The 115343-nt window shown below is 47.5% G+C and carries 102 protein-coding genes and 3 riboswitches (1 of these 105 running past the window's edge); of the genes, 34 read left to right on the forward strand and 68 right to left on the reverse strand.

From position 1 onward, the window contains the following. Together RH89_RS22565 and RH89_RS22570 are read right to left on the reverse strand one after the other, a co-directional pair. Nucleotides 1–449: LysR family transcriptional regulator (locus RH89_RS22565; RefSeq protein ID WP_139063345.1), on the reverse strand; the 449-nt coding region annotated here is incomplete at its 3' end. 55 nt (nucleotides 450–504) lie between these two features. Next, the gene (locus RH89_RS22570) at nucleotides 505–1431 is read right to left on the reverse strand and encodes a LysR family transcriptional regulator (RefSeq protein ID WP_004407021.1); all 927 of its coding nucleotides are present in this window, start codon (nucleotides 1429–1431) and stop codon (nucleotides 505–507) included. 123 nt (nucleotides 1432–1554) lie between these two features. Between RH89_RS22570 and chrA the strand changes: the two genes are divergently transcribed. Next, nucleotides 1555–2703: a chromate efflux transporter gene (chrA, locus tag RH89_RS22575; protein ID WP_004407023.1), complete on the forward strand. Its 1149-nt coding sequence runs from the start codon at nucleotides 1555–1557 to the stop codon at nucleotides 2701–2703. A 204-nt stretch (nucleotides 2704–2907) separates the two neighbouring features. Then, a complete protein-coding gene (locus RH89_RS22580; RefSeq protein WP_004407032.1) occupies nucleotides 2908–4062 on the forward strand; it encodes an HD domain-containing phosphohydrolase in 1155 nt (384 codons plus the stop codon). On the opposite strand, the gene RH89_RS22585 is transcribed toward RH89_RS22580, so the two are convergent. Both RH89_RS22585 and RH89_RS22590 read right to left on the reverse strand, forming a co-directional pair. Further along, on the reverse strand, nucleotides 4049–4630 hold the full coding sequence (locus RH89_RS22585; protein ID WP_004407035.1) for a hypothetical protein: 582 nt from the start codon (nucleotides 4628–4630) through the stop codon (nucleotides 4049–4051). The two genes, RH89_RS22580 and RH89_RS22585, sit on opposite strands and share 14 nt — an antisense overlap. A gap of 110 nt (nucleotides 4631–4740) precedes the next feature. Then, nucleotides 4741–4947: a Flp family type IVb pilin gene (locus RH89_RS22590; RefSeq protein WP_004407037.1), complete on the reverse strand. Its 207-nt coding sequence runs from the start codon at nucleotides 4945–4947 to the stop codon at nucleotides 4741–4743. 319 nt (nucleotides 4948–5266) lie between these two features. On the opposite strand from RH89_RS22590, the gene RH89_RS22595 reads away from it, so the two are divergent. Further along, nucleotides 5267–6958 carry an AMP-binding protein gene (locus tag RH89_RS22595; protein ID WP_004407039.1) on the forward strand — a complete coding sequence of 564 codons (1692 nt, stop codon included), beginning with the start codon at nucleotides 5267–5269 and terminating at the stop codon, nucleotides 6956–6958. A gap of 101 nt (nucleotides 6959–7059) precedes the next feature. Here the strand turns inward: RH89_RS22595 and RH89_RS22600 are convergent, their stop codons facing one another. After that, on the reverse strand, nucleotides 7060–7251 hold the full coding sequence (locus RH89_RS22600) for a hypothetical protein (RefSeq protein WP_004407040.1): 192 nt from the start codon (nucleotides 7249–7251) through the stop codon (nucleotides 7060–7062). Nucleotides 7252–7362: 111 nt separating this feature from the next. Between RH89_RS22600 and RH89_RS22605 the strand changes: the two genes are divergently transcribed. Beyond that, nucleotides 7363–8274 (forward strand): LysR substrate-binding domain-containing protein, encoded by a 912-nt coding sequence (locus RH89_RS22605; protein WP_004407041.1) that lies wholly within the window; start codon nucleotides 7363–7365, stop codon nucleotides 8272–8274. Nucleotides 8275–8396: 122 nt separating this feature from the next. On the opposite strand, the gene RH89_RS22610 is transcribed toward RH89_RS22605, so the two are convergent. Next, nucleotides 8397–8606: a DUF1127 domain-containing protein gene (locus tag RH89_RS22610; protein ID WP_375342724.1), complete on the reverse strand. Its 210-nt coding sequence runs from the start codon at nucleotides 8604–8606 to the stop codon at nucleotides 8397–8399. Between the two features lie 97 nt (nucleotides 8607–8703). On the opposite strand from RH89_RS22610, the gene RH89_RS22615 reads away from it, so the two are divergent. Further along, a complete protein-coding gene (locus tag RH89_RS22615; RefSeq protein WP_004407043.1) occupies nucleotides 8704–9660 on the forward strand; it encodes a LysR substrate-binding domain-containing protein in 957 nt (318 codons plus the stop codon). Nucleotides 9661–9682: 22 nt separating this feature from the next. Here RH89_RS22615 and RH89_RS22620 read toward each other — a convergent pair whose 3' ends face one another. Continuing rightward, complete coding sequence (locus RH89_RS22620) at nucleotides 9683–10234, reverse strand: TetR/AcrR family transcriptional regulator (RefSeq protein ID WP_004407044.1); 552 nt, start codon at nucleotides 10232–10234, stop codon at nucleotides 9683–9685. An 88-nt stretch (nucleotides 10235–10322) separates the two neighbouring features. On the opposite strand from RH89_RS22620, the gene RH89_RS22625 reads away from it, so the two are divergent. After that, on the forward strand, nucleotides 10323–10856 hold the full coding sequence (locus RH89_RS22625; RefSeq protein ID WP_004407045.1) for a dihydrofolate reductase family protein: 534 nt from the start codon (nucleotides 10323–10325) through the stop codon (nucleotides 10854–10856). Nucleotides 10857–10935: 79 nt separating this feature from the next. On the opposite strand, the gene fusA is transcribed toward RH89_RS22625, so the two are convergent. Together fusA and RH89_RS22635 are read right to left on the reverse strand one after the other, a co-directional pair. Beyond that, on the reverse strand, nucleotides 10936–13023 hold the full coding sequence (gene fusA / locus RH89_RS22630; RefSeq protein ID WP_004407047.1) for an elongation factor G: 2088 nt from the start codon (nucleotides 13021–13023) through the stop codon (nucleotides 10936–10938). A 197-nt stretch (nucleotides 13024–13220) separates the two neighbouring features. Beyond that, a complete protein-coding gene (locus RH89_RS22635; RefSeq protein ID WP_004407049.1) occupies nucleotides 13221–14105 on the reverse strand; it encodes an HAD family hydrolase in 885 nt (294 codons plus the stop codon). Between the two features lie 403 nt (nucleotides 14106–14508). Further along, nucleotides 14509–14601, forward strand: a riboswitch (cyclic di-GMP riboswitch). A 55-nt stretch (nucleotides 14602–14656) separates the two neighbouring features. Here RH89_RS22635 and RH89_RS22640 point away from each other — a divergent pair. From RH89_RS22640 to RH89_RS28890, 4 genes are all read left to right on the forward strand, one after another. Continuing rightward, nucleotides 14657–16159 (forward strand): hypothetical protein, encoded by a 1503-nt coding sequence (locus RH89_RS22640; protein ID WP_080564063.1) that lies wholly within the window; start codon nucleotides 14657–14659, stop codon nucleotides 16157–16159. Nucleotides 16160–16355: 196 nt separating this feature from the next. After that, nucleotides 16356–16452, forward strand: a riboswitch (cyclic di-GMP riboswitch). 38 nt (nucleotides 16453–16490) lie between these two features. After that, complete coding sequence (locus tag RH89_RS22645; protein WP_004407052.1) at nucleotides 16491–18005, forward strand: hypothetical protein; 1515 nt, start codon at nucleotides 16491–16493, stop codon at nucleotides 18003–18005. Between the two features lie 168 nt (nucleotides 18006–18173). Continuing rightward, a riboswitch (cyclic di-GMP riboswitch) is annotated at nucleotides 18174–18252 on the forward strand. Nucleotides 18253–18385: 133 nt separating this feature from the next. Then, on the forward strand, nucleotides 18386–19849 hold the full coding sequence (locus RH89_RS22650) for a hypothetical protein (RefSeq protein ID WP_004407053.1): 1464 nt from the start codon (nucleotides 18386–18388) through the stop codon (nucleotides 19847–19849). A 423-nt stretch (nucleotides 19850–20272) separates the two neighbouring features. Further along, the gene (locus RH89_RS28890; RefSeq protein WP_004407055.1) at nucleotides 20273–22597 is read left to right on the forward strand and encodes an Ig-like domain-containing protein; all 2325 of its coding nucleotides are present in this window, start codon (nucleotides 20273–20275) and stop codon (nucleotides 22595–22597) included. Nucleotides 22598–22682: 85 nt separating this feature from the next. Here the strand turns inward: RH89_RS28890 and radA are convergent, their stop codons facing one another. Continuing rightward, nucleotides 22683–24062 (reverse strand): DNA repair protein RadA, encoded by a 1380-nt coding sequence (radA, locus tag RH89_RS22660; protein WP_004407057.1) that lies wholly within the window; start codon nucleotides 24060–24062, stop codon nucleotides 22683–22685. A 138-nt stretch (nucleotides 24063–24200) separates the two neighbouring features. Here radA and RH89_RS22665 point away from each other — a divergent pair, with 138 nt between their 5' ends. Further along, entirely contained in the window at nucleotides 24201–26543 is a 2343-nt protein-coding gene (locus RH89_RS22665; RefSeq protein WP_004407058.1) for a PilZ domain-containing protein, read from the forward strand. A gap of 75 nt (nucleotides 26544–26618) precedes the next feature. On the opposite strand, the gene serB is transcribed toward RH89_RS22665, so the two are convergent. Next, nucleotides 26619–27578 (reverse strand): phosphoserine phosphatase, encoded by a 960-nt coding sequence (gene serB / locus RH89_RS22670; RefSeq protein ID WP_004407060.1) that lies wholly within the window; start codon nucleotides 27576–27578, stop codon nucleotides 26619–26621. A gap of 107 nt (nucleotides 27579–27685) precedes the next feature. On the opposite strand from serB, the gene RH89_RS22675 reads away from it, so the two are divergent. Beyond that, the gene (locus tag RH89_RS22675) at nucleotides 27686–28303 is read left to right on the forward strand and encodes a YtjB family periplasmic protein (protein WP_004407062.1); all 618 of its coding nucleotides are present in this window, start codon (nucleotides 27686–27688) and stop codon (nucleotides 28301–28303) included. Nucleotides 28304–28366: 63 nt separating this feature from the next. Here RH89_RS22675 and deoD read toward each other — a convergent pair whose 3' ends face one another. From deoD to RH89_RS22770, 19 genes are all read right to left on the reverse strand, one after another. Then, complete coding sequence (gene deoD / locus RH89_RS22680; RefSeq protein WP_004407064.1) at nucleotides 28367–29083, reverse strand: purine-nucleoside phosphorylase; 717 nt, start codon at nucleotides 29081–29083, stop codon at nucleotides 28367–28369. 155 nt (nucleotides 29084–29238) lie between these two features. Continuing rightward, a complete protein-coding gene (locus RH89_RS22685) occupies nucleotides 29239–30459 on the reverse strand; it encodes a phosphopentomutase (protein WP_004407066.1) in 1221 nt (406 codons plus the stop codon). Between the two features lie 20 nt (nucleotides 30460–30479). After that, nucleotides 30480–31808 carry a thymidine phosphorylase gene (gene deoA / locus RH89_RS22690; RefSeq protein WP_004407068.1) on the reverse strand — a complete coding sequence of 443 codons (1329 nt, stop codon included), beginning with the start codon at nucleotides 31806–31808 and terminating at the stop codon, nucleotides 30480–30482. 104 nt (nucleotides 31809–31912) lie between these two features. Then, nucleotides 31913–32689, reverse strand: coding sequence for a deoxyribose-phosphate aldolase (gene deoC, locus RH89_RS22695; protein WP_004407071.1), 777 nt, complete (start codon nucleotides 32687–32689; stop codon nucleotides 31913–31915). 437 nt (nucleotides 32690–33126) lie between these two features. Continuing rightward, complete coding sequence (locus RH89_RS22700; RefSeq protein WP_004407072.1) at nucleotides 33127–34389, reverse strand: NupC/NupG family nucleoside CNT transporter; 1263 nt, start codon at nucleotides 34387–34389, stop codon at nucleotides 33127–33129. Nucleotides 34390–34594: 205 nt separating this feature from the next. Next, nucleotides 34595–35371, reverse strand: coding sequence for a TatD family hydrolase (locus RH89_RS22705; protein WP_004407073.1), 777 nt, complete (start codon nucleotides 35369–35371; stop codon nucleotides 34595–34597). 46 nt (nucleotides 35372–35417) lie between these two features. Beyond that, nucleotides 35418–36977, reverse strand: a complete 1560-nt coding sequence (locus RH89_RS22710) for an FGGY-family carbohydrate kinase (protein WP_004407075.1) — start codon at nucleotides 36975–36977, stop codon at nucleotides 35418–35420. 17 nt (nucleotides 36978–36994) lie between these two features. After that, nucleotides 36995–38029 carry a zinc-dependent alcohol dehydrogenase gene (locus RH89_RS22715; protein WP_004407077.1) on the reverse strand — a complete coding sequence of 345 codons (1035 nt, stop codon included), beginning with the start codon at nucleotides 38027–38029 and terminating at the stop codon, nucleotides 36995–36997. Nucleotides 38030–38056: 27 nt separating this feature from the next. After that, nucleotides 38057–39622: an FGGY-family carbohydrate kinase gene (locus tag RH89_RS22720; protein WP_004407079.1), complete on the reverse strand. Its 1566-nt coding sequence runs from the start codon at nucleotides 39620–39622 to the stop codon at nucleotides 38057–38059. A gap of 68 nt (nucleotides 39623–39690) precedes the next feature. Further along, the gene (locus RH89_RS22725) at nucleotides 39691–40467 is read right to left on the reverse strand and encodes an SDR family NAD(P)-dependent oxidoreductase (protein WP_004407081.1); all 777 of its coding nucleotides are present in this window, start codon (nucleotides 40465–40467) and stop codon (nucleotides 39691–39693) included. Nucleotides 40468–40501: 34 nt separating this feature from the next. After that, nucleotides 40502–41509, reverse strand: a complete 1008-nt coding sequence (locus tag RH89_RS22730) for an ABC transporter permease (protein ID WP_004407083.1) — start codon at nucleotides 41507–41509, stop codon at nucleotides 40502–40504. 25 nt (nucleotides 41510–41534) lie between these two features. Further along, nucleotides 41535–42527 carry an ABC transporter permease gene (locus tag RH89_RS22735; RefSeq protein ID WP_004407089.1) on the reverse strand — a complete coding sequence of 331 codons (993 nt, stop codon included), beginning with the start codon at nucleotides 42525–42527 and terminating at the stop codon, nucleotides 41535–41537. Next, on the reverse strand, nucleotides 42524–44038 hold the full coding sequence (locus RH89_RS22740) for a sugar ABC transporter ATP-binding protein (RefSeq protein WP_004407090.1): 1515 nt from the start codon (nucleotides 44036–44038) through the stop codon (nucleotides 42524–42526). The genes RH89_RS22735 and RH89_RS22740 overlap by 4 nt, the downstream gene beginning before the upstream one ends. A 12-nt stretch (nucleotides 44039–44050) precedes the next feature. Then, nucleotides 44051–45151 (reverse strand): sugar ABC transporter substrate-binding protein, encoded by a 1101-nt coding sequence (locus RH89_RS22745; protein ID WP_004407091.1) that lies wholly within the window; start codon nucleotides 45149–45151, stop codon nucleotides 44051–44053. A gap of 130 nt (nucleotides 45152–45281) precedes the next feature. Then, complete coding sequence (locus tag RH89_RS22750) at nucleotides 45282–45974, reverse strand: HAD-IA family hydrolase (protein ID WP_004407094.1); 693 nt, start codon at nucleotides 45972–45974, stop codon at nucleotides 45282–45284. Further along, complete coding sequence (locus RH89_RS22755; protein WP_004407096.1) at nucleotides 45962–46834, reverse strand: class II fructose-bisphosphate aldolase; 873 nt, start codon at nucleotides 46832–46834, stop codon at nucleotides 45962–45964. The genes RH89_RS22750 and RH89_RS22755 overlap by 13 nt, the downstream gene beginning before the upstream one ends. Before the next feature lie 63 nt (nucleotides 46835–46897). After that, complete coding sequence (locus RH89_RS22760; protein WP_004407097.1) at nucleotides 46898–48064, reverse strand: dihydrolipoamide acetyltransferase family protein; 1167 nt, start codon at nucleotides 48062–48064, stop codon at nucleotides 46898–46900. 53 nt (nucleotides 48065–48117) lie between these two features. After that, complete coding sequence (locus RH89_RS22765; RefSeq protein WP_004407099.1) at nucleotides 48118–49128, reverse strand: alpha-ketoacid dehydrogenase subunit beta; 1011 nt, start codon at nucleotides 49126–49128, stop codon at nucleotides 48118–48120. 46 nt (nucleotides 49129–49174) lie between these two features. Continuing rightward, nucleotides 49175–50167 (reverse strand): thiamine pyrophosphate-dependent dehydrogenase E1 component subunit alpha, encoded by a 993-nt coding sequence (locus RH89_RS22770; protein WP_004407101.1) that lies wholly within the window; start codon nucleotides 50165–50167, stop codon nucleotides 49175–49177. A 409-nt stretch (nucleotides 50168–50576) separates the two neighbouring features. Between RH89_RS22770 and RH89_RS22775 the strand changes: the two genes are divergently transcribed. Next, a complete protein-coding gene (locus RH89_RS22775) occupies nucleotides 50577–51482 on the forward strand; it encodes a MurR/RpiR family transcriptional regulator (RefSeq protein ID WP_004407103.1) in 906 nt (301 codons plus the stop codon). Nucleotides 51483–51613: 131 nt separating this feature from the next. Next, a complete protein-coding gene (locus tag RH89_RS22780) occupies nucleotides 51614–52582 on the forward strand; it encodes a sugar-binding transcriptional regulator (protein WP_004407105.1) in 969 nt (322 codons plus the stop codon). Between the two features lie 55 nt (nucleotides 52583–52637). Here RH89_RS22780 and RH89_RS22785 read toward each other — a convergent pair whose 3' ends face one another. The 10 genes from RH89_RS22785 to RH89_RS22825 form a co-directional block, all read right to left on the reverse strand. Then, nucleotides 52638–53747: an erythritol/L-threitol dehydrogenase gene (locus RH89_RS22785; protein ID WP_004407107.1), complete on the reverse strand. Its 1110-nt coding sequence runs from the start codon at nucleotides 53745–53747 to the stop codon at nucleotides 52638–52640. 39 nt (nucleotides 53748–53786) lie between these two features. Further along, nucleotides 53787–54737, reverse strand: a complete 951-nt coding sequence (locus RH89_RS22790) for a D-ribose ABC transporter substrate-binding protein (RefSeq protein WP_004407109.1) — start codon at nucleotides 54735–54737, stop codon at nucleotides 53787–53789. A gap of 92 nt (nucleotides 54738–54829) precedes the next feature. Then, nucleotides 54830–55870: an ABC transporter permease gene (locus RH89_RS22795; RefSeq protein WP_004407111.1), complete on the reverse strand. Its 1041-nt coding sequence runs from the start codon at nucleotides 55868–55870 to the stop codon at nucleotides 54830–54832. A 48-nt stretch (nucleotides 55871–55918) separates the two neighbouring features. Further along, nucleotides 55919–57124, reverse strand: a complete 1206-nt coding sequence (locus RH89_RS22800; protein WP_206536148.1) for a sugar ABC transporter ATP-binding protein — start codon at nucleotides 57122–57124, stop codon at nucleotides 55919–55921. Further along, the gene (locus RH89_RS30270; protein ID WP_206536149.1) at nucleotides 57114–57452 is read right to left on the reverse strand and encodes an ATP-binding cassette domain-containing protein; all 339 of its coding nucleotides are present in this window, start codon (nucleotides 57450–57452) and stop codon (nucleotides 57114–57116) included. The genes RH89_RS22800 and RH89_RS30270 overlap by 11 nt, the downstream gene beginning before the upstream one ends. Then, complete coding sequence (locus RH89_RS22805; protein WP_004407113.1) at nucleotides 57449–58105, reverse strand: DUF2291 family protein; 657 nt, start codon at nucleotides 58103–58105, stop codon at nucleotides 57449–57451. The genes RH89_RS30270 and RH89_RS22805 overlap by 4 nt, the downstream gene beginning before the upstream one ends. A gap of 300 nt (nucleotides 58106–58405) precedes the next feature. Continuing rightward, the gene (locus RH89_RS22810; RefSeq protein ID WP_004407115.1) at nucleotides 58406–59395 is read right to left on the reverse strand and encodes an ABC transporter permease; all 990 of its coding nucleotides are present in this window, start codon (nucleotides 59393–59395) and stop codon (nucleotides 58406–58408) included. 33 nt (nucleotides 59396–59428) lie between these two features. Continuing rightward, nucleotides 59429–60910 (reverse strand): sugar ABC transporter ATP-binding protein, encoded by a 1482-nt coding sequence (locus RH89_RS22815; protein ID WP_004407116.1) that lies wholly within the window; start codon nucleotides 60908–60910, stop codon nucleotides 59429–59431. Nucleotides 60911–60922: 12 nt separating this feature from the next. Continuing rightward, nucleotides 60923–61684, reverse strand: a complete 762-nt coding sequence (locus RH89_RS22820; protein ID WP_004407118.1) for an SDR family oxidoreductase — start codon at nucleotides 61682–61684, stop codon at nucleotides 60923–60925. Nucleotides 61685–61756: 72 nt separating this feature from the next. Next, the gene (locus tag RH89_RS22825; protein WP_038147111.1) at nucleotides 61757–62761 is read right to left on the reverse strand and encodes a substrate-binding domain-containing protein; all 1005 of its coding nucleotides are present in this window, start codon (nucleotides 62759–62761) and stop codon (nucleotides 61757–61759) included. 422 nt (nucleotides 62762–63183) lie between these two features. On the opposite strand from RH89_RS22825, the gene rpiB reads away from it, so the two are divergent. The 3 genes from rpiB to dhaL all read left to right on the forward strand — a co-directional run bounded on the left by rpiB (nucleotide 63184) and on the right by dhaL (nucleotide 65367). Continuing rightward, the gene (rpiB, locus tag RH89_RS22830) at nucleotides 63184–63648 is read left to right on the forward strand and encodes a ribose 5-phosphate isomerase B (protein ID WP_004407122.1); all 465 of its coding nucleotides are present in this window, start codon (nucleotides 63184–63186) and stop codon (nucleotides 63646–63648) included. Between the two features lie 67 nt (nucleotides 63649–63715). After that, nucleotides 63716–64717, forward strand: coding sequence for a dihydroxyacetone kinase subunit DhaK (locus tag RH89_RS22835; protein ID WP_244410434.1), 1002 nt, complete (start codon nucleotides 63716–63718; stop codon nucleotides 64715–64717). Nucleotides 64718–64719: 2 nt separating this feature from the next. Then, nucleotides 64720–65367 carry a dihydroxyacetone kinase subunit DhaL gene (gene dhaL / locus RH89_RS22840; RefSeq protein ID WP_004407125.1) on the forward strand — a complete coding sequence of 216 codons (648 nt, stop codon included), beginning with the start codon at nucleotides 64720–64722 and terminating at the stop codon, nucleotides 65365–65367. Between the two features lie 55 nt (nucleotides 65368–65422). Here dhaL and prfC read toward each other — a convergent pair whose 3' ends face one another. Next, complete coding sequence (prfC, locus tag RH89_RS22845) at nucleotides 65423–67012, reverse strand: peptide chain release factor 3 (RefSeq protein WP_004407127.1); 1590 nt, start codon at nucleotides 67010–67012, stop codon at nucleotides 65423–65425. A gap of 569 nt (nucleotides 67013–67581) precedes the next feature. On the opposite strand from prfC, the gene RH89_RS22850 reads away from it, so the two are divergent. The 3 genes from RH89_RS22850 (at nucleotide 67582) to RH89_RS22860 (ending at nucleotide 70796) form a co-directional block, all read left to right on the forward strand. Then, the gene (locus tag RH89_RS22850; protein WP_038147082.1) at nucleotides 67582–69897 is read left to right on the forward strand and encodes a S8 family serine peptidase; all 2316 of its coding nucleotides are present in this window, start codon (nucleotides 67582–67584) and stop codon (nucleotides 69895–69897) included. A gap of 1 nt (nucleotide 69898) precedes the next feature. After that, nucleotides 69899–70306 (forward strand): hypothetical protein, encoded by a 408-nt coding sequence (locus tag RH89_RS22855; protein WP_004407138.1) that lies wholly within the window; start codon nucleotides 69899–69901, stop codon nucleotides 70304–70306. A 79-nt stretch (nucleotides 70307–70385) separates the two neighbouring features. Continuing rightward, complete coding sequence (locus tag RH89_RS22860) at nucleotides 70386–70796, forward strand: helix-turn-helix transcriptional regulator (RefSeq protein WP_004407140.1); 411 nt, start codon at nucleotides 70386–70388, stop codon at nucleotides 70794–70796. A 125-nt stretch (nucleotides 70797–70921) separates the two neighbouring features. Here the strand turns inward: RH89_RS22860 and RH89_RS22865 are convergent, their stop codons facing one another. From RH89_RS22865 to RH89_RS22890, 7 genes are all read right to left on the reverse strand, one after another. After that, on the reverse strand, nucleotides 70922–71452 hold the full coding sequence (locus tag RH89_RS22865; protein WP_004407142.1) for an Lcl C-terminal domain-containing protein: 531 nt from the start codon (nucleotides 71450–71452) through the stop codon (nucleotides 70922–70924). After that, entirely contained in the window at nucleotides 71452–73272 is a 1821-nt protein-coding gene (locus RH89_RS22870; protein WP_004407143.1) for an Lcl C-terminal domain-containing protein, read from the reverse strand. The genes RH89_RS22865 and RH89_RS22870 overlap by 1 nt, the downstream gene beginning before the upstream one ends. A 205-nt stretch (nucleotides 73273–73477) precedes the next feature. After that, nucleotides 73478–73747, reverse strand: coding sequence for a TonB-dependent receptor (locus tag RH89_RS30620; protein WP_004407146.1), 270 nt, complete (start codon nucleotides 73745–73747; stop codon nucleotides 73478–73480). A gap of 239 nt (nucleotides 73748–73986) precedes the next feature. After that, nucleotides 73987–75540, reverse strand: coding sequence for a TonB-dependent receptor plug domain-containing protein (locus RH89_RS22880; protein ID WP_004407148.1), 1554 nt, complete (start codon nucleotides 75538–75540; stop codon nucleotides 73987–73989). A 57-nt stretch (nucleotides 75541–75597) separates the two neighbouring features. Continuing rightward, complete coding sequence (locus RH89_RS22885; protein ID WP_004407150.1) at nucleotides 75598–78405, reverse strand: carboxypeptidase-like regulatory domain-containing protein; 2808 nt, start codon at nucleotides 78403–78405, stop codon at nucleotides 75598–75600. A gap of 180 nt (nucleotides 78406–78585) precedes the next feature. Beyond that, the gene (locus tag RH89_RS29355) at nucleotides 78586–78726 is read right to left on the reverse strand and encodes a DUF2256 domain-containing protein (protein WP_004407152.1); all 141 of its coding nucleotides are present in this window, start codon (nucleotides 78724–78726) and stop codon (nucleotides 78586–78588) included. A 15-nt stretch (nucleotides 78727–78741) separates the two neighbouring features. Further along, a complete protein-coding gene (locus RH89_RS22890; protein ID WP_004407154.1) occupies nucleotides 78742–80076 on the reverse strand; it encodes a DASH family cryptochrome in 1335 nt (444 codons plus the stop codon). A 123-nt stretch (nucleotides 80077–80199) separates the two neighbouring features. Here RH89_RS22890 and RH89_RS22895 point away from each other — a divergent pair, with 123 nt between their 5' ends. The 4 genes from RH89_RS22895 (at nucleotide 80200) to RH89_RS22910 (ending at nucleotide 85376) form a co-directional block, all read left to right on the forward strand. After that, nucleotides 80200–80469 carry a TIGR03643 family protein gene (locus tag RH89_RS22895; protein WP_022612122.1) on the forward strand — a complete coding sequence of 90 codons (270 nt, stop codon included), beginning with the start codon at nucleotides 80200–80202 and terminating at the stop codon, nucleotides 80467–80469. Nucleotides 80470–80532: 63 nt separating this feature from the next. Then, complete coding sequence (locus RH89_RS22900) at nucleotides 80533–81984, forward strand: cryptochrome/deoxyribodipyrimidine photo-lyase family protein (protein WP_004407157.1); 1452 nt, start codon at nucleotides 80533–80535, stop codon at nucleotides 81982–81984. 211 nt (nucleotides 81985–82195) lie between these two features. Next, nucleotides 82196–82903 (forward strand): substrate-binding periplasmic protein, encoded by a 708-nt coding sequence (locus RH89_RS22905; protein WP_004407159.1) that lies wholly within the window; start codon nucleotides 82196–82198, stop codon nucleotides 82901–82903. Between the two features lie 28 nt (nucleotides 82904–82931). Then, the gene (locus RH89_RS22910) at nucleotides 82932–85376 is read left to right on the forward strand and encodes a putative bifunctional diguanylate cyclase/phosphodiesterase (protein WP_004407161.1); all 2445 of its coding nucleotides are present in this window, start codon (nucleotides 82932–82934) and stop codon (nucleotides 85374–85376) included. Here RH89_RS22910 and rimI read toward each other — a convergent pair. The 5 genes from rimI to RH89_RS22935 all read right to left on the reverse strand — a co-directional run bounded on the left by rimI (nucleotide 85373) and on the right by RH89_RS22935 (nucleotide 89171). After that, nucleotides 85373–85825 (reverse strand): ribosomal protein S18-alanine N-acetyltransferase, encoded by a 453-nt coding sequence (gene rimI / locus RH89_RS22915; RefSeq protein ID WP_004407164.1) that lies wholly within the window; start codon nucleotides 85823–85825, stop codon nucleotides 85373–85375. The genes RH89_RS22910 and rimI overlap by 4 nt on opposite strands. A 12-nt stretch (nucleotides 85826–85837) precedes the next feature. Continuing rightward, entirely contained in the window at nucleotides 85838–86230 is a 393-nt protein-coding gene (locus tag RH89_RS22920; RefSeq protein WP_038147090.1) for a DNA polymerase III subunit psi, read from the reverse strand. 75 nt (nucleotides 86231–86305) lie between these two features. Beyond that, nucleotides 86306–87598 (reverse strand): TRAP transporter large permease, encoded by a 1293-nt coding sequence (locus RH89_RS22925; protein ID WP_004407169.1) that lies wholly within the window; start codon nucleotides 87596–87598, stop codon nucleotides 86306–86308. Nucleotides 87599–87609: 11 nt separating this feature from the next. Continuing rightward, the gene (locus tag RH89_RS22930; protein WP_004407171.1) at nucleotides 87610–88191 is read right to left on the reverse strand and encodes a TRAP transporter small permease; all 582 of its coding nucleotides are present in this window, start codon (nucleotides 88189–88191) and stop codon (nucleotides 87610–87612) included. Beyond that, the gene (locus RH89_RS22935; RefSeq protein WP_004407173.1) at nucleotides 88188–89171 is read right to left on the reverse strand and encodes a TRAP transporter substrate-binding protein; all 984 of its coding nucleotides are present in this window, start codon (nucleotides 89169–89171) and stop codon (nucleotides 88188–88190) included. The genes RH89_RS22930 and RH89_RS22935 overlap by 4 nt, the downstream gene beginning before the upstream one ends. A 191-nt stretch (nucleotides 89172–89362) precedes the next feature. Here RH89_RS22935 and RH89_RS22940 point away from each other — a divergent pair, with 191 nt between their 5' ends. Continuing rightward, a complete protein-coding gene (locus RH89_RS22940; protein WP_004407175.1) occupies nucleotides 89363–90331 on the forward strand; it encodes a LysR substrate-binding domain-containing protein in 969 nt (322 codons plus the stop codon). A 35-nt stretch (nucleotides 90332–90366) separates the two neighbouring features. Here RH89_RS22940 and RH89_RS22945 read toward each other — a convergent pair whose 3' ends face one another. From RH89_RS22945 to RH89_RS22965, 5 genes are all read right to left on the reverse strand, one after another. Then, the gene (locus RH89_RS22945) at nucleotides 90367–91272 is read right to left on the reverse strand and encodes a D-2-hydroxyacid dehydrogenase (RefSeq protein ID WP_050811573.1); all 906 of its coding nucleotides are present in this window, start codon (nucleotides 91270–91272) and stop codon (nucleotides 90367–90369) included. Between the two features lie 47 nt (nucleotides 91273–91319). Next, complete coding sequence (gene ltnD / locus RH89_RS22950) at nucleotides 91320–92234, reverse strand: L-threonate dehydrogenase (protein ID WP_004407179.1); 915 nt, start codon at nucleotides 92232–92234, stop codon at nucleotides 91320–91322. A gap of 1 nt (nucleotide 92235) precedes the next feature. Beyond that, complete coding sequence (locus RH89_RS22955; protein ID WP_004407180.1) at nucleotides 92236–93261, reverse strand: transketolase family protein; 1026 nt, start codon at nucleotides 93259–93261, stop codon at nucleotides 92236–92238. Continuing rightward, on the reverse strand, nucleotides 93261–94100 hold the full coding sequence (locus RH89_RS22960; RefSeq protein WP_004407186.1) for a transketolase: 840 nt from the start codon (nucleotides 94098–94100) through the stop codon (nucleotides 93261–93263). Before RH89_RS22960 ends, RH89_RS22955 begins: the two co-directional genes overlap by 1 nt. A gap of 283 nt (nucleotides 94101–94383) precedes the next feature. Next, a complete protein-coding gene (locus RH89_RS22965; protein ID WP_004407188.1) occupies nucleotides 94384–94686 on the reverse strand; it encodes a hypothetical protein in 303 nt (100 codons plus the stop codon). Between the two features lie 304 nt (nucleotides 94687–94990). On the opposite strand from RH89_RS22965, the gene RH89_RS22970 reads away from it, so the two are divergent. The 3 genes from RH89_RS22970 (at nucleotide 94991) to RH89_RS22980 (ending at nucleotide 98355) form a co-directional block, all read left to right on the forward strand. After that, on the forward strand, nucleotides 94991–95965 hold the full coding sequence (locus RH89_RS22970) for a helix-turn-helix domain-containing protein (RefSeq protein ID WP_004407190.1): 975 nt from the start codon (nucleotides 94991–94993) through the stop codon (nucleotides 95963–95965). Nucleotides 95966–96071: 106 nt separating this feature from the next. Continuing rightward, a complete protein-coding gene (locus RH89_RS22975) occupies nucleotides 96072–97238 on the forward strand; it encodes an MFS transporter (RefSeq protein ID WP_004407192.1) in 1167 nt (388 codons plus the stop codon). Next, on the forward strand, nucleotides 97231–98355 hold the full coding sequence (locus RH89_RS22980) for a class II histone deacetylase (protein ID WP_004407194.1): 1125 nt from the start codon (nucleotides 97231–97233) through the stop codon (nucleotides 98353–98355). Before RH89_RS22975 ends, RH89_RS22980 begins: the two co-directional genes overlap by 8 nt. 62 nt (nucleotides 98356–98417) lie before the next feature. Here the strand turns inward: RH89_RS22980 and RH89_RS22985 are convergent, their stop codons facing one another. Next, nucleotides 98418–98921 carry a GNAT family N-acetyltransferase gene (locus tag RH89_RS22985; RefSeq protein WP_004407196.1) on the reverse strand — a complete coding sequence of 168 codons (504 nt, stop codon included), beginning with the start codon at nucleotides 98919–98921 and terminating at the stop codon, nucleotides 98418–98420. Next, on the reverse strand, nucleotides 98905–99432 hold the full coding sequence (ubiT, locus tag RH89_RS22990; RefSeq protein ID WP_004407198.1) for a ubiquinone anaerobic biosynthesis accessory factor UbiT: 528 nt from the start codon (nucleotides 99430–99432) through the stop codon (nucleotides 98905–98907). The genes RH89_RS22985 and ubiT overlap by 17 nt, the downstream gene beginning before the upstream one ends. Before the next feature lie 195 nt (nucleotides 99433–99627). On the opposite strand from ubiT, the gene RH89_RS22995 reads away from it, so the two are divergent. The 3 genes from RH89_RS22995 to RH89_RS23005 all read left to right on the forward strand — a co-directional run bounded on the left by RH89_RS22995 (nucleotide 99628) and on the right by RH89_RS23005 (nucleotide 103677). Further along, complete coding sequence (locus RH89_RS22995) at nucleotides 99628–101664, forward strand: putative bifunctional diguanylate cyclase/phosphodiesterase (protein ID WP_004407200.1); 2037 nt, start codon at nucleotides 99628–99630, stop codon at nucleotides 101662–101664. Nucleotides 101665–101771: 107 nt separating this feature from the next. Next, nucleotides 101772–102785 (forward strand): ubiquinone anaerobic biosynthesis protein UbiU, encoded by a 1014-nt coding sequence (ubiU, locus tag RH89_RS23000; RefSeq protein WP_004407202.1) that lies wholly within the window; start codon nucleotides 101772–101774, stop codon nucleotides 102783–102785. Between the two features lie 16 nt (nucleotides 102786–102801). Further along, nucleotides 102802–103677, forward strand: a complete 876-nt coding sequence (locus RH89_RS23005; protein ID WP_004407203.1) for a U32 family peptidase — start codon at nucleotides 102802–102804, stop codon at nucleotides 103675–103677. 131 nt (nucleotides 103678–103808) lie between these two features. Here RH89_RS23005 and secF read toward each other — a convergent pair whose 3' ends face one another. From secF to RH89_RS23040, 7 genes are all read right to left on the reverse strand, one after another. Continuing rightward, nucleotides 103809–104756: a protein translocase subunit SecF gene (gene secF / locus RH89_RS23010; protein ID WP_004407204.1), complete on the reverse strand. Its 948-nt coding sequence runs from the start codon at nucleotides 104754–104756 to the stop codon at nucleotides 103809–103811. 9 nt (nucleotides 104757–104765) lie between these two features. Next, nucleotides 104766–106622, reverse strand: a complete 1857-nt coding sequence (gene secD / locus RH89_RS23015; RefSeq protein WP_004407205.1) for a protein translocase subunit SecD — start codon at nucleotides 106620–106622, stop codon at nucleotides 104766–104768. 21 nt (nucleotides 106623–106643) lie between these two features. After that, entirely contained in the window at nucleotides 106644–106976 is a 333-nt protein-coding gene (gene yajC, locus RH89_RS23020; protein ID WP_004407206.1) for a preprotein translocase subunit YajC, read from the reverse strand. 87 nt (nucleotides 106977–107063) lie between these two features. Next, the gene (gene tgt / locus RH89_RS23025; protein WP_004407209.1) at nucleotides 107064–108194 is read right to left on the reverse strand and encodes a tRNA guanosine(34) transglycosylase Tgt; all 1131 of its coding nucleotides are present in this window, start codon (nucleotides 108192–108194) and stop codon (nucleotides 107064–107066) included. A gap of 188 nt (nucleotides 108195–108382) precedes the next feature. Continuing rightward, complete coding sequence (queA, locus tag RH89_RS23030) at nucleotides 108383–109435, reverse strand: tRNA preQ1(34) S-adenosylmethionine ribosyltransferase-isomerase QueA (RefSeq protein ID WP_004407212.1); 1053 nt, start codon at nucleotides 109433–109435, stop codon at nucleotides 108383–108385. 175 nt (nucleotides 109436–109610) lie between these two features. Further along, the gene (locus tag RH89_RS23035; RefSeq protein ID WP_004407214.1) at nucleotides 109611–110786 is read right to left on the reverse strand and encodes a S1 family peptidase; all 1176 of its coding nucleotides are present in this window, start codon (nucleotides 110784–110786) and stop codon (nucleotides 109611–109613) included. 182 nt (nucleotides 110787–110968) lie between these two features. Further along, entirely contained in the window at nucleotides 110969–112489 is a 1521-nt protein-coding gene (locus RH89_RS23040) for an alpha/beta hydrolase (protein WP_004407216.1), read from the reverse strand. Between the two features lie 317 nt (nucleotides 112490–112806). On the opposite strand from RH89_RS23040, the gene RH89_RS23045 reads away from it, so the two are divergent. The 3 genes from RH89_RS23045 to RH89_RS23055 all read left to right on the forward strand — a co-directional run bounded on the left by RH89_RS23045 (nucleotide 112807) and on the right by RH89_RS23055 (nucleotide 114960). Beyond that, nucleotides 112807–113250 carry a CBS domain-containing protein gene (locus RH89_RS23045; RefSeq protein ID WP_004407221.1) on the forward strand — a complete coding sequence of 148 codons (444 nt, stop codon included), beginning with the start codon at nucleotides 112807–112809 and terminating at the stop codon, nucleotides 113248–113250. A gap of 185 nt (nucleotides 113251–113435) precedes the next feature. Beyond that, nucleotides 113436–113960 carry a PadR family transcriptional regulator gene (locus RH89_RS23050; protein WP_158091129.1) on the forward strand — a complete coding sequence of 175 codons (525 nt, stop codon included), beginning with the start codon at nucleotides 113436–113438 and terminating at the stop codon, nucleotides 113958–113960. 4 nt (nucleotides 113961–113964) lie between these two features. Then, nucleotides 113965–114960, forward strand: a complete 996-nt coding sequence (locus tag RH89_RS23055) for a BtrH N-terminal domain-containing protein (protein WP_004407225.1) — start codon at nucleotides 113965–113967, stop codon at nucleotides 114958–114960. A gap of 6 nt (nucleotides 114961–114966) precedes the next feature. Here the strand turns inward: RH89_RS23055 and RH89_RS23060 are convergent, their stop codons facing one another. After that, nucleotides 114967–115343 carry the 3' portion of a hydrogen peroxide-inducible genes activator gene (locus RH89_RS23060; protein WP_004407235.1) on the reverse strand. 529 nt of this gene lie beyond the right edge of the window, so 377 of the gene's 906 nt are visible here — the last part of the coding sequence; the start codon falls outside the window, past its right edge; it ends in the stop codon at nucleotides 114967–114969.

The following is a 115343-nucleotide window of genomic DNA, read 5'->3' on the forward strand; positions in this document are numbered from 1 at the left end:
CCAGCACCTTTGTGCAGTTTCTTCTGGTAAAACAGCTGAGACTTGTCACTCAGAATATGAACGCCAAGATCCACGTCCTCTTCCGCAATCAAAGGCTCGCTGAGTTTCTGCCAAGTTCGCAGCTCTATGACCGCCTGTGTTTCTTTTCGAATGGCTTTGATCAACTCAGAACCACACGTCACCAGATAAGGCTCAACAATATGCAAAGTCACCTTATCCAGCCTAGTAGGGTCGAAAACTTCCGGATGCAGTGCCTGTTGTACCTGTTCCAGTGCAGTTTTGAGTTTGGGTTCGATTTCACAGGCATAACTGGTGGGAGAAAGCCCGTCACCACCGCGAACAAAAAGTGGGTCACCCAGTTCCTCCCTAAGCTGCGCCAACACTTTGGACACGTACGACTGCGAACGCCCTAACTTGAGGGCAGCCTTCTGCGTGGAATGTGTCTGCATCAACGCCAGAAAGACAGGAACAAAGTTTAAATCGCTTAGCAAAATGAAATTCCTCTTATGCCTTGTTCTTTATTGTAATTTCTTCTTTTACCAATTCACGGAGCCATATGTTTTTGTCTCTGGTGTGCTGTCGTGATGGCCAAATCAAAGAAATAGCAAAGTCGTTCACATCAATGGGCGGCTTGGTCATCACCAGTTGGTCATCAAAGCCTTCAATTTGTGCCATTCGCTTGGGCACAATGGCAAGCAGCTTTCGCCGACGAAGCAATTGTCGAATGGTCAGGAAATTCCCTGCTGCTACCCGTACCTGACGACTTTCTCCCATCTGCTCCAGATGTTTATCGATACCAGTGACCAGTTCGCCGCCCGGGCTGACTAACGCATGGTCAATAGACAGATATTGCTCCAGTTTTAGCGCTTTAACTTTGCCAAACAGAGACTCATCAAACAGGCACACATGTTCTTCGTCATATAGGTGCTCACTTTGAAATCGCGCATCCATATCAGGAAAACTTCCCACGACCACATCCAGCTTTTGCTCTTCGGTCAACCTTACATAATTACTTCGGTTGACGTTAACAAAACAAATCTGACTTTCAGGAGCCTGTCTGGAGATAACATCAAACAGTACAGGCGCAAAGATAAACTCGGCGTAATCCGTTAGCCCGATGCGACAAACGCCCTGATACTCTTCTGGCAGAAACGTCTTAGGAGAAAGGAGCTCACCGGTGATCTGATCCAGAATACGCTCGACGGTTGATGCCAGCGAAATCGCCCGCTCGGTGGGCAACATGGTGTGCCCGTGTCTTTCGAACAGGGGGTCATCGAGCAAAGTTCTAAGACGAGCAAGGCTATGACTCATCGCAGACTGGCTGACATACAGCTGAGCAGCGGCCGCACTGACGCTCTGGCTTTCGAACAGAGCGGAAAATGCCACTAAAAGATTCAAATCAATGCTTTTCCAGTTGATGTCGTGTCGCATACTTACTCTAAGCCCTAACCCATTTCATTCATATTCTATATTAAATCTATCAATTTGAGTCATTTAAAAACTCTCCCTAGACTATGCCCAATAACCTTATTCCTTTATTTTTGGATTCAGCAGATGTTCTCGATTTTCAAAACTTTCTTTCTGCTAGGCTGGGTCAGCTTTGGTGGTCCTGCAGCGCACATTGGCTACTTTCGCAATACTTTTGTAGAAAAGCTGAAATGGCTGAGTGAAGCCGAATACGCCCAAATCGTTGCACTTAGTCAGTTCCTTCCGGGACCGGGATCCAGCCAGGTAGGCTTTGCCCTAGGTTATCGAAAAGGCGGAATAACGGGCGCAATTGCGGCGTTTCTTGGTTTTACTCTCCCTTCCGTTATTCTGATGCTGTTACTTGCTGTCCTTAGCAGTCAGTTGACGGATTCCAGTGTTTTTCAAAGCATCATTCATGGATTGAAACTGTTAGCCGTTGTAGTCGTAGCAGACGCCACGATTGGCATGTATAAAAACTTCTGCCAACAAAAAGTTACCATCGCTTTGTGCGTCGCTACGGCTATGGCGCTATTACTCTTCCCCAACTTGTACACTCAGATGATCGTCTTGGTTGTCGCGGCTCTGGTGGGTCAGGCGTTACTTCGTGGGGATCAGGCAAATACTGAAAGTCGTGAACCGACTCAAATTCGCTGGCTACCTTTGCTTCTGTTTGCCGCGCTTCTTTTCGGCTTACCTGTGTTGGGTAGGCTGGCTACTGAAATTCAACTGTTCAGCGATTTCTATCAGGCTGGCAGCCTGGTGTTTGGTGGCGGTCATGTGGTGCTGCCACTTCTGCAAAATATCGTCGGAGATCAGCTTAGCCAGGACGCATTCTTAACCGGATACGCAGCCGCACAGGCCGTGCCGGGACCGATGTTTACGTTTGCAACCTACATAGGTTACGAGCTATTACCAGCCAGCCCAATTCTTGGCGCTCTGCTGGCAACTCTGGCAGTTTTCTTACCGGGCTTTTTGCTCTTGCTTGCAGTGCTGAACAACTGGCAGGAGTTGGCGAGCCGACCGAAACTTTCGGGGGCAGTAGCCGGAGTGAATGCTTCCGTTGTCGGTCTGTTGCTTGCGGCTCTATATCAACCTGTATTTATCAGCGCAGTGCTGTCAGGGGCCGATATGGCTGTGGTAGTGGCTGGTTTTTATCTACTCAAGCAACGAAAGCTACCAATTGTCGCTCTAGTTGCCTTCTTTATTGGTGCTGGTATGTTACTTGGCATGCTTTGAATAAAAAAATTGAGGGAAAACCGAGCTCGCATAGGCTCGGTTTTTTCTTTTCATGAGTAGCCAAAGTGGTGATTAAATTTTCAGCAATATTTCACTTTCTTGTCTAAACTTGATCGTTAGATATTCACTAAAGCTTATTGCAATTTTATTGATAATAAATATGTCATGAAGCTATAGGGAACCGGCATCAAGAGGAAAGCGGTTATGTTTATTCGGCAGCGTCAGTCGTTTCATTCTTTTCCAAGCCAGATGGCATCTCTCAATCAGCATTTGGAGCATGTTCACAACCAGATAAAAGACAAAGTGCCAGAAGTGGATCGGGTATCATTCACTCTTTACGATGCTCATCTGGACTTACTCAGAACGTATGCGGAAAGCGATACCGATGGCAATTCCCTGAGCCATCACGAATACCCATTTTCCGAGTGTCGATCTTTACAGGAATGTGCCAACAAAAACGTGCATCGAGTGATCAACGACATTGCTGCCACGGTCAATTCAAACCGACATCACTCTCGCTGGTTGATTGAACAGGGGTATCATTCCTCATTTACTGTTCCGACATATCACCATCAGCAGTTCATTGGTTTTATTAACTTCAACTCACATCAGAGCCATGTATTCAGCCCGGAAGTACAACGTGAGCTAATGCCCTTTTGCGAGCAAATCAATTACACCATCAACTCCGAGTACTCGTTAGTCCATTCCATTCTGACGTCTGCCGAGCTCACCCGAGACATCTACCCTGGGGCGCAAAGCGATTCCGATGAACATATTCTCAGAGTCAGCCTGTACGCAAAATTGATCGCGCTCGAAGTGTCAGAGTTGTACCAACTGGACGATGAAACCATTGAGCACATCCACCTCTTTTCCCGTCTTCACGACATTGGGAAAATAGCGCTTCCTGACACCTTACTGCTCAAGCCGACAAAGCTGGATGAGAAGGAACGAAAAGTGATGGAAAACCATGTAGAGAAAGGGCTGACCATCGTTAATAAGATCCTGCAAAATCTTGGTTCTCCAGATCACCCCTGCATTCAGGTATTGAAAGACATCATGACCTACCATCATGAATTTCTTGATGGTAGCGGATACCCGTCTGGTGCGAGTCATGCGGATATACCTGTCTCTGCGCGAATCGTCACGGTTGCTAACATTTTCGATGCCTTAACCAGTCACAGACCTTACGCACAGGCGTGGTGTGTGACTTCTGCTTTGCTGGAACTGGAGAAAATGGTCGCTGAAGGTAAGTTAGACGGAAACTGCGTGAATGTGTTACGCGATCACCAGGGTTACATTTCTCAGGTTCTGGAGCAGCACCCTGAACACGACCCAAGAGAAGGAATTACTCACCACTAGAGCTGGTCAGTTTTTCTAAATCAATGCCATGCTCGATGAAATGCGCTTCCAGCTTTCTGGTGCGTACAATCGCTACGCTTAAGTGATTAAACATACCATCGTGTTTTTGCTGAAGAGCCAGTGAAGAAGGATTTTGGCTGACGGCTTTCGCGATAAAATTCAAAACCCAATCAGATTCTTGTGTTAATTCATCCTGTGTAAAAGGAAAAGTGACATAAGCAAGCAAATGGGGTTCTTCTGCCAAGCTCACTTCGCTGCGGCTGACCAGATAATCTGCACATTGCTTGCTGATCCCCAGTGTTCGAATTTCTTCTGCCAGCCAATAATCAATCGTAGAAAAGTGATGAGATGAGCTGTATTTGTGACTCTCAAGAGCAATATTTTTCCCTTGATTAGCACCGCTTCCCAACCCAATGGTTTGGTGGTAGTCGATAACAGGTGCGTTACAATTTGTAATGAGAGCGTTGGAATGGCGTTCAAGATGATCGGAATAGACAGAACCTGTGAGAAATAAAAATAACGCAGTGCTTCCGATGAGGCATATTTTTTGTTGTTTAAAATGTGTCATAGAAATAATAAAACACCGAACACCAAAATATAGCTCGGCTGTAAGAAATCAGAGACGAAAATTTAAAACACAAAGTGTACGGTTATATTTTCAAAAAAGCCGCAACACTCTTATTCAGAGTAAGAAACCGCGCCCCCTTCTGAAATCGATGTAATGGCTTCTTCCAGAAAAACCTGCAAGTCTTTGTCAAAAATCGCGATAACAACGGCTGACAAAGCAACACCAATAATGGCGTACTCCACAGCAGTGACACCACGTTCGTTTTTCACAAACTTTCCAGCGTAGATTCTGATGAAGTGGATAATCGCAGTAATCATCACGCTCTCCTTTTCTCTGCCAGAGAAAAATCTTCATATATTAAGGCTAGTTCGGAGCGTGTAGTTATTCAAACATGGAACTGCCTTATCTATAGAATTAAATATCGGTTATAAATAACTGCATGGTAATTAAAAGAAAAACACAGGTTAGAAAATGTAAATATTGTTACTGACAATTAAATAAGAAATACATCTAAGTTTGAGATCTCAACGTGAACTAAAATTTGAAAGGCTTGGTTGACCACGGCTATACTAACAGACTAGTTTAACATCATGATAACAATTACAATTCATTATAAAAAAGACATGGAGTCATCTGATGGTTCAGCCTCAATCGACACAGAATGTGAAATGCTCTCTCACCCCTCCTAATGAACTGATCCTGAAATGGGCAGAGGAACGTCCTAACGACGTTTATCTCAAGCAAATTATCAATCGACAGTTTGTAGAATTTACTTACGCTGACGTTGCCGACAAAGCACTAAAACTCGTCTCTGCCTTGCAGGGTCTGGGCTTGAATCCCGGCGACAAAGTCGCGCTGATTTCCAAGAACTGCGCGGAATGGTTTATCACCGACCTGGCGTTAATGCTAGGTGATTACATCAGTGTGCCTATTTTCCCAACCGCAGGCAGCGATACCATCGAACACTGTATTACTCATAGCGGAAGCAAAGCTCTGATCGCAGGTAAACTTGATGATTCAGCAGCGACAACTGAAGTCATCAACAAACTCAGTGATCTGATCACCATATCGCTGCCTTACGATTCAGCACCCAACTGCCAGCATGCATTCACTTCGCTTATTGAAAATCAATCGCCGAGTGAACTGAGACCAGAACACTACGACGATAAGCTGATGTCTATTGTGTACACATCGGGTACATCTGGTTTGCCAAAAGGGGCGATGCTTACCTATGGTGCTTTCAACTGGTCAAGTCAGAAATTGATCGAACACTTAGGGGTAGACAGCGACGGAAACGACCGCCTGATGTCTTATCTTCCTCTGGCGCATATTACCGAACGCGTATACATCTTCGGTACTTCGATTCGTGAAGGTGTACAAACTGCCTTCCCTGAATCGTTAGATACCTTCATTGAAGACGTAAAAATGCAGCGTCCTACGCTGTTTATTTCAGTGCCACGCTTATGGACGGTGTTCCAGCAGCGCATTCAGGAAAAGCTGCCGCAGAAAAAGCTAAACATTCTGCTGAAAATCCCGTTCATCAATTCCTTAATTAAGAAAAAGCTGGCAGACGGGCTGGGCCTGAACGAAGCGCGTATTCTTGGTTGCGGGTCTGCTCCTGTATCCCCAGCACTCTTAGAATGGTATCGCTCGGTAGGTCTTAACATCACCGAAGCTTGGGGCATGACAGAGTCGTTTGCTTACAGCACGTTGAACTATCCGTTCCGTCCAGAAAAAATAGGAACCGTCGGTAATGCGGGTCCTGGAGTTGAAATCAAAATCGCTGACGACGAAGAGATTTTAGTTCGCAGTAAAGGCATGTTTGCGGGCTATTACAAGAATGATGAAGCCACTCAGGAATCATTCAATGAAGACGGTTGGCTTCATACGGGGGACATTGGTTCCCTAGACAGCGAAGGCTACCTGACCATCCAGGGGCGCAAAAAAGACACCTTCAAAACTGCAAAAGGGAAGTTCGTTGCGCCAGTCCCTATCGAGAAAAAACTGTTTGAATACAGTAAAGTCGAAATGATGTGTCTGATCGGTTCTGGTCTACCTGGTCCTATTCTGCTGGCTATTCCACACGCCTACCCTAACTTTGACCGAGCTCGCTATGAAAAACGCGCAGTCAAAGTTGTTGAGCGCATGAATCAAACCTTAGAATCCCACGAACAAATTAAAGGGGTTCTTATGGTGAAAGAGCCATGGAGCATTGAAAATGGCGTTCTGACCCCTACCCTCAAAATAAAACGACATGTGCTTGAGAAGAAGTACCACGACATAGGTGCTAACTGGCCCAAAGGGCAAATGGTTGTGTGGGAAAATTAATCTCATAGTCTGTTTAAATCTCTTAGAGAGCCCTAGTGGCTCTCTTTCTTTTTTATATAAACGCTGTTTACTAAATAACACTCTGCACTAATAACCTCTACTTATAGAAAGCGTATGTAATCCCGATTGGACTCTGGTTGAGTTTCCATACCCACATCTTTTTGCATGTGTGGTGACATTTTGGTTAGTAAGGCATATCTCTGCTTGTATCGCTTAGAGCCAAAGTTCCATGATAACTTGGTCTTGGGGAGTGTAATTTCGAAATCGAACCCCCAATGTAATGCTATTCTCATGACATTCTCCCCTTATTGACGCTTGTGACTTAGCTTTATTTACGGCTATTATGGAATCAACATGATCAATATTCGAACGACAATTTCTTACATCTAATATAAGTACACGTTATGGATTCCAGATTGCGACATTTATCCGGGCTGCGCTATTTCGAAGCCGCGGCTCGATTGAGTAGCTACAGCAAAGCAGCAGAAGAACTGTTTGTCAGTCAGGCAGCGGTTAGCCAGAAGATCCGCCAGCTTGAGCAGGTTCTGGGCTGCAAGCTGTTTATCCGTCAGGGTCGGGAAATGGCTCTGACCGAAAAAGGAAAAACGCTCTACAAACAGGTATCTAAAGGCTTTGAGAGTATTCTTACCGGGCTGAATCAAATCACCAATGAACCCGTAGATGGCGTGTTGTCTGTCAGTTCTCCCCCATCCTTCGCGTCGCGTTGGTTACTGCCAAGGTTGTGGAAATTCTCCATACGCCATCCTTCTATCCCCATCAGGGTCATGACAACCTGCAACGACATGGATTTGCGTCATGGAGATATTGATGTCGCAATCTGGCAAGGAGAAGAAATGGAAGATTCTGAAGGGCTGTTGTGTGAACGCCTTTTGGAAGAACCAATCTATCCGTACTGCTCACCCGAACTGGCTGACTCGATGAAGTTCGACGATCCAAAACAGTTGCTGGATTGCTGGTTGATACATTACGAATCTAAATGTTTCCCTTGGGAAGATTGGTTTAAAATTTTAGACATAAAAATGAAGAAATCGTCCATTCAATGGATGGAAGTCGGCACCTTTGATCTTGCCATGAACGCTGTCGCAGCTGGGCATGGTGCCTGTCTGGCAACCGAATGTTTAGCCAGCGATTACGTTGAACGCGGCATGCTGGTTCGCCCTTTCGATATTGGTATGACACCGGGGCTGACGTTTCACCTGTTTTCTGACCCAGACTCCCCCAGAAGGGAACGTATCAAGGCTTTTTCTGACTGGTTGCATTCAGAAGTCGAAGCTACGCTGAATCCTATCGAATAAACGCAAGGCTAAAAAAGAAAAAACTCAGCATGAAAAACATGCTGAGTGCGCGACATTAAGATCGTTTTGTTAGCTCCTACGCCGACAACAAAACGGGATACAGGAAGGTCGCTAACTTGGAGTTAATCCCAGAATGGTCTACGAATTTCTTTGTTTGCCTGTTCTTTCGTAATACCAACGTCGTCTAACAGGTGTTCTGGTATCTCTGCCAGTTGCCTGCGAGTGCGGTAATTTTGAAACCATCGCTTAATCAAAGAGAACGCTTTCTTTACTAAGCTGGTCGGTTTCTTAACCGCAACTCGTGCTGAATAAATCGCTGATGTCGTCATCATTTCCTCCTTGATTGTTATTAAGCTCGAGATCAATAATTAATCAAAATAGGTGCGTAGACAAACGATAGAAATTGACATTGAGTTAAGGAAAACTTAAGTGAAAGAAAAAATACCGCCACTTCAAGGGCTCTACTACTTTTATATCGCTGGAGAAACAGGCAGTTTCAAGTCTGCTGCAGACCGCTTATTTGTTACCGCTGCTGCAGTTAGCCAACAGATCCGGTTGCTAGAAGACTGGCTCGGCACAGAACTTTTTATCCGGCAGCACAGAAAGGTACACTTAACTCATGAAGGTGAGATGCTATTCAGGCAAGCTCAAAAAGGATTCGCGCATTTACAGGATGGAATTCGACAGATAAACCAGGATCCTGACCCGAATCGACTCTCCATTTCAACGCTCCCTTCCTTTGCGCAGCACTGGCTGGTGCCGCGCATTCGGCATTTTCGCGAAAAACATCCAGAAATCGCCTTGTTGATTGAGCCCAAAAACGAACTGGTGACCTTTCAGGATTCCAGTGTTGATCTTTGTATTCGTTATGGCACTGGCAACTACAAAAGCGTAGAAAGTATCTGGCTGATGGATGAAGTCGTATACCCCGTCTGCCACCCGCTCTATCAGAAAGAGCATCAAATTACCTCGATAGAAGATTTAAGCAAAGCAGACTTAATCGAAGATATGTGGCCAGATATGGACTGGCAGTTGTGGCAGGAAACACTAGGTATAGAAGGTGGAAAGTCTACGCTGCAATACGATGGTTCGCATTTTGTCTTAGAAGGCGCTCTGTCGGTGCAGGGAGTGGCGCTGGTTAAGCACAGCCTGGCCTACCGATACTTACAAGAAGGCAAACTGGTCAGAATCGGGGACGTCGGTTTGAAGCCAAGATTCAACTATTTCTTGTGCGCTCCTTCAGGCTATTTCAGACGGGAAAAAATCCAGACCTTTGCCACCTGGATACAACAGCAAGTTCAGGAGTTTTGTGGCTTAGGTCGTGAAGGGTTAACTGTCATTGAAACCGACTACTCTTTGAAATGGAACGGGAAAAAGAAATTCTGAGCCACGCTTTGTTCATTCATAGCTACTTTGACAAAGACCGACAATAGAAATCCAAAATACCATCGAGGCGATCAACGTTTAATTGCTCTCGATCTGAATTGCAATTGAGTGCTAATGCAAAACCATGAAGATACTCGACAAGCAGTTCTAAAGCTGCTTGTTGCTCTCCTTCATCCAAAGAAAGCGGTTGAATAATTCGCTCAAATCGGGTGATGAACACTTCAGCAGGACCCGTTGATTTCATCGTTAGCAATGTTTGCAAAAGCCCGGAATACGTGTCCAGTAAGGATACATAGCTCCTGCACAAGGATTTCAACTCTTCTGTCCAATTTTGGTTGTCCTGAGTCTCGTATATGCCATCCACCAGCGAAATCGTGATTGCCTCTAAAAGAACATTCTTGTTTTTGAAGTAATGATAGATCGCCATTGCATCCACATCTAACTCACTGGCAAGCTTGCGAATACTCGGGATGGCACCTGTCGCTTTCATCAACTGTTTCGCCGTATCCAGAATACGCTCTTTACTGAGCTGACTGCTCTTTGGTCTGCCTCTTTTTTTCACTTCTTTTTCCATTCTATTTTTTTACTGGATTATTTCTACACTGTAGAATTATAATTAAACCTTCTCTGTAATCAAGAAACAAAGAACGAGGGCAACGTCCATGGCAAATATTGTTTTTATCGCCACCAGCATTGATGGTTACATCGCAGACAAAGAAGGTGGTCTTGATTGGTTGCACGCTGCACCCGTGCCGAATGACCTTGATACTGGCTTTAACGCCGTCATGGAGCGAGTTGATGCATTAGTGATGGGAAGAAACACTCTGGATGTTGTTTTGGGGTTTGGAGTTGAATGGCCGTACAGCAAGCCCGTTTATGTGCTGAGCAATACATTAACCAAGGTGCCAGAGGGCTACGAAGACAAAGTGTTTCTGGTGAATGGAGAGTTGAAAGAGATTGTCGAACAATTAAATCAGAAAGGCTTAAACAACCTGTATATAGACGGTGGGGCAACCATTCAGGGCTTTTTACAGCAAGATTTGATTGACGAGATGATCATAACCACCATACCTGTATTACTCGGTGGCGGTGCACCTTTGTTTGGTGATTTAAATACTCAGCAGGCTTTCAAGCTGGTAAAAAGCGAAACCTTTGCGGGCGCAATCATCCAAATCCACTACCAGCGAAACCGCTAAGCGATTTAAAACAAATCTCACAGATAAACAAAAGCCCCGCCAAATTGGCGGGGCTTTCAATTACTTAGCTAGAAAAGAATTACTTGTTTTCTTTCTCTTCTTTCGCTTTAGCAATTACTTCTTCTGCAACGTTTTGTGGACATGCAGAGTAGTGTGCGAACTCCATAGAGAACTGACCACGACCAGAAGTAATTGTACGTAGGTGACCGATGTAACCAAACATTTCTGATAGAGGTACTTCAGCCTTGATACGTACGCCAGTAGTACCAGCTTGTTGGTCTTTGATCATACCACGACGACGGTTAAGGTCACCGATTACGTCACCAACGTTGTCTTCTGGAGTGAACACGTCAACGTTCATGATTGGCTCTAGAAGTTGAGCGCCAGCTTTTGGCATAGACTGACGGAATGCGCCTTTCGCTGCGATTTCAAATGCGATTGCAGATGAGTCAACTGCGTGGAAGCCACCGTCGAATAGCTCAACTTCAACATCTAGCGTTGGGTAACCAGCTAGAACACCGTTTTCCATCATAGACTCGAAGCCTTTCTCTACTGCAGGCCAGAATTCCTTAGGAACGTTACCACCTACTACTGTAGAAGAGAACTTGAAGCCAGAACCAGTTTCACCTGGCTTGATGCGGTAGTCGATCTTACCGAACTGACCAGAACCACCAGACTGCTTCTTGTGCGTGTAGCTATCTTCAATTTCTTGAGTGATAGTTTCACGGTAAGCAACCTGAGGTTGACCAACGATTAGGTCTACACCGTAAGTACGCTTAAGGATATCAACCTTGATGTCTAGGTGAAGTTCACCCATACCTTTCAGGATTGTTTCACCTGAATCTTCATCAGTCTCAACCTGGAATGATGGATCTTCTGCAACCATCTTACCGATCGCGATACCCATCTTCTCGCTGCCGCCTTTATCTTTAGGCTGAACCGCGATAGAGATTACTGGTTCTGGGAAGATCATCGCTTCAAGCGTACATTCGTGCTTAGGATCACATAGAGTGTGACCAGTCTGAACGTTCTTCATACCAACAACAGCGATGATGTCACCCGCTTGTGCTTCAGTAAGCTCGTTACGCTCGTCCGCTTGCATTTCACACATACGGCCAATACGCTCAGTCTTACCAGTCGCTGAGTTAAGGATAGTGTCACCCTTCTTCAGACGACCAGAGTAGATACGGATAAACGTTAGTGCACCAAAACGGTCGTCCATGATCTTGAACGCTAGCGCTTTTAGTGGCTCGTCTGCATCAACAGTTGCTACGTCGCCAGTTGGCTCACCAGTTTCTGGATCAGTTAGAGGCTGAGGATCAACTTCTGTTGGAGCAGGTAGGTAATCTACAACTGCGTCTAGAACTAGCTGAACACCTTTGTTCTTAAATGCAGAACCACAGAATGTTGGGAAGAATGCTAGGTCACGAGTACCTTTACGGATACAAGCTTTTAGTTGCTCGATAGATGGCTCTTCGCCTTCCATGTAAGCTTCCATTAGGTCGTCGTCTTGCTCTACAGCAGTTTCAACTAGCTCTTCACGGTACTGTTCCAAGTCGTCAGCCATGTCAGCTGGAACGTCTTGTACTTCGTAGTTTTCTGGAAGACCAGAGTCATCCCAAACGTAAGCTTTACGAGTTAGTACGTCTACAACACCAACGAAATCGTCTTCACGACCGATAGGCAGAGTCATTACTAGTGGGTTAGCACCTAGAACGTTCTTCACCTGGTCAACAACGTTGAAGAAGTCTGCACCCATACGGTCTAGTTTGTTTACGAAGATCAGACGAGATACTTCTGAATCGTTCGCGTAACGCCAGTTAGTTTCTGACTGAGGCTCAACACCACCAGAACCACAGAATACACCGATACCACCGTCAAGAACTTTAAGAGAACGGTATACTTCAACTGTAAAGTCAACGTGTCCCGGAGTATCGATCACGTTTAGGCGGTGACCTTTCCACTCACAAGTTACAGCTGCAGACTGGATTGTAATACCACGCTCAGCTTCTTGCTCCATGAAGTCAGTTGTAGACTCACCGTCGTGTACTTCACCCGTTTTGTGGATTTTACCAGTAAGCTTTAGTATACGCTCAGTGGTGGTAGTTTTACCCGCATCAACGTGCGCGAAAATACCAATGTTTCTGTACTTTGATAAATCTGCCATTGTCTTACTCTGTTAATAGGATATAAAATGCGCGCAGAGTATATCACAATCAGCCAAGACTGATACCCTTGCGTGCATTTGAAGAAAAAAAACTTTTTAACACTATTTATAGATAAAAAATAGCGCTAGAAGTGATTTATTTTTATGAAGGTGCTTTGACCTTAGTATTCCCTTAAATGGGGACTTATTTATTGAAATCAAGAGCGCGTAAGCGACGATTGATTTGCAAACACAATATGCCAGTCTTCCTTCATAGAAATACGAGAGAACATGCCCAGCTCATCCAAAGACGCCTGAGTACGTGCCCCAAATGGGTATACATATTCCCTCTCTTTGTCGTCATGGTCAACCAGATAACAAAGTGCCTCTTTATTATTAGCAGAAATCCACTCCAACAGTTCCAGATCGCCGTCTGAATTTCCCACCACTATCACAGGCTCTGCAGGGCAACGTTTCTGAACGGAGCGAATTTTCTCATCATGGATGTTTAAGTTTAGGGCACGCCCCTGTGACGTACTGTACAAAACAGAGCCCAGTACCCGATCTGCCGGAATCCCAAACACCGCTTCAACCCATGGTCTGACAAATTCTTCAGAGCTTCCTGTACACACATAGCAGGCGAATTGGTTTTGATGCAGTGCATCAATCCACTCTTTGACGGGCAGATAAATCATGTCCAGATAAGAGTGACCATGTTCTGTATGTAACGCTGTGTCCAACCACTCCCCGCACATCTGCTCAATCTCTGCGCTGGTGCTATCGGGGTAAGCAAGGTTAAATGCATCCAGCAACATTTTCCCTGAACCTGCAAACTGGCGCTGCGCACGGGCAACCGCATCAGTGAGAACCTGTTTCTTCGGCTCATCCAATTCAGTCTCGATGGCTTCCTTTAGTTTATCTATCACGAAAAAGAGCTCTGCGAAGTAAGGCTTTTCACACCACATCGTGCCGTCAAGGTCAAACACAGCAATTCGCTTCTCGACTGGTAAATAAAGAGGGGACTTTGGATCTGTCCATTTATTTAATGCGCTTAAACACTGAGGAAATGCGGTGTTTTCTTTCCAGTAACTGGGCTGTTTCAATGATGACTCCCTACTTCATGGCAATAACTCATTTCAAGTTACTTCAAGTTAGAATATTCAGCGAATTATTCTGCTCAATTTACGGTCTTTATATGAATCAAGAACGTAAAAATCGACCATTCCTTGGCAGCAGATCACAAAAAATAGGCATTTTTTGACCGTTAAACGAAATCTTAGTTCAAGAAAAGTATGTAATGCTTGCAATGAATTCATAATTGATACCGCCGATATTTCCCCCAATATTTATCAAGGAAATTAGATAGATATATATGACACTTTTATTACCTAGTTAATACTTCGTAGTAAAGTACCAAAAAACCATCCTATTGGACTGAGTGCGAACTCATCAATTAACACTTTTATCATGTAGGAGATCTTGTCTGGTTAGCTTATTTTTTGCTCAACGCTCAAAAGGCAAACTTGCTTAAAAGCAGGGACGCAAAATGACAGTGCCACTGATTTTTGGAGAGGATTATTGGCAGGCTGCATTACAAGAGCAGATGTTGAAGCAAATCAACACCACTAAAATAAACAGACAAGGAACGAGCGTGATGACTAGACGAGTTCTTTTTACAGCCACTACGCTGGCTTTAACTACAGTATCTGCATTTGCAGTATCCGGGGAAACGTACACTCAAAACTTTAGCGGCTTCGCTGATCAAACTGATCGTGGTTCTTGGGGTACTATTACATTTACACCAGGTGAGCCTAGCCTCACTCCTTCAGATAAAGCGGCTTACACCAATGCCAGCGACGAACTTCTGTTTGAAGTACGTTGGACCTGGAACACCATGCGTCGAATGCTTGGTAAGCCTGCATTTAACAAATTAAGAAAGGAAATTGGCGTTCAGAAGCTTCGCGAACTTATTGATGAGCAGTGTGAAGCACGAGTAGAAGTTGGTACTCAGCGTACTTACAACTATGGCGCCCCTTCCGTTGGTGGTTACGTAGCAGAGATGGATTCTGACATTTATCACTGTAATCGCAACAATCCAAAAATTACCGTAAATGGCGTTGTTTACCCACTTTCATATCCGCAGAAATCTTCAACTGTGAATATGCGCACTTTTGTACCAACAACTCCGGGTTCCAAATACACATTGACCATCAAATACCACAAGCGTAACTACAACTACAGTCGCTTTGGTATCAATGCAAACCAAGCTTATCGCAACATGAACGTCTGGGTTCGTGGTGCGCTGGAAGAAGCTTCGTTGGAAGGTCTTGGTGCTATTGCGTTTACTGGGCAACGTGTCCGCTTACCTGCTAACCCAGCAGTCAGTGATGCAAACCAGGAAGACGGATTTAATGTTGCAACCATCAGCTTTACGGCTAACCGCTTCTACACGCCTGTTGCTCTGGCAGACAGCGGTCACCCAGATTCCTACGGTCTTCTGATTAACGAAATCCAGACCGAGGTTACCGAAGAAAATCCGTTCAAAGAAACATGTGAACTTTTCTTCCCACCAAACAGTGGCGGTTTGAAAAAGTGTCTGACGTCTGGTGGCGAAGAAACGCCTAGCATTCTGAGCTGTAATCTTGAAATTGATGAAACACTTGGCAACTTCAAGGTCAACAGAGAAGGCTACCGAATTGAAAGTGAGCCATGGCGTTACGATCCAAACAACCTGTTCCACGCGAAAAACTACTACAGTGTTGGCAAGGCCGGAATCTCAACCTTGAGATTGGCGAACAATGGTCAATTTTCTGGCTGTCCTATTTACGGCAAGACACTAAAATTAGAAGAGTTCACAGGCAATAACTGGGATTACGAGCGTTACGCGGAACAAGGATGGGTTCAGGTAAGACTGGCGTGTCTGGATGAGAACAACCTACGCGTGGCACGTTGGGAAACGCTTGAGACGGATCACCCTGATAACTTGCTTATCACGGCTAAGAAAATCGATAAAGTGTTTAACGACGACAACTATCAATCTTGCCTGCTCCGTGCTATCCGCTTTGTGGACAGAACTCACACCATTCCAGAAGACCAACCTGGATATGACGCAAACAGCGACGGCTACGAAATTCGTAACGTCCGCATCGAAGATTAGAAGTCTTAGGGTCTGAGTACCTTAGGTTGAACTGCATAACTCAATCTCCTCCAACCCCGGAGTTATGCAGTTCCTTTTCCTGATGTATATACCTCTTTGTTATACATGAGCGCTCTCTTATATAAGATATGAGTAGCATATTTGAGAATGCTGACGATCGTGCATTTTTTCTGAACGAAGATCATGTATTCTACCGCGACTCTTAGGGCAAACCCATTGAGAAGTGGGGGCGCAAAATGACAGTACCTAGTTTAACTTTAGGACGTTCAATTTAGGTAGGCTGCATTGCTGAGTGTTTTTACCGAGACAAAAACACAAAGGATTTAGAGTAATGAAACTGAAATTTTTAGTTGCAGGTTTAGTCACACTAGCAACCGCACAGGCTCAGGCATTTGTTCCAGCCTCTGTTATCGACAACAATCAATTACAACCTGAAGAATACGTTCAAGACTTCAAAAGCTATTCAAATCAGGTAGGTCACTACTGGGCGACTGTCGACCTTTCTCCAAACCAAACTCTCTCGCCAAGTAACAAAGCGGCGTATACAACAAGCAGTCAAAAAATCTTGTTCGAAGTTCGTTGGACTTGGAACACACTAAGAAAGATGCTTGGTGCCAGCCAGTTTGATGAGCTACGTAACAGCATTGGTGTTGATGAGATCCGCCGCTTGGTGGACAACGTTTGTGAAGCTCGCGCAGAAGTGGGCAAGCACAAAACATACAACTTCGGCAGCCCGCTTCCATGGTGGGAGCAGAAGAAACACTACCTGACTGAGTTAGACTCAGACACTTACCATTGTAAGAAACACAACCCAGCGATTTACGTTGGTGGTAAACGTTACGGATTGTCTTACCCACAAAACAATGCGTCTACTGTTAACCTACGTACTTTCATCCCAACAACACCTGGGTCTGAGTACGAAGTAGAAATCCGTTACACAAAACGTAACTACCACAACAACGCAAGCAATGTATACCGTGACCTGGCTGTATGGGTTCGTGGTGACATTCTTTCTGCGAAACTGGATGGTGGTTCAAACGCCAGCTTTGATGGTCATCGTGTTAGCTTGCCAGCCGCTCCGTCTGCACATCGCGACAGCCACGGCTTCTACGTTGCACGCATCAAATTCAAAGCGGATCGTTTCCACACTGCCGTTGCTCTAGCGGATAAAGGTCTGCCTGATTCTTACGGTATTCTGGTGAACAAAGTACGTACTCACGTAACAAAAGTGAACCCGAACAAAGAACAGTGTGAACTGCTATTCCCAGCTGGCAGCCCAGAGTTGCTTAACTGTCTGAACGGTGGTGAGCCTGCGCCAGAAGAAATCAGCTGTAACCTTGAAGTGGATGAGTCACTAGGCAACGTTGTGGTTGATAATGCTGGTTTCCGTCTGACTGCTGAACCTTGGCGTTACGACCCTGCCAACATTCTTCATCATAAGAATTTCTACGGTGTTGGTCGTGAAGGTATCATCACATTCAAGCTAGCGAATAACGGTAAGTTTGCAGGTTGTCCGATCAAAGACAAGCGTCTGACTCTGGATGAGTACACAGCAAACAACTGGGATTACGAGCGTTACGCTGAGCAAGGTCTGATCAAAGTGAAACTTTCTTGTGTTGAGAATGGTATCCGCGCAAGCCGTTGGGAAGTGGTTGAAACCGAACTGGAAAACAACTACCTGATCACTAACAAGAAGATCGACAAACTGTTTAACGACTCAGCTTACGACAACTGTCTGCTGACAGAAGTACGCTTTGTTGACCGTACTCACCTGATTCCTTCATCTCAGGCGGGATACGATGCAAACAGCGACGGTTTCGACATTCGTGCAATGAAGATCAACTAACCCTGTTTTAAAAAACAACTGCCTAAAGCGCCACTGGAATTCCGGTGGCGTTTTTTATTGGGTCTTACCTAAGCGACGACATATTTCTTATTAAGGAGAACGACTCTACGACTTTAAGACACCGAGTATATTAGCGATTTTTCTGATTTTAGGTGCGCTAACCTGACTTCGCTCTAAGGGCAAACTGGCTGTAAAGTCAGGGCGCAAAATGACAGTGCCTGATGGCAGTGGTCGCTGAGTTTAAGTCATTCAGCTGTGTTGATTTTTCACAATAAGTCGCGTTAACGCTCAATGGAAACATCAACAGTCCAATCAGGCAGGCTGCATTGCTGAGTGTTTTCAGTTTGAAACACAAGGAATAGAGTCATGATAAAAAAACATTGGTCAGCTTAGGATTGGTCTCTTCCGTCTTAGCTTTACCAGTCACCGCAGATACATTAGATAAATACACCCAGCTGTTTAATACCTACCATAACCAGCTAGAGCACGGAACCTGGGGACTGGTCGACTTCACGCCATCGGGTCCTCAGCTTACGCCCGATAACCCTGCTGCATACACATCGGGTCGGACATTGTTGTTTGAACCACGCTGGACAAAGCGCACCATGCGCCATGTGCTTGGTCAGTCGGAATACCAGTATCTGGAAAGCACCATCGGGGAAGAAGAGGTACGCAGAAGGATAAACAATCACTGTGAAGCTCAGCTAGAAGTAGGAAGATCGAAAACCTATGGTCAGCAATACAAAGGCGGCGGCTTTCTGGCGGAGCTGGATTCAGACACCAGTCACTGCCCTCAAAACCGTCGGCTCAACGTAGGTGGCACCTACTACCCTCTGGATTTCAGCAACAATCCATCTGCGGTTAACATTCGCACCTTTGTGCCAACCGTACCGGGTGCAAAATACCGTCTGGTGTTCAAGTACCAACGCCGCGCTTATACGCCGACTTCTCAGGCTAATAATTATCACCGAGATCTGGTCACTCACCTTAACGCAGACATCACCAGTGCTAAAGTCAATGATCACGGTGGTGTCGGAGTAAGTGGTCACCGTTTGCAATTCCCTATTCAGCTTAACGATTCCAACCTGATAAAAGGCTTTAACAAAGCCGTGGTTCATTTCACTGCTGATCGTTTTTACACACCGCTGGTCTTTCGTGACAAAGGGTTGCCAGACTCTTATGGCATGCTGCTAAAAGACGTCAAAGTGTTCCTGACAGAGCAAAACCCAAACAAACAACAGTGTGAACTTCTCTACCCACCGGGCAGCGCAGCTTTGCAAGATTGTCTGAATGGAGGCTCTACCGGGGTGCCTTCAGAGATCAGCTGTAACCTGAACATTGACTCTCAATTGGGTAACTTTGTGGTTAATGAAGCGGGTGAGCGCATTGCCAGCGAACCTTGGCGTTATGACCCTCAGAATGTTCTCAGCACTTCAGATTTCTATTCCGTAGGGAAAGGGGGCGTATCAACATTCAATATGTCGAACAACGGTCAGCTATCGGCTTGCCCTATATACAATAAACGCGTCAGGTTGGAAGAATTTACCTCGAACAACTGGGACTACGAACGTTATGCCGAGCAAGGTTACGTGCACGCGAAACTCAACTGCTTAGCAGCCAACGGGACTCGTGAAACTAGCTGGGTAACGCTGGGCACTGAGCGAACCGACAATCTTCTGATCACTCAGGGCAAAATTGACCAGACGTTCAATGATGCTAAATATCAGAGTTGTTTTCTGCTTGCCTTCCAGTTTGAAGACCGCACACACATCATTCCGACCACTCAAGCTGGATACGATGAAAACAGCGACGGCTACGACATTCGTGCACTGACGCTCAACTAATTCAATCGGGAAAAACGCAAAGCAAACGCCACTGGATAACCAGTGGCGTTTTTTATTGGGTCTTACCTAAGCGACGTGAAATTTCTTATTAAGGAGAACCACTCCACGACTTTGAGACACGATGCATATTAGTGATTTTTATAAATTCAGGTGCGCTACTCTGATTTCGCTCTAAGAGCAAATTAGCCGTGTTAGTAAATGATTCCAAAACCTATCGAATGTGTGTATTCGCTGGCTTGCTTCGCGCGAAAGAAATCAATGCTAACACGACATTTCACAATCAACCTTTTAAAAAAATTTAACTCAAGCAGTCCCAAGTTACACCGTTAGAAATTTGTTTATTAGCTACCCGCATAATCATGAACTCTCCCTTTGTAAGGCTTGATTGCCAGCCATTGGGAATTTCAGAACAGGACTAGGATTATGGATATTTTTTCTATTGCACTCGGTTTACAGGTGCTTCACAAAGATTATGAAGTGAATGGTGTTCATATTGCGCCCGCACATCAGGGAGTAGAGGTGCAAGAGCTTATTCACATGTCGAGCTTAGCAGGAAGCGACGTGCTTCGTATTCCTCTGGATCTGACTTGGACGACACCAACCGGCGTGCCCCAATGGGTATTGGATCGGATAGAAGTTTATCTGCAGCAAGCGCAAAGCCGGGGAATCAAGGTGATTCTGCAACCCGGGCAAACTCCCGTTGACCTGATTCGTAATGGAGGAACCAACGCAGATGCCCCGAACGTAAATAACATTCCTGAGCTGGCGAACCGGTATGCCATCTATGTGAACGAAGTTTACCAAAACCTACCACAATACCGAGACACCATCGCTGGCTGGGAAGTCGGCAATGAACCCAACATGGGTTTTCAGGCGGAGGATGGTGGGTATGTTGTGACCGATAGTAATACACACAGATACTATGCCGTTTCACTGGCAAATGCCGCCCATTACGCCAATTACTTAGCTTATACCGCCAAAGCCATTGATGCCCTGCAACTTGGCTATGAGGTGAATGTCATTGGAGGAGGCATTGCCCACAACGACGTCCCCTACCTCAATACATACCTCAGTACACTTTCACAAAAACTTACCGAATTGGGGACGAGCGTAGACGGCATTTCTATCCACCCCTATACAACCTACATTCGCACTTTTACCAGCCCGGAATCTGGCCGCCCGACCGTATGGGTTGATGTCCCCGAGGCAGGTGCTCACGTCGCAAGCTGGGATTATCACTACAGTTTTCAGGGTGCTCTTTATAATGTGCAACGCATTATGCTGGAAAACGGATTCGATCAGACCGACCTCTGGATTACCGAATTCGGTGTGCCCTCTTATCTAGGGTACAGGAATGCGGGTCCCGATGGCGAGCTTGACCAGGCACGGTGGTTTGCAGAAGCATTCGGCGTGATCGATAGCTGGGGGAATGAGCACCTGAAGGGAGTGATTGCTCACCATGTTCTGGATAGCCACACGTTTGAATACAATGCCCAGTTCAGCGCTTACGACAGCAATAAACCGAATGGCGATGTGAATCACGCAGAGAAATCATTTGGGCTGTTCCACAAGAAAAACGGCTCCTTCACTTCCAAGCCCGCAGGGTGGCTGATGGACTATATCTCCAACAATCGGACTTTCTACTACCACAACATCATTAGTGAGCGTGATAAAAGCGTGTTAGATGCCTCTCACTGGGGGTCATACAGCGGAATCTTTAGCGGCTTTGTCATGCTGACCCATGATGGAAACGACACCGTCACGGGCTCCAATCACGATGACAGTATTTTTGGAGGCAGTGGTAATGATGTGATTTCCGGATTGAACGGGAACGACCGTCTTTACGGTGGTTCCGGAGATGACGACATTCGTGGCGGAGGCGGTGCGAATGACATATACGGAAATGATGGTAACGACGAAATTCGAACCAGTCAGGGGCGGGTTGATGGAGGACGAGGCTTCGACACCTTGTTTTTGTCTGCTAACCCTTCGAGCTATTCGATTACAGGTGACGCTATTGAGTTCACCATCTCGGGTTCAGGTCAGTCTATACGCGGTAGAGACGTTGAAAGAATCCAGTTTGCGGACAACTCTTTTGTCGATTTATCGAACGCCGACGTCGGCAGAGGGAATGGGTTCATTTCCGCTCAGAGTGCCATTGATGCTCAGGATGATCCCAACAACAATGTGACCTACGGGCAGACCATTACCATTCCTGTATTAAGCAACGATACAACCACACCAGAGACGCGAATCACACAAATCAACGGAATTGATATGCAGCCGGGATGGGCAACTTGGGCAAACGGTGCCGGACTGGTTTACTTCCTGCACGACCAGACACTGGCGCTGGAAGCTTACGGCGAGGATTACAGTTTCACTTACACCATATCGGATGAGACTCAAACTGACGTTGCAACGGTCAGCGGTACCATTTACCCCGCCACAGCTCCGAACGCCGTCGATGACCCAAACCACAATGTCGCCTACGGTGCCAGAATCACTATCCCGGTTCTTGATAACGATAGCGACCCAAACGGAGACACGTTACAGATTACGCAAATAAATGGGATTGATATGCAGCCCGGCTGGCAGACATGGGCTAATGGTGCTGGATTGGTTTACGTTCGACATGACCATAAGTTGGAGCTGGAAGCGTACGGTGAAAATTACAGCTTCACCTACACAGTTTCTGATGGCACGGAAACTGACGTCGCGACAGTCAGCGGAACGATAAGCTCACAATAAATCGACAGCTACATCAGTCGATTACCTAAGATTAGTCGATGACCAAAATAAGAACGGGATTTCCTTTTGAAACCCCGTTCAGTCTCTATAGCTCGTCGAAAGCTTCAATGGCTTCTGAGAGCTTTTGGACACCATGTATCTGCATGCCCTTTATGCCGCCTTTTTGCATGTTTGCAGCAGGGACAATCGCTTTGGTGAATCCATGCTTAAAGGCTTCCATCAATCGCTCCTGACCACTTGGCACAGGGCGAATTTCACCTGCCAGACCGACTTCCCCAAACACCACCACATCTTTTGGCAACGGGCGATCACGGAAACTGGACAACAGCGCCATAAGCAACGCTAAGTCCGCACTGGTTTCTGTTACTTTTACGCCGCCCACCACATTCACAAAAACATCCTGATCGGCCATTTGCAAACCGCCGTGCTTGTGTAAAACAGCCAGAAGCAAAGATAAACGGTTCTGCTCCAAACCCACTGCTACACGTCGAGGGTTTGCCAATTGAGAGTAATCCACCAGCGCCTGAATTTCGACTAGTAGTGGTCGGGTCCCTTCCCACACCACCATCACTGAACTGCCTGAGGTTTCTTCTTCACCGCGAGACAGGAAAATAGCTGAAGGGTTGCTGACTTCTTTCAGCCCCTGCCCCGTCATTGCAAACACGCCTAACTCGTTCACCGCACCAAAACGGTTTTTGTGGCTGCGCAAAGTGCGGAAACGACTGTCTGTACCACCGTCCAGCAGCACCGAACAGTCGATAATGTGTTCCAGGACTTTAGGTCCCGCGAGCGTGCCATCTTTGGTTACGTGACCAACAATGAACACCGCGACGTTGTTTTGTTTTGCGTAGCGGGTCAACGCGGTTGCGGATTCACGAACCTGAGCCACGCTTCCTGGTGAAGATTGCACGTCTGCAACGTGCATAACCTGAATAGAGTCGATCACCATGATGCGGGGTTGCTCTTTTTCCGCAATCTGGCAAATTTTGTCGACATTGGTTTCCGACAGCATGCTTAGGTTTTCTTTCGGTAATCCAAGGCGGGAAGCACGCATCGCCACCTGCTGCAATGACTCTTCACCGGTGACATACAAAGTCGGCATCTGACCAGACAGCAAACACATGGTTTGTAAAAGAAGTGTTGATTTACCTGCTCCTGGGTTACCACCAATCAGAATGGCGGCTCCGGGCACAACCCCGCCTCCAAGAACACGGTCTAACTCTTTGAAACCGCTACTGAACCTTGGTACTTCTTGCAGGTCAATTTCAGAGAGTTTCTGAACCTTGGATTCGGTTGCAGAACCTGCATACCCTGATAAACGTTCGTTTCGAGCTACGGTTGGCGATGCGGCAAGACGAATTTCCGAGATGGTGTTCCATGCCCCACATGCACTGCACTGCCCTTGCCAGCGGGGGAAATCTGCACCACAATCATTACATACATATGCACGTTTTGCTTTCGCCATAGAACTTGCCGTCTCTCAATTATTTACAATAAAAATTTAACATTGGGGTCATATCTCTGGGTAGAAGAGTATAATTATTTTAAAGATAACGATTCCGTCGTCGATAACCCAATTAGGACAAGTACTTTAACAGAAACAATGGAACAAGCTGAAATACTCTCGCTGGTTGAACGTCTCATACCTGTGTATCGCTCCGATGATTTTGACCTCGTTCTGTCTCAAATGACTGAGGGAGAACACCCGTCTGTCAAAATCCTAGTCAAAATGGAGATGAAACGGGTCATGGCGCCGTGCACCAAAACCATCGATCTGCGAGGGCGAGTACAGGGAGAATGCCGAGAATACAAGCTGGATGGACTGAACCATTGGCTCGACGACGTTGCGATTAATGCCTACCACAAAAAAGTGAAGCGTTACGGTGCCTATACAGAAGGTGTCTGGGAAGCGCTGATCAATACGCGAAATAACTTCCGGGTGATGAGCAAAAATCGCCCAAACATGACCTACAGCATTACCGATCCAGACAGCCCTTACGAAGCGGAAGCGATACGTTTGGGTTACGACCTGCGACGTCAGGAAAACCGGCTACGTATGTCCAGTCAGGTCGATATTCATCTAAAATCCGGGCAGGAAATACATGGGGTCAGCGTTGACCTTTCCAGCTCTGGTGCCAAATTCAAAGTCCCCAGTGCGTTTGATTACAAGCTGGGAGAAGTGATTGAAGCGCGCTTTGTACAGCTCGCCAAAGAGACCAACAACCCAGAGCTGGAAGAAGCCATTGAATACCGTATTCTGGGAGTTGACGACTGTTTCGAAAACAACAGTGTAAAATGGCTGAGGTTGATGAAGCTGACGGAAACCGACGCGATTGCCCATGCCATAGAGTTGATGCTGAAAAACAGCAGCAAACGCGCCAAACACGACAATCAGGATCACATCCTTCGCGCCCGAACGCGAGGCTACGAACATAGCTACTTAAAGCACACCAGCAATCTTCCCCTGTTTTTCTCGGGTACCGAGCTTCGTTATTCCTTGCTCACTGATGCCAATCAGGCACTGTGGAAATACTGGCACGATGAACGAAATCAACAGACCTTCGGGACACTGTTCAACCGAGAAAGAATGGCGCCGCTGACGCAGCCGGGCATGAGAAGCAGCAGTAATTTTATTTACTCATTCACCCATGATCATCAGGGTAAGCATCTGTTCTACAGCATGATGCTGCCAGAAGCCTCGCGTGAACAACGTCAGCTTTTCTGGCATGTAGGAGCAAGGCGCGATAGCTGGCGTGTATTCCGTTTGCACATGTTCGAGCTATCCAAAGATGAGATTTCTCACTTGCTAGATGTGGCACCTGAGATGTCGGAAACCATTAAGACCCTGACTCACACGGGTATTTTGCAGGAAGTGAGTGACGCGCAAACCAGCCACGACTATCTGCTGACTGAGAAACCCAGCATTCCTAGCTCTGAGTTAAACCGCTTCCGCCACTCACGTCAGGTAATGGGCGCACCCAATGGCATCTATTTTGATTCCAGCTCTCGTCGCTCTGAACCCAGATTCATGTTCGACTCACCCGTAGAGTTAGCCATTGGTACTAAAGATCCCATCAAGGGTAACACCATAGACTTTTCCAGCCGTGGCTTAAACGTAAAACTCAGTGCTCCTTTGCAAGCCAAAGCGGGCGATGAAATTTGCGTGAACTTTATCGAGCTGCAACGTTACGACAGCGATGTCCCCTTGAGTGATGTGCCTTATACGGTTATCAAACTCAGCCCGGACTGTAAAAATGTGCATCTGTCGATCATTGAAAATGCCCAAACGACACGCTGCCTTAACTTTCTGAAGCGCCTGATTAATCACAATCAAGGCAAACTGATTGAAGACAACGAGCCTATTCCGTCTTCTGAACTTTTGAGTACCATGCATCATCTGTTGCTGGGTCGAATGGTGTCTGTACCTTTCTACATTGAAAAGAAAGATCGGATTCTTCAGCCGCGCGCGATTGGAGTCAACTTCCCACTGGATGAACTCACCAAGATTTTTCAGTCCCTTGGGCATGGTGGCAAGCTCTCAATGGAGCCGATTTTTAAAAACAGAACCAACACCTTACTTGCCACACCAATGCGTCCAATCGAGGGAGCGGAACCGACTTTCTACGAGCTGTACATTGCTGTAGTTCAGAAAGGTAATCAGATAGAAGAGATTCATACCCGGTTGCTGTCCGACTTTGAGTCGATAAAAGAAAGAATACGATTTGTGAAAAAAGCCAAGTCGGTAGGCGCGTTTTACGTTATTCGAATATCTGGAATGCCCGTGTTTGATTCGCTTACCAATCTGCTGAATGAGGAATTGAGCAGCTTGGCAAAAGCCACTATCCATCACGCAAGGGCATTGGAGAAAGAGTTTACCAGCTTGATTGGGTACGGAGAGTTTACGGACATTACGGAAGAAATACTGATCCGGTTAGAATTGACTTAAGGCTGGTCAATCTCACAATGCATTTTCATAAAAAAAACGGGCTTAAAAGCCCGTTTTTTTCAACTGAATAAGAGCTTACCAAGCGATCTTCTGTTGCTTGATGAGGCTGGCACTTAAGATACAAAGCACGCCACCTAATCCACTGTAACGAACCGCGGTTTGTGCCTGCTGTTCTACTTTAGGTTTCGCATGGTACGCCACCCCCAAACCAGCAGCATCCATCATCACCAAATCGTTAGCACCATCGCCGACCGCAACGGTGTTTTCTGGCTCAATCTCATACTGTTCTGCCAACTGGCGCAGGATGTCCGCTTTGGTTTGAGCCGATACGATATCGCCCAAAACCTTACCTGTCAGTTTGCCATTTACAATCTCAAGCGTATTCGACTGGGCATGGTCCAGGTTGAGTGTCTCTTTCAGGTAGTCTGAGAAGTAAGTAAACCCGCCAGATGCAATTGCCGTTTTCCAACCCAATGCCTGAAGGCTAGCCACGAACTCCTGCAAGTCTGGCATCATTGGCAGTTCACTGCGCACTGATTCCAGAATACTCTCATCCGCATCTTTCAGCGCGCCAACACGCTGTCTTAGGCTTTGTTCAAAATCCAGCTCGCCTTGCATTGCACGCTCAGTCACCTCTGATACCTGCTCTCCTACACCAGCGAGTTTGGCAATTTCATCGATACATTCAATCTGAATGGCAGTGGAGTCCATATCCATCACGACTAATCCCGGCTTACTGAGGTCAGGTACATCGGTCAGGCTGGCGTAATCCAAAGAAAGCGCCTGCAGAATGGTCTCGTGTTCTTTGGTAAGTTCACCGGACATCAGTGCCACTTCGTACTGCCCCACTTTCCATGTGGCGACAACGGCATTGTAGTAACCAGTAAAAAAGTCGATATCTTCAAAATGACTTGGCGACAAATAATTGGAAAAAACAATCCAGTTTGCGCGTTGTAGGTCGATCTTTGAAGAAAAGCGCGTTTCAGGAAGACGTTTTAGCAGTGTGATGTGTTTCTTTATAGGCAGTGTTTTCATTGCGTCCGTGGCAGAGTTGTCCTGTAGTGACCGTAAACTTACCCTATTGCAATTTAGAAACGCAAGCTTATGATCAATTTAAATCTTAACCAGTGGCAGACCTTTCGATGAGCAGTTCACTATTTTCATTCCGGGCTTTTCTGCGCATTATCGCCATGATAGTGCTGGCTTTGCTGTTTTTCTCTATGGTGCAAAACAGCGTAGTGATCAGTAAAGGCAACGAAGCCATTCAGGCTCGCCAGCTAGAAACGCTGACCAATGTTCTGGTCTCTCAGGCAGCGTTATCTGCCAGCGATATGCTGGTCAATCAAGATCAGGAAAACCTTCTCAAGCTGACTCAACAGCTTTCTAAAGATCGACTGGTATTTGATGCCACTATTTATGACGCAGAAGGCGTTAAGCTGGCAGCAAGCAGCAACGCCAAACCGGTGCGTGAGATGCTTGGTCTCGATACCCCACTGGGTACGGCGGCAATCGGTCGTCAGCAACTGGTGGAGCCCATTTACAATGATGGTGCCATGATCGGATACATGCGAATTACGTTTGAAAAAGGACGAGTGACTGCGATTTCCGACCACCACTACCGCAACAGTGATCGTTTAATGTATTTGATGATTCTGATGAGTTTTGCCAGTGGCGTGCTGATCACCATTCTGTTCAGACGCCAGCGACGCAGCCGTAAGAAGGGAGAAAACCTGCTGCTGAAAAATGTTGCGTCCCAATAGAATCTTATATTCAACAAAAAGCCCCGCTATTGATTAGCGGGGCTTTCTTTTTAGAGCAGTTTCTTACTTGTCGCCAAGCAGAACTGAATCGAGTGCGATTTCGATCATTTCGTTGAACGTGGTTGCGCGTTCTTCAGACGTAGTTTGCTCACCCGTCTTGATGTGGTCAGACACGGTACAGATAGTCAGCGCTTTTGCACCGTACTCTGCACATACGCCGTAGATACCAGCCGCTTCCATTTCTACACCTACAATGCCGTACTTATCCATTACGTCGAACATTTCTGGATCTGGTGTGTAGAACAGCTCTGCTGAGAACAGGTTGCCCACTTTTACATCGATACCACGCGCTTTCGCTGCTTCTTCTGCATTTTTCACCATTTGGTAATCAGCAATTGCCGCAAAGTCGTGACCTTTAAAGCGGATACGGTTTACTTTGGAATCGGTGCTGGCACCCATTCCGATAACAACGTCGCGAACTTTGATGTCTTCACTTACCGCACCACAGCTACCAACTCGGATGATTTTCTTCACACCGAAATCTTTGATTAGCTCAGTCGCGTAAATAGAGCATGATGGGATACCCATGCCGTGACCCATAACAGAGATCTTGCGACCTTTGTAGGTGCCAGTGAAGCCAAACATATTGCGAACATCGCAGACTTGCTCAACGTTTTCCAAAAAGTTCTCTGCGATGTATTTAGCGCGTAGCGGATCGCCCGGCATCAAAACAACATCTGCAAATGCACCCATTTCAGCATTAATATGTGGAGTAGCCATTGAAATAGTCCTTGTAAATAAAATTGAGGGCAATCGCCCCAGTTTGCTGGCAAATTATGGTGGATAGCGTGATTACTTCAACCTATTTTGCCCGCTCACTAAAATTAACCGCTCAAAGCTTAAACCTCTGGAGCGAAAACCTTATGAACACAGAGTTACAGGAAGCTTTTCCCGTAATCCATCGGAGACGTGCCAAAGTAGCTCGCAACCGACTGACCGATATCGGCAAACGTTTCTCGGAACCCTAGAGAACCTGCAGGCACTTTGCTTCCGTAAACCAGAACAGGGATGTGTTCTCGGGTGTGCTCCGTACCTGGCCAGGTGGGGTCGCAGCCGTGATCGGCCGTTATTATCAGCACATCGTCTTCTTGCAGAAGGTTAATCACTTCATTGATGCGGCTGTCGAAGTATTCCAGCGCTGTCGCATAACCCGCGACGTCACGGCGATGACCGTACACAGAGTCAAAGTCGACAAAGTTGGTGAATACAATGGTGTTATCACCGGCTTGCTGAATCTGTTCCAGCGTAGCTTCAAACAGTGCCGGAATACCTGTCGCTTTCACTTTTTTGCTGATACCACAGTTAGCGTAGATGTCGGCAATCTTGCCTATCGACACCACTTCGCCCTGTCTTTCATCAACCAGCTTTTGCAATACCGTTGGTGACGGCGGCTCTACAGATAGATCTCGACGATTCCCCGTACGCTCAAACTGCCCTTTGCCTGCCCCAACAAACGGTCGTGCGATAACACGTCCGATGTTGTAGTCTTCCATCTCTTCACGGGCGATTTGGCACAGTTCCAGCAAACGCTCTAAACCAAACGTTTCTTCATGGCAGGCGATCTGAAAAACAGAGTCAGCAGAGGTGTAGAAGATAGGCTTGCCCGTCTTCATATGTTCTTCGCCTAAGTCGTCCAGAACCTGAGTTCCAGACGCATGGCAGTTACCGAGAAAACCGTCGATTCCCGCTCGCTCAAGAATGCGATCCGTCAGTTCTTTAGGAAAGCTGTTTTCTTTGTCAGAAAAGTAGCCCCAGTCAAACATCACAGGAACGCCAGCAATTTCCCAGTGCCCGGATGGCGTGTCTTTGCCAGACGACAACTCGACTGCGTGAGCGTATGCCCCAACAACATCACTTTCCGACTCAAGACCCGGTGCAAAAGCGCCAGTGGACTCTTTGTGCGCCAGAGCTAAGCCTAACTTCGATAAGTTAGGCAGAGACAAAGGTCCATTACGCTCAGAGGTATCAGCTAACCCTTTGGCACACTGCTCGGCGATGTGACCCAGAGTATCTGAACCTGCATCACCAAACTTGTCAGCATCCGCAGTCGCGCCAATACCGAATGAATCTAAAACTAAAATAAATGCTCTTTTCATTACTTTCTCCACCAGCGCCTTTACACGTCTTCTGCTCGAATCTGACGGTAAACGTCTGGTGTTTTCTGATACTCACCGCCAACAGCAATGGCGCTTTGCAGTGCTTCAGCGGCTTCATTCCACTGCTCTTCACTGCGGGCGTGAATCATCGCTAACGGAGTTTCGCTGTTAGCGACTTCACCGAGACGGATAAACTGGTCAAAACCGACAGCGTAGTCGATAGAGTCCGTAGCCACGCGACGACCACCGCCCATAGCCACGACTGCCATGCCGATGGCTCGGGTATCCATTGAGGAAACAACGCCACTCTCTTTGGCATGAACCGGTTTGATGATCTCGGCTTTTTCGAGGTAGTTGTCGTAGTTTTCAACGAAGTCGACAGGACCGCCTAAACCAGCCACCATCTTGCCAAAGCATTCAGCTGCTTTTCCGTTATCCAGTACAGCCATCAGCTTTTCGCGTGCATCTTCGGTATTGTCTGCAAGCTTGCCCAGTACCAGCATTTCACTGCACAGCGCTAAGGTGATCTCGAGCAAACGTGGGTTGCGGTATTCTCCAGTCAGAAACTGCACCGCTTCACGCACTTCCACCGCGTTACCCGCAGAGGAAGCCAGCACCTGATTCATATCGGTGAGGATAGCGGTGGTTTTAGTGCCAGCACCGTTGGCTACCGCAACGATCGATTTCGCCAGCTCTTCAGACGCTTCGTACGTTGGCATAAAGGCACCAGAACCTACTTTTACGTCCATAACCAGTGAGTCCAGACCAGCTGCCAGCTTCTTAGACAGAATAGACGCGGTGATCAGGGAAATGTTATCGACGGTCGCCGTGATATCGCGGGTAGCGTAGACACGTTTATCAGCAGGAGCGAGATCGCCAGTCTGACCGATAATTGCAACGCCCGCTTCTTTGGTCACATCACCAAACACTTCGTTGTTTGGCGTAATGTTGTAGCCCGGAATGGATTCCAGCTTATCCAGCGTCCCGCCAGTATGTCCCAGCCCACGACCGGAAATCATAGGGACAAACCCGCCGCATGCCGCCACCATAGGACCAAGCATCAAGGACGTGACATCTCCCACACCACCAGTGGAGTGTTTATCGACAATCGGACCACCAAAGTTCATGTGATCCCAATTGATGACCATGCCAGAATCTCGCATCGCACAAGTCAGTGCGATTCGCTCAGGCATGCTCATTTCATTGAAGAAAATGGCCATCGCGAATGCCGCGATTTGTCCTTCAGACACTTCGCCTTTGGCAACGCCCTGGATAAAGAATTGAATTTCTTCCGCAGACAGCACTTCGCCGTCACGTTTTTTACGGATAATTTCTTGAGGTAAATACATTAGAACCTCCCACGCACCTTCATAGGTGCAGAGCTGTGGTTGTAGAGTAAAGAGGTAAGGCAACAAGCTGTGTTCAGACAGCTTGTTGCATCAGACTTTTAGAATTAGTAAGCAGTAGGGTCTGCCGTCTCGTCTGTTACTTCTAATGTATTAAGTAGGTTAGTCAGCAGGCTTGATGCGCCAAAGCGGTAGTGACGAGCATCTACCCAGTTGTCACCCAGGATCTCGTCTGCCATTGCCAGGTAAGCCGCTGCGTCTTCTGCAGTTCGAACGCCACCTGCTGGCTTAAAGCCTACCGTTTCTGCTACGCCCATGTCGCGGATCACTTCCAGCATCATGCGAGCGTATTCAGGAGTGGCATTCACAGGCACTTTACCTGTAGATGTTTTGATGAAGTCTGCGCCCGCTTCGATACAAATCTGAGACGCTTTCTTAATTAGTGCTTCTTCTTTTAGTTCACCTGTTTCGATGATGACTTTAAGAAGGATATCGCCACATGCTTCTTTACACTGTTTCACCAGTTCGAAGCCCACTTTCTCGTCACCCGCGATCAGTGCGCGGTATGGGAAAACGACGTCAACTTCGTCTGCACCGTAAGCGACTGCAGCCTTGGTTTCCGCCACTGCAATCTCGATGTCGTCGTTGCCGTGTGGGAAGTTAGTTACGGTCGCAATGCGAACGTCTGGCGTACCTTGCTCACGAAGTGTCTTCTTAGCAATAGGAATAAAGCGAGGGTAAATACAGATGGCAGCAGTATTGCCAACCGCTGATTTTGCGTCGTGACACAGCGAGATGACTTTTGCATCTGTGTCATCGTCATTCAGCGTTGTCAGGTCCATAAGTTTAAGTGCACGTAGAGCAGCTGCTTTTAAATCGCTCATTTCTATCTCCGATCAGTTTATTCAATGATTAGATGGCTTACCCCTTGGCAATCCATCACAACATGAACGGACTTGGTTCCCTGAAGACTTGAACTCGTTACAAGTTCAATTGCTATCCTTGTCACCGCACAGTACCTGTTTGGTCTATGGCACGACTCTAGTTTTTTCCTTTCATCGTGGCTAACGTTTTTACAAATCTGGTCTCTTTGCTTCCTGCAAAGGTCTGACCATTTATACAATACGCATTATTTGTTCAAAACAATAGCATTCCGGTTGACGCAAACGGTTTGTATCTCAAAAAACTCAGTCCATTATTTCCCTACACCTGAATAGCTCGTCATAAAAACTATTCGGGTATAAAAACAAAAAAACCCCGCAGCAATCTCTTGCTACGGGGTTGGTTTTCGTGGCGTCTATATAATCTTTCTCTTACTAACTTAGAAAGACAGGAACAGACCAGCGATTGTCGCTGCCATCAGGTTAGATAGCGTACCAGCGATTACCGCTTTCACACCCATGCGTGCGATGTCGTGACGACGGTTTGGCGCAAGGCTGCCCAGACCACCTAGTAGGATCGCGATAGAAGAAAGGTTCGCGAAACCACACAGAGCAAACGAGATGATTGCTGTTGTCTTCTCAGACATTGGCAGACCTGTTTCTGCTACCACTTTCGCACCTTCACCGATGTAAGGAGTGAAGTTCAGGTAAGCAACGAATTCGTTCACAACGATCTTCTGACCGATGAAAGAACCAGCCAGTGTCGCTTCTTCCCATGGCACACCGATAACGAATGCTAGAGGAGCAAATACCCAGCCTAGAACAAGTTCCAGAGTCAGCTCAGGCATACCGAACCAACCACCAACGCCACCAAGAACGCCGTTGACTAGAGCAATAAGACCGATGAATGCCAATAGCATTGCACCTACGTTAAGTGCTAGCTGAAGACCTACAGATGCACCACCTGCCGCTGCATCGATAACGTTCGCTGGCTTATTGTCGCCACCGTCGATGTCTGCGTCGATGTCGTCTTTAGGCGCTTCAGTTTCAGGCATGATGATCTTAGCGAATAGTAGACCACCTGGTGCTGCCATGAATGATGCTGCAACTAGGTATTCTAGAGGTACACCCATAGATGCATAACCAGCTAGTACACCACCTGCAACCGATGCCAGACCACCACACATTACTGCGAATAGTTCAGATTGAGTCATCTTAGGTACGAACGGACGAACAACAAGAGGCGCTTCCGTCTGACCTACGAAAATGTTAGCTGCTGCTGACATGGACTCCGCACGAGAAGTACCCAGTGCCTTCTGAAGTGCACCACCAAGAATCTTGATAACCCACTGCATAACACCGATGTAGTAAAGAACAGAGATCAACGCAGAGAAGAAGATCAGTGTTGGCAGTACTTGGAATGCGAAGATGAAGCCGATGCCGTCAACAGAGAAGTTAACCAGGCTACCGAACAGGAAACCTGTTCCGTCTTTACCGTAGTCGATAACGTTCTGAACACCTGCAGAGAATGCAGCCAGAAGGTCACGACCCCAAGGGATGTATAGAACAAAAGCACCAAGTGCAAATTGGATAGCAAAAGCGCCACCTACAGTTCTAAAATTAATTGCTTTGCGGTTGCCGGATAATAGTACTGCAATTCCTAGTAGTACTACGATACCGACGAGGCTCATAAACAGGCTCATAGTTTATGACTTCCTTATTAGTTATTTATTGGCGTGTTACAAATTGGCTCGTATTTGAAGCGTGGGCATTATAATCATCCCTCAATCAATAAAGTAATGGCATGGTCACAATTTGTAGTCTTATTCACTCTTGTATCATTAAATTATGTGATGATAGTCACGTTACGCAAACGTATACTTGCGGAACTTTCACAGAAGATAGCGATTAATCACAAATTCCGAACACTAAATTGCTTTTAGACCATAGCTGTGGCGCAATCGTTTGCTTTGGTCTTTTTTTGAGCTCAGAAAGACATTCCAGTATCTCAGGCAGAAATTTGGGGTGATTGGGTAAACCTTGATATCCATTCAATGGCATATCTGGCGCATCGGTTTCGAGCACCATGGCATCTATCGGTATTTGGGCGATGGTATTGCGCGTTTTTTGAGCTCTTGGGTAAGTAATCGTCCCGCCTACTCCAATTGCAAAGCCTAAATTGAGCCAGTCTTTGGCTTGCTGATAACTTCCACTGAATCCGTGAATCACGCCCCCTTGTTCGAAACGCATTTTCTTTAGTGTAGAGGTCATCAGCTGATGAGATTTTCGCTGATGAAGCACCAAAGGCAACTTGTGCTTATTCGCCAGTTCTATCTGCCCTCTGAACAATGCTTCCTGTTTTGACTGAGTGTCATTTCCAGAATAAAAATCCAGCCCACACTCTCCAACAGCAACGCATTTGTCTCCACAACGACTGAGCCTGTCATCGAGTAAATCGAGATGCGTATCCAAATGCTGGTCAATAAAATAAGGGTGAAGCCCGAGTGAAAAATAGATTTCATCATGGCTTGAGGCAAGTTCGCTGACTTTATCCCAGTTCGATAATCCGACTGACGGGATCAGGATGCGCGCCACACCCGATTGCTTAGCGGTTGCTAACGCTTCATCGGTATTGGAAAAGGCATCAAAATCAAAATGACAGTGGGTATCAAAAAGTCGGGACATAAGCTGGCTGCACCAATAAGGAGTTCAGAGCTTAGTTTATGAGGTGTTAGGTCCGATTAACAAGGCTGGATGTGATTTTGGCATTGACCTTAGAAAGTGCTTTCACTGAGTCGTGTAGATGCAGGTAGACGTTTTGATAGTAATCGTTGTAAACATCCACATTCTTGGCGTTGGGCTTAAAGCCGTGTTTGATGGAAACCATGCGTCGCGCTGCAGCTTTGCAATTAGAATATTCACCGCATCCAACCGCTGCACTAATGGCAGCCCCCAGCGCTGTGGTTTCTGACGTTTCCGGGATCAACAGGGTTTTGTTAAATACATCGGCAAAAATCTGGTTCCAGACGTCGCTCCTCGCAGAACCACCGTACATTTTGATCTGCTCAATATCGGTATTGGCCCCCGCTTCCATCAATTCGCCCTGCCTTCGCGACTCGTAAGCCAGCCCTTCCATGATCCCACGCACCACTTGCGGCTGACCATGTTCGGTATGAAGCCCAAACGCCATTCCCCGCGCATTCAAATCCCAATACGGTCCGTTTGCCCCCTGAAAATACGGCAGTATCATCATGCCCATATTGCCAACCGGGCTCTGTTCAGCACTTCGGTATACGTCACTCCAGTTTGGGCAGGCTTCGTCCTTCCCGACATTGAGGCAAAAGTGATCGCGATACCATTTCATGAGTGCAGAGCCTCCACTGGGAATGTAATTTTCCATCACATAGTTGCCAGACGGGCTGATTTCGATGACGTAATCCTGCTTTGCCCGTGAAGGTACATTGTTCACCAACATTTCATTGGTACAGGAAGTACCGCCATTGATGCCTATTTCACCGGGCTCGGTGACGCCCGCACCAAGAATGCCGCAAGGCTGATCCCCTGCTGTTACGACCACAGGTATCCCTTGAGGAAGACCCGTTATCTGGCTGGCTTGTGCGGTGACAGAACCGGCGGTGCTGCATCCGGGTAAAATCGTATCAATCCAGATGTCCCTTCTTACTCCCAGCGAATCAATAATACCACTCGCCCATTGCGCGCCGTGCTCAATATCCAAAGCTCCGGTCATTGTCGCTGCGCCGCTCAAAGTCACCAACTGGCTGGTCAGTTTATAAATCAGATAATCCTGTACCAGCATCAGTTTGTAGGTTCGCGAATACACGTCTGGCTCATGTCGCTTAAGCCACAGCGCCTTATAAAGCGTCCACTGACCGGGCGCATACCCGGTTTTTTCAAATATCTGTTGAGCACCTACCTCCTGCCCCGCAAATTCCGCTTCCTCACTGCATCGGATGTCATTCCACAAGATGGCATTTCTGAGCGGTCGAATATCAGAATCGACCGGAACAAAAGTAAACCTCTGGTGGGTGATACCGATACCTGCGATCTTGCTGCCATCCACATCTGGGTGGCTCATCACTTCCAGACAACCGGCAATGAACGCATTCCACCAGTCGTCGGCTTTCTGCTCTACCCATCCTGGTCTTTGCATGATGAGAGGGTAGCCATGAGCACTTTCAGCAATGATTTTCCCCGACATAGAAAACACAATCACCTTGGTTGCACTGGTACTGCTATCAACACCTATCAGCAACTTTTCACTCTTGTCCATGCTACCCCCTCAAACTCTCAGAAAACGAACAGGTTTTTAACCGCTTGCAGGTTTTCTAGCTGCTGAAAAGCACTCTCAAAGTCCTGCAATGAATAGGTCCCAGACATTAAAGGGGCAACATTGACTCGCTTCGAATCGAGCAAATCAATCGCGGTTTCCCAACTGGTCCAACTGGTGCTGTAGCTGCAAGATAAGGTCACCGAATTGTGCATCGCCAGATTCCACGGAACGGGGACTGTGTCCTTTCCAGTTAACCCTATGGCACAGATTCGACCATCCCGACGCACCAAATCGAACGCTTGATGAATTGCCGCTGGTGCACCGCTGGCTTCCACGACCAGATCGGCACCTAGCCCATGTGTCCATTCCGCAACCTTCTGTTTGATGTCCACCTGCTGAACGCTTATTGCATCGTCCATGCCCATCTCTTTCGCGATTCTTAACCGAACATCAAGGTCGTTATCTGTTCCAGTCACCAGAACCTTTCTGGCTCCACTGGCTTTGGCTGCTGCGGCAGCAAGTAACCCTATTGCGCCACAACCTAACACCACCACAACATCATTAGGCTCGACTTTGCTACGCTCTAACACTGCTTTCACCCCTACGGCGAGCGGCTCTGCTAATGCGGCTTCTTCAAAAGACAGTGAATCGGGAATTCGATGCAATGAGGTGGCTGGCATGCAGATAAACTCTGAAAAGCAGCCATCAATCTTATAGCCAATGGCTTTCTTGTCTGGGCAGATTTCGACCTGTCCGTTTTTGCAATAACGGCAATGTCCACACCCACCTTTATGGGGCTGAGACACAATGCGGTCTCCTTTCTGAAAGCCGGTCACCGCCTCTCCAACAGACACAATCTCCCCTGAGAATTCATGCCCCAGAGTGACTGGAGGGAAGTTGATGAAGGTGTCTTTTTTAATGTGCAGATCGGTTCCGCAGATGCCTGCGGCTCTGACTTTGACCAAGACTTCATCTGGCATTGGAGTAGGTTTCTGGACGTCAGACAACCTCAGGTTCCCAACTCCCGATTGGGTTTTCACTAGCGCTTTCATTCAGACCTCACATCGATAAAAGGAAAGTTACGAATCTGGTCGCTCCGCCATTTCGTGCATCAAAGGCATCATGGCGTCGTAGGTTCTTTCGTATAAGTCGAAATAGAACTGATAGTTCTGATGGGATTTCGGGTTAGGTTTGATGACCTTGGTAATGGTGACCATGTTGTCGGATGCCGAGACCAGATCATCATAAAACCCTGCGGCTTTTGCGGCGCAAATGGCACTGCCCAAAACTGTGGCTTCGGTGAATTCCGGGATATGGATTTCCACATTGCTGACATCCGCATGAAGCTGCAGGCTGAACTCACTTTTTGAAAAGCCACCGCCAAAATACATGGCGTTGATGTGCACGCCGTTTTTTCTAAGCCGAGTGAGCATGCTTTCAGTCGCGTAGGCAATGGATTCGCAGATCGCCCGATACACATGGGCTTTGCCGTGTTTCAGAGTCAGCCCCCAGACCGCGCCCTGCACTTTATAGTCGGTATGTGGCGTGCGGTTCCCCTGCCAGTAATCCAGAACAATCAAACCTTCAGAGCCAATCGGAATGCTTTTGGCTTCCTGCGTGAGCTTTTCCAGTTTGTCGGTGTCTTTTTCTGGTAATCCGGGATTGTCGAACATGGCTTCGTGAATAAAGTTGTCGTTGTACCATTTGATGATGGAACCACTCGACACCTGTCCACCTTCGTAAACCGTCAACCCGGGAATGACGCAATCCGGATGAGGACCAAACACGCCTTTGATGGGGGTTTCGCTGTCAGACATGGGAAGAAACACATGAGAAGAACCGGTAATCAGCGCCGCCTGATTTTTTCGGACCGCATTGAGCCCGAGCATACCGACATAAGCATCGCAGCCGCCCATGGCGATAATGGTGTCTGGCGACAACCCGGTTAGTGCCGCAACCTCAGCCGAAATGTTGCCGACGGATTCTCCCATCGGCAGCACTCGTTCGGGGAATTTCTCTACAATATCCTCCAGCCCGATATGCTGATAAAAATCGTGCGGCCAGCCCCCCGTGCGAGGATTGTAAAACCAGCGATGAGTAATATGGTTGATACTCAGCGCAGGCACACCACTGAGTTTCATGGTAAGAAAATCCACTTCTTCCATAAAGTAGCGAGACTGAGCGAAACGTTCTGGGTCGTGTTCTTTCAGCCACAACAGCTTGGGCAGCATCATCTCTGAACTGACTCCGGCACTTGAGCGCTCCAGAGCAGGGTGACCAGTGCGGAAAATGTTTTCTGCCTGATCGCTGGCGCGAGCGTCCATCCATAAGATTGCGGGGCCAATAGACTCACCGTCCTCATCAACACAGACCACGGTACTTGCGGTTCCATCCACTGCAACAGCGCGTATCTGCGCAGGGGTGATGTCCGTCTCATCAAACAATGCCCGAACGGAACCGACTAACGCATTCCACCAGTCTTCCGGGCTTTGTTCCGCCCATCCGGGACGGGGGAAATGAGTAGAGTAATCCTGATTTTTTAAATACCGACAGTCCCCATCGGCGTTGAACACGCCAATTCGCAAGCCACCTGTACCCGCATCAATGCCCATGACCAAAGGTTCTGTGATTATGTCTGCACTCATATCCATTTATTCCTTTAAAAAGATAACGTCTAACAAACGAAAGCGTAGGCTCTCCCGACCTAAAGCGTTTAGCGTCCACCCGAAGTAGAGATAAACTGCCCGGTGATGTAAGAAGATTCATCGCTCATCAGATACGCCGCCAGAGACGCCACATCTTCTGGCGTCCCCAACCGGCCAATAGGTACGCTCTTTTCATATTTAGCGCGCACGGTCGAATAGTCTTCCCCGGTGGTTTCCACCCGAGACTCCAGTATTTCTTCGGTCATTCGAGATTCGATTCGGCTAGGGCAAATGGCATTCACATTGATGTTATGAGGTGCTAGCTCCAACGCCAGCGCCTGAGTTAAACCATTCAGACCGAACTTGGACGCGCTGTAAGCCACACGCCTTGGTCTGCCGAAAATCCCTGATTGAGATGAGATGTTGACGATTTTGCCGTATGCATTCTCCAGCATGGTTGGAATCACGGCACGTGTGACCAGAAACACCCCGGTCAGGTTTACGGAAAACACCTTCTCCCATTCGGCAAGCGAGATATCAACGAAGCTGCTTTCCTGCACTATCCCTGCACAGTTGATTAAGGTATCCACCTTGTGCCCTGAGACCCATCTACCGATGGATTCAGCTACCTGTTCTTCATTACAGATATCGAACGCTTGCAGGTGACAACGACCGCTTTCAGTTTCAATGAGCGTCTGAGTTTCTTCCAACCCCTGACGATTGATGTCGCATATCAGAACTGTTGCGCCATCCTTTGCCAGCTTAAGTGCACACGCTCGCCCGATACCATTTCCTGCTCCGGTTATGATGACCGTCCGACCGTCGAATCGACTCGTGTTTTGCATGTTTCACCGTCCCTATGATCTGTAGACCTTCCTGTTATTTTGACGAAAGCACCGACTTATCTGCTTCGTAGGGCTGTTTCTCCTTTGCCTTTAGTGCGTGAATGCGTCCTCCGCGGATCAGCACAAACACCCCAAGCAGCAACAGTCCCCCTTTCACCATATCCCTTTCGTAGTTTGCCCATCCTGACAAACCGGCTCCGTTGGTCAGCACCGTCAGAATCAATACCCCGATCAGCGTGCCCAAAACGTTGGCTTTCCCTTGTCGAAAAGCCAGACTGCCCAAGAATATGGCGGTCAACCCGTCAATGAAGTAGGAATTACCGATACCGGGCTGACCAGACGACAGGCTCGCGGCGATAAAACACCCCGATAATGCCGCCATCACACCCGCAAACAGGAAGAGATACACATTCAGTTTTTTGACCGGGATACCCGCTTCATGCACCGCTTTATAATTGGACTCCTGAGCATAAATATAGTGTCCCAGCAGCAGTTTTTCCTGACACACCCATAGGACAAAGGCGATAAACAGGGCGAGAACCATGGTTGCCGGAAAAATGCCAAACGAAGCATTCACCAAGTCCCCCATGAATCCGGTGTCGTCAATTCGAAAAGATGCGCCTGCGCCAATAGCTTTCGCGATAGAGAGAGTCAGCCCACCCGTCGCTATCGTGGTCACCAGTGACGACAAGCGCAAATACCCAACTAACACACCGTTAAGGATGCCAAACACCACACCAACCATCAGACCCGCGACAATACTGATTCCCCATCCCATGCCCTGCTGAACCGACCAAGCTGTCACTACGTTTGAGAGCGCAGCTATGTTGGTAAAACTGACGTCCACTTCTCCAATCGAAAATATCCAGGTAACCCCGGCAAACATAATGAAAGAGATGCTCGCCGCCGCAAATATGGTGGTAATGTTCTGTGGCAGAAGGATGTTAGGTCTGACAAAAGCGAACCCAAACAGAAGCAAAAACAGCCCTATCAGTACCCCATATTTCATCAGCCAGGTGGTCATTCTTTTACTGTTACTCATCGTAAAAACCTCATCTCTGTGAAATTCAGGCGTGGGTAACCTGATGGAATCTGGCTTTGATCCACCCTGTCACTTTGTCTCTGGTGTCCGGGCTAAACAAAATGCTGCCCACCAGCATCAACATACTGGTCGCACCATCGCTCCAGTAATATGGAATGTTGATCAGGGTGAATCCATTCAGAACCATAGAAATCAACACGGTTCCTGCCAGCGTCGCCAGTACAGATGCACGGCCGAAAAACGCAATTCCGATGAACACCGACGCGAAAGCTGGCATTAAAAACCCATTGCCCGCGATGGGCTCAGACTTGCCAGTTTCGGCAATCACTAACAAGGCAGAAAACAACATCAGAGTCGAGCAAAGCACGTAAGCAATACAGGTGTACTTACGTACATTCACCCCGGAGTAAAACGCAGACTTTTCGTTATACCCAACCGCATAAAGGCTGTTTCCAAACCGCGAACGATGAAGGTAAAACCACGACAGTGCGTACATGGCAACCAGAAGATAAGTTGAGTAGTTCAGCCCAAACCAACGTCCATCGTTGATGTCGAGCAGCCCAGAGGTGAAGAAGTTGCGAAAAATAGACGGACCGCCACTGAACAGGAATGCCGCTCCCCCCGCGATTGACCCCACCGCGATGGTCGTGACAATGTCAGGCAGTTTCAGATAACTCACGGCATAACCGTTGATCACCCCAAATGCGATACTCACCAGCAACCCGATGAAAATGGACAAGTAGAGGTCAATGCCTGCAGCGATGCCATACCCAATCGTCATCGCCACAAAAGAGATGATGCCGGGAAAGGAGAGATCAAACTTTTTCAGAACCACCACAAACGTCAGCCCCAACGCCGCCAGCCCCGTGGCAGCTAAGTGGCGCAAAATGGCCGTAATGTTTGACGACGTGACGTATCTGGGCTCGACCATGTAGAACGCTAGGGTAATCGCCGCAACAATTACCAGATAAAGCCCGACGCGAATAAAAGCCGCTCTTTTGGCATTGGTCTTGGTCATGCTTTGCTCTCCCCAGATATACCCGCGATGAGGAGCTCATCCCGGCTGATATCACTCACCGGAGCGGAAACCTGCTCGCCTTTGTAGAGAGCAAACATCCGGTCAGACACACCATGTACTTCATCACAATCCGACGACATCACTACCACGGCAGCGGTTTGCGAGAGCTTTCTCAGCAGACGATAAATGGTGGCTCGCGCGCCGATGTCGACACCAATGGTGGGTTCGACAAACAGGTAGATTTCAGCTTCAGCGTATAGACCTTTGCACATGACGATTTTCTGCTGATTACCGCCACTAAAATGACTGGCGGCTTCGTCCAGTTCGACGGGGTGAAGCTCGGTCAGGCTGACCAGTTCCAGACTGTCTTCGTGGGTTTGTTCAGAATTCAATACCCCCAATCCAGATGACGCCCGGTCAAGATTGGCGAGAGAAATGTTGAATACCACATTTTCTTCCAGCACCAACCCTTCTTTTAATCGGTCTCCGGGGAGTAAAAATAGCTTGTGATTCAGGGCGTCTTGCGTGGTTTCAAATTCCACCTTTTCACCGTGAATACGAATATTGCCGCCCCCTTTGATGCGAGCACCGAAAATCACTTTGGAGAGGTCTTCAATGCCAGACCCCACGAGCCCAAAGATCCCTAATATCTCGCCTTTTCTGGCTTCAAAAGAGACATTGCTGAATGAGTCGAAAGAGAGGTTTTCGACCTGAAGGTATGCATCGCCGTTGCATGCTTCCTCCAGTTTAGGTGGAAACATGTTGGAGACCGATTTCCCCAGCATGAGTTCGGCTATCGCCGCTGGGGAAAGGGCTTCCTGAGCCACATCATGACACCCGACATTTTTGCCGTTTCGAAATACCGTAAAGCGATCCGCAATCTGCTTCACCTCTTCTAAACGATGGGTAATGTAGATGATGGATACACCACTGGATTTCAGAATCGACATCAGCTCAAACAGATACTGCTTTTCTTTTTCCGTTAGTGTGGACGTTGGCTCATCCAGAATAAGCGCGGTGATTTTGTCGTTCACCATGGAGTGCAGAATGGCGGTGGCTTCCCTTTCAACCGGGTTCATCTCGGCAATGGTTCTGTCCAGATTGACCGGGATGGGCAGTTTTTCCAGCAACTCATCGGCTCGACGCTTAAGGTCATCACTGTTGAATAGTGAGAAAAGCCCGAAGCTGTTGTTTTCCCTGCCCAGAAATATGTTTTCATAACCGGTGAAATCATCAATCATTTCAGGATGTTGCTGCACAGAGACAATGCCCTGTTGCAGCGACGCGCTTGGAGTACCAAGCTGAACTTCCCGCCCTTCAATTTCTATCTGCCCGCCATCCTTCTGGTAAATACCGGAAAGGATCTTAATGAGCGTGGACTTCCCTGCCCCATTCATTCCAAGCAGTGCGTGGATTTCACCCTTCCTGAGTTTAAAATCCACGTTATCAAGGGCAGTGACAGAACCGAATTTCTTGTCTATCCCTGACATCGAAATAACGTTGCTGTTCATAATGTTCTCCAGTTAAACGACGCGAACCCAGCCCAGCTCTTTCGCTCGACCCGGTCTGTCGTAGTCGGCGGCTTTTTCACCTAACCCTTGCAGCGTTTCCTCGGTAGCTTTGTAGCAAGGCGTGATAACCAGGCGAGGAATGTTTCTGCCAGCAGCGTACTCATGGGCATAGAACACATTAGAGAACGCCATCTCGTAGAAACTTTGGGCACAGCTCATCTTGAAGGCAGAGCCGCCACTGATGTAACCAAACGACTGGGGACCACCATCAATCCCCGTCAGGAAGATGTTTTTACGACCCGCGGCTCGCACTGCAAGCGCACCTTCAATGGCGGCACCATCCCAAGCACACCAGATGGCATCAATGTCATCTCGCGCCGTAAGCATGTTGTCGACCGCCTGACGCGGTGTGGTACTGGCATTAAAGTTAAATGCCCACTTGGCAACCACCTCAATACCGGGGTGTTCACGCAGTGCCCATTCCATACCAAGCGTGCGCTGATCCCAGCTTTCGTTTTGTGGCAGGGTCACAATCGCGACTTTACCTTTACCGCCCAATTGCTCCGCAAGCCACTCAGCGGTAAACCAACCCATGGCGTAGTTACTCGACATAGCCGTACTGTGAACCGCCACGCCCGGCACCTGACTATCGCCCGCAAAGACTGGGATACCTGCGTCTATTGCGCGTTGTACTGCCGGGGCGATTGCCGCTGCATCGGCAGGCGTGATAAACAGCGCATCGGGTTTGCTGGCAATGAAAGCATCGATGTTCTCTGTCTGCTTCTTCGGATCAAAACCTGCGTCAGTAATGGTCAGTTCACCACCCAGCAACTCAACTGCATCTTTATACCCCTGATGCAACGCTGCCCCGGAATCGAAAGCTGTCCAGCCCAGTGCCGCGGCGAATTTCAGTTTCTTGCCTGATGCCGCCATCGCTGGACTGAAGGTCATTGGTCCCATAGTTGCAACAGCAAAGGCGGTCCCCATGCTCAGTTGCATCATTCTCCGACGGGACAAACCAATCGGTGATAAATCGCTGTTGGATTCGTGTGTAACCTGCTCTGTATTTTGAGTATCAGATTCGCTGACACCCTTGTTGATGCGCTCTTTCATGTTCAATTCCTTATTCCAGTACCACTACGTCCTATAGTGTTGTTTCCGATCCTGCTCATACTCGGAAAAGTCCATGTGCCCATTTGGTGTGAAAGGCTGAATGCACAAATGAGCCCCGAAAGCTTTCTTCCTACCCTACTATCTGACGGCAGACGTTTAGGTCGACCTCAGAAAGGTTGTCCACGACTCGGTTTGCTCCGCTGAAATCCTCGTCAGCGGTGTAAAAAGATTTGGTCACCAGACAGTTCATGCCTGCACTTAACGCCGCTCGCATACCAATGTTGCTGTCCTCGACCACCAGGCAACGATTCGGCGTTAGCTGCATCTTTTCTGCGGCCAATCGGTATACCGCCGGGTCTGGTTTTTTGGCTGACACCACATCCCCTGCAAACACCCGAATGTTTTTGGCAATCTCGTCCCCGACGCAGGTTTTCACTACCGTTTTGACCGCATTTTCATTTGAGGTAGAACACACCGCCAACGGCACACCTTGCTCATACGCTTCTGTAATCAGGGCTTTGACCCCGGGTCTGGGGGCAAGCTCGCCGGAGTTAATCAGGTTCATAAAAATTGAAGTTTTTAGCTGGTGAAGATTCTTGATCAGCTCGTCTCGGCTGAGAGCGGTTTCTGGCCATCCCACGGTATTGAAGTAGTACGACATTCGCTCTTTCCCACCCGCGACACTGAGCAGTTCTTCGTATCGGCTTTTCGACCAGTAATCCAGCAGCCCTTTTTCCTGAAACGCCTGATTGAACGCGACCCGATGCCCGTCGCATTCGGTGTCCACCAGAACGCCATCGCAGTCAAATATCAATGCGTCCATGACTCTGCCCTTTGCTGAGAACCAAATTTTGACATCATCAGCTCCACACCTTCTTTCAGCGTCTGGTACTGGGCTTCGATGTAAGGAATCGGCTCTTTAATGCCCGGTTTTTGCAGAGCAAGAGTGACAAACCCTTCGATAAACTGATGCTTGTGCATGGTCGAAATATTGACCTTAGCGCAGCCAGACTGGATGCAACGTTCAAACTGAGCATCGGCTAAACCCGTTCCGCCGTGCAGAGCGATAGGAATATCGATGTTCTCTGTAATGTTTTCCAGCAGGTCATAAGCTATGACAGGCTCACCTTTGTACTGCCCGTGTGCCGTGCCGATAGCTGGTGCGAACGCGGCCAGTTCCGGCATTTCCGCGCAGAACTGCAAACATTCCTGATAATCTGCCAGCATGGCATGCTCCTGTGATACCACTTTGTCGTCTTCTACCCCGCCAATGGCACCAAGCTCAGCTTCCAGTCCAACGTTGGCATCTGTTGCCAGTTTGTAGGCTTTGAGTGACATGGTCAGGTTTTCTTCAAAAGGCATGTCGGAGCCGTCGAACATTACTGACGTCCAGCCCGCATCAATACAACGCTGAATGACTTCCAAATCGGCACAGTGATCCAGATGCAACGCCACTGGCACATCCACGTTTTGCGCCAGACTTTTCACCCAGGACGCGATGGCGTCGTACCCCCATAAACGGATGGTTTTCACCGAAAGCTGAACAATGACTGGCGAATTCAGATCCTGAGCGGCAGTGATCACAGAGCGTGCGCTGTTGTAATCAATAATGTTGAAGGCAGCGATGCCGTAACCGTCTCGCTTTGCATCCTGCAACATTGGCTTCATTGAGATTAAAGGCATAATCGATTCTCCTCAGAGAGTGTCTATTTTTAATGCCGAGTCACTTGTGCGCTTCGGCGTAATTCATACATTCATGTTGGTGATGCTTTCCTTCAGTTTCATCATAAATTCGGCACCATATACGCCATCGACTGCTCGATGATCCGCCGACAATGTCAACACCATAAAGTCTCGCCATCCGAGTTCGTTATTGATGCAGCAAGCGCGTTTGTTGATCGCTCCTACACCAAGAATGGCGGTTTCGGGCGGGTTGATGATCGGGAGAAGTTCTACGTCCCATTTGCCCATATTTGAGATGGTGAAAGAGCCGCGGGCTTTGGATTTGATCACGCCGTTTCGCGCACTTTCTGCCAGAGAGCGCGAAGCCTGATTGATTTCTTTCAGGGATTTGCGGTCGGCATGGTCAATCACCGGAACCAGCAAACCTTCATCCACAGACACTGCCATGCCAATATGAACGTCTTCCAGCAGTGTGCAGCGGTCTTCAAAGACATGAGAATTCAGTTTGCCGTAGTGTTTTAACTGACGGGAGACCGCGAAGATAACCAGATCGTTAATCGACACCTTGTCTTGGTTTGACTGGTTGTAGGCATTTCGCTTCGCCAGTAAATCCGTTACATCGACTTCGGTACGCAGATAAAAATGAGGTTTGGTCTGCTTCGATTCACTCATTCTGTCGGCAATCACCTGTCGGACTTTTGAATAAGGCTGGTCTCCATACTCTTTATCGGAACCCGGCTCGGCATCTGCGAGATCTCTTTCCAGAACAGCCCCTCCGGGACCGCTACCGTTCACCGCGGTTAAATCGATGTTTCGGTTGGCAGCCATTCTTCTCGCCAAGGGCGAAGCTCCCAACTGACCATGATTGACGGACTCCGTCGAGCTTTGAGGCTGCGCTTTGATTTCTACACTGCTTTGAGCATCAGGAGTGTTATTCGCGGCGGGAACCGTTTCAGCCTGTGGACCCGCTTGCTCCGGACTTTCCACTTCGTCAGGATCCCCGATATACATAATGGGCTCTAACACTGTGGTGGTATCACCTTCTTCATAGAGCAGTTCCAGCACAACGCCTTCCTGATAGGTTTCTACCTCAAACGACGCCTTTTCAGATTCAACCACCGCCACAACGTCGCCCTTTTTAACGGTGTCCCCAACCGCTACCATCCACTCTGTTAGCGTGCCTTCTTCCAGATCCTGACCAACCTGTGGCATCAATACCGGAGTCGCCATAATTTCACTTCCCTGTCTGCGCGCTAAGTTGCGCGATTCGTCCAATGTTCCTGTTAACCGGCTTCGCTCTGAACCGTGCTGTGCACCACTTTCAAAATGCCTTCTCGGATCTGTTCCTTCTGCGGAATAGATGCTTTTTCCAACTCCAGATTGAATGGGATTGGGGTATTCAGCCCGGCCACGATTTCTATCGGCGCATCGAGGTAATAAAACACCTTGTCCTGAATGATGGAGCAGATGTCTGACGCCACTCCACCGCGGCGTACTGCTTCCTGCACAATCACCACCCGATTGGTTTTCTTAACGGACTCGATAATGGTGTTTTCATCCAGCGGAACCAGAGTTCTTGGGTCGATGACTTCCACAGAAATGCCCTCTTTTGCCATCTCTTCCGCGACTTCCAGTGAACGAGGGATCATGTTCGACCAGGCAACCAAAGTGACATCCGCCCCTTCGCGTTTCACATCCGCCTGTCCGAATTCGATTTCGTACTCTTCTTTCGGCACATCTCCTTTGGTCATGTAGAGATGCTTGTGTTCAATAAACATCACTGGGTTTGGCTGTCTGAGTGCGTGTTTCAGCAACCCTTTGGCGTCACGGGGTGTGGACGGCATGACCACGCGCAAACCGGGAATGTGATAGAAAAGGGCTTCCAGACTCTGTGAGTGTTGAGCCGCCACTCCGCCACCAGCGCCCCCCTGAGTTCTAAGCACAAAAGGAACATTTCCCGAACCGCCAGTCATAAGCCGGAACTTGGCGGCCTGATTGACAATCTGATCCATGCCTAACATGGCGAAATCGACATAAAGAATTTCTACAATCGGTCTTGCACCCGATATGGCTGCGCCGACGCCCACACCAATCATGCTGGCTTCTGAAATTGGCGTATCACGAACCCGTCGCTCACCGTATTTGGCAAGCAGCCCTTCGGTGACTTTGTATGAACCGCCTCGTTCCGCTATCCCTTCACCAATAATGAATACGTCGCTGTTTCTTGCCATTTCTTCGTCGAGAGCTTCTCGAAGCGCTTCCCGGTACATCATTTCTCTGCTAGCCAAAACCATCTCTCCTTTGATGTTTCATTCCTTTGAATCGGTTTGTCCGGTTCGCTTAATAGTCTTCAATTGCCTGCATAAACTCTTCCACACTGACCTGTGTACCCGCTAAGGCAAACGCCAGTGCTTCTTCCAGTTCAGACTCAATCTGTTCTTCCAGCGCCGTCACCTGTTCTTCGGTGTAACCACCCAGAGTTTTAAGGTTGTCGCGAGCTGAAATAACCGGGTCTCGGTCTTTGTAATACTGGAGTTTGTTTTCAGGCATATAGGTGCCCGGATCATTCACGTGGTGCCCTGAATGACGATACGTTTTGGCTTCAATTAAGACGGGACCTTTGCCTGCACGGCATAAATCGCAAGCCTCCGAAACACGCTCGTAAACCGCCAGTGGGTCGTTTCCGTCAACCAGATAACTGGGAACACCAATGCTTTCGCCACGGCGATACAGCTCGGTTTGCCTTGTTGATTCTTCAATGGGTGTCGATACTGCGTACTGGTTGTTCTCGATGATGAGTACCACATTGAGATTCCATATAGCGGCAAGGTTTAGGGCTTCCAGAAATGTTCCGTTGTTTACCCCGCCATCGGAGGTAAACACTATGGTGACGGCATCGCTGTCTTTCACCTGATTGGCCAGCGCACTGCCTACACCAATGGGTGTCCCTGCGCCCACGATGCCATTAGCTCCCAGGTTGTTGGACTGAATGTCTGCAATGTGCATTGAGCCACCGTAGCCTTTGCAATACCCTTCTTTCTTTTGCAAAAGTTCTGAAAGCATGCGTTTCACATCCGCGCCCCAGGAAATACAGTGACCGTGCCCTCTGTGTGTAGAAGCGATGAAATCAATGCTTTGATCCGCAGCGGCGCACGCCCCAGCAGCAATACCTTCCTGCCCTAAGTAAGGGTGAAAATACCCTCTTACGTGACCCTGTCGATAAAGCCTGATCCCTTCAGTTTCGAACAAGCGCGTTTTGTAGCAGCTTGTGAAAATTTTTTTCAAAGTCTCGCTGGAGACCTGTGTTTCCGCTTGTATTTTCGTCGCGTCCATGTCGTTACCCAACTCTTTACTTAAACCTGTTTTCCGTGGTGTTTTCTCAATATGGAACTGACTATAGATCGTACAATTTTAAATGTAAATAATTTCACACATATCAAAAACCATACACTTGCAACCACACAAACAGTATAAAATATAAGCAATTAGAGTCGATATAAGCCATTTTCCATTTATTAAAAAGATTACAAAAATAAACATAATCAATTGTTTTTATTAAACTAAAAAATCAAACCAGAGAAAGATCACAGTTTGTGAAAATTATTTTACTATTTTATTTGAATAGGCTGTGAACTGGAAAATTGACTTACTGGGATTTCCGTAGGATTATGGATGTTAAAAATTACTTACATTTATATTTTGTGTTTGAATAGCCCAATGACTGAATGAGAAGATGAACAGAATGGACAAGCAAGCAGGCACCGAACTGGTGGAACGAATCCACTCAAATTATGAAAAGTTGCGCAAATCAGAAAGGTTGGTCGCAGACTTTATATTGAGCCATTTAGGAAAAAGACTTAACTACTCAATCACAGAGTTTGCGGACAAACTGGAAATCAGTGAAGCAACAATCAGCCGGTTCACACGTTCCATAGGCTATGCAGGTTATTCAGACCTGAAATTGTCGATGGCGGCAGCCAGTAGCATCGCTGAAGAAAATACCATTCCTAACATCCCCAGCGAGCTATCAGAAAAAGACTCACTGGTCGTCCTGAGCCAGAAACTGATGAATGCGTTGATCAACGGTTTGGGCACGACTCAGAAAAATCTGGACTACGAAAACCTTGAACATGCTGTTGATGCCATTCATAACGCCAGCAAAGTTGTGTTGGTTGGTGTGGGTGGCGCTGCAGAAGTTTGTGATGAGGCGGTGCACTTACTACTGAAAATCGGTATTGATGCTGCCAGCTATTGCGATGGATACACCCAAACCATCGTCGCCTCTACTCTGCCTTCTGACGCGGTAATGATTGGGATCTCACACACTGGCGAAACGGAAACCGTTGCTAAGGCTCTGATTCAGGCAAAAAATAACGGTGCAAGTACCGTTGCCATTACCAGCGCAAAAGATTCTATTGTGGCACAAAGCGCCGATCATACCTTACTGACCTGGCACAACCTCAACCCGAGACAAGTTCCCCTATATGGCGACTTCCTTGAAGGGCGAGTCTGTCAGCTATACCTGATTGATCTGATTTATCTGGCATTGATGTTCCGCCGCGGCAAAGAAGCAAAAGTATCGTTAGAACTGACCCGGGATGCCTTGGAGAAATACTATCAGGGTCAGTCTCGCTACGGAGAGAGTTAAAGGCGTAAAATTTCTGTCATTCCGTCTAAAATAAAACACATTCTCGTCACTCAGTAACCCGACCTAGTCAGGTTACTTAGGTATACGATTTTGTTAAACTCTGACTACACGCATAGTTAAAGGACTAATCCATGCCGAACGATACATCTGAGTTTCAGTTGATGACTGAAATCGCGACACTTTACTACATCGAAAGTGAAACTCAGGAAGCCATCGCCAGCCGATTTGACATCTCTAGAATGAAAGTCGGTCGATTGCTTAAAAGAGCACATGCAGAAGGCATTGTTGACGTTCGGGTAAAGCATCACCCCGCCCTGATAAACGACCTTGAGCAGAACTTAATTGAAAAGTTTGGCATTAAGCGTGCGTTGATTGCTCCAGACTATGCCAACCCTGACGTTCAGAGAAAAGAAGTCGCAGCGTTAGTATCAGACTACTTTACCAGCCAGTTAGAAGAAGAAAGCGTGGTCGCCGTGGGCATGGGGCGCAATGTCGCAGCCGTTGCCGATAACGTGTTTGCTGATAAACAACACTCCTGCACTTTCGTATGTGCAATAGGTGGTTCTCTCAAGGCAGGAGAACTCATCAACCCTGATCATATATGCCGTCGTCTGGCGAGCAAATTCGGCGGTAAAAGCCAGTCCCTTTATGCGCCTGCCTTTGTCCAGAATATGACGCTCATGGAAGAGTTACTCAAGAACAGCACCGTAAAACAGACATTGGACAAAGCACGCCGAGCAGACTTTGCACTGGTGGGCATCGGTGATATGAGTGAAGATTCCAACATGGTAAGAATGGGCTGGTTTTCACCGCAGGAAATTGCGGAAGCCAGGCTCAATGGCACGGTTGGGGATATGATGGGGTATGACTTCATTGATATTCACGGAAAAGAATCAACGACCAAGATGCAAGGAAGAGTGATTGGTTTGCAGTTAGACGACCTGCTGCGCATCCCCAATGTGATTGCCATTGCCAGTGAATCAACAAAAGCCGCTGGCATTTTAGGAGCTTTACGCACTGGCGCTATCGATACGCTGGCAACCAGTTACGCCAACGCGCTCACGGTGCTCAGCCTGGATGATGCGATAAAGAAATCGTAAGAATATCCCCTTACCCACTGAGCTTTACTGCCTTTTGGGTAAGGGGATGTTTCTCTTAAGGAACTAACACCACCTTGAGGGCGTCCTTACCGCTGCTCACCAATTCAAATCCTTTCTCGAATTCACTGAGTGGTAAGAAGTGCGTGACGACCCCTTCTGTGGGTAAGCTGCCATCGACAATCCCCTTGATCACCAGAGGATAACAGTAAGGTCCCAAGTGCGAGCCCAGCACATCCAGCTCCTTTCTGTCACTGATGATGCTCCAGTCCACCGTCACAGGATCTTTGAATACACTGAATTCCACAAACCGCCCTAAGTTTCGGATACAAAGCAATCCTTGCTCGACCGATTTGGGATGACCAGTAGCTTCAATGTACACATCGCACCCATAACCTTCGGTTATGGCTTTGATTTCTGCTTCGGTATCGACTTTGGAAGGATTCAGAACGATATCCGCACCGAATTTCTTTGCCAGCTCTAACCGTTCGTCTTTCATGTCCAAGACAACTAAAGTTTCAGCGCCCGCTTTTTTAGCGGCTCCGATCATGCCTAAACCAAGCGTACCCGCCCCCGCAATAACCACGGTATCGCCTAGCTGAATGTTAGCTCGCTGAACCGCATGAAATGAGCATGCATAAGGTTCAATCAATACGGCTTTCTCTATCGGAAGATCTTCTGGCACCTTGAAGTTAATGGCTTCTTTGGGGAACTTCATATATTGCGCCATCCCGCCATTTACGTTGTTTTGAAACCCATAAACATCGTGTTTCTGACACATCCAGTACTGACCACTTTTACAGAATCGGCAATCCCAGCACGGCACGATTTGTTCCGATATCACTCGGTCGCCGACAGCGAAGCCTTCCACGTCTTCACTGATCGCCACTATCCGACCAATGAACTCGTGACCCGGTATCATGGGGGCTTTTATGTATGCGGGCTGAGTTTCATCCCCCCAGAAACTGGGAGCCCCATGGTACGCCTTGAGGTCACCAGCACAGATGCCACACGCTTCAACTTTTATCAGAATTTCACCAGCACTGATTTCTGGAGACGAGACTTCTTCCAAGCGGTAATCACCGGGGGCATATGCCACCACAGCCGACATGGTCGTAGGGATAGCCGTTTCAGCACGCTGTTGAGCTGACACATGTTGTTCACACATCGCTTTCTCCTTTTACTGAGTAGGAACTCTTGAGCTGACTTACTCCGCCAACACAAAAGGACCAGTGTATTTATCAGCGTTGTCTGCGGTTATGAGCAGACAATCGAATAGCTGTTTCTCGGTATCCGCACCTGTCTTACCTGTTCGAATAAAGTTGTCTGCCTGACGGATAGACTCAGCAGCAAAAACAGCCACAGGCTGAAGAACGGTGTACTCAAGTTCTCCGGCTTTAACGGCATCGACAGCATCAGGTGAACCGTCAAACCCGCCCACTTTGACATTGCTAAGCTTTCCGGACTCTTTTAGCGCGGCAATAGCACCTAACGCCATTTCATCGTTACCACTGATGACACCAATGATGTCTGGGTTGGACTGCAACATAGACTGCATTTTGTTGTAGCCCTGAGTGCGATCCCAGTTAGCCACATCGGACGCTGCTAGCTCTAAATCTGGGTATTGGCTTAACACCGTTTTGAAACCGTTGGAGCGCGTCGCGGCATTGTTATCCGAAGGCGCACCAAACAGTTCTACATATTTGCCGCTTTCACCGACACTCTCTACCCATTGCATTGCACCGAGTGCTGCTCCCTGAGCGTTATTCGACACGAGCTGGCTTTTGGCTAATCCTTCCTGGTTAATCTCAGCATTAATCAGGAAGACTGGAATACCAGCGTTCACTGCTTTGCGCACTGCACCTATCGAACCGTCGGCATTTTCAGGGTCCAGAATGATGGCAACGGATTTGTTGGTAATGGCAGTATCAACCAATTTACTTTCGGTATTGGTGTCACCTTTGTGGGCGCTCACGTTTGCCTGATAGCCCATTTCCAATGCTGTCGCTTTTGCCACTTCACCTTCGGTGTACCAATACGGGTTAGAAGGGTCATTGATGATGATTGAAATCAATCCGTTTGCCCACGCAGTTCCGCTAAACACAACGGCAACGACTGAAAGCCAAGTCAGCCAAATGGTTTTTAATTTGTTGTTCATTGGTATTGCTCCTTGTCCTAAGTTTTACATCCTTACGTTTTGGTCATGGCATTGCGGTTAACTGGAACCTAGCAACGACCATGACCTGAACTCTAACGGCGACCATACTGAATGCTGTTAAGTAACACAGCAAAGACGATTACGGTGCCGGTAAACACGGTTTGCCAGTAAGCGGATACGCCAATCATCACCAGACCATCCGATAAGAAGCCGATGACGAATGCGCCCAAAAGCGTACCGTTTACGTTGCCTCGGCCTCCGGTTAGCGTAGCTCCGCCGATGACGACTGCCGCAATGGCAGTCAGCTCATAAGTGGTCCCCGCCGTCGGTCCTGCTGAGGTCAGTTGAGAAGAGAGCACCAGCCCTGCAATGGCGGCGCACACTCCAGAAATTACATAAACCCAGACCTTGACGCGTTTTACAGGTACGCCTGAGAGTTCCGCTGCTCTCTCGTTACCACCAGACGCATACAGCCAGCGACCAAAGCTGGTTTTTATCAGCACGATGGCGACAATGGCAGCCACTACGCCGAGCACGATGACTCCAATGGGCACACCCGCAATTCGATTGAATCCAAGCCAGTCAAAGCCTGTATTTCCAAGAAGCTGTTCCCCCGCCAACTTGTTGTATGTCAGCCCGTTTGTCATCAGTAGTGCCACTCCTCTGGCAACGTAAAGTGTTCCCAGAGTGGCAACAAATGCTGGTACTTTCAGGTAGGCAATCAGCACTCCGTTAATCACTCCAACCAAGGCACCCAGACCACACGTCAGTAGAACCACTACCCAGACGGGTGGATAGAGAATCACACCTCCCCATTCGATGGTGATGCCTTGCATCAGGAACCCGGCGAATACACCGCACAAGCCGAGGGTCGACCCGACAGAAAGGTCGATTCCGCCATTCAGAATCACCAGCAGCATGCCTATCGCCAGCAAGCCAAAAATCGCGACATGCGATGACATGATCATCATGTTTTCGACGGTGAGATAGTGGGGAGACAGCAGCGAAAAGGAGATAACGATGGCAATCAAAGCGAAAAACGCTCTGCCTTCCAATAAAAACCGAGCCAGCTCTTTCCCTTTACTAAGCTGCGATTTGGTTTCCAATCGTGACGTCTGTACCTCAGTGGACATATCCCTTACTCCATAATGATTGGTGAGTGGTTTCTCTGGTGATGATTTCTAGGCGATGAGTGATTCGCCTGAAGCCGCCATGATGTCTTCCTTGACTGCATTCGAATCAAAAATGGCTGAAATTTTTCCTCGTCGAAGCACCACGATTCGATGTGCAATACTCAAACACTCTTCGATTTCGGAGGTTGAGTAGATGACGGATAACCCTTGGTTCGCCTGCTGGCTAAGCAACTTAAACACTTCTGCTTTTGCGCCAATATCAATTCCTCGGCTGGGCTCATCCAGAAGAATCACTTTAGGTTGCGTGGCGAGCATTTTTCCTATCACCACTTTCTGCTGATTCCCCCCAGACAAAGCGCCAATATGGCTGTCAGGACCATCGGTCTTTATCGTGACATTCTGAATTGAGTCAGAAACCAGAGCAGCTTCGCTTCCACTGGAGAGCAGATAACGCCGGACAAAATGTCCGATACTGGCAAGTGACAGGTTGCTCCCGACATTCATGGTCTGAACCAGACCGTCGCGTTGTCGGTCTTCGGGTACTAACACCAGCCCGGCATCGATTCTCTCAGCGATACTCATGCCTGTGAGCGCCTGTCCGTTCATTTCAACCTGACCGGACGATTCCTTTAAGCGTCCGGCAATGCACTCCATTAACTCAGTTCTGCCAGCGCCCATTAACCCGTAAATGCAAACGATTTCATTTCGATGAAGGCTAAGAGAGAGCTGGTCAACCAACTTAAACTCCGAGCCAGAAGGGTCATCGACAGACAGATTGTTAATATTGAGGACAACCTCTTCCTGCATCGCTTCCTGAGGAGGCTGACCCAGACTGTAGTTGTCCCCCACCATATGCCTGACAATCCAGCTAAGGTCGATGTCAGCGCGAGGAGCGTATGCCGTCATAGCACCATCTCTAAGTACCAGTGCGTGATCGGTAATCTGTAGCGCTTCTTCCAGATGGTGTGAGATATAAACAATGGAGACTCCCCGGCTGGTGAGGTCTCTGATCACCTTAAACAGAACCTCAACCTCGGCAGCACTTAACGCTGAAGTGGGTTCATCCATAATGAGAATTCTGGAATTAACGGAAAGAGCTCGCGCAATTTCTACCAGTTGCTGCTGACCAAGCCGAAGGTCTTCTATTCGGGTGAGAGGATCGATATCTTCTTCCAGCTCGTTCATAAGCTCGCGTGTTTGACGTTCTTCCTCTGCGTAGTCCACACCAAACGAGGTCTGAATTTCACGTCCCATAAAAAATGTTGTCACGAACATTTAAGTTGGGCGCCAGACTCAGTTCCTGATGAATGATGCAAATCCCTTTCGCGCGAGCTTCATTGGCGGAATGGAACATCACCGGTTTGCCATCAAGCAGAATGTCGCCTTTAGATGGGCGAAGAATACCGGACAGGACATTCATCAACGTCGACTTCCCTGCCCCATTTTCTCCAAACAGTGTGGTGACCTGGCCGCGATAGATAGAAAAATTAACGGCTTTCAGGGCGTGAGTATTACCGAAAGACTTGGACACTTGCCTCGCTTCCATGATCACGTCGGTACTCATGTTGTTATTGGGATTCATGGCTGGACCTCAAACTTAACCGGAGTGACCAGCCAGTTTTTGGCGTTGATCAATTTGAATACGCCGGTAACAGCAATCCGTTTCCCTTCCAGATTTTTATTGTCTATCGAAGACAGCACCTGCCTTTTCATTTCATTGTTGAGCGCCGCCCCGACATCTTGATACTCAATCTGGTTTTTAAACTGGTTAAACCCAATGGTGCCGGTTGCATCCCTAAGATCCGTCCCATTGATGGCAGGTCCAGTCTGAACTCGTACTCGGATCTTCTCTGGAATGCCTTCAATGTTGACCGAAAGAATCCCCGACTTTCCTTTCTCAACCAGCCCCTGAAATGAAACGGGAATAACAGAACCGATGCCACCTTTGGACTTTACGCCGTATTTCTCGGCCGCCTTCTTTTTGTTTTCTGTTATTGCGTTCGCAAGCTCGTTAGCGTCCACCGCTCGGGAGACAATGCTGCTTTGAATTTCGGGAAAAGTTTTTAAAGCATAACCATCAACAGAAAATGCCTGTTGGCGAGTGTCGTCTTCAGAACCAATCACAACCACTTTGGTGTCCAGAATGATTGCAACGGTCAAGGCGAGCGATCCAAGCCATAACCACAAAGAGGATCCTCCCCTTTTTGCCGGGAGCAAGGCATTGTTATTTGTCATCACAGTTTCCATACTGTTTAAATATTGTTCATTTGTATACTACTACTAACATTTGAACATTTAGTGATAAATATCACAATATGACAGATAGACACCCTCAAATTTAAAACAAAATCGAAACAATTAAGAAACAAAACCCCATAAAATGGGGCTTTTAAAGATGAGAGAATAATTACGAAGTTAAATGAGATTTGAAAATTCAGATAAGTAGAGTCGGTTCATTTGTATAAGGCTTAGCCAAAACTGCACAAAAATGCGCAACATTTGAATTAATCACAAATCAAATGAACAAAAGGTATATCACTCTTTCAATCGAGAACGATCCATCATGACTGCCAACACAATAATGGCTCCTTTGACGACTTGCTGGTAAAAAGAAGAGACGCCAAGAAGATCGAGACCATTGTTTAGAACACCGATAATCAAGGCGCCAAATAGCGTCCCTACAACGCTTCCCACTCCACCCGCTAAACTGGTTCCTCCAATCACAACCGCCGCAATCGCATCCAGCTCATAGGCGACGCCTGCCTGTGGCAAAGCTGCGGAAGTTCGGGCAGACAAAATCAGTCCCGCCAAACCACTTAGCAAACCCGCAATGCCATAAACACTGAACGTCACCCACTTAACGCTGATTCCCGACGTTCTAGCGGCTTTGGGGTTACCACCTACGGCATACACATAACGCCCATAGGTAGTGTATCTGAGCACAAACCAGCTGATGGCAAACACCGCCACAAACAGAATGACGGGCATTGGTACACCCATAACCAAGCCTTGCCCAATGAACTTGTAACTTGGGTTGAGATTGGAAATTGGCATCCCGTCGCTGTAAATCAGAGTCAGTCCGCGCGCCATACTGAGCATGCCAAGGGTCATCACAAAAGGAGGAACCGCAAACTTAGCAATCACAAAGCCATTTGCTGCCCCAAGTGCCAGACCAGCGCCCATACCAAGTAATACCGGTGCCATAACGGCGGTATTACCCGACCCCGTTGCAAAGCTTGCGGCAACCATGGCAGTGAAGGCCACCATTGACCCGACAGACAAATCGATACCCCGAGTCAGAATGACAAAGGTCATCCCAAGCGCAAGTATCCCGTTTATTGAGGTTTGACGAAGGACATTGATCAGGTTGTTAGCGGTTAAAAAGTACGGACTGGCGATCGATAAAATAAGGCAAATCGCAATGAAGGCTAAGACAATTCCATACTTCGCAGCGAAGGTTCGCCAATTCACCTTGTGGCTCTCGTTTGCACTTTGATTTGTCTGTACTTGTTGTTTTGTATCCATCTAATTCAATCCTTCGATTAGCTTTTTGGGCACTTAAGATGCGAGTCTTGAGAGCGCTTCCTGACTGAGCGCCTCTTTTGACAGTTCTCCTGCCACCTTTCCTTTGCGAAATACAATCACTCTGTCGCTCATTCCCAATATTTCCGGTATTTCAGAGGAAACCAGGATGATGGCTCGTCCCTCTTGGGCAAATTGAGACATAAATTGGTAAATTTCCCGCTTGGCACCTACATCGACCCCTCTTGTGGGTTCGTCCAGCAACAGAACTTTGGGTTGAGTCGCCATCCATTTCGCTAACACCACTTTTTGCTGATTGCCGCCACTCAGACTTTTGACGGGCATGTCCTTGGTGGCTTTTATTGAGAAGCGATCAAACATGTCATTCGATACGTCTTGCTCCCGATTCAATTTCAACACCCCCCAGCGCGACAAGTGATTCAGGGAGGCATAAGAAATGTTTTGAAGCACACTCGATTCTAGAAATAGCCCACTGCCTTTTCTGTCTTCTGTTACCAGTGCCAGCCCTTTGTTCATGGCTTGTTTAGGTGAGTCAGGCAGATAACGTTCGCCATTCAGCTCGACCTCCCCCTGGCTGGGTTCCCGAATGCCAAACACCGTTTCAAGAAATTCGCTTCTTCCTGCACCCATCAAACCAAAAATTCCAAGAATCTCCCCCTGATGAAGGGTTAAGTCGACGGGCTCAAACGTTTCTTCATGCCCCAACTGGTGAACCTGCATAAGTGGCTCATCGGTTAGTTGGTTGAATTTGGCGTATTCTTCTTCCAGTTCAGAACCAAGAATTAAGTTAATCAGCTCGTGGTGATCGATATCCTGCATTGAGCCGGATTGAATAAACTGACCGTCCCGGAAAATGGAGTAGTCATCGGCAATGCGAAACAGTTCGTTCATGCGATGTGAAACGTAAATGATGGATGTGCCGGACGCTTTAAGCTGGCGCATGGTTTCAAACAGATCATCCACCTCCTGCTCACCGATAGCAGAGGTCGGTTCATCCATAATGATGATGCGTGCCTGATAAGAGATGGCTTTCGCAATCTCCACCAACTGAATCTGAGATAAGCTAAGATCACGCATCAACGCCGTAGCGGAAATATCAAATTTAAGCTCTTTAAGCAGTTTCGTGGTATTGGCTTCCATGGTCTCTTTATCGACCACCAGCCCACCCAGTTTTTTAGGCTCACGTCCGAGATAGATATTTTCAGCTACCGTCATTGCGGGAACAGGTTCCAGTTCCTGGCTGATAAAAGATATTCCAGCTTTCAGTGCCTGCGACGGACTGGCAAATTTTACGGGTAAACTGTTGAGCAGTATCTCTCCTTCATCTCTGGCATAGATGCCCATGAGCACGTTCAGAAAAGTCGACTTCCCTGCCCCATTACCCCCACACAGCGCATGAATGGTGCCCTTTCGAAGATTCAGCTCCCCGTTTTTTAGCGCTACAACACCCGAAAATGTTTTTTTAATGCCCGTCGCCTGCAGAACATATTCCGTCATCTTGCTCTCCGATTACTGGATGGTGTATCCGCCATCGATCACCAGATTGGCTCCGCTGATCATCGCTGCCTCATCGCTTGCGAGATAAACCGCAGCTGACGCGATTTCATGAGGCTCGGCAAAGCGTCGTGTGGGAATTTTCAGTTTCATTTCTTCTGCCACGTCTCCCGACCACGCTTTTTTACCTAACTCGGTTAAAACGACAGTCGGAGATATCGCGTTCACGGTGACCCCTTTTGGTGACCATTCCAGAGCCAGAACCTGTGTTAGGGAAATAACCCCCGCCTTGCTCGCGCAGTAGGCTAAATGTTTATCTATTGCGACCATGCCTGCCTGAGAAGCGATATTCACGATTCGACCGTACCCTTTTGCCACCATTTCTCTTCCTACGATCTGGCTCATTAGGTACACACCTTTCAGGTTGATATTCATGGTGTTGTCCCAATCCTGGTCGGACAATTCCAGCGCATCATCCAGAGCAACGATCCCAGCGCAGTTCACCAGAATATCGATGCCACCAAATCGGTTTTTTACTTCATCTGTCGCCTGTTGAATGCTTTGACGACTGGTGACGTCAACCTCAATGCCGACGGCATTGCTCTCACTTAATTGCTCAGCAATCTTCCCAACGTCAGGGTGCACATCCAGTAAAACGACATTCGCTCCTTTTGCCAGATACGCCTCACAAATTGCATGACCAATCCCCGCGGCTCCCCCAGTGACCATCGCCGTTTTTCCACTCAGTGAAAACTCATGATTGGGTACTCGCTGCATGCCTGTCTCCTTTGCTAAATATGTAAACAAGCACCCCAAACCACAAGCTAAGGGTGCCATTATGATCAGAGATTAATTCCCGCGTTTGCTGAGCAACTGGTCAACATTTTCCAAGGTGACTGGCGTCCAGGGCACGTTGTAATGTTTTTGCGCACCATCATTCCATGGCATGCCCGCTTTATAAGCTGCCCAGATTGGGGATTTGGGTTGGTAGCTGCTGCCAACGACCTGGCGTATAGCCACGTCAATTGCACCGTGCGCCTGAGCTTCAGCATCCTGAAGCACCGATTCCATGCTGCCATCTTTTACTGCGGTTAACGCATCGGTAATGCCATCCACACCCGCAATAGAGAAGTCTTCAACTTTTAGCCCAGCCGCTTTTATGGCTTCGATTGCGCCCAGAGCCATTTCATCATTTTGAGCAATGATGCCGTCGATTTTTCCACGATGTGCCGTCAGCCAGTTTTCCATTAGGGAGAGTGCTTCCGCACGAGACCAATTTGCGGTGCGCTTTTCCAATACCTTCACGTTTGGATTTTTATCAAGAACATTTTTGATGCCTTGTGCGCGGTCAATTTGCGCCGACTGACCAATCGGTCCTTCGATCACCACCACATTGCCCTTAAACCCAATTTTCTCTAATACTGCATTGGCGACCATTTCCCCTGCTTTCACATCATCGGAACCCACAAAGGAAGCGAGCTGATCCGAGTTACAGCGGGTATTTGATCCCACTACAGGAATGTTGGCGGCAGCCGCCTTAGCCACTGCGCTCGCACATGCGACTGCATCAATAGGAACGAAAACGATGGCATCAAACTGGCGAGTCACCATGGTGTCAAACTGGTTCTCCTGCACTAGCGCGTCGTAACGCCCATCAAAAACCGTGACTTCTGCGTCGCCTGACTTCACAGCAGGATGCTGCTTTGCCGCGTTACTCCAGAGCTGCATAAATTCTGCCTGCAATCCGTAAACAGCAGCACCAATTCGCACTGTTTTTGCAGACACCGTCTGAGCGCCAATAAGGAGAGCAGCTGTTGCCAGCATCAGTGAGGTTTTCCTAAAAGCATGTCTCATAATCATTCCCTTTGTTTACAGCCAAAGTCTTTCCTTCTGAGCGCACAACTCAATTTTTTATGGCTTTGTTTTATAGGATAGACAGAAGCAAGAAGCCTGCATTCCCACTCACTGTGAAAATGAACATCCACACCTCAATCTGTTCATTTGAATAATATGACCAACATTTGAACAATGCATGTTTGAGATCACATATTTTTAACATGGTTTATCTTACTTATAAGACCAAAAATAAATAATGAAAATAAATATCTGTTTTAATTAGATAAATACATTTTAAAAACCATAAGTACTATTGATATTTTTAAAATTACACAATTGACACTTGGTCACTTTTACAACAACCTAGTCAACACAAATGAAAATTAACCGTTCATATGTTCAACACAAAAACACATGAGCAAAAAAGGTAAGGAGGCAAGATGGACGACTTCTCAATCGCCATTGGCAGTGATGATGCAGCAACAGATTTGAAGAATTCCATCATGGCGTTTCTCAAAGAACAGGGGTTTCATGTTGAAGATTTTGGTGATCTTTGTCTGGATGGTACAAGTTACCCAGACGTAGCCTATGAACTGGCAACATCGATTCGCTCTGGTATACACCAGCGGGGCATTTTGTTTTGTGGGACAGGTATTGGTATGGCGATCACTGCCAATAAAGTCCCGGGAATAAGAGCGGCGCAGGCTCATGATACGTATTCAGCTCAGCGCGCCAGAAAGAGTAATAATGCCCAAATTCTCACTTTAGGTGCGAGAGTGATTGGAACCGAGCTTGCCAAAGAGATTGTAAAGGCGTTTCTGGAGTCGGAATTTGAAGCTGGTCGCTCTGGTCCCAAAGTTGAGCGAATTCAGTTTTATGAAAATGTCTCGAATAAGAAAGACTAAGATATACATAACCCCTTTGCACTTTCACATTTAGCCAATATTCAAAAATAGAAGGAAGGAACCTACTATGATGCAAAGAATCATTAATGACCCAGACCAGGTCGTCGAAGACTCTCTCAAGGGTTATTTGTCTGCATACCCTCAGTACATAACCGCAACCGACAATCCACGAGTAGTAAAAAACAGCCAGTTAACACCGGGAAAAGTCGGCGTTATCACGGGTGGTGGGTCCGGGCACGAGCCAGCGTTTCTTGGGTATGTAGGACGTAACCTGCTGGATGCCGTCGCTGTCGGTGAAATTTTCTCTTCTCCCACTGCCATCAGTTTTCTGGATGCCGCCAAAGCCGCCGATTCAGGAAAAGGCGTTGCCTGCTTATACGGTAACTACGCGGGCGACAATATGAACGTCAAGATGGCGTGTAAAATGGCAGAAAAACAAGGCATTACTATAAAAACTGTCATTGCAAATGACGATGTCCCCTCTGCCCCTCCGACTGATTTGGAGAAACGTCGTGGTGTCGCTGGTGAAATCCTGATGTGGAAAGTCGCCGGAGCGGCGGCTGAAAGAGGCGACGATTTGGACTCGGTCATTGAGCTCGCACAGCACGCCATAGATAGCACGCGCAGTATTGGAATTGGTTTATCTCCCTGCGTTATCCCTGCGGTTGGCAAGCCAAACTTTCATATAGAACCGGGAAAAATGGAAGTGGGTATCGGGCATCACGGTGAACCGGGAATTGATGTCAGCGATCTGGTTCCAGCAGCGCAAATGGCAAAAATAATGACGGACGCCGTCGTTAATGATCTTCCTTTCTCATCCGGTGATGATGTTGTGGTGTTGATTTCTGGTTTAGGTGCAACCCCCAACAACGAACTGCACATTCTTTATTATGAGGTGGCTACGTTACTCGAACAACAGGGCATTCGCATTCACCGACAATACGTGGGTAACTATTTCACTTCTCTGGAAATGCATGGCGCAACCCTGACAGTTATGAAAGCGGACGAGCGCCTGAAACCGCTTATCGACGCACCCGCACATTCCATTGGATTCCATCAGGAGGGCTGATTATGGCGTACCTAAATGCACTCGACGGCAAAGCCATCATGATTGAGATTTGCGATGTAATTGTTGAAAACAAAGCTTACCTTAGCGAGATTGACGGGCTGATTGGTGATGGAGACCACGGCATCAATATGGCAAAGGGATTTGCATTGTGTAAGTCGGATCTGGAAAAGCTGAACGATGTTAATCTGGGTCAGGCTTTTCAGGTATTGGCCAACATTTTAATGGGCTCGATTGGTGGTTCTATGGGTCCGATTTACGGCAGCGTATTTGTCGCAATGGGGCTTGAAGCCGATGGCAAAGAGCAAATTACTCAACAGGATTTTGCTGAAATTCTTTCTGAAGGGCTAATCGGATTGCAAGACATCAGCGACGCCAAAGTGGGTGACAAATGCATTATGGACACTCTGGTTCCGGCAGTAGAAGCGATGCAAAAAAGTGTGCGCGAAGAGTTTTCCTTTGAAGGTAGCTTGAGCAATATGGAAGCGGCAGCAAAAGCGGGGGCGGAATCGACCAAAGACTTGGTGTCCAAAATCGGTCGCTCCAGCCGACTGGGTGAACGCTCTGTGGGCGTGTTGGATGCAGGTGCGGTGTCGTGTTCACTGATACTCAGTCAGTTAGCGCAGTCGACCATTTCCCGGCTTCAAAGTTAGCCCAAACAAAAACGTCGCCCTAAGGCGACGTTTTTCGTTGGTCTTTAGAAACCGATTAGTGTTCGCGAGTAGCTCGGAAGTTGATATCCGGGAAACGCTCCTGAGCCAGATTCAGGTTCACCATGGTTGGGGCGATGTAACTCAGGTTGTCACCGCCATCCAAGGCTAAGTTGGTCTGGTTCTTACGCTGGAACTCATCCAGTTTCTTGTCGTCGTCACATTCTACCCAACGAGCCGTTGCAACGTTTACGCTCTCGTAAATCGCTTCAACGTTGTACTCAGATTTCAGGCGAGCTACAACCACATCAAACTGAAGCACACCAACCGCACCAACGATAAGGTCGTTGTTTTGCAGTGGACGGAACACCTGTACCGCACCTTCTTCAGAGAGCTGAACCAGACCTTTCAGAAGCTGCTTCTGCTTCAATGGATCTTTAAGGCGAATACGACGGAACAGCTCTGGCGCAAAGTTCGGGATGCCCGAGAACTTCAGCGCTTCACCTTGTGTAAAGGTATCACCAATCTGAATCGTACCGTGGTTGTGCAATCCGATGATGTCGCCCGCGTATGCGTTTTCTGCACGAGAACGGTCACCCGCCATAAAGGTCACGGCGTCTGAGATGCTCACTTGCTTGCCAAGACGAACGTGGTTCATCTTCATGCCTTGCTTGTAAGTCCCCGATACGATTCGCATAAAGGCAATACGGTCACGGTGTTTCGGATCCATGTTTGCCTGAATCTTAAAGACGAAGCCAGAGAACTTTTCTTCCTGCGCTTCAACTTCACGCTCATTCGCCTGGCGAGGAAGTGGCAGCGGAGCCCACTCGGTCAAGCCATCCAGCATGTGGTCAACACCAAAGTTACCCAATGCCGTGCCGAAGAACACAGGCGTCAGCTCACCGCTTAAGAACAGTTCGCGATCGAATTCGTGAGAAGCACCCACGACCAGTTCCAGCTCTTCACGCAGTTGTTCTGCCAGCTCAGAACCGACTGCTTCATCTAGCTCTGCGTTGTCCAGACCTTTGATGATGCGCTCTTCCTGAATGGTATGACCCTGACCCGTTGAGTACAGAATCGTTTCGTCGCGGTGAATGTGGTAAACGCCTTTGAACTCTTTACCACAACCAATTGGCCAGGATACAGGAGCACAAGCGATGTTCAGTTCGCTTTCTACTTCATCCAGCAATTCCATTGGATCGCGAATGTCGCGGTCCAGTTTGTTCATGAAAGTGACGATTGGCGTATCACGCAGACGAGTAACTTCCATCAGCTTACGAGTACGATCCTCGACACCTTTCGCCGCGTCGATCACCATCAAACAGGAGTCAACGGCAGTCAGTGTACGGTAGGTATCTTCCGAGAAATCTTCGTGTCCCGGAGTATCGAGCAGGTTAACCAGACATTCATTGTATGGGAACTGCATCACCGACGTGGTCACCGAGATACCACGTTCTTTTTCCATTTCCATCCAGTCAGATTTAGCGTGCTGGCTAGAGCCACGACCTTTTACTGTACCCGCAGACTGAATCGCGCGTCCGAACAAAAGAACCTTTTCTGTAATGGTGGTTTTACCCGCATCAGGGTGAGAGATGATGGCGAAGGTTCTGCGCTTCGACACTTCTTGAACAAAAGGAGAATTAGACATTTCAATAATCTTCTTACTGGTTTACTGCCCTATGTAGGCAATAACACAAAAAACTGGGTGCACAACACGCCTGATAAGCCACATAAACTGGGGCTCGGGCACATATGGCGAGGAATAATCTGTCTTGTAGACGTTCAGGCTATTACATCGGTCTTATGATCAGGCGTGAGGAAATGGCGCAATTGTATGAGATCCACGCTCAGCTTTCCAGTTGGTTATCGAAAGAGCAAAAGCAAGGCGAAGAGAACGCTGCCGAAAACACACGTTTCGCATATTAATAAGTCATCACACCATTTACAAAATGGCTTTTCTGTTTACCCATTTTACTTTATTGCGAGGACCATCAAACTTTACAATAGTGTTACAAACGTCACGAACGTGTCGACAAAATACCGCATAACACCCTCAAAAACGTCAATTTGACGGTTCCACGTCGCAATTGGATAAAAATGTCTCAAATGAAAGTTCTTGTTACACAAACTGTCGCATTCTGAAATCACATCCAAATGTAAATGATAGTTATTCCCATTAACATGTGTCCGATTTATTTGTTGATGTCAGAGGAACCAATGAAAATCGAACACAGGTACAGGAAAGCGACGTTAGCGCTAATGATTGCTTCAGCACTTGCTGGCTGTAATGACAGCGATAGCACGTCCAGTACAACAAAGAATACGGCCCCCGTTGCTGCCGCTAAAAACGCGGAAAAAAATGTGGTAGCACAAGATGTGCAGCACTGGAAAGCACACGGGCTGAACCGTTACTTGTCTGAGAATTTGTCAACTTGGTCGATCGAGCAAGAAGACAAAGTACTGACAGCAACGGAAGGTGTTATCGAAACTCAGCATGGTCACGTTATCAAACGTGGTGATCAGCTTGTCTATGTATCGCAAAGTGCACAGGCAGAAACGTTCACACTGAAGAACGATTCAGGCACTCAAACTGAAACAGTCACCATCAAAATTGACCAGGTATTGGGTGATCCACTGGCAGATCAACAATGGCATCTGCATAACACGGGTCAGATGGCTTATGCCCAGCCAGAAGGTATCGCTGAGCTTTGGCACGACTACCTGATGAACAGCAAACTGCGTTATTCACGTGAACGAGCCGATGAAAAAATCGCAGAGCTACAAGCGCGCCCTGCCAGCGTTGCTGGTGAAGACATGAACGTGCCAGCCGCCTTTGCTTTGGGCGTAACAGGTAAAGACACCATTGTAGTGGTAGTAGACAGCGGTCTTGAGATAGCCCACGAAGATCTGGTCGACAACGTATTGCCAAACCGTTCCCTAAACTTCAAGCGTGGGGCACATTCTCCTACAGATCCAACCAACACTGGTATCAATGGCGATCACGGTACATCAGTTGCCGGACTGATTGCAGCTAAGGGCTGGAACAACCTTGGTGGTCGTGGCGTTGCACCTGACGCCAGTCTGATTGGCATGAACTTCCTAGAGACTCAGTCTGATTCCGACAATATGATCGGTCATGGCATGACGGGAAGTGGTATTTCCGTGAAAGAACCCGTTGTGGCGTTCAACCGAAGCTATGGACGCGATTTGGTCTCTTTCCAAAGCTACGACGAAATTGATGCTGAAATGACCGCTCACACGGTTAACAACCTTCGCGATGGTAAAGGTGCGCTTAACGTTAAGTCTTCGGGGAACAGTTTTGTTTCATCTGGTTCTACTGGAGACTTCTGTCAACACACTGGCGCGATTGAGTACGGTCTGACCTGTACTAACTCTGCATTAGAATCCAACCTTTCTTTTGAGCATTACATTGCTATCGGTGCGGTAAATGCGGACGGTACTAAGTCGAGTTACTCCACAGCGGGCGCGAACATCTTTGTATCGGCTCCAGCTGGCGAAAACGGCGACTGGGAACCGGCGATGATCACTCCGGACCAGAGTACCTGTCTTCGTGGCTATGCAGGTAGAAACCGACTCGATGTTCTGGATAACTACGTATTTGAATACGCAATTGCACATGACCTTTACCCATTCAATGCAGGAAAGGAAGAAGACAACCTAACGTGCCACTACACCAACACGTTCAATGGTACGTCTTCCGCAGCACCAAACACATCTGGTGTAGTTGCACTGATTGCCTCTGCAAACCCGTCACTAAGCTGGCGTGATATTAAGCACGTTCTAGCCAGCACATCAGACAAAAACAACCCAGAAGATCCAACAGTTTCTATCCCAGCTGGTAACGGAAACTTCGTGGCTCACCTGGGCTGGATTGAGAATGGTGCGGGCTACCACTTCAACAACCATTACGGTTTCGGTCGTGTTAACGCGGGTGAAGCGGTGAAACTGGCTCTGGATTACAAGCAGCCGCTACCAGCGCAGATCAAAACAGACTGGTCTGTAGGTATTGCTCAAAATGCTGACGGTCAACCTGTCAATCCGATCACCATCCCTGATAACAACGCCAGCGGTGCTGAACTCATTGTCGAAGTCGCGGACAACGTCACCATCGAAAGCATGCAGTTTATGCTGGATATCTACAACGAGGAATTCATTAAAGACACCTACATCAACGGTAGACGCCAGTCTACAGCAGGTATTGACTTAGCCATTGAAGTTACCTCACCAGCCGGTACTAAGAGCATTCTTCTTGGTTCTCGTCAGGCCATTCTGGAACCTGTTCAGACGGCACATAGCCCATTCCCTCTGTATGCAGACGGTTACATCCTGAAAGATTCTCTGATTGCGGCAAACGCCTTCTACGGAGAAAACGCAAAAGGTAAGTGGAAACTTCGCTTCTTGGACACGTCGGGTAGCGGCATCAATGAAGCAAGTAACTTCCACTCTTCTTACTTCAACAACACGGTTAATTCGCTGGTCAAGAAGGCGAACCTAAGAGTCGTAGGTCACTAATATGAAAAATCTATTATTGCTTTCCGCTGTATTGGGTAGCTGGGGTGCATTTGCCCAAAACCCGGTTTACCAACTGCACCCGGATTCTGTACCAGCAGGGCAAACGGAAACTGCTATCAACGATAAAACTAGACTGGTTGAAGGCACCCGTATTCTGAACACCCAGACTCAGGAAACCATTACGGTTACCGGAAAACTGTTGATTCTGGTGAAGGATGAATCCGAACTTCGCCAGATCGCTCATGACTTCGGGTTGCTGCTTTCAAGCTATACCCCCGGCTCTAAGCTAGGAGTATTCACCGCTTCCAAACAAGTGGATCTCAATGAGCTACAGGCTCGTCTCACCCGAGACGGACGAGTCCGAAAGGTTCGAATAGAAACCGATGAAAAGCGCTTTATCGCGCACTAATTGAAACATCTAAAGTGGCAAGTCCTAGCGGGCTTGCCCTTTTGCATAAACGTATAACAATAAAAATTGGAGTACCGACATGGAAATGAACACGCCTGAAGCTCAACAATGGAAAGAGCGGATCGATAGCATTCTGAATGACGCTATTTCATCTGGCGAGAAGATCCATATGCCTTGGCTGGTTGAACAGCTCGCTTATCCAAATCGGAAAAAACTCGAACGCGATTTTCGTCGTTATCTGGATACGACGTATTGCGAATACTTAAATAAAATGAGACTTCATATCGCCAGCAGGATGCTGTGTCATGAGAATGTTTCAGTAAAGGCTGTTGCTTTGTCTAGTGGTTACCAAAACCCTGCGACGTTTTGCAATGCGTTTAAACGCGTTTTTGGTACGGGACCTTCTCAATACAGAACGGAAATGATTGAACACTTCCACCAATACGGCTGCCCTTATGCTAACGGGATTTGCAAGAAAAAACTGAATTAACCGAATCACAAATCACGTTACACGCAAAACAGACTCTACACTTTACTGGCTTAAGTTGGCTGCCAGTATTTTGTGTTACCTATAAAAAACCCTCGCATTGCTGCGAGGGTTTCTTTTGACTCTGATTATTGTACTGGTACTACTTCCCGAACGAACAAGACTCGGCTACCGGATCCGTTGTTTCGATTGACCGCTCCAATATCGCCAATATTGTCAACTTGCCAAATGAGACTCTGATAATATTGAGCGGGGGTAGAGCTCCAAAGCTTCGCTTTTTCATGAATACTTGGGAATACTGTTGTATTCACCGCCGGGCGAGAACAGCCGACCTCTACAATAGAAACCAACTCTTTAATGTTAGGTAATCGCCAGTCAGAATAACCAGCATAAGTCGAGGCTTCAGCGCTCTCTAGTGCTTCAAACCACTTATGGTGAACATCACCCACTTTGACACAGTCAGAAGTCGTGTTGTCCCACTCTTTGCCCAGAGTGCAACGCGTCCACATCAAGTTGGTCATGTTATCAACGGCAGTGCCATCAGCACCCAAAGTGAATCGATTAGCAGTTGCGGTAGCTTCCAGGTTCTCCTGGTATTCACACGCGCCTGCAGTCGCAGAAATCATTAACGCCACTGGCGCAATCCATTTCAGGTTCATTACTGTGCTCCTCCTGCATTCTGCTCTGGCTGCGCAACTAAACGGATGTAGTTACGATCATCTTTGAACTGGTTTGGCAGACCTTCATAGAAATGGAATACTTTGACAATATTCCCAACGTACGAAGGGTATTGGTACTGGCCACGAGTTGCCTGAGAAGTCCAGTAGGTCCCATCTTTGGTATCTGGGAAGAAATTCGTATCAATCATTGCGGTATTCTTTTCAGCACCAAAATCCACAATAGAAATTAACTGATAGAAGGTAGGTAATGACCAGGTGTTAATGCCACAGTAACCAGCTGCATTTGTTGCTTCAACGTAAGCCTTAGTATCGCAGTCAGAACCTGAGCAGTAACCGCCATTCTGAAGCCCTTCGTTACCGCCATTTCGTGTTGGATCCGGGTTATACCAAGTGTAGGTATTGGTGTTGTCATGCAAACCGGTTTTGTCGCTCTTGACCTGCCAGATAAGTCCAGTGTGGTTATCTTTCACACAATCCCATTCTGTTGCTGATACGGGTAGAGCATTCCCTTCGTTGTCCAGCTTAGAGAAATCAAATCCTGCTCGACCACTGCCAACTTTTGCCAGCCTGCCTTCTTTTGCAAGCACGTCACGACCGAAGTGACCATCCTGATTTGCAGGAATGGATAAGCCTTCGTCATCTGTCAGCAAGGTGCAGTCAACACGGTTATTGTCTTTAAATTCAACAGGACCGCCGCCCGGAATAGGTGCAACGATGATGTCAGAAGCGTCGTTTGCACACAGATTAGCCCCGGTATCGTTCAGTATTAAGTCACCTTCAGGCGCTGGACGATCGGTCGGCTCTACTGTCAGGGTAAACTCCGCCGAAGCACTGCGACCGAACGCATCCGTTGCTGTTGCTCGAATGGCGATATCTGCAATCGTGTTTGAGTAAGGAACAACGGCTGTTGCTTGTGGGGTTTCGGTGTCTTTCAACCATACCGCTGGTCCCACACCGACCTGCTCCCATTTGTAAGTCAGGGTTACAGGATCTGCATAACTGGTCACAACAAGCGGCATCGCAATCTCAACACCACCAGGGTGATTACCCAGTGCAGACGCTGCTACTTCTGGAGGTAGCGGGCGCACAGTGACAAGCTGTGTCTCTGTAGACACAAAACCTTCATTATCCGTCGCAGATAACTTGAACGTCAGTTCCACTGGCGGATTGTGCCCGACATTTGGTGTCGCAAAGGTCGCTTTACCAGTCTCACCAACGATCAGCTCAACCGTTGGTTCTTCACCGACAATCACCTGCTCCCATGCCAGAGATACGACTTCACCATCATCGGTCGCCGACCCAACCAGTTCAAAGTTGTGCCCACCATCAACTTCACCATTCTGAGAAACCACAACCGTTGGTTTCGCACCAAATGGGTAAACAGTAACGGCGACTTCCTGCTTCACTGCCGAGTTATGTCCGTCATTGACACTGACTTCAAAAACAAGCGTTTCTTCTTGCTGCACATCCGGCGCTTCAAAGTTCAGTGTGTCATTGACTTTAGTAAGTGGCACAGCAGGACCACTTTTTTGTCCCCAGCGAATGTCCAGTTTGTCATCTTCCGCATCCTTGGCTTCCACACGGATACTGACGATCGAACCTTCGCTTTGGCGTTCGGGTGCCGAAATCGCAAGTGTTGGTGGCACGTTTACTGGTTGTTTGGTTGATGTCGGTGGCGTAACCGGGGTATCGGGTACCGCTGAAGAAGACGAGTCACCGCCCCCACATCCCACCAGTGCGGTACTGACAGCCAGAGCAATCGAGGTCGATTTGAACTGTGGCCAGTATCTGAAAGTCATGCTTCTATCCTCAAGCAACTAAAAAATCCACCTTAATTTACGTGAATCCATTTAGATGTTAATGAGAATCAATTTCATTATTGGAATTTCGATTTCATATTAAGACAGAAGAGTTATATCTTTTATATTCAGTATGTTATGCGAAATTTACATATGAACTGGGAGGACTATTAATCGCACCCAGAATGACTGGGTGCGAGGAAGGTTAGTAAGACAAAGTCAGGTTAGCGAAATATGAACGACCTAAACCATCAAGAGCACCATAAGGTTCATGGTAAACCTTGTTGGTCAGGTTACGAACACCCGCATTCAGTTTTGCCGCTTTATAGCTGAAACCAAAGTACAGGTTGTAGAGATCAAATGCATCGAAACCATCCACTTGCTTAACCTCTGGTTTGTCTGTCACCCATCTGGCATTAAGTTTGATCCAGGGGCGAAAATCGGGATTATCAAAACGATAGGTAGCTTCGGTCATTAACTCCCAAGGTCTGGATTGGTGCCCGACGAAAGGATCTTCGGAAGACATCTCGTTGTAAGACAGGTTACCCAGAATTTCGAACTGACGAGACAGCTTATGATGCGCTAACAGCTCAACCCCTTTGTTGGTGACATTTTTGGCGTTGTAGAATTCGATGTGTGTTTCGAAAAAGTCGCGTTCCTGATTGTTAAAGTCCCCCGTTAACGGGTCACATTTACCTAGCTGGATACACAGTTCTAAAGCTGCCTGATTCTTAATTGCTCTTTTTCTTTTGTATTGATAAAAGATGAGAAATCATTCTGGAAAATCGCCGCAGACACAAATAAGTCGTCACTCAGGTATTTCCACGCCAGTTCATAGTTATCAGCGCTTTCTGCTTCACAGTTATCAAAACACCCTCTGAAGTGATCAAACGCAACGCGTTCGTAAACACTCGGTTGGCGATGAGTTTTCGCGTAGTTAACCGTTACATTTTGATTGGGTGTAAGCGAGTAAACCGCCCCCAACGAATAGGTTGGTGTTGAGTCTGTCTGCTCTGGCAAACATCCAAGTAACCCTTCTAATTGACAGCGAAGTTCTTTGTTTTCACCTTTTCGAAAGGTCTTATTGATTTTCCAGTGATTGAAACGGATACCCGGCGTAACGGTCAGGTCACCGAAGTACCAGTTCGACGACCAGAATGCCGCGTAATAATCCTGCGAGGCACTGACTTTATTGTCTGCCGTATCTTTGATCAGCTCTCCGCCAAAGATATGATCTCCCCCCAGCCAGTTAAGCTCGGCACGAAGACCAAAAGTGTCGCTCGTTAAGGTGTTTTCCACCGTATTGGTCACCGAATTGATTTCACTTCGGTTGTACGAAACAATCAGGTTTTCAAAGCGATAAAGTTGAGGCAGCCGATAGGTCACACTGATGCTGTCGCGTTTTAGTTCATCCGTTCTTAATACACTAGCGCTAGAGCCATGAGTGAAATTAATGTCTTCGCCCTGATAGTTGGCATAAGAAGCATCTATACGACCAAGCTGTCCGCCATCGTAAAATACATTCAACGCTGCGGCTTTGTCTTTGTATCCAAGATCGAGAATCTGGTTATCCCCTTCCCTCTCCTGAATCAGATTACTGTCTTCTAACGTTTTATCTAGCTTGCCTTTGTCGGCAACTTTGTAACCTTTGGCGACGTTTTTGCTACCAGACAATCGCAACCCAAAACCGTTGTATGCGGTTGAAACACCCGCATGTTGAGATGTTTTTTCATACCCTTCGTCATAACCAAACTTAAGCTGTCCCTTAAGATGATCTTCAGTGTTGTCCTGCAAAGTATTGATGTTAACAATACCCCCGGAAGCACCCGGGTCAAAAATGACAGCCGGGCTGCCTTTGATGACTTCAATGGACTCCACGGTGTTAATGTCGTTCAGGTTTCCTTCTCCACCCCCACTGTGCGTCATACCCTGATTCGAGATTTTCACCCCATCAACCACATAAAGGACTCGCTCTCCGGATAACCCGCGGATGCTGACCTGTTTGGAAAATGCTCCCTGATCGGTTACCCGAACATTAGACACACTGCGCAGTGCATCCTTAATATCACCAGCGGATTTCTCATCCAACTCTTGTCTGCCGATGTACTCAGAAGAAAAGCTTTGCTCAAACACTTCTGTGTTTTTGGTCCACGTATCATCGTTTGGAGCTGCGGTTCCCACAACGGTTACCTTCTCGACAGACTCGTCGCTGTTCGCCAGAGCAGTAGGAGGCACAGACAATAAAAAAAGTGGAATTACATACTTCATTTATTCAATCCAAGAGAAAAGCCTCCCGAGGGAGGCTAGATAATTAGGGTTAGTGACTTAGTAGTACAGCCAGGATGCAAATGGAAGTTGGTCGATGGTGTCTACACTGCCAGGTTTATCTGCCTGTCCTGCCACCATAAACCACTGGTGTCGACCAGGATCTACTCGTAATCCGAAGGCTGTTCCCAGCCCGGCAATAGGTAAACCAGATCCAGCACCAAGTACTGACTGGACAGGAGATCCAGGCGCATGATCAGCAATATTGGCGTCAATGACAGTATCGGTTGTCAGGTTTTTAAGCTCACCAGTCACAGCGTCCCAGGCCAGAACTTGCCCTTCTATGCGTCCGTCGTCGTAGCGAGCAGACAAAGTAAAGTAGCTTCGACCAACCGTTTCAGACACTTTCTTCTGAGTTTCCGTATTGAAGCCGTATAAGGTGTATTGATGGCCAACACCCCATCCGCCTGGCTGTTTCAGGATGTTGACGTAAAGTACGCCATTGATGCTGAAAGGAGGTAAACGGCGTGCAACAAAGTATTTAATATTTCGCTTACTGGCGAGAAGACCATCCATCGCTTTGCTGCCATTCGATGAATCAAATACGTAGCCGTAATCTAGGTTGAAACAACCAAATCCACGATCTGGCGTACAGGAACCACCACCCGGAATACCGTCGTAACTTGCAATTTCAAGGTATACACGACCATGCTCGGCGGTAATCAGGTTGATATGTCCACCAATGGCTTCACCGTATGAGTTGTTCCCTTGATCAATACCATCACCGGTATCAAATAGTTTTACCGCCTCTGTACCAGTAAACTTCACTACCTGACCATTCTTGTGCATATTGAGCGCCATAGCATATGGCGTACCTTTGAAAATGGTGTCGATCGGTGTGTCGATGTCTAGATCGTAGTTGATCGCAGCAAACGCATTATCTCCCTGCTGAAGACGAGTTGTAATACCTGACAAAGCAGTAAAGTTATTTAGGATTACACCAGCGCCGTGACCATCTGAACTGATGAGATGGTGCTCAGAATCAAACACGGCTGGGTAAGTTGCTCCTGTTACTTCGGTAAAGGTTTCAGTGACCTTGTCCAAAGCATAGAACTTGTTGCTGCCATGCTTAGTAAAGTATACGTGCGTGTTATTAGTGGCCGTGTGGTAAAAATCACCATCAGCTATTGAACGACAGTTCTCCAAATGCGTATCGCACATTTTTAGGTAACGTCTATCGTCATGACCTGAAGGATAGGTAGATGCGGTATGCGGAGCTTCATGGCTTACCAGTACTTTGTCTGTCTTACCTTGGTTGTTAGTCAGAATGGTCAGCGGGCGACCTGTCGTTGCCTTACCATCAGACAATCTGACCGTCAGTTCGGCATGTAACTTGTCCTTAGACAACTCACCACGAAGTGGATCCGCCAAAGATTCAAATGCCGTTACCTGAACATAAGAGTTAAACTTGTCATTCAGATTATCCACCACACGGAAGGACTTTCCGACCACATTTACGCGGTCTGTTATCGCAGCAGGAATCATGCTTGAGTCGAAAATGGTCCAGTCTTGAGAAGGTCTATTAACGTCATAAGACAAAAGTGCGTTATCAAACGAGAATTGGTACTCGTAATCTTTCCCCATGTAGTCTTTTGCGGTGCGGGTTTCCTGATGAGTATCAGGGTCAAGAACGATACCATAAGCGCGAGAATGGAAGACTGTTTTTCCGCCTTGTCGCTCACCGTTGAAGATAAATGCGCGGTTACCCGTTATCACATTGGTTTTCACAACACTTTGCGTATTATTGTCGGTGTTATGAACGATAAGCTGTTTGTTGTTGGTGACTGAATTAGGCACCGTGTAATACATCAGGCTCAAGTTGTTGTTTGCAGTGGTGTCTGTATCCAGAGATATAAATGGAAACTTCGTCACATCAAACGTTTCTTTACTCAAACTCGATAACGTCAAACGCTTTTCACTAGGATCTATACCGAACTTTATAGAAGCCAATATTTCTTCTGGCTGAAGTGTGACTCTGCTATTTGCTACAGCAAGAGATAAGAAGTGTTCAACAAGTGCGGTAATATTTCTTTCTACAACTTCTGGCAGTGGAGAAGCTGGATCAATCGTGATATTTGCAATATCTAAAATCGTAGAGCGAATGTTGGCTTTAATGAACGTTGTCACAAGTTCGCTGTTTGCGGTCTCAATACCTTGATATACGCTTTCCAACTTGTGCTTAGTTGCTTCCCTGTCTTTTAAAATCACATCCAGATCAGACAGTGAAAGACCAGAAACTTCATCCAGACCCGCCACAATTTGTGAATAAGGCACTCCGGATTTCAGAAGTAATGTGATTTTGAATGCGAGTTTCTGCAGCTCGGATTTACTTGCCGGATCCAGTAGCAGTTCTGTGTTGCCTAGCTTGTTTATTAAACTTTGGAGTTCGCCAGCTTCAAGCGTGCTGCCAAGAAGTGTTGTTAATGGAGAAACCACCAGCTTGGAATTGTCAGCAAATGCCTTGATAGGTGCTGATAATTTAATCCCTTTGAACGACAACCCGGTTTGTGTGTCTTTACCTTCTGTAGCAGAAAGGTACAGATCATTTGGATTAAGAGAACCATCGAATTCCAGAGTAAAACGACCAACCTGATTCGTCGTCGCTGTTGCCAGCGCAATACCCGACTGATTAAACAGGGTCACTTTTGCGTTGGCAATTGCTGGGTCAGAAACCACACCGGCAACCGACTGTTTTGGTCCGGTAGTTGAGTCGACGGAATTGTCGGAGCCTGAACCACATCCGGTCAGGGCAAGGGAAGAACCTAATATCGCAGAAGATATAAGCGTTCGGCTGAGGACTTTGTCCATGAAATTTTCCTTCCTGTTGTCGCGGAAGGGACTTTCTACATCAAATGATAATAAATCTCATTTTTATTGATTTTGTTTTTAGACAGCCAGTCTCCGAGAAATAACGTTAGCCCTTGTAGGGTCTTGTCTCACTTATTCTGAATTAAATCACCCATGCAGGACACTAACTGGTATGAACTGTTATCGATTTTTTTGTCGCCTGCACCGATGGGAACAATACTTCACTTCATCCCAGTTCTTCTCCCACTTTTTTCGCCATGTAAAGGGTCGCTGGCATGTCAGGCAGATTTTTTCTGCCAGATACGGTTTCTTGTGAGTCATACTAGAGTCTGTGACCTATGCTTTCTCATTCACAGAAGGCACGATCGGCCAGTCGACATAATCGACCGATTCTCCACTCAGCTCTGTGCCTGCCTCTCCATTCCAGCGATGAATGAATTCTCGGTTTGGATCGTACATTAAAGTCTGTTTTTCCAGATTGAATTGTCGGTTACCACGAGGGTCCGCTCCTACCCCCGCCAAGTATTGCCAGTTCCCCCAGTTTGAAGCCACATCGTAATCCACTAATTGTTGTTCAAAATAAGCAGCACCATAGCGCCAGTCAAGTTGCAGCTCATGAACCAGACAACTGGCAACCAGCTGACGACCGCGGTTGGACATATAGCCAGTATCGTTAAGTTGCTTCATGCAGGCATTCACGATTGGGTAAGGTGTTTCTCCCTGACACCATTGCTTAAATCGGCTGGGGTAAAACGTCGTCAAAGGCTTTTGACCACGAATGCCCTCAAAGCGGAAAAGATGAGCACCTTGTTTGTGGGCATACCATTGGAAGTATTCTCGCCACAGAAGTTCAAACTCAATCCAATAGGTCGAATCATTTGCTCCGCTGGTCGATTCATATTGCTTGAGCAACCACAGCACCAGATTAGGGGATAGCGATCCATTGGCAAGCCATGGTGAAAATTTTGTAGACGAAGACCAGTCGTCCAGAGCATTACGAGTCTCTTTGTAGCGGCTTGCATTATCGGTAGAAAAATAGCTATCCAAATGACGCAGTGCCGATTTACACCCGCCGGAGAACGCTTCCGAGCCAGTATTCGTTTCCAACTGAGTTTTCCATTCCGAACTGTTGGCACACAAAGGCTCTGGCCACGAAGTTGGGGGAAGCATCGGGGCAACGAGTCGTCGCTTCTCTTTCTCGACCAGTTTTCTAAATTTGGAAAAGGTTTCAGGCAGATCACACAAATCGAATGGCAACGATTCGGGATTAAACAGAGTGTGGCTGTGCGATGCATTTAGAACCACATCAGAACGCTGCGAGACTCTGCTAAAAAATGCCTTTTCGTATAGCCCCGCATTCACACTGTGGTGCACCCGACGAACCGAATACTGCTGATAAAGGCGGCAAAACAGGTCGTCCGGATTTTCCAGATACACATGCAGGTGTTGACCAAATGCTCGGAGCGTTTCGTCTAGTTCAGCCAGAGATTGCAATAAGAAACTCAGCCGTTTCTCTCCGATGGGTTTTGTACTGTACCTACCTGGTTTTAGGGAACGGGGGTCAAGGCAATACAGACAGTGTAAGGTGTTTTCCGTCTGCAGAGCACGAATCAGAGCGGGGTTATCTTCTATTCTCAGATCGTTAGTAAACCAATACACAGCATTCGACATAATTCTTTTAAACCAATGTGACTGTTTATTTGATTTACGTATTTTCGCCCTCTGCGGATTGGCTCGGTGATCGAAATTTCTTTGCTGACCGTAACCAATTTGATTTTAAGCCCCGAGAAACGAATGAAACCAATACATACTCTCAACGCATTAAACGAGGCAGACACCTCCAGACTCATCGAGATGGCGTGGGAAGACAGAACCACCTTCGACGTCATCTTTAAAACCTACGACATCAATGAGAAACAGTTGATCGCGTTTATGCGGCGAAACCTCCAAGCCTCTTCTTTTCGTTTGTGGAGAAAGCGAGTCTCCGGCAGGAAAACCAAGCATCAGAAACTGCGCTCACCTGATGTCACCCGCGCTTATTGCCCCACACAATACAAACGCTAACACAATGATCTTCTTCGCTTATCGCTGCGTAGAAACAAAACGGTTTTCTGAGGGGGTGAAGAAATGTCTGCCATCAATATAGTCTGGTTCAAAAGAGATTTGCGCCTGAACGACCACGCACCGATAGCCGATGCCATTCAATCAGGGTTGCCTACCTGTTTTCTTTACGTGTTTGAACCCATTTTGCTTAACGACCCGCATTACGATGAAAGGCACTGGCGATTTGTGTGGCAGAGCATTGAAGACATCAACCAACAGCTTGCTCAATATGGCGGTAAAGTCGAAGTAGCGTTCGGCAACGTGCTGGATGTTTTTCAAAATATCCATCAGCAGCACCCCATAGCAGGTTTGTATTCCCATGAAGAAGTTGGAATAAGTCGAACTTTTGAACGAGACAGATACGTCGCGAAATGGTGCCAGTCTCTCGACATTCAATGGCACGAAACACCCTACGCTGGAGTAATTCGCGCAGCGTCACACAGAGATGACTGGGATAAAAACTGGCAGAAAGTGATGAGAGCGACACTTATCACTCCCGAATTTCAACGTTGGGTTCCGGTGACACTGCCAGCCTCAAGCCTCCGCATTCCTGAAAGCTGGAAAAAGCCCGTGGATGATATGCAGGCTGGTGGGCCAAGTGCGGCAAATGCAGTGATGGATTCGTTTTATGAGTCTCGGGGAAAGCAGTATCACCGGCACATTTCCAAACCTGAGCTCGCGCAACAGAGCTGCTCTCGCCTTTCTCCCTATCTCGCATGGGGCAATCTCAGCTTACGTCAGGCTTATCAGCATTTGCTTGCCCACTGGAATACCACCGGGTGGAGACGGGCATTAAGCGCTTTGGCTTCTCGCTTTCACTGGCACTGCCACTTCATTCAGAAATTTGAAAGTGAGTCTCAGATGGAATTTCGTCCCGTTAACCGAGGGTATGAACTATTTCCCTACCGAGAAGACAGCGAAACCGCACATCACCTGCTTCGGTGGCAACAAGGAAAGACGGGTTACCCAATGGTAGATGCCTGCATGCGTTGCCTGACCCAGACGGGTTATCTCAATTTTCGGATGCGTTCAATGCTGGTCAGCTTCCTCTGCCATCACCTGAATATCGACTGGAAAACAGGGGTGCATCACCTTGCCCGGTTATTTCTAGATTTTGAACCCGGGATTCATTACCCCCAGTTTCAGATGCAGGCTGGCATTACGGGCACGAACACCATAAGAATCTACAACCCGGTAAAACAATCTCAGGAACACGATCCGGAAGGCTCTTTTATTCGCCAATGGGTTCCCGAACTCGCCCCGCTCCCCAATGAACTCATTCATACCCCATGGATGCTTACACCAATGGAAGAACTCATGTATGGGGTGTCACTCCCTAAAAATTATCCGTTCCCTGTGGTTGATATTGAACAGACTGGCAGACAGGCAAGAGAGAGGCTTTGGGGCTTTCGTAATCACCCTGCCGTTCAGGCAGAAAAGCCCCGAATATTGCGCAGACACGTCAGGAGCAATTGAAGTTCGACGAAGAGTCTTATTTTTGAGCTTTTTAATAAATGAGAAAAGTAGTAAGGGCACTTCATACTAAGATAATAGGTTTGGCAAAGATCTTCCTGAGTACTATTTTGTAAAAGATTTAGGGTATTTGTGATATTTATCATTCACATATGTTGTAAACACTCTAAAATCTAAACTTCACGCTTCTATAACAATCAGGAAGAAAGACATCATGCTCAAGGACCAGTTGCGAGTTTTTTTCTTCGTGATGTTTTTTTCATTACCTGTTATTTCCAAAGAACTTTCTCTGGCTGCCATTCATTACCCACCGTATACCGTGGTCAGCAAACACGGTGAAATAAACGGCACCGACGCCCAGTTGGTCCGAGCAGTGTTTGCCATGCAAAATACCCACGCTTACATACTGAATCCCCCTTGGTCCAGGGCACTAAAGAGCGTAGAGCATGGGAAAATCGACGGCTTAGTGAGCTGTACAAAAAACAACTATAGAGCTAAATATATGTTGTTCTCGCAGCCCATCAATGAAATCAATAACGGGCTCATCGTCAAGAACGACTCTAATATTCCCCCACCTAAAAGCATTGAAGATCTACGCGGGTTAAAACTCATCGCGATCCACAAATGGAACACTCAGACCGAGCTAAATAATCATGGTATTGCCCATGCTCAGGCCAACTCCATTCCTCAGGCACTGGATATGCTTTTGATGCGAAACTTCGATGCGATTTACAGCGGTACTGAGAGCATTACGTATTTTGCCAAACAAGCTCAACTCGGCAATAAGCTGAAAGTCGTATTGTTTGAAGAAAGACCACCCATCACACTGCATATGTGTTTGGGAAAAAAGATGCGAAATGCAGAATCTATTATGACGAGGTTTAATCAGGATCTCGCACAATACAATAAAAACAAAAAATAAGAACACCAATAACGTCAAGGAAGAAGATTTGCAGCATCAGTCTAGAAAGTCACTCGCCACCCGCCAGACAAAAACCGTTTTTCTGGTTGCCGTAGCTTTGGGGCTGTTGTTCAGCTTTTATCAAATCGTGCTCGACTTTCACCGCGAGCGCGAAAAGATCGTTGCCAAATACAATTTGAAGCTGGAACAAAACTACGAAAATGCCAGCCAGGCGGCTTATCACGTGAGCTCTTTGCTGGCTCGACAGGTTGCTGACAGCATTATGGATGACAAAGCCATTCGGCACGTGATCATCACCGATGATTTTGACGACATTCTGGCGGAAGAATCCCGCACCTTTCATAAACAAAGCCAATTAAATCTTGCTCTGGCTGAGTGGTTGTTCGCTCAGGAGCGAGTTTATACCATGGAGCTGCACCAACCCGGAACTCAGCAGGCTGTGGGTATTCTTAGCTTTACCGTGAATGGAATTGCCTCTGCCAGTGGTTTTCTTGAACGCGCCAAATCTCTGTTGATGTTCGACCTGCTACGTAACGTGATTCTAGCCAGCATCTTAATGGTCTTCTTTTACAAAAAGCTGTCCAAACCACTGACCGACCTGACTTACTGGGTGCGTTCCCTACAGTTTCAGGGCGCTCAGCAAAAACTCCCGGGCGCGCTTCGCAACGACGAACTCGGTCAGCTTGCGCAGTCCTTTGAGATCATGTGGAACGAACGAGAGCTGGTCACTTCTCAGCTGAATGAGAATATTGAAGCGCTGGAAAAAAGTGAACACTTCGCCAGTACCATCATGGACAACTCCAGCGATGCCCTTCTGCTGATAAACCGTGAGGGCAAAATCACTCACGTTAATCTGAATGCCTGTTTTTTGCTGGGCTATGATCGGGAAGAGCTACTTAACTCACCTGCTGTAACCATCAGTGTGAGCTATTCGGTCGACTATCTGGACTTCAAGGTTAAGCAAACCTCTGATACCCAACCCACGTTATTCGAAGCCATTCACAGAAAAAAAGAAGGGGAAACCTTCCCTGTAGAAGCCACCGCTATTGAGCTGACCATGAACGACGCTCAAATGTTTCTGGTTCAGGCCCGTGATATTTCTCGCCGTAAACAAGCAGAAGTGCAAATTCACAATCTGGCGTATTACGACGGATTAACTGGCTTACCCAACCGAAAGCACCTGCTCGACAGGCTGGATGAATCTCTGAACAAATCGTATCGGACCAGTGAGTCCGGTGCCTTGCTGTATCTTGACCTCGACCGATTCAAAACCATTAACGACTCTCTTGGTCACGCCATTGGGGATCAACTGCTTCAGGCTGTTTCACTGCGAATGCAGAAACTGCTCGACCCGATTCATCTGTTTGCCAGAATCGGTGGGGATGAATTTGCGATTTTGATGCCGAATGTCACCTTAACGCAGGCAGAACTGCACGCCAAAGACATACTGTCTCTCGCCAGTTCTCCGTATGTGGTGGAATCTCACCACCTGTATTGCAGTATCAGCGTGGGGATCACCACCTTTCCAGATCCAGACACCAGCGCACTGGAATTGCTTCGTCAGGCTGACACCGCACTGTATCGCGCTAAATCCGCGGGCAGTAATACTTACAAAGTCTACGAGCCAGAAATGCGCAAGCTGGTGGACTCTTTTCTGTCGATTGAAAAAGGTCTGCACGAAGCACTCAACCAGAATCAGTTCGAACTTTTCTATCAGCCTCAGGTGAACCGTAACGGCGAGCTTGTCGGTGCTGAAGCTCTCATTCGCTGGAACCATCCGGAACAGGGAATCGTGCCGCCGGATACCTTTATGTCGATAGCGGAAGAAACCGGGCAAATTATCCCTATGGGAGCCTGGATTCTGGAACAGGCTTGCCTGCAAATGGCACACTGGAAAGAGAACGATATTGTACCGGAGAGCTTCAACCGGCTTGCGATAAACATCAGCCCGTTGCAGTTTTCTCAGGCAAACTTCGTTGAAGACGTAACAGGTGCAGTTGAACGCTCGGGCATATCCCCACAGGATATCGAGCTTGAGCTGACCGAAAATATGCTTTTGAAGAACATTGATACCTGCGTAGTCAAAATGGCACAGCTGAAACAGCGTGGATTTAAGATCGCCATTGATGATTTCGGCACGGGTTATTCATCTCTGAAGTACCTGAAAAGGCTGTCACTGGATGTACTGAAAATCGACCGATCTTTCGTAACGGAACTGCATCTGAATCAGAATGATACGGCAATTGTGGACTCCATCATTTTGATGTCGGAGCGTCTGGGGCTGGAAGTCATAGCAGAAGGTGTGGAAGTTCCAGAGGAGCTCAAAGCACTGACTTCATTGGGCTGTGAGCAGTTTCAGGGGTATTTCTTTGATAAACCGTTAGACGCACAGGGGATGGAAGAGAGGATGCGAAATCCGCAATACAAAGACCGCATCCAGAAAGAGCTCAAGCCTTCTAAAAAGAACGCTTAAAACGACAGAAACAGGTAGCTCATGATGATGGCGTCTTCTTTGCCTGTTGCTGTCGGGTAGTAATTGATGCGTCTGTCGACTTCATTGAAGCCTTCAGACTCGTACAAAGCGAAAGCGCCTTGATTACTTGCCCGTACTTCCAGCCAGGCGCTTTCTGCCTTCATCGCTTCGCATTGCTCTAGAAAAGCGTTCAGTAACACTCTGCCAAAGCCCTTTCCCTGATGCTCTGGGGCAACCGCGATATTCAGTAATGTCACTTCCCCAACAACATGCTGAGCGTAAAAATACCCCACCAATACTCCGTCAACCAGCAGAGCGTGATGACAAGCTCCACGTGAATTGAGGTCGCGAATCATGGACTCTTTCCATGGGTGGGAATGTGCAGTTTGTTCGATTGCCCACACCGAGTCTAAATGCTCGGCTTGAAGTGGCACTATGGTTTGATTCATAAGATTGGGGTTTTATTCATAAGATTTGATTTGCTTCCAGAGCGCCCGTTTGTGCTCTGTCTCCGATTCGACCAAAGAAAGCGCCGGAGAGTGTAATACCTTTACATCTGCAAGCTCAGAAGGTGGACACTGACAGAACCACACCCATTCAACGTGAGTTAACTCGACTCGATTCTGATGCTCTGGCGAAAGAAAAAACGCGTCATCAATGGTGAGGCTAAAGCTGCCCAACACCTTGATAAGAAACGCAACTTCTTCTTGATTGGGCTGTACTGGAGAAAGCAGAAGTAAGCGGCACTGCTCAGGCAGAGCCACAGTTGCAACGCTCACACCTTCCAGCCTTTCAGGATGGCGAAGCTGCCATTGATCGATTTGCATTTCTTGAAGGAAAGAAGCGTTACTCATAAAACAGGCACAGGTTGATTTGATTTATGCGCCGATAGTATCAAATCCACCTGTGCTCGTCATGATATGGAATGCTTAAAGGACCCAAGAAGTCAGTCCAGGTACAAAGCTGACCAACGCCAACACGAATAAAGCAACGAGATAGAATGGCAACAGATGAACAACAACTTTGCCCATCGGCACCCGCTCTATGGCGACGGAGACAAACAGCGTGGTCCCGACTGGTGGCGTGTATAAACCAATCGCCAGGTTCACCACCATCATCACTCCGAGCTGTATGGGCTCCAGACCGATTTTAGCGGCTACCGTCATAAAGATAGGTGCAAGCAGCAAGACAGCGGCAGGCAAATCAAGGAACGTACCTATCAGAATCATGAGCAGGTTCATGCCTAGAATGATCGCCCAGGGCGATTGCAGAGTACTGAGCATCCAATTAGCCAGATTCTCTGGCACACTTTCGAAAGACATGATCCACTGAAGGACGCTCGACCCCATAATGACCAGCATAATTACCCCGGTCATCATACCCGTGGTTAGCACGCATCGCAGCAACACATCCAGCGTTAGGTCTCGGTAGATTAATGTACCAACGATTAACGCATACACCACGGCAAATACACTGATTTCCGTTGGCGTGACCACGCCACCACGTGCCAGAATCACCACCAAAATTGGCATCATTAACGCCGGAATCGCTTTCACCCAGTTGCTCTTATTGCGAACGACTTTGCCATCAATGGTCATGCTCTGCCCATCCTCTTCCAGAGGTGAACGAGGGAGGTTTCTTACTTGGGCGACAGCAAAACAAATCAGGAAAATCAGAACCGTCAGCATCACGCCGGGTACAATGCCCGCCAGAAACAGTTTAGGGATCGACGTTTCCGTGACTAAACCATACAAAATCAAAGGAATGGATGGTGGAATCAGTACTGAAATCGTTGATGAAGAAGCGTTGACCGCCGCCGAGAAGCCTTGTGGGTAACCTTGTTTCTTCTGAACAGGAATCAGCGCATTACCCATAGCCGACGCATCTGCCACCGCGCTACCGGATACGCCGCCAAAAAACAATGAACCAAGTACGCTCACCTGTGACAGACCGCCTTTCATGCCGCCCACCAGCATTTTAGAAAACTTGATCAGGTACTCACCAAAACGACCAGACATCATAATATCGCCCGCCAAGATGAAAAACGGGATCGCCAGCATTGGGAAACTGGATGTCGGTTGATACAAATTAAGGATGGCTTCGAACAAATAAAGAGGCTCGTCGAGCATCATAGTCAGCCCGCTTGCCAAAAGCAGCGCGTGTGCGACGGGGGTCGCCAGTAACAACAGACAAACAAACGCAATGGCAGCCGTTGAAGACATAATTCACTTCCTTATGAAATATCCGTACTTTCGAAATTCAAATCACTGTCGACAAGAATGCGATAAAACGTCGTCAGTGCAGTCAGCCCTATCAATGCATAACCAACCAAAAGAGCGAGGTAACTCCATGACTGCGCAACACCCAGTGAGGTGAATGCGACGTCACCAGCGGCAAATGCCATACCTCCTTCAAACTCACCGAAGCCTAAATAGACATACCCGACCGTAATACACCCAACCAAAATGAGCTGTTGGACGATAAGCGTCATGACCTTAGCGACTCTGGGAGAACAGACAGTCAAAATAAACGATACACCGATGTGTCTGCCATGTTGCGCCGCCAGCACTGCGCCCGCCATGATGAACCACGGAAACACCAGTTGAATGATTTCTACCGACCAGTTCAGGCTGGAGTCTGTGGCGTATCTCAGTACGGCGTTGAAAAACGTAGGCGCCAGCATCACCACAAAGGACACCCACAAGGTCAACGCACACAAGTATCGAATCAGGGTATCCACTTTTTGAACAACGGGGCTTAACCACCCCGAACAAGGAGGCGCTGTAAGCAGCGCCTTTACTTCAGATTGTTTCACTTACTAACCTCAGCATCCGCAGCGGCTTTCTGAATTTGCGGTACAATATCGCCAATCTTCTGCTCCCACTTGGTGTACACACCTTTGGTTGCATCTTTGAAAGCCTGAGTATCTACTTCATTTAGCTTAGCGCCTTCTGCCGTAAGTGTTTGTTCCAGTCTTGCATCATCAATCAGGAACGAACCACGGTTGTACCAGGTGGCGGCATTCATCGCGTTCTGGATCATGGCTTTGTCATCCGCACTCAGCTTATCCCACCACTTTTTCGAAGCCAGAATCGGCGCCATTTCATATTTGTGGTTGGATTTAGCGATGTAAGGCGTCAGCTCATGAAGCTTAGAAGAGTAGATATTCGCCAGTGGGTTTTCCTGCCCTTCAAATACACCAGATTGCAGAGCCGCAGGTAATTCAGAGAACGCCAGTGGTGCTGGGTTGGCACCTAACGCAGTAAACGCATCAATCGTTACCTGACTTTGTGGCGTACGGATTTTCATGCCTTTAATGTCGTCGGGATGCTTGATGGCTTTTTTCACGTGGGTGATTTTACGAATACCGTTATCCCACCAAGCCAGTACGATGTAGCCTTTTTTCTCAAGCTTCTCGGCAATTCGCTCACCGATAGGACCGTCCAGAACTTCCCAAGCCTGAGGCAGGCTAGAGAACAGGTAAGGCAAACCAAATGCACTCAGCTCCGGCACAATTTCAGCCACAGGACCATCCGAGTTCACCGTGATTTGCATGGTCCCCAGACGAACAGATTTCAGCATTTGGCGGTCATCTCCGAGTGTGGCGGAGTGGGCAACTTTCACGTTGTATTTGCCGCGTGACGCCTGATGCAGCAAGTCTCCAAACATTTGTGCACTGGTTACACGTGGGTTCCCCGGTTTACCGTTAGTACCGATAACGATGTCGTCTGCCTGAACATAGCCACTGATCGCTACGCTGCAAGCCATTGCAAGTCCTAAAATCTTGGATTTCATAATAATTTCCTTATTCATGAGCGCCACAGGCGGTTTCTTTATCACGAGAAAACTCTCGGTATTGCACTGTTTATTACACCCCTGCACCCATGCCTTATCAACATCAATATATTAACCATATATTAACTTATACTTAACATTTTTACCTTTTTCATCCAGAATCAGTTAAGAAATTCTTAAAAGAGATGGGTATGTCGAGACACTTAAACATGAATGCCGTGATGTATTTCGAAGCCGTCGCCCGGCATTCGCGTGTGAATCTGGCGGCTGAAGAACTGCAGGTTTCCCCTTCAGCAGTGAGCCAGCAGATAAAAACCTTGGAAGAGCAAATGGGCGTGATGCTGTTTCGCCGGGTCAAGAAACGTCTGATTCTGACGGAACAGGGAGAGCGCTTTTACCACGCGGCTTCCGGATCGATTCGAATGATCAAAGATGCTCAGATACGGCTAACGAACCAACGGGAATACCAACGCCTGATGATCCGCGTTTCCGCCAGTTTCGGAGTCCGATGGCTCAGCAAAAGACTGTCGCATTACGTGCAGTCGAACCCCGATATGGATTTGCACATTGATGCGACCTCTGAGCTGACGGACTTCGACAAAGAAAAAGTCGATCTAGAGATTCGCTATGGTCTTGCTCCGCCCCCAACCCTTTACAGTCAGTCGTTAATTACAGATCGCGTGTTGCCGATGTGCAGCCCTGAGTTTGCGCAGAAAAATCAAGGGGAATCACCGAGTGAACTGCTCGCCAGCAGCAGCCTGATCCACACGGTAAAGGCAGAAGTAACGTGGCGACATTGGTTACAGGCAAAAAAAATTGCCGATGTTGATGACCTTCACGGATTGCGATTTGATCGTTCTTCTATGTCCTTACAAGCTGCCAAAGACGGGTTGGGCGTGGTACTGGAAACCGCAACTCTGGCAATGGAAGAGTTAAAGTCCGGCACTCTGGTTCCACTGTTTCCCGACCTTGGCACCCTGGATTTTGAAACCTACTGGCTCATCTGTCCGGCTCGCTACCTCAATCACACCTCAGTGAAACGCTTCGTCCAGTGGATAGAGAGCGAAGCCAGCCAGCATGAATCCGAAAAACAAAGCATACTGGCAACACTTGGGGTCACTGGCTCTGCTCCTTTTCAGCCTGAGGTAATATCAAACTAAACCGGAGCAGAGAGAGTTATGGGTGTTGACGACACTTAAATTTCATTCCCCGTGAAACGACCTTCGACATGCCCTTCGATGTTATCGATAACCTGTCGCCACACCTCCTGCATCGCTGCCAGAGATGCCCAAGCCGTATGCGGTGTCACTATCACATTGGGTAATGAGGCAATTTCGAAGATAGGGTGATCGTTGCGAGGTGGCTCCTGAGTCAGCACATCCAAGCCGACAGCAGCAATCTGCTTGTCTTTGATCGCCTTCACCAACGCGGACTCATTAATCAGCCCGCCACGTGATGCATTGACCAAGATCGCCGACGGTTTCATCCATGTCAGCTCCTTTTCGCTGATCATATCCCGTGTATTTGGTGTTAACGGCGCGTGCAGAGAAATCACATCACTGGTTTCAATGACTTCCCCAAATGGCAGATAGCCTTCCCGGCACATTTCCGACCCTTTGCGTTCAGCAAACACCACTTCCATGCCCATCGCACGACCGATTTTTGCCACAGCTTGTCCTATCGCACCAGAGCCAATAATGCCAAGTCTTGAGTTCGCCAAATCCTGAATATCATGGTTAAAAAAGCAAAACTGCTCGCTCTTTTGCCATTCGCCATCAATCACATCCTGACGGTATCCGACCAAGCTGCGTCTCAGAGCCAAAATCAGTGAAAAAGTGTGCTCGGGAACGGTATTCACTGCGTAACCGCGGACATTGGCAACCGTGATGCCTCGGGCTTTGCAGGCATCAAGGTCAATTACGTCGTAGCCCGTTGCTGCCACCGCCACCATTTTTAAGCGGGGAAGCTGCGCAAGGGCTTCCTCACGAATGGGCACTTTATTGGTCACAACAATATCGGCGTCGACTAAGCGCTCAACAACCTGATCCTGACGCGACTTTCCATACTCAACCCACTGGTGCTCAAAGCTGGGTTTGGTCATTTCAACGCCAGGTCCTATGGTGTCCCGGTCAAGAAATACGATGCGTTTCAAGACTTCACCTCCGAGTTTTGAGCTGAGTTGAGCGAATGGTCCATCAAGGCTTCATATACTTTCACCACAGCAGAATCGTCGAGCTTGCCATGACCCATCCCAGAAGCGGCCACCAGCATTTGATGTGCAGCAGAACTCAATGGCAGAGCCGCCTGAAGATCTTTTCCGGTTTGCAGTACCAAATCCAAGTCTTTGACAAAAATGTCCACCATGGAGCGAGGTGTGAAGTCTTCATCCAGCATGTGAGGCACACGGTCACTGAACATCCAGCTGTTCCCCGCTGACGTCGACACAATATCAAACAAGGTTTTTACATCGCACCCAGCTTTCGCTCCTAGGGCAATCAGCTCTGCCGCAGTAACGAGATGCACGCCAGCCGCCAGTTGATGCACCACTTTGTAGGTGGAGGCCATTCCGGGATCAATACCAAGTTGATGCACTTTTTTGCTGATGGCATTTAACACACCATCTGCCTGCTGGAATGCGTGCTCACACCCTGATGCCATGACGGTTAATGTGCCTGAGTCTGCCCCCACTTTTCCGCCAGATACTGGCGCATCTAATAACACCAGATTGTAAGAGGTGAGCTGAGCCGCTATTTTGCGAGTGTCGGATGGCGAGACCGTAGAGCACAGCATCACCACCCCATTTTTTGCCATGTTTTTGGCTGCGCCCTGAGCAAACAGGACTTCTTCTGCCTGAGCCGCATTCACCACCATCAGCACCAACAGATCGCAATACTCAGCAGCGTCAGAAACAGAAGAACAGGGAGAGCCACCGATAGACTGAAAGCGCGTGAGTGCGTCAGGAGATACATCATATCCACGCAATGCAATACCGCTGCCGATAATGTTGCGTGCCATGCCTTGTCCCATGGAGCCAAGCCCGATTAATGAAACCTGTGCCGTCATATCAGTCACCTAACCAGTCTTTGACCTGCGAAACAATTCGCGAAACCGACAAGCCATACTGATCATGCAGGCTTGGCAAAGCCCCCGCATCCAGAAAAGCATCTGGCAATGCGATTTGTCGGCATGGAGCGTGAATACCATTGAGCAGTAATTCACTCATCACGGCTTCACCTAAACCACCGACCCGGCTATGGTTTTCTGCGATCACCACCAATCGCCCGGATTTACTGGCTTCGCGCTTAATGGTTTCAACGTCCAACGGCTTAATGGTTGGCACATGCAATACGCCACAGGAAACGTTGTCTTGTTTCAATTGCTTGGCAGCTTCCAGCACACGCATGGTCATCAGACCGGTCGAAATAAAGAGCACATCGCTCCCATCGATAATGGTTTTGGCTTTGCCCAGTTCAAACTGGTAACCGTATTCACTGAGGACATCCGGCACCTGCCCGCGCAGCAAACGCATGTAAACCGGCCCCTGATATTCGGCGATGGCATGGGTCGCCTGCTGAATTTCAGTGGCATCACAAGGATCCACAATGGTCAGATTTGGCAGACCACGGAATATCGCAATGTCTTCTGTCGCCTGATGGCTTGGACCGTATCCTGTCGTCAGCCCCGGCAGCGCACAGACGATTTTCACGTTCAGCGATTCTTCCGCAATCGCCATGCAGATAAAGTCGTAAGCTCGGCGTGAAGCAAATACGGCATAGGTCGTGGCAAAAGGTGTAAATCCTTCCCTCGCAAGCCCCGCCGCCGCGGAAATCATCACCTGCTCCGCCATGCCCATCTGGTAAAAACGGTCTGGGTTTTCTTTGGCAAAAACGTGCAGATCGGTGTATTTGGACAGATCCGCTGTCAGCCCGACAATTTTGTCATTATTTTTCGCCACCTCATTCAGAGCATGGCCAAATGGCGCAGCGATGGTTGGCATACCTTCCGCCGCCAGCGACGCTATCATCGCCGAGGTGCGTTGCCTTTCACCAGCAGGTGCAGGTGTTCTTGGTTCGTACTTGGACTTTCTCATTATGCTCTCCCTGCATCCAAAATCTCGATGGCTTTATCCCACTCATCTGCTTCCACACGCAGGAAGTGATTCCTTTCACGTTGCTCCAAAAACGGCACGCCTTTGGCCATTTTGGTATTGCAGATAATCACTCTGGGCTGTGCAGCATCCAGATTGCGCGCAGTATCGAACGCTTTGATCACTTCGGAAAGATCGTTGCCATCAATACGCTGAACATGCCAGCCAAATGCGCGCCACTTGTCATCAAGAGGCTCAGAGCAAAGCATGTCCTGAGACGGACCATCAGCCTGCTGGTTGTTAAAGTCGACCACAGCGATAATGTTGTCGAGTTTATGATGCGATGCGGACATGGCAGCCTCCCAGGTGGAGCCTTCCCCAAGTTCCCCGTCGGACAGGAGGTTGTAGATAAACGACTCGGACTGTTTTCGTTTCAAGCCAAGCGCAGCCCCTACCGCAATGCCTAGCCCATGCCCAAGTGACCCGCCTGTTATTTCCATTCCGGGTGTGTACGCTGCCATGCCCGACATCGGCATTCGGCTGTCATCACATCCATACGTTTCCAGCTCATTTTCTGGAAGAATATCGGCTTCAATCATCGCCGCATAAAGCGCAATGGCGTAGTGACCGATAGACAGATAAAGTCGGTCTCTTCCTTCCCATTCTGGGTTATCTGCCTGATAGTTGAGCGCGTGGAAATAACACACCGCCAACACATCGGAAAAGCCCAGCGCCTGCGCAATGTAACCTTGCCCCTGCACCTGCCCCATTCGGAGCGCATTGCGCCGAATCTTGTATGCACGATGCTCTAACGCTTGAATATCTGCTTGTTTAGATTCCATTTTTTCGTTGTCCTTACTTTGAATACAAAGCTAACGGCTGGAATACGCCCTGTGCGATTTGCCACTGAACACTCAGTGCTCGCTTCCTCACAGGCAACTTGTTAATAAACCGTTAACATTGCATTTATCTTTGCGTATCGAAGAATGGGAAAAAAGCTAAGAAAAGTGACCAGTTGTTTAGAATTTCTAAACTACATCAGAGACAGAAAAAGGAAGCTTGCTGAAAAATGGGCATAAAAAAGGAGCACCGAAGTGCTCCAAACATAGAGAATAAATGACGTTGTTAGAGATCGCGCATCAGGATTTCGAACTCTTCCGTTGCATCATCAATGCATTCCTGAAGAACTCGTGCGTCACGGTGGCAAAGTGGTAGCCGCCACGTTTTGCCCGTTCTTGCGTTAGGAGTTTGCCCAACCAACTCCGTAACATTTCCTTTACGTTCGAATCGCAATGAATCAAATTCAGTTTTCAGGCTCTGGTGGCTTTCTTTAATTTCTACTGCCACCGTACCAATCGGGTTAACTTCAATGTGTGCCTTGGAATGAGACACATCGTTCAGAGCACAATCTAAATGTCTAGCCAGCATAGAAACCTCTCCCTATTTCCCAATCAAACTGTTCACAACCGCTAAAACAGTATAGTCAATAGACTGAGCTTGAGAGAGAAGATTGAGGAAAATTTCACTTAAAGTGAATAAGAAATTGATTACTATCAAATTAAATCTTGAAAAATTTGAGCTCCGACCGCACAGAAAACCATGCTAAAGAGACAAGAAAAGGCATCCTACATTTGAACGATAGTGTGCAATTTTCTTACGTGCTAGTGTAAACAAAATGTTAAACAAAGTTTCTAACTAAACATCGAAAATTGTCTGGGTAAGGAGTCAAAAAATGGCGAACAATTCTGAGTTAAAAGATTGTCATCTTACCGCCTTTAGTGAAACGCTCCTTGCGATCTACGATATCGCCCGTCACTCCAGTCTGGAGGATTTCCAGCGTAACGTTTTGGAAGAAATTGAACTGCATTTGCCGCATTCAAGTGCCTGGTGGGGAAGAGCCTCCATTCATAATGACGGACCTCACCTGCACAGTACTCATCTAAAAAACCTGACTGACGCATACCTGACAGAATGGAAAGCGATGCGTGAAAATGACATCACGGTTGAGCGAGTATTCGACGCTCCGGGAAAAGCCATCATCATTGATTTTTCTGACGATGAAACACCAGCAGAGCTCAAGCAGTTAGGGGAAAATCATCATATTGATCAACTGCTTTGTGTTATCGCGATTGATCCCGTTACTCAGCTTTGTGATCACCTGGCTCTTTACCGGCAACGTCATGAACCGGATTTCACTCAACAGGATATTGCGCTTCTTAGTTGCCTGATGCCCCATCTTGTTTCTGCAATGGCAACCAATCAGCTTCGGACTTTGTACAACCTTCGTGAATCCGTCAATCCTCAGAGAGTGGCGTTCGCCATTTGCGATAACAAAGGTATTCTGCAAATGTCTGAGCCTTCATTCACTCAACTCATATTGCAGGAAATTCCAGACTGGAAAGGTCCGCAGTTGCCTCAGGAGTGGTGCCAGTCTGAATTCTCTGGTCAACACATCTCAATCAGCCTTGATCGCATAGGCGGGCTCTTATTGCTTCAGGCCAGACTAAGAGATCAGGCAGACCATTTGTCCAGCCGGGAAATGAGTGTTGCCAGACTAATGAATGAAGGCATGACTTACAAAATGATCGCCAGAGAACTCGACATCGCACCCAACACAGTTCGGCATCATATCCGTTCTATGTATCAAAAACTCAATGTGCATAACAAAGCAGAATTAGTGCGACTGATGCAATCGTCTCTGCATTAAACGCATTCCACGCAAGAATACCTAAATCAACAAAACACAAATCATAGCAACGCCTTTGGCTTGCTAAGGGTTCGTGCACTCTGAAATCAGCGAAAAGGACAACGCTATGAGAAACACAAGTTCCGCCCCAGATGAAATTCGCATGGTTACCGCTCTGGTGATCATTGCCGCTTTCATGCCAACGATATTGATGGTTGCCCCTGCAATCGCAGCTCAGTTGGCGCAAGAATATCAGTTAGGTCCTGCCCAAATCGGCAGTGTGATTTCCTCCGAACTGGCGGGAATGAGCCTCGCTACTTTGCCAGCCTGGTATTGGCTGCACAGGTTTAGCTGGTCAAATCTGGTTCGAGTCTGGATAGCTGCGTTTGCCATGTGTAACGTCATCAGCGGGTGGATGAGCAGCGCTGAAAGCCTGATGATAATGAGATTTGCGAGTGGAGTGGCGGGCGGCTCGCTGATGATCATTTGCTTGTCGGCGGCATCTCACACCCAAAATCCAGACCGGGTTTACGGATTGTGGGTACTCGGGCAACTTGTCGTCGGTGCCATTGGGCTGGCTTTCTTACCGGGATTGTTTGAAAGCTATGGTCTGAAGGTGGGTTACTGGATATTGGCAGCCATTGTGTTGTGCTGTTTCCCCCTAAGCCATCGATTTGTGACAAACAACCAGCAGAAGGAAGAGGCGTCCAGACAAAAGCTGGGGACGCTGGCGCTTGCAGGACTCGCAGCCGTGCTTCTTTTCTACGTGAGTCTGAATGGCGTGTGGACGTTTTCAGGTATGTTTGCTGAACGATTATCTCTGTCTGCGGAACGAACTGGAGATATTCTGGCAATTGCCACGATTTTCGGAATTGCTGGCGCTTTGTGCGCTTCCTGGGTTGGTGACCGCTGGGGGCGCTTTCTTCCTTTGTTTGCTGGGTTTGGCATGATGATCGCCGGAACCTACCTACTCAGACAGCAAAGTGAGCTTATATATTCTAACGCCACTTTTCTTTTCAAGTTCGCCTGGACTCTTGCCCTGCCCTTTATCTTAGCCACGCTTGCCAGAATCGATCATCAAGGACAACTGATGAACAGTACCAATTTGGTGATTGGCGGAGGGCTGGCAATAGGACCTTTGATATTTGGACACTTGCTTGAAGCAGGTGTAGCCATCGACCAGCTGATTATTGTTGCCTGCATTACCGCGCTCATTTCTTTCTTACTTTTGGTCTTTGTTCAAAACGCCGCTCACTCTTCTTCTCAACCTATCAAAGGAGCCCAACATGATTAGTAAAACTGGATTTCTCTATGACGAACGCTGTTTCTGGCATACCGCTGGTGAGCATGCACTGATTCTTCCTATTGGCGACTGGGTACAACCAATGGCTGCAGGCGGACATGCCGAGTCTCCCGAAACAAAGCGACGCTTTAAAAATCTGTTAGAAGCTTCTGGGCTATCGTCGCACTTAGCAATGAGCAGCGCCCCACCCGCATCTGAGGCACAGCTTCTTAAAGTTCATCCAGAGCACTACCTGAATGAATTTAAATCGCTCAGTGACCAGAAAGGGGGCGAGCTTGGCTTATATGCACCATTTGGCAAGGGGAGCTATGAGATTGCCAGTCAGTCGGCAGGATTAGCGTGTTCAGCCGTAGACAGGGTAATGCGAGGTGAATGGAAAAACGCCTATTCCCTTTCGCGACCACCGGGTCACCACTGCTTAGCCGATAAAGCTATGGGCTTTTGCCTGTTTGCTAACATCGCCATCGCGGCAGAACACGCCATATCTGAATACGGAGTAAATCGCATAGCGGTTATTGACTGGGATGTTCATCACGGGAACGGCACACAGGATATTTTCTATTCGCGTTCCGATGTGCTAACGATATCTATCCATCAGCAAGGCTGCTTTCCACCGGGTTACAGCGGTGTGGAAGATACAGGGTCAGGTAATGGGCAAGGAAAGAACATCAACGTTCCACTGATGCCAGGTGGTGGTCACCAGAGTTATCTGGATGCCATGGAAAACATCGTGATTCCGGCGCTTCATGCGTATAAGCCTGAACTGATTTTTGTTGCATCCGGTTACGACGCCAGTGGTGTCGATCCGCTGGCCAGGATGCTGGCGCACAGCGATACGTATCGTCAAATGACGAAAATGACGATGGAGGTTGCGAATCAACACTGCGAGAACAGGTTGATTGTGGTTCACGAAGGCGGCTATTCAGAAGCGTATGTGCCATTTTGCGGGCTCGCCGTCATGGAAGCACTGACCGATATAAGAACAAGCGTTGAAGACCCGTTGCTGGATTTAATTTGTGCTCAGCAACCCGACCAAGACTTCGTTCAGCTCCAACGCGAGAAGATTCTAGCTATGTCGGAGCGTTTCGACTTACTAAAACCCAGCTAGCGTCTTGTACATCAAATGAAAGAGGGAGCCAATCGGCTCCCTTCTGAATGATTCTGGTGCTTTTACAGTTCTGAAAACTCTTGGCTGTAAAAGATTTTTCCCGACTTCCCGTCTAACTCGCCTTCCATCAGTTCTTGAATTTGGAAAGCGCCTTCCGGTAACTCCCACTGAGTGTCCATGCCATATTTAGCCGCACTTTCAAAACCAAAGCGACCGTAAAACTCAGGCTCGCCAAGCACGACACATGCTGGGTATCCCAGCTCTGCCAGAGAAGACAACCCTTCTTTGATTAACTCCGAAGCAATTCCCTGACCGCGGTACTCTTCTTTAACCGCCAGCGGAGCCAGTCCCTGCCAGTTGTAATCTTGCTGTTCCAGAGTGACCGGGCTAAACAGAATGTAACCCACAACTTCACCTTCATCACTGCATGCCACCAGCGATAGCGTTCTTTGTCCATTTTCCATCAAACGGCTAACCAGCTCTGCTTCAGCGTGAGTCGGAAACGCTTGTTTAATCAGTTGTTGGATTGGCAGAATGTCTGCCGGTGCTTCAGTTCGAATAAGCATTCATCACCTCTTTGTTGTCGGGCGGTGATTGTAGCCCTTTTTGTACAAAGTCGGCTAATTGATTTAGCAAAGTGTTAAGTGGTTTCGGCAACGCATCCAAATCCACACTGTCCATTAAGTTTTTTACTTCCAAACCTAGCTCGGTGTCACCCTCGATTTTCAATCTGCGCTGGAAAAACAGGGTATCAGGGTCTTCTTTTCTTCCGGCAATGAGAACCAAATCATTCAGGCAACCACTGAAACTTACATCTTGGCACTCAGAGTCTCGTTTTACGACCAGCGCATCATTGTTATAGCTGATAAACCATTGAAGCCCCAAATCCGTCACTTCAACTTTCAGCCATTTGTCTTGTAAAAATTCAAAATCGCCGTCTTCCAGCGCTTCTTGGAAGACCTGTTTTAAGCCTTCTAGCATCGCCTTGTTTTGTAGTGTTTCAGGTAAGAATTGGACTGGAGATCTCAAAATGGAAGCAGCGTTATGCACTAATTTGGTGCGCAATAGGTTAAACACGATAATATCTCTCTGAAATGCCATATCCATGCAATAGTAGAGCAATGTTTGTCTCGAATTTATGTTATGTATCAAAAAAAGCTCAGCTAGGTCTTGGATCGCTTTAACATCTCGTATATCAAGGTTATAGTTAACTTATCGACCCGCACCCGTAGGTGTTCGCTTTACCTCCCCCGGAGACTCGGTAACAGATTGATGCCAACAGAACAATTACAACACTGGTTTTCAAAACTCACTGATCACAGTCCGTTTTTCTTTGCCATTTTGGACAGGCAACACAATTACCGCATGGTGAATGCCCGTTATTGTGAAATTGCAGGCTTAGAAAGCGATGAATTGGTTGGCATGCGAGACACGCAAGTGCTTGGCGAAGCCTTTTACCGCAATCTGAAACCGTACTATGAACGCGCATTTGAAGGGGAATCGGTGGAAGCCGAAATCACTTTGAATGACCACAGTTTAGAAACCAGTCTCCACTTCAGTCTTTCACCAGTTATCGGTGATCACACGGTCGAATATATTGCATTTCATGCGATAGATACCTCTGAAAAACAAATACTTGTACGTTCTTTAGAAGAATCTGAAAACAAATTTTCAAAGCTGACAGAACTGCTTCCTAACGGGCTTTTGTTAGTTGAAGATGGCTGCATCATTTCTGCCAATGCTTCGGCAGCGCGTTTGCTTGGTTTTAACTCTTCCACCGAATTGTTGGGTGAAGAACTAAGCCGATTGTTTATTGATGAAAAAACCAAGCGTACCTTTGGCAATCAACTCGTCAACATGGTGGCTGAAACTCACCTGACCTGCTTAACGGGTGCTCGTTGCGGCATTGAAAGACGCGTTTCATTACAGGCAGAGCTCACCAGCTTGCTAGGAAACCAGTCTCACATTGTATTGGTACAGGGGCTGGATGAAGCGGCGAATGATTCCTCCATTGGTCAGAACGAAACGCATATCGATTCACTGACCAAGCTCTACAACCGCTTTGGTTTCACTAAACGTTTAGAGCAATTTATTCAAAACGAAACGCCATTAGTGATGCTGTACCTGGACATTGATAACTTCAAAAACATCAATGACTCCCTCGGTCATCACATTGGCGACAAAGTCATCAAAGAAGTTTCTTCCCGTTTGCAACGCCTTCTGCCAGTGCAAGCGGTGCTCGGTCATTTAGGAGGAGACGAATTTGGCATCATCCTTCCTGAACCAGACCACAACCGCACAGTAGATCAACTTGCGGAACGCATTATCTCTCTGATTAACCAGCCTTTTGACCTTCACCACTTTAGTAAGCGTTTAGCCTGCTCAATTGGTAGTGTGTGCTACCCGGGAGATGGGCATGATGCACGTATTTTGCTGCAAAACGCCGATACCGCGATGTACGAAGCGAAGGACAGAGGTCGCAACCGCTTAATCAAATTCAACGACCAGATGAACAAAGAAGCGCGCATGCGTCTGTGGCTGGAAATTGAACTGCAAAAAGCGCTGCAACAGAATGGTTTGGAAGTCTGGTATCAACCTAAAGTGAACGCCCGTGATTTCAGCATCAATGGTGCAGAAGCACTGGTTCGCTGGAAACACCCGGTTGAGGGTTACATCAGCCCAGGCGCATTCATTCCAGTCGCTGAAAAGGCTGGCTTGATTGAACACTTGGGTCGTGTGGTGATGCGTGAAGTATTCTCAACGGTGAAGCGCTGGAAAATGCAGGGTATTTTACCCGGTCGAGTGGCGATCAACCTTTCTCCTGAACAGTTTGGTAACCCTAAGCTTATCGACTACATGGAAAAGCTGCTTAGCACCACGGAACTTGATCCAAGCTGCATTACGTTCGAGCTGACAGAAAGTGCCGTGATGAGTGACAGTGACCACACACTGCAAATGCTTAACGCCATCAAAAACCTTGGCTTTGCCCTTTCTATCGATGACTTTGGTACGGGTTACTCCTCTTTGTCTTATCTTGCCCGATTCCCGCTAGACGAATTGAAGATAGACCGAGCCTTTATTACCGATTTAGACACGCTGCCAAAACAGCTTACCGTAATTGAAAATATCATTAATCTCGGCAAGTCTCTGAACCTGGTTGTGGTAGCGGAAGGTGTCGAAACCACTCAGCAGGCAACTTTGCTTTCTAATCTGAACTGTCACTCCATTCAGGGTTACCACTTCTACCGTCCACTACCAAAACAAGACATCGAAGAATTGCTGGTTCAGAACCGCCGACACAAGAATTGATATCTCCCAAGCGAATCTGAGTAAAAACTGCCTTATATCAAATCCCGTCCTGCCAAAGCTTTTAAAATGCTCGATTACTAACAATTAAAATCAAAGGTAACGAGCGTATGGAACTGCTATGCCCTGCTGGCAATTTACCCGCTCTGAAAACCGCCATCGACTGTGGTGCCGATGCGGTTTATATCGGGTTCAAAGACGACACCAACGCCCGACATTTCGCTGGTCTGAATTTCACTGGAAAAAAACTGGATAAAGCCGTGCAGTATGTGCACGACAATCACAAAAAGATTCATGTCGCGCTAAACACTTTCGCTCACCCTAATGGGTTTGAAAGGTGGACAACGGCTGTTGATACTGCCGCTCAACTCGGGGTTGATGCTCTGATCGTGGCGGATATTGCAGTGCTCGACTACGCGGCTTCTAAATATCCACACTTGGAGCTTCACCTGTCCGTTCAGGCGTCGGCAACCAATGTGGCGTCCATCGATTTTTATCACAAAAACTTCAATGTGAAGCGCGTGGTCTTGCCTCGCGTTTTGTCCATTCATCAAGTCAAACAACTGGCTCGTAATATGACCAGTGATGTTGAACTGGAAGTGTTCGCTTTTGGCAGCCTTTGCATTATGGCGGAAGGTCGTTGCTATCTGTCCTCTTACATGACGGGCGAATCTCCAAATACGGTGGGAGCTTGTTCACCTGCCAAATTTGTCCGCTGGCAGGAAACCGAAAAAGGTCTGGAGTCACGCTTAAATGACATCCTGATTGACCGTTATGGTGAAGGTGAAAATGCCGGGTATCCGACATTATGTAAAGGCAGATTTGATGCAAAAATTGACGGTGAACACAAGCGCTACCATGCACTTGAAGAACCAACCAGCCTGAATACTCTTTCATTGATTCCAGAGCTGTTTGCCGCGAATGTGTCTTCCGTCAAGATTGAAGGTCGCCAGCGCAGTCCTGCGTATGTCGAACAAGTTACCCGAACCTGGCGCGCTGCCATCGATCGCTATCAAGCCTCTCCTGATTTGTATCGAGTAGAAGAATCATGGGACGCGGCGTTAGCAAACGTATCTGAAGGCACCCAAACAACGTTGGGCGCTTACCATCGAAAATGGCAGTAAGCAGGAATCAACAACAATGAAATATGCTCTAGGTCCCCTGCTGTATTTCTGGCAGAAGGATGACGTTGAAAGTTTTTATCACCAAGCACAGTCCAGTCAGGCGGACATCGTTTATCTTGGTGAGAGTGTCTGCTCCAAGCGCAGACTGGTAAAAATGAAAGACTGGCTGGAAATGGCAAAAGCTCTTGCTGGCTCAGGAAAGCAGGTGGTGTTGTCGACCATGGCACTGTTGGAAGCGCCTAGCGAAGTCAATATCATGAAGAAATACGTCGACAATGGTGATTTTGCCATTGAAGCGAATGACGTGTCTGCCATTCAGTTAGCGTCGGAGAAAGGCGTTCCTTTTATTGTCGGTCCCGCCATCAACGCATACAACGCGCACACTCTGAAACTGTTTCTTAAACAAGGGATGATTCGCTGGTGTATGCCCGTGGAACTGTCCCGAGACTGGCTGAACAATGTTCTTCAGCAATCGGAGCAACTCGGTATTCGCAATCAGTTTGAAGTGGAGGTGTTTGGTCACGGGTATCTTCCCCTCGCCTATTCCGCAAGATGCTTCACGGCAAGAGCGGAAAACCGCCCCAAAGATGAATGTGAGACCTGTTGTATCCGATACCCGAACGGATTAAAAGTCAGCAGTCAGGAAGGGCAAGAAGTCTTTACATTAAATGGCATTCAGACTCAATCAGGCTACTGCTACAACCTGATAAACGATCTGGCTGGTATGCAAAATCTGGTCGACGTAGTTCGTCTCAGCCCGCTTGGTGTGGAATCACTCAAGGTCATCGAACAATTCAAAAATAATGAAGATGGCACACAACCTGTGCCGCTTAATAATCGAGACTGTAACGGCTACTGGCACCAAATCGCTGGTTTGAATACTGTTAGCTAAAATCTGTATCCCCCAAAACGGAAAAGGTCTGATTCCGAAAAACATCGAAATCAGACCTTTTTAATAAGATCAGCAATAAACTGTTCACCGATTCTGAACTGAGATCAACCCAGAATCGGATGGAAAGCGCTTTAAGGCAACTCTTCCAGTTCTTCGCCTTCTTTTTCTATTTGCGGTGGCATTAAGTGCTCGCGAGTGATGCCAAGCTTGAGTGCCAGTGCCGATGCAACGTAGATAGAAGAATACGTACCAACGGTAATACCCAGTAGAAGTGCTGTTGCAAATCCGTGGATCATTGCACCACCTTGTGTAAACAGGGCGATAACCACAAACAACGTTGTACCAGAGGTGATCAAAGTACGGCTTAGTGTTTGAGTTACGGAGTTGTTCATCACTTCAGCAGGTTCACCTTTACGCATCTTGCGGAAGTTTTCACGGATACGGTCGAATACAACAATGGTGTCGTTCAACGAGTACCCGACTACGGTGAGCAAGGCGGCGACGATGGTTAGGTCTACTTCGATTTGTAAGAAGGAGAACACACCTAAGGTGATGATGACATCGTGTGCCAGTGCCAATACCGCACCTGCAGCCAGACGCCATTCGAATCGAATCGACACGTAGATCAGAATACAGATCAACGCCGTCAGAATTGCCAGACCACCCGCTTCGGTAAGCTCGTCACCAACGTTAGGACCAACAAATTCGATACGACGCATTTCCAGGTTTTCACCTGTGCCTTCTTTAATGGCATCCAGAATCTGATTACCCAGCGTTTCACCTTTCACGTCATCACGTGGACGAAGGCGAACCATCACGTCACGAGATGAGCCAAAGTTCTGCACTGTGGCATCGCCAAAGCCTTTCGCTTCAAGTGCCGCACGTACTTCTTCAAGGTTTGCTGGTTGCTCAAAACCAACTTCGATCAGCGTACCGCCAGTGAAGTCTAAGCCCCAGTTCAAACCTTTACTTGCCAGAGTACCAATTGCACCGATGATCAAAACTACTGAAAGGAAAAATGCCCCTTTCGACCAACGCATGAAGTCGATCGTTTTTTCTGTTTTCAATATCTGAAACATGATAATTCCTTAGATCGACAACTTGTTGATTCGCTTACCACCGTAAAGCAGGTTCACGACACAACGTGTACCAATAATGGCAGTAAACATGGAGGTCAGAATACCGATAGACAGTGTAACGGCGAAACCTTTGATCGCACCTGTACCAACAGCAAATAGGATAATTGCTGTAATCAGAGTGGTGATGTTGGCATCGGCAATGGTACTGAATGCGTTCGCATAACCCTGATGAATCGCTTGCTGAGGGTTACGCCCATCTCGCAATTCTTCTCGGATACGTTCAAATATCAGTACGTTAGCATCCACCGCCATACCAACAGTCAGTACGATACCTGCGATACCCGGTAGCGTCATGGTTGCGCCAGGAATCATAGACATCACACCAATGATAAGGATGATGTTGGCAATCAGAGCCAGGTTGGCAAACACACCAAACTTACGGTAGTAAACCAGACAGAACAGCATTACAGCGACTAAGCCGAAGATACATGCCTGAATACCCATATCGATGTTTTGCTGACCCATTGAAGGACCAATTGTACGCTCTTCTACAATAGAGATAGGCGCAATCAGCGCACCCGCGCGAAGTAACAACGCCAGGTTGTGTGCTTCGGCAGCAGAATCGATACCAGTGATTCGGAAGCTACGACCCAGAGCAGTCTGGATTGTTGCCTGGTTGATGACTTCTTCGTGCTTATCCAGAATGACTTTGCCTTCTGGAGTACGGCGACCACTGTCTTTGTACTCTGCAAATACGGTAGCCATCAGCTTGCCCACGTTCTTCTTAGAGAAGCTGGACATCTTGCTGCCGCCTTCGCTGTCCAGGTTAATGTTAACCTGTGGACGACCATATTCATCAGCGCTGGAGCTTGCATCAGTAATGCTTGAACCACCAAGAATGATGCGTTTTTTCAGAACAACAGGTCTGCCGTCACGATCAAACTTGATTTCACTGCCTGCTGGCGCACGACCACGTGCAGCGGCTGCAAGATCAGCTTTGTCATCGACTTCACGGAATTCAAGCGTTGCGGTCGCACCCAGAATTTCTTTAGCACGTGCCGTGTCTTGAACACCCGGTAATTCAACCACGATGCGGCTTGCGCCCTGACGCTGAACCAATGGCTCAGCAACACCCAGTTCGTTTACACGGTTACGAAGGATAGTGATGTTCTGTTCAACGGCGTAGTTGCGGATTTCCTGCAAACGCTCTTCAGTAAAGGTCGCACGAAGAGAGAAGCGACTGCTTGTACTGGTATCAATGAAAATCATGTCCTGATGCGTTCGTTTAAGAAGACGCTCAGCCTGTTCTAACTGTTCTTCATCTCGCAGAACAATTTCAACAGCTTCATTGCCAGATTTTCGAATTGCACGATAACGAATACGTTCTTCACGAAGCTCACTACGGAAAGCTTCTTCTTGCTGACCGACCAGTTTTTCCATCGCTGCGTCCATATCCACTTCCATCAGGAAATGAACACCACCACGCAGGTCCAGACCCAGCTTCATTGGCGTCGCTCCAATGGCATCCAACCATTCTGGAGTCGCTGGTGCCAGGTTCAGTGCCACGATGGCATCTTTGCCTAGCTCAGAATTGATCGCGTCACGCGCACTGATTTGAGTATCGGTATCTAAAAAGCGAACAAGAATGGAACCATCTTCAAGCGCGATGGATTTCTTAGGGAGATTTTCTTTTTCAAGAACTTCGGTAACAGCATCCAGCGTTGACATATCGACTGAGGCACCACGTGCCCCAGTAATTTGAATAGCCGGATCTTCACCATAAATGTTTGGAAGTGCATACAATGCGCTGACGAGGATGACGAGCACCACCATCAGATACTTCCACAATGGATAACGGTTTAACACAGCGAGGATCCTTTAGCTGTTTTATAGAGATTTCAGTGTACCCTTTGGCAGCACAGCGGTAACAAAGTCTTTCTTGATGGTTACTTCGTTATTGTCGTTCAGTGCAATCGAGATGTAGTCGTTGTCTTCAGAGATTTTAGAAATCTTACCAACCAGACCGCCATTCGTTAGCACTTCATCACCTTTCTGCATACCAGCCATCAGGTTCTTGTGCTCTTTTGCACGTTTGGCTTGCGGGCGGTAAATCATGAAGTAGAAAATCACCGCAAACATACCCAACATGATGATCATTTCAAAACCACCACCTTGTGGAGCACCCTCACCCGCGGCGTGTGCAACAGAAATTAAACTCATTGAGAAACATCCTCTATATTATTTTATTTAGTAGTCAATAAATTGGGACACACTGCCTGGCTTTCAAGAGCCAGGCAGCACGAACAACTATTTATTTAACGGTGGCACTTCGCGATTGCGACGTGCGTAAAATTCTTCAACAAACTGGTCGAAGCGATCTTCATCGATTGCGTTTCGGATACTCTCCATTACGCGTTGGTAGTAACGCAGGTTATGGATAGTATTCAGCCTTGCACCCAGAATCTCATTACAGCGATCTAAATGGTGCAGGTATGCCTTTGAATAATTTTTGCAAGTGTAACAGTCACACTCAGGATCCAAAGGTGTTGTATCCGTTTTATGTTTCGCATTACGGATCTTGATCACACCACCGGTGACAAACAAGTGTCCGTTACGCGCATTTCGTGTAGGCATCACACAGTCGAACATGTCGATACCACGGCGTACGCCTTCCACTAAATCCTCTGGTTTACCAACGCCCATCAGGTATCTAGGCTTATCTATCGGTAATTGAGGGCAAGTATGTTCAAGCACTCGGTGCATGTCTTCTTTTGGTTCGCCAACTGCCAAACCACCAACGGCATAACCGTCGAAACCGATGTCTGTTAACCCTTTAACGGAGACATCACGCAGGTCTTCGTAAACGCCGCCCTGAACAATACCAAACAGTGAGTTCGGGTTTTCCAGCTTATCGAAGTGATCACGGCTGCGCTGTGCCCAGCGTAATGACATCTCCATCGATTTCTTAGCTTCGTCATGAGTCGCTGGGTACGGCGTACATTCGTCGAAAATCATCACGACATCTGAACCCAAATCTTTTTGAATCTCCATGGATTTTTCTGCATCCATGAAAATCTTGTCACCGTTGACCGGGTTACGGAAATGCACCCCTTCTTCAGTAATTTTGCGAATATCACCCAGGCTGAATACCTGAAAACCGCCTGAATCGGTAAGAATAGGACCGTGCCAGTTCATGAAATCGTGCAGGTCACCATGCATTTTCATTACTTCCTGACCAGGGCGAAGCCATAAGTGGAAAGTGTTACCAAGCAGGATTTCAGCACCAGTTCCTTTCACTTCTTCCGGTGTCATCCCTTTCACAGTACCGTAGGTACCCACTGGCATGAATGCCGGGGTTTGTACTGAGCCACGTTCAAAGGTCAGCTGACCACGACGAGCATTGCCATTTGTTTTTTTTAGTTCGTACTTAAGTTTCACGAAGCCTCCAATACGCCAGAGAAACAATCTGACTATTTACTTACTGTGCGCCAATCAGCTTTAGCTGGTCGCGCTCCTTCATACTCTATGGATGGAGTATGACAGGATTATCCTTTCCTAATGAATTTCACTGGCTCCTTGAGTGAAACAACCGGGAGTATATCGAAATACTCCCGTTGAATGTCTGATTAGCCGCGCTTTTTGGAAATAAACATCGCATCGCCGTAACTAAAGAAGCGATATTTTTCTTTCACAGCATGCTCGTAAGCTTTCATTACGTTGTCGTAGCCAGCAAAGGCACTTACCAACATGATGAGGGTAGATTCAGGTAAGTGGAAATTAGTAATAAGGCAATCCACCAACTGGTATTCATAACCCGGGTAAATGAAAATTTCCGTGTCGCCAAAGAAAGGCACGAGTTCTGTTCCTTTCTTGATGGATTCCTGAGCCGCACTTTCTAGTGAGCGAACCGATGTTGTTCCAACAGCGACAATGCGCCCGCCACGTGCTTTGGTTGCATTAATGGCATCCACCACTTCCTGCGCTACCTCTACATACTCCGCATGCATATGGTGGTCATTGATGTTCTCTACGCGAACAGGCTGGAAGGTTCCTGCGCCGACATGCAAAGTAACATACGCAAATTCGACGCCTTTTGCTTTGATTTGTTCCAGTAATTCTTCATCAAAATGCAAACCAGCGGTTGGCGCAGCAACAGCACCCGGTTTTTCGTTGTAAACCGTCTGGTAACGCTCTTTATCTGCATCTTCATCCGGGCGGTCAATGTATGGTGGCAATGGCATGTGCCCGATATCGTTTAGGATATCCAACACATTCTTCTCGGACTTGAACTTGATCTCGAATAGAGCATCATGGCGAGCCACCATTTCTGCCAGATATTCGTCATTTTCACCCAAATACAATTCTGTACCTGGCTTTGGCGGTTTAGAGCAGCGAACGTGCGCAAGAATGCTGTGTTCGTCCAGTACACGCTCAACCAACGCTTCGAGTTTACCTCCCGATGCCTTGCGACCAAACATACGTGCCGGAATCACACGGGTATTATTGAATACCAATAAGTCGCCTGGCTGTACCTGTTCAAGTACATTTTTGAAAGTGCCATCGGTGACTTTTCCGCTATTTCCGTCGAGTTGAAGCAGTCGGCTAGCCGTACGTTCAGGCTGAGGGTAACGAGCGATAAGCTCATCTGGAAGTTCGAAGTGAAAATCGGATACTTGCATTGCTTTTGGTCTTTATAAAAATGACTGAGAATTACGCAGGACAGGTAGTATAGGCTTGATAAAGTCAATAGCAAGCTTTGCGCAGTGCTTTATTGTAAACGGGCGTATCCCGTCATTGACAGTGCGTTGATTGGTCGATGAAAAACGCCACTCCTAGGAGTGGCGTTATGACGAGTTATTTTCGGCGAATCCAGCCAAGAAGACCGATTGCCATCAGGAACCACAGCCCTGGAACAGAAGCCCCGTCCGGCTGCTTAAAATTGCAATTTGCTGTAGAGATGCTGTTGTTGCATTTCGATTCTTTGTCTGCCTGCTCTTCCGCTTCAATCACAATGTTGGGTTTAGTAACGGCACTACCCGGCAGGCTTGTGGCATTGACGTAGCCGTAGATCCAAGAATAGTAGGTGCTGACTTTCGAGTAAAACGCAGGCTTGGTGAACGCCCCACATGTTGGCGTAACGAAAGGTCCGCCACTCACTATGCCGACCTGAACATCGTCACCGTTGTTTTTCTTCGCCATCAGCGGACCACCGCTATCACCTTTACAGGTATCATTGCCGTAAACTGTACCTACATCTTCATCCAGCGTGAATTTTTGTGTTGGAAGGGTACAAATCTTGGTTTGGTTAGCGCCTGAATCAATAATAAAGGCAAGCTCTGGAATGGTGAGCAGCCTGACAAAACATTCCGCCGTTGGGTAAAACGCCAGGCGGGTTGTTAACAGCTCATCCGTACGCTTGCTGGCACTTGGGTCGGTGTATCCCCATCCAAATGCATCGGTATTGGAAGGTCGGTTATTATTGGTTTTGGTATTTTCGGGTGTCTGAGCATCTTTCCATTCTTTGTTGAGACGAGTTTCTATTTCACTCATTTCTGCAGAAGATGCCAGTTTAACTGGTGTAACATCGGCGACAGGCAGTTGCAGACGAATCAAAGCAACATCATTGTCCAGCGCCAGACGCTCTACAATGCTGCTTCCATCTGATTTTTTAATGATTTTCGCTGCATCGCTGTATTGCGGGTGCACAACAACATGGCTTGCCATGTAGAAATCACGCGCTACAGCCCCTTTCAAAGATTTGGATCGGACCGTAACTGTAATGTCGCTGGGGTGGCTGACTTTATATTGCCCGTTATCCAGTGGAAAAACGACACAGTGGGCAGCGGTCAGAACCCAATGTTCAGCCACTAATGTACCACCACAAAACGGCATTTCTGCCATGTCACCAGAACGAATCGAAACACGGTTTCCTGATGTCGCATCGGCTACCACTGTACCTTCAACTATGGCAGACGCACTTGTGCTTAACAAACCAGACGCTATAGCCATACTTGCTAGAATTTTTTTCATGTTTATGCCTTGAACTAACCTTTCTGGCCACAGTGTGAAAGATTCATTTTGAGCAAAGAACCATCAAAAAATACTTATGCGAGACGTGACATATAATCGTTTGTTTATAAAAAGAAAAATTTTCACAAAACCGTTTTATGAGTCGCAAAAATGCCCTCCTTTGGAGGGCATTGAAGATTGGTTTATTTCAACCATTCAATCATGTCTTTCAGAGTCTGCCTGGCTGCCGCAACACCAACCTCTCCACCAACATCACAGAGCCCGTTACCACAGGTATCAAAGTGGTGACCTGCTTTCTCGAGCAAGTGCAGCTCACTTCCATTTGCACACTGAATCACTTCTCTTTGATCAACAAATTGCAAATTAGCTTTCTGCGCTGGTCCGTTCTCAATATCTCCACTTACTGCGTTACATAGCCTCAATGCCTGACTCACCGACACAATTTCATCCGCCATCCCATGTGTAATGAACATTGCTGGTGTGTTTTGAGGATCCGCTTCGACGGCTTGCAGCAGGCTGTTTTTCGTGATGATTGGCTCTGAACCCGTTAATTCATCCCAATGAGTCTTACCTGTTAGCGTTGTAATCATCCAGCCAATGTAGTTACAGTCCAGCGTATTTTCATCTACTGAGTCACAACGAGACAGATACTCGTCGTTCTGAACTTCTTTCAACTGATGCGCGAAATCGGGAACCGGGAACATTGGCGCAATTTTTTCAATCACGCCAGGGAATTGCTGAGCAAGCCATACAGACATATGACCACCAGCAGACTGCCCCATGACCCGGACAGATTTATCACTCTGGGTGAATTTGTGATTGTTTGCCTGAACCCATCGAAACGCGTCTTTAATATCCTGTTTACTGTCTTCAATGGTGACACCATTACACGCAGGTCCCGCATCTCCAAGTTCGCCAGCAATTCGGTAAAACGGCATGTAAACCACAAAACCAGCTTTGGTAAAGTGAGCAATCTGAGTTTCAGCAGAACGACCTGTTTCGAGCCTTTGTAGCCATCCACCACCGTGAATCATCACAAGAGGTGTACCATTTTGCAGATCTGCATTTTTATACACACGCATTTCCAGATGACAGGTTCCACGATCACCATAAGTGGTTTTGTAGGTATTGCGTTGCAATAAAGGAAGTTCAGTAAGATCGTGCTCAAGCGTTGAAATTGGGAGTGCGGCGTGATGACCTGGCATCCACGCATCCTGAACGTAGTTTAAATCCTGACTGTTACCGTAATTTTCACCTCGGTAGTCAAAATCTCTGACGCAGTAATTTACCGCAGCTTCATTCTTATACTCCAAGCTGTTCTGACATTGGCTGTCAGAGTAGTACCAGTCTCGACCTGCATTTGCTGTATCAACTGTCAGGCACTGACCATGTCTTTGGTACAACTTCGGCAAAAATTCAGGTCCATTTTGAGCGTACACCGCACGAAAACAGTACGCTGCGTTCTGTTTCAGGTACTCAAGTTCGGGGTTGTTATCGGGGTTCTGAAGTAGCTCCTGCAAACGAGCATCATGGTGTTTCAGGTATCCCATACTGGCATCCCAATGCTTTCCTGGTGCTGTCGGTTGTCCGGACAGGTAAAGGTTAAGCAGTACATCAGGCAGTTGAGGTTCTTGTTCATTAGCGTAGGCAGGTAAGCTGCTGACGAGCACTGAGAGTGCCGCCAGTGAGAGTATCTTTTTCATGTCAGTCCTTCATAGTTATTGGGATAGGTATTCCTTGAATCCACTTATTGGTATTGAATACGTGCTTTGTAGCACATAGCCCTACCCCTTCAGAGTCTGATTTATCCCGAAGAATGCATCGAAGCACTGATACAAAAATATGCGATCAACTGCATGAAATTAATTGGGCTAATTGATAGTTTTGTTCGGTAAATTGATCCCGATTATCCCTCCCCGATTCTTTTGAAAAATTAACCTAAAATAGAGATTCACCTCCCAGTTCATATGCAGATTCCTACCTATATTGAAGGTAGGAAGACAATAAGCAGGAGGTCGAGATGATCAAAATTGAAGATATGATGACTCGCAACCCTCATACTCTTTTGCGGTCTCATTCCCTACTAGATGCCAAAAACCTAATGGCAGAACATGATATTCGACATGTTCCGATAATCGATACCGACGCCAGACTTTTAGGCGTTGTTTCCCAACGTGATGTGCTTGCCGCTCAGGAATCGGTGCTGACCAAAAAAGCCACATCGGATTCCTACACACTGACAACACCGTTAGACAAAGTGATGGCGACAAATGTCATAACAGTCGCCCCTAAAGCTGGCTTAAAAGAAAGTGCCATTTACATGCAAAAACACAAAATAGGATGCTTGCCTGTTGTAGAGCAAGGCATCTTGGTCGGTATCATTACCGATACGGATTTTGTAGGCATTGCCATTAACTTGCTGGAAATTGAGGAAGAAACAGAGCCAGAAGCAGCAGACTTTTAGGTGCTCTCATATACCTAGGGTCTGTTGACCCTAAACAACCTGCGCTGACGCGCTGTCAGCGCTCTTATCAACTCCACTTCTTATAAATGAAACAGTAAATCTCTATTTAAATATTTCACTAGTGTTATATTTAAATGGTGTATTAGTGATAAATTACGTGTTTTATGATTTCCAATGCAGAGCTGATGCTCCTACATCTTTTAGAAAGTGAAGGTTCAATGTCCGGTTATGAGATAAACCGGCTAGTTGAACAGCGTGGTTTTCGTGAGTGGGCAGACGTAGGCATGACCTCCATTTACGTCAGCTTAAACAAGCTACTGAAAAAGGAATACGTCAGCTTTCAACTTGATACCAACAAGAAAGGCAAAGGGCCGGTTCCAAAGATTTATTCACTGGAAGAGCCCGGTATTCGAACCTTAACCGACGAAGTGTATTCAGCTGTAACTACAGTTTCTCAGCAAAAATCACGATTCCGGTTGGGGCTGGCTGCCATATCCCTGTTCACCCCCGAAGCCAGAATGGAACTATTAAATTCGAGAAAATCGGCATTGGAATCGCATTTATATCGCCTTCAAAGCGAGATATACCCTCAGCAAGGGGGCGATTCTCTCCCATTAGAAGCACGTTGGCAGTTTCAATATTCATTCAACACTCTGCAAATGGAAATCGCATTCGCAGATAAACTATTACGTGATTTGAGCGAGGCTTGATTCCATGGCTATTCTCACCCCTTTTGAATCTTTTGATGGCGTTCACTGTGAAACCAATACGATAGGCAATTTATTAAAGCACATTGATATTGAGCTCTCTGAACCTATGCTTTTCGGGCTTGGAGAAGGGCTTGGGTACATATACTGGAATATGAAAGGCATGGATTTTCCTTTCATTGGCGGTCGCACAAAACCCGCTGAAATCACTCAACGACTTGCGAAAAACCTCGATTTGAATGTCGAGTTTAAAGAGACTGGTTCAACCAAAAAAGCGTGGAAGAATGTCCAACAAGCATTGGAGTCGGGCTCTGCGGTTGGATTACAACTGGACTGTTATCACCTCGACTACTTTGGTGCCAAAGTCCATTTTGCTGGTCATTTCGCTGCCATGTATGGCTTTGATGATGACTTCGCTTACATGATAGATACTCAGCCCAAGCACGGGAAAGTGAAGTGTACGTTAAGCAGTTTAGAGAAAGCGCGAAACGAAAAGGGACCTATGTCGGCGAAAAATCGCATATTCACCATCTCTGCCAGTGATAAGCCACTGAAGATTGACGAAGCGCTACGAGTCGCGATTACCAACAACGCCAATACGCATCTTTCACCTCCGATCAAAAATTTTGGTTATCAGGGCATATTAAAGACCAGCCATGAGCTAAAAAAATGGTTCAGGCAGAGTGACAACCTGGAATATGAATTCACAACAACCGCCATGTTGATGGAAAAAGCTGGCACTGGTGGTGCCATCTTCCGAAACCTCTACCGTGATTTTTTGCTGGAAGCCTATGAGAGGACTGGCATTACTACTATCAAAGAAGCGCATAATGCCTTTAAAAGCATCGCTGAAAACTGGACAGAAGTTGCGTATCACATAGACAACTCTGGAAGAGAGAAAGACGAGCACCACTTACTGAAAGCTTGTTCTTTACTCGAACAGCTTTCAGACATGGAATTCCGTGTAATGAATGATTTGAAAGATGCGTTTAAGGGCTATTGACTGACCCTAAAGCATCTCAGACACAAGATCCGCCAGAACATGGAAGCTTTCCAGGCGTGAGGAACTTGGTCGCCAGACAAGCCCAATATCTCTATATGCGTGCTGACCTGGCGGTTCAATCACAACAAGGTTCTGGTTCTCAAGCAAACCATGTTCAATCGCCATTTGAGGAATAAAAGTGGTGCCTAAGCCATTGGCAACCATTTGAACCAGTGTATGCAAACTGGTCGCGGTAAACGGATTGATTTTCTCTTTCTTGGTTAACTTACACGCAGACACAGCGTGCTCAGTCAGGCAGTGTTCATTCTCAAGCAAAAACACAAACTCATCGGGCAATTCATCGTAACGAATAGGAACGCGAATGTTGGACGCCTGATTGGCGC

This window comes from Vibrio nigripulchritudo ATCC 27043 (assembly GCF_000222685.1).
Classification (GTDB): Bacteria; Pseudomonadota; Gammaproteobacteria; order Enterobacterales; family Vibrionaceae; genus Vibrio; species Vibrio nigripulchritudo.

Coding starts and splice junctions, on each gene's coding strand:
- RH89_RS22980 (WP_004407194.1), top strand. CDS start 97,231: ATGATTAGTAAAACTGGATTTCTCTATGACGAACGCTGTTTCTGGCAT.
- RH89_RS22645 (WP_004407052.1), top strand. CDS start 16,491: ATGAAACTGAAATTTTTAGTTGCAGGTTTAGTCACACTAGCAACCGCA.
- RH89_RS22825 (WP_038147111.1), bottom strand. CDS start 62,761: ATGAGACATGCTTTTAGGAAAACCTCACTGATGCTGGCAACAGCTGCT.
- RH89_RS30620 (WP_004407146.1), bottom strand. CDS start 73,747: ATGACCGAAGCTACCTATCGTTTTGATAATCCCGATTTTCGCCCCTGG.
- RH89_RS22720 (WP_004407079.1), bottom strand. CDS start 39,622: ATGAGTGCAGACATAATCACAGAACCTTTGGTCATGGGCATTGATGCG.
- RH89_RS22870 (WP_004407143.1), bottom strand. CDS start 73,272: ATGACTTTCAGATACTGGCCACAGTTCAAATCGACCTCGATTGCTCTG.
- RH89_RS22640 (WP_080564063.1), top strand. CDS start 14,657: ATGACTAGACGAGTTCTTTTTACAGCCACTACGCTGGCTTTAACTACA.
- RH89_RS22585 (WP_004407035.1), bottom strand. CDS start 4,630: ATGACACATTTTAAACAACAAAAAATATGCCTCATCGGAAGCACTGCG.
- RH89_RS22965 (WP_004407188.1), bottom strand. CDS start 94,686: ATGCTGGCTAGACATTTAGATTGTGCTCTGAACGATGTGTCTCATTCC.
- RH89_RS23035 (WP_004407214.1), bottom strand. CDS start 110,786: ATGAAAAAAATTCTAGCAAGTATGGCTATAGCGTCTGGTTTGTTAAGC.
- RH89_RS22975 (WP_004407192.1), top strand. CDS start 96,072: ATGAGAAACACAAGTTCCGCCCCAGATGAAATTCGCATGGTTACCGCT.
- dhaL (WP_004407125.1), top strand. CDS start 64,720: ATGGCGTACCTAAATGCACTCGACGGCAAAGCCATCATGATTGAGATT.
- prfC (WP_004407127.1), bottom strand. CDS start 67,012: ATGTCTAATTCTCCTTTTGTTCAAGAAGTGTCGAAGCGCAGAACCTTC.
- RH89_RS22590 (WP_004407037.1), bottom strand. CDS start 4,947: ATGATTACTGCGATTATCCACTTCATCAGAATCTACGCTGGAAAGTTT.
- RH89_RS22805 (WP_004407113.1), bottom strand. CDS start 58,105: ATGACAAATAACAATGCCTTGCTCCCGGCAAAAAGGGGAGGATCCTCT.
- RH89_RS22890 (WP_004407154.1), bottom strand. CDS start 80,076: ATGTCGAATGCTGTGTATTGGTTTACTAACGATCTGAGAATAGAAGAT.
- RH89_RS22945 (WP_050811573.1), bottom strand. CDS start 91,272: ATGACCAAACCCAGCTTTGAGCACCAGTGGGTTGAGTATGGAAAGTCG.
- RH89_RS22860 (WP_004407140.1), top strand. CDS start 70,386: ATGGAAATGAACACGCCTGAAGCTCAACAATGGAAAGAGCGGATCGAT.
- queA (WP_004407212.1), bottom strand. CDS start 109,435: ATGCAAGTATCCGATTTTCACTTCGAACTTCCAGATGAGCTTATCGCT.
- RH89_RS22605 (WP_004407041.1), top strand. CDS start 7,363: ATGGATTCCAGATTGCGACATTTATCCGGGCTGCGCTATTTCGAAGCC.
- RH89_RS22685 (WP_004407066.1), bottom strand. CDS start 30,459: ATGAAAAGAGCATTTATTTTAGTTTTAGATTCATTCGGTATTGGCGCG.
- radA (WP_004407057.1), bottom strand. CDS start 24,062: ATGGCGAAAGCAAAACGTGCATATGTATGTAATGATTGTGGTGCAGAT.
- RH89_RS22710 (WP_004407075.1), bottom strand. CDS start 36,977: ATGGACAAGAGTGAAAAGTTGCTGATAGGTGTTGATAGCAGTACCAGT.
- RH89_RS22800 (WP_206536148.1), bottom strand. CDS start 57,124: ATGGGACGTGAAATTCAGACCTCGTTTGGTGTGGACTACGCAGAGGAA.
- RH89_RS23055 (WP_004407225.1), top strand. CDS start 113,965: ATGGCTATTCTCACCCCTTTTGAATCTTTTGATGGCGTTCACTGTGAA.
- RH89_RS22755 (WP_004407096.1), bottom strand. CDS start 46,834: ATGCCTTTAATCTCAATGAAGCCAATGTTGCAGGATGCAAAGCGAGAC.
- RH89_RS28890 (WP_004407055.1), top strand. CDS start 20,273: ATGGATATTTTTTCTATTGCACTCGGTTTACAGGTGCTTCACAAAGAT.
- RH89_RS22885 (WP_004407150.1), bottom strand. CDS start 78,405: ATGGACAAAGTCCTCAGCCGAACGCTTATATCTTCTGCGATATTAGGT.
- RH89_RS22960 (WP_004407186.1), bottom strand. CDS start 94,100: ATGGAATCTAAACAAGCAGATATTCAAGCGTTAGAGCATCGTGCATAC.
- RH89_RS22995 (WP_004407200.1), top strand. CDS start 99,628: ATGCCAACAGAACAATTACAACACTGGTTTTCAAAACTCACTGATCAC.
- RH89_RS22730 (WP_004407083.1), bottom strand. CDS start 41,509: ATGAGTAACAGTAAAAGAATGACCACCTGGCTGATGAAATATGGGGTA.
- RH89_RS22970 (WP_004407190.1), top strand. CDS start 94,991: ATGGCGAACAATTCTGAGTTAAAAGATTGTCATCTTACCGCCTTTAGT.
- RH89_RS22665 (WP_004407058.1), top strand. CDS start 24,201: ATGGAACAAGCTGAAATACTCTCGCTGGTTGAACGTCTCATACCTGTG.
- RH89_RS22850 (WP_038147082.1), top strand. CDS start 67,582: ATGAAAATCGAACACAGGTACAGGAAAGCGACGTTAGCGCTAATGATT.
- RH89_RS22595 (WP_004407039.1), top strand. CDS start 5,267: ATGGTTCAGCCTCAATCGACACAGAATGTGAAATGCTCTCTCACCCCT.
- RH89_RS22955 (WP_004407180.1), bottom strand. CDS start 93,261: ATGAGAAAGTCCAAGTACGAACCAAGAACACCTGCACCTGCTGGTGAA.
- RH89_RS22940 (WP_004407175.1), top strand. CDS start 89,363: ATGTCGAGACACTTAAACATGAATGCCGTGATGTATTTCGAAGCCGTC.
- RH89_RS29355 (WP_004407152.1), bottom strand. CDS start 78,726: ATGACTCACAAGAAACCGTATCTGGCAGAAAAAATCTGCCTGACATGC.
- RH89_RS30270 (WP_206536149.1), bottom strand. CDS start 57,452: ATGAATCCCAATAACAACATGAGTACCGACGTGATCATGGAAGCGAGG.
- ltnD (WP_004407179.1), bottom strand. CDS start 92,234: ATGACGGCACAGGTTTCATTAATCGGGCTTGGCTCCATGGGACAAGGC.
- RH89_RS22570 (WP_004407021.1), bottom strand. CDS start 1,431: ATGCGACACGACATCAACTGGAAAAGCATTGATTTGAATCTTTTAGTG.
- RH89_RS22835 (WP_244410434.1), top strand. CDS start 63,716: ATGATGCAAAGAATCATTAATGACCCAGACCAGGTCGTCGAAGACTCT.
- RH89_RS22905 (WP_004407159.1), top strand. CDS start 82,196: ATGCTCAAGGACCAGTTGCGAGTTTTTTTCTTCGTGATGTTTTTTTCA.
- RH89_RS22895 (WP_022612122.1), top strand. CDS start 80,200: ATGAAACCAATACATACTCTCAACGCATTAAACGAGGCAGACACCTCC.
- RH89_RS22750 (WP_004407094.1), bottom strand. CDS start 45,974: ATGGACGCATTGATATTTGACTGCGATGGCGTTCTGGTGGACACCGAA.
- RH89_RS22740 (WP_004407090.1), bottom strand. CDS start 44,038: ATGAACAGCAACGTTATTTCGATGTCAGGGATAGACAAGAAATTCGGT.
- RH89_RS22725 (WP_004407081.1), bottom strand. CDS start 40,467: ATGCAAAACACGAGTCGATTCGACGGTCGGACGGTCATCATAACCGGA.
- RH89_RS22765 (WP_004407099.1), bottom strand. CDS start 49,128: ATGGTTTTGGCTAGCAGAGAAATGATGTACCGGGAAGCGCTTCGAGAA.
- RH89_RS22780 (WP_004407105.1), top strand. CDS start 51,614: ATGCCGAACGATACATCTGAGTTTCAGTTGATGACTGAAATCGCGACA.
- RH89_RS22705 (WP_004407073.1), bottom strand. CDS start 35,371: ATGTCCCGACTTTTTGATACCCACTGTCATTTTGATTTTGATGCCTTT.
- secF (WP_004407204.1), bottom strand. CDS start 104,756: ATGTTTCAGATATTGAAAACAGAAAAAACGATCGACTTCATGCGTTGG.
- RH89_RS22745 (WP_004407091.1), bottom strand. CDS start 45,151: ATGAAAGAGCGCATCAACAAGGGTGTCAGCGAATCTGATACTCAAAAT.
- RH89_RS22620 (WP_004407044.1), bottom strand. CDS start 10,234: ATGGAAAAAGAAGTGAAAAAAAGAGGCAGACCAAAGAGCAGTCAGCTC.
- RH89_RS22600 (WP_004407040.1), bottom strand. CDS start 7,251: ATGAGAATAGCATTACATTGGGGGTTCGATTTCGAAATTACACTCCCC.
- RH89_RS22920 (WP_038147090.1), bottom strand. CDS start 86,230: ATGAGTAACGCTTCTTTCCTTCAAGAAATGCAAATCGATCAATGGCAG.
- ubiU (WP_004407202.1), top strand. CDS start 101,772: ATGGAACTGCTATGCCCTGCTGGCAATTTACCCGCTCTGAAAACCGCC.
- RH89_RS22790 (WP_004407109.1), bottom strand. CDS start 54,737: ATGAACAACAAATTAAAAACCATTTGGCTGACTTGGCTTTCAGTCGTT.
- RH89_RS22815 (WP_004407116.1), bottom strand. CDS start 60,910: ATGACGGAATATGTTCTGCAGGCGACGGGCATTAAAAAAACATTTTCG.
- RH89_RS22770 (WP_004407101.1), bottom strand. CDS start 50,167: ATGGACGCGACGAAAATACAAGCGGAAACACAGGTCTCCAGCGAGACT.
- RH89_RS22820 (WP_004407118.1), bottom strand. CDS start 61,684: ATGCAGCGAGTACCCAATCATGAGTTTTCACTGAGTGGAAAAACGGCG.
- RH89_RS22580 (WP_004407032.1), top strand. CDS start 2,908: ATGTTTATTCGGCAGCGTCAGTCGTTTCATTCTTTTCCAAGCCAGATG.
- RH89_RS23045 (WP_004407221.1), top strand. CDS start 112,807: ATGATCAAAATTGAAGATATGATGACTCGCAACCCTCATACTCTTTTG.
- deoC (WP_004407071.1), bottom strand. CDS start 32,689: ATGAGCGATTTAAAAGCAGCTGCTCTACGTGCACTTAAACTTATGGAC.
- RH89_RS22675 (WP_004407062.1), top strand. CDS start 27,686: ATGAGCAGTTCACTATTTTCATTCCGGGCTTTTCTGCGCATTATCGCC.
- RH89_RS22795 (WP_004407111.1), bottom strand. CDS start 55,870: ATGTCCACTGAGGTACAGACGTCACGATTGGAAACCAAATCGCAGCTT.
- deoD (WP_004407064.1), bottom strand. CDS start 29,083: ATGGCTACTCCACATATTAATGCTGAAATGGGTGCATTTGCAGATGTT.
- RH89_RS22760 (WP_004407097.1), bottom strand. CDS start 48,064: ATGGCGACTCCGGTATTGATGCCACAGGTTGGTCAGGATCTGGAAGAA.
- serB (WP_004407060.1), bottom strand. CDS start 27,578: ATGAAAACACTGCCTATAAAGAAACACATCACACTGCTAAAACGTCTT.
- RH89_RS22610 (WP_375342724.1), bottom strand. CDS start 8,606: ATGATGACGACATCAGCGATTTATTCAGCACGAGTTGCGGTTAAGAAA.
- RH89_RS22925 (WP_004407169.1), bottom strand. CDS start 87,598: ATGTCTTCAACGGCTGCCATTGCGTTTGTTTGTCTGTTGTTACTGGCG.
- RH89_RS22810 (WP_004407115.1), bottom strand. CDS start 59,395: ATGGATACAAAACAACAAGTACAGACAAATCAAAGTGCAAACGAGAGC.
- RH89_RS22900 (WP_004407157.1), top strand. CDS start 80,533: ATGTCTGCCATCAATATAGTCTGGTTCAAAAGAGATTTGCGCCTGAAC.
- deoA (WP_004407068.1), bottom strand. CDS start 31,808: ATGTATTTACCTCAAGAAATTATCCGTAAAAAACGTGACGGCGAAGTG.
- rpiB (WP_004407122.1), top strand. CDS start 63,184: ATGGACGACTTCTCAATCGCCATTGGCAGTGATGATGCAGCAACAGAT.
- RH89_RS22735 (WP_004407089.1), bottom strand. CDS start 42,527: ATGACCAAGACCAATGCCAAAAGAGCGGCTTTTATTCGCGTCGGGCTT.
- RH89_RS22935 (WP_004407173.1), bottom strand. CDS start 89,171: ATGAAATCCAAGATTTTAGGACTTGCAATGGCTTGCAGCGTAGCGATC.
- RH89_RS23040 (WP_004407216.1), bottom strand. CDS start 112,489: ATGAAAAAGATACTCTCACTGGCGGCACTCTCAGTGCTCGTCAGCAGC.
- rimI (WP_004407164.1), bottom strand. CDS start 85,825: ATGAATCAAACCATAGTGCCACTTCAAGCCGAGCATTTAGACTCGGTG.
- RH89_RS22775 (WP_004407103.1), top strand. CDS start 50,577: ATGGACAAGCAAGCAGGCACCGAACTGGTGGAACGAATCCACTCAAAT.
- RH89_RS22700 (WP_004407072.1), bottom strand. CDS start 34,389: ATGAGCCTGTTTATGAGCCTCGTCGGTATCGTAGTACTACTAGGAATT.
- RH89_RS22625 (WP_004407045.1), top strand. CDS start 10,323: ATGGCAAATATTGTTTTTATCGCCACCAGCATTGATGGTTACATCGCA.
- RH89_RS22865 (WP_004407142.1), bottom strand. CDS start 71,452: ATGAACCTGAAATGGATTGCGCCAGTGGCGTTAATGATTTCTGCGACT.
- yajC (WP_004407206.1), bottom strand. CDS start 106,976: ATGAGTTTAATTTCTGTTGCACACGCCGCGGGTGAGGGTGCTCCACAA.
- RH89_RS22880 (WP_004407148.1), bottom strand. CDS start 75,540: ATGAAGTATGTAATTCCACTTTTTTTATTGTCTGTGCCTCCTACTGCT.
- fusA (WP_004407047.1), bottom strand. CDS start 13,023: ATGGCAGATTTATCAAAGTACAGAAACATTGGTATTTTCGCGCACGTT.
- RH89_RS23050 (WP_158091129.1), top strand. CDS start 113,436: ATGCTCCTACATCTTTTAGAAAGTGAAGGTTCAATGTCCGGTTATGAG.
- chrA (WP_004407023.1), top strand. CDS start 1,555: ATGTTCTCGATTTTCAAAACTTTCTTTCTGCTAGGCTGGGTCAGCTTT.
- RH89_RS22715 (WP_004407077.1), bottom strand. CDS start 38,029: ATGAAAGCGCTAGTGAAAACCCAATCGGGAGTTGGGAACCTGAGGTTG.
- RH89_RS22785 (WP_004407107.1), bottom strand. CDS start 53,747: ATGTGTGAACAACATGTGTCAGCTCAACAGCGTGCTGAAACGGCTATC.
- RH89_RS23005 (WP_004407203.1), top strand. CDS start 102,802: ATGAAATATGCTCTAGGTCCCCTGCTGTATTTCTGGCAGAAGGATGAC.
- RH89_RS22855 (WP_004407138.1), top strand. CDS start 69,899: ATGAAAAATCTATTATTGCTTTCCGCTGTATTGGGTAGCTGGGGTGCA.
- RH89_RS22985 (WP_004407196.1), bottom strand. CDS start 98,921: ATGCTTATTCGAACTGAAGCACCGGCAGACATTCTGCCAATCCAACAA.